The sequence below is a fragment of the Streptomyces sp. TG1A-8 genome (genome assembly GCF_030499535.1).
Classification (GTDB): Bacteria; Actinomycetota; Actinomycetes; order Streptomycetales; family Streptomycetaceae; genus Streptomyces.
In genome coordinates, this window is the sequence record NZ_JASTLB010000001.1 from 6,525,304 (window position 1) to 6,640,093 (window position 114,790).

The 114,790-nt window shown below is 74.2% G+C and carries 97 protein-coding genes and 10 pseudogenes (1 of these 107 cut by a window edge); 57 read left to right on the plus strand and 50 right to left on the minus strand.

Annotated elements, in window-relative coordinates; genetic code table 11:
• Positions 1–223 precede the first annotated feature (223 nt).
• Entirely contained in the window at positions 224–1,063 is an 840-nt protein-coding gene (locus QQY24_RS28915) for a SigB/SigF/SigG family RNA polymerase sigma factor (protein ID WP_301975653.1), read from the plus strand.
• 146 nt (positions 1,064–1,209) lie between these two features.
• Here QQY24_RS28915 and QQY24_RS28920 read toward each other — a convergent pair whose 3' ends face one another.
• From QQY24_RS28920 to QQY24_RS28930, 3 genes are all read right to left on the minus strand, one after another.
• Positions 1,210–1,383, minus strand: a complete 174-nt coding sequence (locus QQY24_RS28920) for a CsbD family protein (protein ID WP_301975654.1) — start codon at positions 1,381–1,383, stop codon at positions 1,210–1,212.
• A 274-nt stretch (positions 1,384–1,657) separates the two neighbouring features.
• Positions 1,658–2,281, minus strand: coding sequence for a DedA family protein (locus tag QQY24_RS28925; RefSeq protein WP_301975655.1), 624 nt, complete (start codon positions 2,279–2,281; stop codon positions 1,658–1,660).
• Positions 2,282–2,338: 57 nt separating this feature from the next.
• On the minus strand, positions 2,339–2,527 hold the full coding sequence (locus QQY24_RS28930) for a hypothetical protein (protein ID WP_301975656.1): 189 nt from the start codon (positions 2,525–2,527) through the stop codon (positions 2,339–2,341).
• A gap of 389 nt (positions 2,528–2,916) precedes the next feature.
• On the opposite strand from QQY24_RS28930, the gene QQY24_RS28935 reads away from it, so the two are divergent.
• Complete coding sequence (locus QQY24_RS28935) at positions 2,917–4,419, plus strand: MFS transporter (protein WP_301976383.1); 1,503 nt, start codon at positions 2,917–2,919, stop codon at positions 4,417–4,419.
• A 338-nt stretch (positions 4,420–4,757) separates the two neighbouring features.
• A complete protein-coding gene (gene pgm, locus QQY24_RS28940; RefSeq protein ID WP_301975657.1) occupies positions 4,758–6,398 on the plus strand; it encodes a phosphoglucomutase (alpha-D-glucose-1,6-bisphosphate-dependent) in 1,641 nt (546 codons plus the stop codon).
• Between the two features lie 405 nt (positions 6,399–6,803).
• Here the strand turns inward: pgm and QQY24_RS28945 are convergent, their stop codons facing one another.
• Positions 6,804–7,061 (minus strand): DUF5133 domain-containing protein, encoded by a 258-nt coding sequence (locus QQY24_RS28945; protein ID WP_301976384.1) that lies wholly within the window; start codon positions 7,059–7,061, stop codon positions 6,804–6,806.
• Positions 7,062–7,683: 622 nt separating this feature from the next.
• On the opposite strand from QQY24_RS28945, the gene QQY24_RS28950 reads away from it, so the two are divergent.
• From QQY24_RS28950 to QQY24_RS28995, 10 genes and pseudogenes are all read left to right on the plus strand, one after another.
• On the plus strand, positions 7,684–8,211 hold the full coding sequence (locus tag QQY24_RS28950) for a hypothetical protein (protein WP_301975658.1): 528 nt from the start codon (positions 7,684–7,686) through the stop codon (positions 8,209–8,211).
• 394 nt (positions 8,212–8,605) lie between these two features.
• A complete protein-coding gene (locus QQY24_RS28955) occupies positions 8,606–10,735 on the plus strand; it encodes a hypothetical protein (RefSeq protein ID WP_301975659.1) in 2,130 nt (709 codons plus the stop codon).
• A 243-nt stretch (positions 10,736–10,978) separates the two neighbouring features.
• Positions 10,979–12,499: a GT4 family glycosyltransferase PelF gene (pelF, locus tag QQY24_RS28960; protein ID WP_301975660.1), complete on the plus strand. Its 1,521-nt coding sequence runs from the start codon at positions 10,979–10,981 to the stop codon at positions 12,497–12,499.
• Positions 12,496–13,902, plus strand: coding sequence for a hypothetical protein (locus QQY24_RS28965; protein WP_301975661.1), 1,407 nt, complete (start codon positions 12,496–12,498; stop codon positions 13,900–13,902). Before pelF ends, QQY24_RS28965 begins: the two co-directional genes overlap by 4 nt.
• Positions 13,903–13,961: 59 nt before the next feature.
• The gene (locus QQY24_RS28970; RefSeq protein ID WP_301975662.1) at positions 13,962–14,963 is read left to right on the plus strand and encodes a GDP-mannose 4,6-dehydratase; all 1,002 of its coding nucleotides are present in this window, start codon (positions 13,962–13,964) and stop codon (positions 14,961–14,963) included.
• Between the two features lie 52 nt (positions 14,964–15,015).
• Positions 15,016–15,729 carry a sugar phosphate nucleotidyltransferase gene (locus QQY24_RS28975; protein WP_301975663.1) on the plus strand — a complete coding sequence of 238 codons (714 nt, stop codon included), beginning with the start codon at positions 15,016–15,018 and terminating at the stop codon, positions 15,727–15,729.
• 7 nt (positions 15,730–15,736) lie between these two features.
• Positions 15,737–16,641: pseudogene (locus tag QQY24_RS28980) on the plus strand (NAD-dependent epimerase/dehydratase family protein).
• Positions 16,638–17,300, plus strand: coding sequence for a spherulation-specific family 4 protein (locus tag QQY24_RS28985; RefSeq protein WP_301975664.1), 663 nt, complete (start codon positions 16,638–16,640; stop codon positions 17,298–17,300). Before QQY24_RS28980 ends, QQY24_RS28985 begins: the two are co-directional and overlap by 4 nt.
• A gap of 312 nt (positions 17,301–17,612) precedes the next feature.
• Positions 17,613–19,472: a M1 family aminopeptidase gene (locus QQY24_RS28990; protein ID WP_301975665.1), complete on the plus strand. Its 1,860-nt coding sequence runs from the start codon at positions 17,613–17,615 to the stop codon at positions 19,470–19,472.
• 155 nt (positions 19,473–19,627) lie between these two features.
• Positions 19,628–20,455, plus strand: a complete 828-nt coding sequence (locus tag QQY24_RS28995) for a lysozyme (protein ID WP_301976385.1) — start codon at positions 19,628–19,630, stop codon at positions 20,453–20,455.
• Positions 20,456–20,766: 311 nt separating this feature from the next.
• Here the strand turns inward: QQY24_RS28995 and QQY24_RS29000 are convergent, their stop codons facing one another.
• From QQY24_RS29000 to QQY24_RS29010, 3 genes are all read right to left on the minus strand, one after another.
• On the minus strand, positions 20,767–21,849 hold the full coding sequence (locus QQY24_RS29000; protein WP_301975666.1) for an aromatic acid exporter family protein: 1,083 nt from the start codon (positions 21,847–21,849) through the stop codon (positions 20,767–20,769).
• A gap of 123 nt (positions 21,850–21,972) precedes the next feature.
• Complete coding sequence (locus QQY24_RS29005; RefSeq protein ID WP_301975667.1) at positions 21,973–22,320, minus strand: ANTAR domain-containing protein; 348 nt, start codon at positions 22,318–22,320, stop codon at positions 21,973–21,975.
• 161 nt (positions 22,321–22,481) lie between these two features.
• Positions 22,482–22,973 (minus strand): DUF1360 domain-containing protein, encoded by a 492-nt coding sequence (locus QQY24_RS29010; protein WP_301975668.1) that lies wholly within the window; start codon positions 22,971–22,973, stop codon positions 22,482–22,484.
• A gap of 198 nt (positions 22,974–23,171) precedes the next feature.
• Between QQY24_RS29010 and QQY24_RS29015 the strand changes: the two genes are divergently transcribed.
• Both QQY24_RS29015 and QQY24_RS29020 read left to right on the plus strand, forming a co-directional pair.
• The gene (locus tag QQY24_RS29015) at positions 23,172–23,699 is read left to right on the plus strand and encodes a hypothetical protein (RefSeq protein WP_301975669.1); all 528 of its coding nucleotides are present in this window, start codon (positions 23,172–23,174) and stop codon (positions 23,697–23,699) included.
• Positions 23,700–23,859: 160 nt separating this feature from the next.
• Complete coding sequence (locus tag QQY24_RS29020) at positions 23,860–24,840, plus strand: PHB depolymerase family esterase (RefSeq protein ID WP_301975670.1); 981 nt, start codon at positions 23,860–23,862, stop codon at positions 24,838–24,840.
• 18 nt (positions 24,841–24,858) lie between these two features.
• On the opposite strand, the gene QQY24_RS29025 is transcribed toward QQY24_RS29020, so the two are convergent.
• From QQY24_RS29025 to QQY24_RS29080, 12 genes are all read right to left on the minus strand, one after another.
• Positions 24,859–25,500, minus strand: coding sequence for a DedA family protein (locus QQY24_RS29025; protein WP_301975671.1), 642 nt, complete (start codon positions 25,498–25,500; stop codon positions 24,859–24,861).
• Between the two features lie 338 nt (positions 25,501–25,838).
• The gene (locus QQY24_RS29030) at positions 25,839–26,693 is read right to left on the minus strand and encodes an alpha/beta fold hydrolase (RefSeq protein WP_301975672.1); all 855 of its coding nucleotides are present in this window, start codon (positions 26,691–26,693) and stop codon (positions 25,839–25,841) included.
• Positions 26,694–26,763: 70 nt separating this feature from the next.
• Positions 26,764–27,552: an enoyl-CoA hydratase/isomerase family protein gene (locus QQY24_RS29035; RefSeq protein WP_301975673.1), complete on the minus strand. Its 789-nt coding sequence runs from the start codon at positions 27,550–27,552 to the stop codon at positions 26,764–26,766.
• Positions 27,549–28,796: a cytochrome P450 gene (locus QQY24_RS29040; protein ID WP_301975674.1), complete on the minus strand. Its 1,248-nt coding sequence runs from the start codon at positions 28,794–28,796 to the stop codon at positions 27,549–27,551. Before QQY24_RS29040 ends, QQY24_RS29035 begins: the two co-directional genes overlap by 4 nt.
• Before the next feature lie 98 nt (positions 28,797–28,894).
• The gene (locus QQY24_RS29045) at positions 28,895–30,259 is read right to left on the minus strand and encodes a cytochrome P450 (RefSeq protein WP_301975675.1); all 1,365 of its coding nucleotides are present in this window, start codon (positions 30,257–30,259) and stop codon (positions 28,895–28,897) included.
• A gap of 12 nt (positions 30,260–30,271) precedes the next feature.
• Entirely contained in the window at positions 30,272–30,832 is a 561-nt protein-coding gene (locus tag QQY24_RS29050; protein ID WP_301975676.1) for an ATP/GTP-binding protein, read from the minus strand.
• Between the two features lie 3 nt (positions 30,833–30,835).
• The gene (locus QQY24_RS29055; RefSeq protein WP_301975677.1) at positions 30,836–31,219 is read right to left on the minus strand and encodes a DUF742 domain-containing protein; all 384 of its coding nucleotides are present in this window, start codon (positions 31,217–31,219) and stop codon (positions 30,836–30,838) included.
• Complete coding sequence (locus QQY24_RS29060) at positions 31,216–32,058, minus strand: roadblock/LC7 domain-containing protein (protein WP_301975678.1); 843 nt, start codon at positions 32,056–32,058, stop codon at positions 31,216–31,218. Before QQY24_RS29060 ends, QQY24_RS29055 begins: the two co-directional genes overlap by 4 nt.
• Positions 32,055–33,239: an ATP-binding protein gene (locus tag QQY24_RS29065; protein WP_301975679.1), complete on the minus strand. Its 1,185-nt coding sequence runs from the start codon at positions 33,237–33,239 to the stop codon at positions 32,055–32,057. The genes QQY24_RS29060 and QQY24_RS29065 overlap by 4 nt, the downstream gene beginning before the upstream one ends.
• A 371-nt stretch (positions 33,240–33,610) precedes the next feature.
• Positions 33,611–33,886, minus strand: coding sequence for a DUF4190 domain-containing protein (locus QQY24_RS29070; RefSeq protein ID WP_301975680.1), 276 nt, complete (start codon positions 33,884–33,886; stop codon positions 33,611–33,613).
• A gap of 3 nt (positions 33,887–33,889) precedes the next feature.
• Positions 33,890–34,105 carry a hypothetical protein gene (locus tag QQY24_RS29075; protein ID WP_301976431.1) on the minus strand — a complete coding sequence of 72 codons (216 nt, stop codon included), beginning with the start codon at positions 34,103–34,105 and terminating at the stop codon, positions 33,890–33,892.
• A 227-nt stretch (positions 34,106–34,332) separates the two neighbouring features.
• Positions 34,333–34,632, minus strand: coding sequence for a hypothetical protein (locus QQY24_RS29080; RefSeq protein WP_301975681.1), 300 nt, complete (start codon positions 34,630–34,632; stop codon positions 34,333–34,335).
• Between the two features lie 310 nt (positions 34,633–34,942).
• Between QQY24_RS29080 and QQY24_RS29085 the strand changes: the two genes are divergently transcribed.
• From QQY24_RS29085 to QQY24_RS29095, 3 genes are all read left to right on the plus strand, one after another.
• On the plus strand, positions 34,943–35,362 hold the full coding sequence (locus QQY24_RS29085; RefSeq protein WP_301975682.1) for a CBS domain-containing protein: 420 nt from the start codon (positions 34,943–34,945) through the stop codon (positions 35,360–35,362).
• Positions 35,363–35,497: 135 nt separating this feature from the next.
• A complete protein-coding gene (locus tag QQY24_RS29090; RefSeq protein ID WP_301975683.1) occupies positions 35,498–36,022 on the plus strand; it encodes a nucleotidyltransferase domain-containing protein in 525 nt (174 codons plus the stop codon).
• Between the two features lie 310 nt (positions 36,023–36,332).
• On the plus strand, positions 36,333–37,094 hold the full coding sequence (locus tag QQY24_RS29095; RefSeq protein WP_301975684.1) for a family 16 glycosylhydrolase: 762 nt from the start codon (positions 36,333–36,335) through the stop codon (positions 37,092–37,094).
• 62 nt (positions 37,095–37,156) lie between these two features.
• Here the strand turns inward: QQY24_RS29095 and QQY24_RS29100 are convergent, their stop codons facing one another.
• Together QQY24_RS29100 and QQY24_RS29105 are read right to left on the minus strand one after the other, a co-directional pair.
• Complete coding sequence (locus QQY24_RS29100; RefSeq protein ID WP_301975685.1) at positions 37,157–37,765, minus strand: flavin reductase family protein; 609 nt, start codon at positions 37,763–37,765, stop codon at positions 37,157–37,159.
• A gap of 99 nt (positions 37,766–37,864) precedes the next feature.
• Positions 37,865–39,928, minus strand: a complete 2,064-nt coding sequence (locus QQY24_RS29105) for a SpoIIE family protein phosphatase (protein ID WP_301975686.1) — start codon at positions 39,926–39,928, stop codon at positions 37,865–37,867.
• Between the two features lie 197 nt (positions 39,929–40,125).
• On the opposite strand from QQY24_RS29105, the gene QQY24_RS29110 reads away from it, so the two are divergent.
• Positions 40,126–42,591 (plus strand): SpoIIE family protein phosphatase, encoded by a 2,466-nt coding sequence (locus QQY24_RS29110; protein ID WP_301975687.1) that lies wholly within the window; start codon positions 40,126–40,128, stop codon positions 42,589–42,591.
• 103 nt (positions 42,592–42,694) lie between these two features.
• On the opposite strand, the gene QQY24_RS29115 is transcribed toward QQY24_RS29110, so the two are convergent.
• Positions 42,695–44,638, minus strand: a complete 1,944-nt coding sequence (locus QQY24_RS29115; RefSeq protein WP_301975688.1) for an acyl-CoA dehydrogenase — start codon at positions 44,636–44,638, stop codon at positions 42,695–42,697.
• A gap of 391 nt (positions 44,639–45,029) precedes the next feature.
• On the opposite strand from QQY24_RS29115, the gene QQY24_RS29120 reads away from it, so the two are divergent.
• Both QQY24_RS29120 and QQY24_RS29125 read left to right on the plus strand, forming a co-directional pair.
• Positions 45,030–45,713: a ScbR family autoregulator-binding transcription factor gene (locus tag QQY24_RS29120; protein ID WP_301975689.1), complete on the plus strand. Its 684-nt coding sequence runs from the start codon at positions 45,030–45,032 to the stop codon at positions 45,711–45,713.
• Positions 45,714–45,824: 111 nt separating this feature from the next.
• Positions 45,825–47,060 (plus strand): cytochrome P450, encoded by a 1,236-nt coding sequence (locus QQY24_RS29125; RefSeq protein ID WP_301975690.1) that lies wholly within the window; start codon positions 45,825–45,827, stop codon positions 47,058–47,060.
• Between the two features lie 183 nt (positions 47,061–47,243).
• Here the strand turns inward: QQY24_RS29125 and QQY24_RS29130 are convergent, their stop codons facing one another.
• Both QQY24_RS29130 and QQY24_RS29135 read right to left on the minus strand, forming a co-directional pair.
• Entirely contained in the window at positions 47,244–48,473 is a 1,230-nt protein-coding gene (locus tag QQY24_RS29130; protein WP_301975691.1) for a cytochrome P450, read from the minus strand.
• A gap of 289 nt (positions 48,474–48,762) precedes the next feature.
• Positions 48,763–49,821: a YihY/virulence factor BrkB family protein gene (locus tag QQY24_RS29135; protein ID WP_301975692.1), complete on the minus strand. Its 1,059-nt coding sequence runs from the start codon at positions 49,819–49,821 to the stop codon at positions 48,763–48,765.
• Between the two features lie 192 nt (positions 49,822–50,013).
• On the opposite strand from QQY24_RS29135, the gene QQY24_RS29140 reads away from it, so the two are divergent.
• From QQY24_RS29140 to QQY24_RS29170, 7 genes and pseudogenes are all read left to right on the plus strand, one after another.
• On the plus strand, positions 50,014–50,520 hold the full coding sequence (locus QQY24_RS29140) for an SRPBCC family protein (protein ID WP_301975693.1): 507 nt from the start codon (positions 50,014–50,016) through the stop codon (positions 50,518–50,520).
• Positions 50,513–52,132 carry an NAD(P)/FAD-dependent oxidoreductase gene (locus QQY24_RS29145; RefSeq protein WP_301975694.1) on the plus strand — a complete coding sequence of 540 codons (1,620 nt, stop codon included), beginning with the start codon at positions 50,513–50,515 and terminating at the stop codon, positions 52,130–52,132. Before QQY24_RS29140 ends, QQY24_RS29145 begins: the two co-directional genes overlap by 8 nt.
• A gap of 84 nt (positions 52,133–52,216) precedes the next feature.
• Positions 52,217–52,651: pseudogene (locus tag QQY24_RS29150) on the plus strand (hypothetical protein); the annotation flags it as partial.
• Positions 52,652–52,742: 91 nt separating this feature from the next.
• Positions 52,743–53,624: an SDR family oxidoreductase gene (locus QQY24_RS29155; RefSeq protein ID WP_301975695.1), complete on the plus strand. Its 882-nt coding sequence runs from the start codon at positions 52,743–52,745 to the stop codon at positions 53,622–53,624.
• Between the two features lie 100 nt (positions 53,625–53,724).
• Positions 53,725–54,213, plus strand: a complete 489-nt coding sequence (locus QQY24_RS29160) for an MSMEG_6728 family protein (protein ID WP_301975696.1) — start codon at positions 53,725–53,727, stop codon at positions 54,211–54,213.
• Between the two features lie 47 nt (positions 54,214–54,260).
• On the plus strand, positions 54,261–55,106 hold the full coding sequence (locus QQY24_RS29165; protein ID WP_301975697.1) for an oxygenase MpaB family protein: 846 nt from the start codon (positions 54,261–54,263) through the stop codon (positions 55,104–55,106).
• 55 nt (positions 55,107–55,161) lie between these two features.
• Positions 55,162–55,521, plus strand: coding sequence for an STAS domain-containing protein (locus tag QQY24_RS29170; RefSeq protein WP_301975698.1), 360 nt, complete (start codon positions 55,162–55,164; stop codon positions 55,519–55,521).
• Between the two features lie 60 nt (positions 55,522–55,581).
• On the opposite strand, the gene QQY24_RS29175 is transcribed toward QQY24_RS29170, so the two are convergent.
• A complete protein-coding gene (locus QQY24_RS29175; protein WP_301975699.1) occupies positions 55,582–56,427 on the minus strand; it encodes a DUF1206 domain-containing protein in 846 nt (281 codons plus the stop codon).
• Between the two features lie 354 nt (positions 56,428–56,781).
• Between QQY24_RS29175 and QQY24_RS29180 the strand changes: the two genes are divergently transcribed.
• Genes QQY24_RS29180 through QQY24_RS29190 form a run of 3 tightly spaced genes read left to right on the plus strand, consistent with a single transcriptional unit; the run spans position 56,782 to position 59,803 of the window.
• Complete coding sequence (locus QQY24_RS29180) at positions 56,782–58,341, plus strand: PP2C family protein-serine/threonine phosphatase (protein ID WP_301975700.1); 1,560 nt, start codon at positions 56,782–56,784, stop codon at positions 58,339–58,341.
• Positions 58,338–59,423, plus strand: a complete 1,086-nt coding sequence (locus tag QQY24_RS29185) for a B12-binding domain-containing protein (RefSeq protein WP_301975701.1) — start codon at positions 58,338–58,340, stop codon at positions 59,421–59,423. Before QQY24_RS29180 ends, QQY24_RS29185 begins: the two co-directional genes overlap by 4 nt.
• Positions 59,420–59,803, plus strand: a complete 384-nt coding sequence (locus QQY24_RS29190; RefSeq protein ID WP_301975702.1) for an STAS domain-containing protein — start codon at positions 59,420–59,422, stop codon at positions 59,801–59,803. The genes QQY24_RS29185 and QQY24_RS29190 overlap by 4 nt, the downstream gene beginning before the upstream one ends.
• 25 nt (positions 59,804–59,828) lie before the next feature.
• Here QQY24_RS29190 and QQY24_RS29195 read toward each other — a convergent pair whose 3' ends face one another.
• Positions 59,829–61,016: a spore photoproduct lyase family protein gene (locus QQY24_RS29195; protein ID WP_301975703.1), complete on the minus strand. Its 1,188-nt coding sequence runs from the start codon at positions 61,014–61,016 to the stop codon at positions 59,829–59,831.
• Positions 61,017–61,418: 402 nt separating this feature from the next.
• On the opposite strand from QQY24_RS29195, the gene QQY24_RS29200 reads away from it, so the two are divergent.
• From QQY24_RS29200 to QQY24_RS29220, 5 genes are all read left to right on the plus strand, one after another.
• Positions 61,419–61,673, plus strand: a complete 255-nt coding sequence (locus tag QQY24_RS29200; protein ID WP_301975704.1) for a hypothetical protein — start codon at positions 61,419–61,421, stop codon at positions 61,671–61,673.
• A 109-nt stretch (positions 61,674–61,782) separates the two neighbouring features.
• On the plus strand, positions 61,783–61,950 hold the full coding sequence (locus QQY24_RS29205; RefSeq protein WP_301975705.1) for a hypothetical protein: 168 nt from the start codon (positions 61,783–61,785) through the stop codon (positions 61,948–61,950).
• 244 nt (positions 61,951–62,194) lie between these two features.
• Positions 62,195–63,136: a dienelactone hydrolase family protein gene (locus QQY24_RS29210; protein ID WP_301975706.1), complete on the plus strand. Its 942-nt coding sequence runs from the start codon at positions 62,195–62,197 to the stop codon at positions 63,134–63,136.
• 221 nt (positions 63,137–63,357) lie between these two features.
• The gene (locus QQY24_RS29215; protein ID WP_301975707.1) at positions 63,358–66,165 is read left to right on the plus strand and encodes a LuxR family transcriptional regulator; all 2,808 of its coding nucleotides are present in this window, start codon (positions 63,358–63,360) and stop codon (positions 66,163–66,165) included.
• A gap of 603 nt (positions 66,166–66,768) precedes the next feature.
• A complete protein-coding gene (locus QQY24_RS29220) occupies positions 66,769–67,641 on the plus strand; it encodes an SGNH/GDSL hydrolase family protein (protein ID WP_301975708.1) in 873 nt (290 codons plus the stop codon).
• A gap of 66 nt (positions 67,642–67,707) precedes the next feature.
• On the opposite strand, the gene QQY24_RS29225 is transcribed toward QQY24_RS29220, so the two are convergent.
• Together QQY24_RS29225 and QQY24_RS29230 are read right to left on the minus strand one after the other, a co-directional pair.
• Positions 67,708–68,253, minus strand: a complete 546-nt coding sequence (locus QQY24_RS29225) for a cysteine hydrolase family protein (RefSeq protein ID WP_301975709.1) — start codon at positions 68,251–68,253, stop codon at positions 67,708–67,710.
• Between the two features lie 53 nt (positions 68,254–68,306).
• Positions 68,307–68,720: an SRPBCC family protein gene (locus QQY24_RS29230; protein ID WP_301975710.1), complete on the minus strand. Its 414-nt coding sequence runs from the start codon at positions 68,718–68,720 to the stop codon at positions 68,307–68,309.
• A gap of 160 nt (positions 68,721–68,880) precedes the next feature.
• Between QQY24_RS29230 and QQY24_RS29235 the strand changes: the two genes are divergently transcribed.
• From QQY24_RS29235 to QQY24_RS29250, 4 genes and pseudogenes are all read left to right on the plus strand, one after another.
• Positions 68,881–69,312 carry a hypothetical protein gene (locus QQY24_RS29235; RefSeq protein ID WP_301975711.1) on the plus strand — a complete coding sequence of 144 codons (432 nt, stop codon included), beginning with the start codon at positions 68,881–68,883 and terminating at the stop codon, positions 69,310–69,312.
• A 90-nt stretch (positions 69,313–69,402) separates the two neighbouring features.
• Positions 69,403–69,834, plus strand: coding sequence for a DUF6003 family protein (locus QQY24_RS29240; RefSeq protein WP_301975712.1), 432 nt, complete (start codon positions 69,403–69,405; stop codon positions 69,832–69,834).
• Positions 69,835–70,164: 330 nt separating this feature from the next.
• Positions 70,165–70,857, plus strand: coding sequence for a GAF and ANTAR domain-containing protein (locus tag QQY24_RS29245; RefSeq protein WP_301975713.1), 693 nt, complete (start codon positions 70,165–70,167; stop codon positions 70,855–70,857).
• A 180-nt stretch (positions 70,858–71,037) separates the two neighbouring features.
• Positions 71,038–71,704, plus strand: a pseudogene (locus QQY24_RS29250) (sigma-70 family RNA polymerase sigma factor).
• 192 nt (positions 71,705–71,896) lie between these two features.
• Here QQY24_RS29250 and QQY24_RS29255 read toward each other — a convergent pair.
• Positions 71,897–72,969 (minus strand): annotated as a pseudogene (locus QQY24_RS29255) (NAD(+)/NADH kinase).
• 172 nt (positions 72,970–73,141) lie between these two features.
• The gene (locus QQY24_RS29260; RefSeq protein WP_301975714.1) at positions 73,142–74,026 is read right to left on the minus strand and encodes a serine hydrolase; all 885 of its coding nucleotides are present in this window, start codon (positions 74,024–74,026) and stop codon (positions 73,142–73,144) included.
• Between the two features lie 297 nt (positions 74,027–74,323).
• On the opposite strand from QQY24_RS29260, the gene QQY24_RS29265 reads away from it, so the two are divergent.
• Positions 74,324–75,775 (plus strand): cytosine permease, encoded by a 1,452-nt coding sequence (locus tag QQY24_RS29265; protein WP_301975715.1) that lies wholly within the window; start codon positions 74,324–74,326, stop codon positions 75,773–75,775.
• Positions 75,776–75,801: 26 nt separating this feature from the next.
• Here QQY24_RS29265 and QQY24_RS29270 read toward each other — a convergent pair whose 3' ends face one another.
• Entirely contained in the window at positions 75,802–76,578 is a 777-nt protein-coding gene (locus QQY24_RS29270) for a CAP domain-containing protein (RefSeq protein WP_301975716.1), read from the minus strand.
• 449 nt (positions 76,579–77,027) lie between these two features.
• Here QQY24_RS29270 and QQY24_RS29275 point away from each other — a divergent pair.
• Together QQY24_RS29275 and QQY24_RS29280 are read left to right on the plus strand one after the other, a co-directional pair.
• Positions 77,028–77,655: pseudogene (locus tag QQY24_RS29275) on the plus strand (PAS domain-containing protein).
• A gap of 59 nt (positions 77,656–77,714) precedes the next feature.
• Positions 77,715–78,065: pseudogene (locus QQY24_RS29280) on the plus strand (pyridoxal-phosphate dependent enzyme); the annotation flags it as partial.
• A 54-nt stretch (positions 78,066–78,119) separates the two neighbouring features.
• Here QQY24_RS29280 and QQY24_RS29285 read toward each other — a convergent pair.
• Positions 78,120–78,545, minus strand: a complete 426-nt coding sequence (locus QQY24_RS29285) for an ATP-binding protein (RefSeq protein WP_301975717.1) — start codon at positions 78,543–78,545, stop codon at positions 78,120–78,122.
• A 177-nt stretch (positions 78,546–78,722) separates the two neighbouring features.
• Between QQY24_RS29285 and QQY24_RS29290 the strand changes: the two genes are divergently transcribed.
• The 5 genes from QQY24_RS29290 to QQY24_RS29310 all read left to right on the plus strand — a co-directional run bounded on the left by QQY24_RS29290 (position 78,723) and on the right by QQY24_RS29310 (position 84,922).
• Positions 78,723–79,490, plus strand: a complete 768-nt coding sequence (locus tag QQY24_RS29290) for an IclR family transcriptional regulator (protein WP_301975718.1) — start codon at positions 78,723–78,725, stop codon at positions 79,488–79,490.
• A gap of 44 nt (positions 79,491–79,534) precedes the next feature.
• The gene (glpK, locus tag QQY24_RS29295; protein WP_301975719.1) at positions 79,535–81,049 is read left to right on the plus strand and encodes a glycerol kinase GlpK; all 1,515 of its coding nucleotides are present in this window, start codon (positions 79,535–79,537) and stop codon (positions 81,047–81,049) included.
• Between the two features lie 123 nt (positions 81,050–81,172).
• On the plus strand, positions 81,173–82,129 hold the full coding sequence (locus QQY24_RS29300) for a GlxA family transcriptional regulator (RefSeq protein ID WP_301975720.1): 957 nt from the start codon (positions 81,173–81,175) through the stop codon (positions 82,127–82,129).
• A 121-nt stretch (positions 82,130–82,250) separates the two neighbouring features.
• On the plus strand, positions 82,251–83,249 hold the full coding sequence (gene gap, locus QQY24_RS29305) for a type I glyceraldehyde-3-phosphate dehydrogenase (protein WP_301975721.1): 999 nt from the start codon (positions 82,251–82,253) through the stop codon (positions 83,247–83,249).
• 308 nt (positions 83,250–83,557) lie between these two features.
• Positions 83,558–84,922: a tannase/feruloyl esterase family alpha/beta hydrolase gene (locus QQY24_RS29310; RefSeq protein ID WP_301975722.1), complete on the plus strand. Its 1,365-nt coding sequence runs from the start codon at positions 83,558–83,560 to the stop codon at positions 84,920–84,922.
• Between the two features lie 108 nt (positions 84,923–85,030).
• Here the strand turns inward: QQY24_RS29310 and QQY24_RS29315 are convergent, their stop codons facing one another.
• Positions 85,031–85,186, minus strand: a complete 156-nt coding sequence (locus QQY24_RS29315) for a DUF6131 family protein (RefSeq protein ID WP_301975723.1) — start codon at positions 85,184–85,186, stop codon at positions 85,031–85,033.
• A gap of 183 nt (positions 85,187–85,369) precedes the next feature.
• On the opposite strand from QQY24_RS29315, the gene QQY24_RS29320 reads away from it, so the two are divergent.
• On the plus strand, positions 85,370–87,388 hold the full coding sequence (locus QQY24_RS29320; RefSeq protein WP_301975724.1) for an arabinofuranosidase catalytic domain-containing protein: 2,019 nt from the start codon (positions 85,370–85,372) through the stop codon (positions 87,386–87,388).
• 79 nt (positions 87,389–87,467) lie between these two features.
• On the plus strand, positions 87,468–88,247 hold the full coding sequence (locus QQY24_RS29325) for an SDR family NAD(P)-dependent oxidoreductase (RefSeq protein WP_301975725.1): 780 nt from the start codon (positions 87,468–87,470) through the stop codon (positions 88,245–88,247).
• 28 nt (positions 88,248–88,275) lie between these two features.
• On the opposite strand, the pseudogene QQY24_RS29330 reads toward QQY24_RS29325, so the two are convergent.
• The 7 genes and pseudogenes from QQY24_RS29330 to QQY24_RS29360 form a co-directional block, all read right to left on the minus strand.
• A pseudogene (locus QQY24_RS29330) lies at positions 88,276–88,551 on the minus strand (ABC transporter permease subunit); the annotation flags it as partial.
• A gap of 178 nt (positions 88,552–88,729) precedes the next feature.
• Positions 88,730–89,035: pseudogene (locus QQY24_RS29335) on the minus strand (carbohydrate ABC transporter permease); the annotation flags it as partial.
• 7 nt (positions 89,036–89,042) lie between these two features.
• Complete coding sequence (locus QQY24_RS29340) at positions 89,043–90,074, minus strand: ABC transporter permease (RefSeq protein WP_301975726.1); 1,032 nt, start codon at positions 90,072–90,074, stop codon at positions 89,043–89,045.
• Complete coding sequence (locus QQY24_RS29345) at positions 90,071–91,033, minus strand: ABC transporter permease (protein WP_301975727.1); 963 nt, start codon at positions 91,031–91,033, stop codon at positions 90,071–90,073. Before QQY24_RS29345 ends, QQY24_RS29340 begins: the two co-directional genes overlap by 4 nt.
• Positions 91,026–92,561, minus strand: a complete 1,536-nt coding sequence (locus tag QQY24_RS29350) for a sugar ABC transporter ATP-binding protein (RefSeq protein ID WP_301975728.1) — start codon at positions 92,559–92,561, stop codon at positions 91,026–91,028. The genes QQY24_RS29345 and QQY24_RS29350 overlap by 8 nt, the downstream gene beginning before the upstream one ends.
• A 1-nt stretch (position 92,562) precedes the next feature.
• Entirely contained in the window at positions 92,563–93,657 is a 1,095-nt protein-coding gene (locus tag QQY24_RS29355; RefSeq protein ID WP_301975729.1) for an ABC transporter substrate-binding protein, read from the minus strand.
• Positions 93,658–93,826: 169 nt separating this feature from the next.
• Positions 93,827–94,840, minus strand: coding sequence for a LacI family DNA-binding transcriptional regulator (locus QQY24_RS29360; RefSeq protein ID WP_301975730.1), 1,014 nt, complete (start codon positions 94,838–94,840; stop codon positions 93,827–93,829).
• 160 nt (positions 94,841–95,000) lie between these two features.
• Here QQY24_RS29360 and QQY24_RS29365 point away from each other — a divergent pair, with 160 nt between their 5' ends.
• From QQY24_RS29365 to QQY24_RS29375, 3 genes are all read left to right on the plus strand, one after another.
• On the plus strand, positions 95,001–97,604 hold the full coding sequence (locus QQY24_RS29365; protein WP_301975731.1) for a PA14 domain-containing protein: 2,604 nt from the start codon (positions 95,001–95,003) through the stop codon (positions 97,602–97,604).
• 352 nt (positions 97,605–97,956) lie between these two features.
• On the plus strand, positions 97,957–100,341 hold the full coding sequence (locus QQY24_RS29370) for a phosphoketolase (protein WP_301975732.1): 2,385 nt from the start codon (positions 97,957–97,959) through the stop codon (positions 100,339–100,341).
• Between the two features lie 317 nt (positions 100,342–100,658).
• On the plus strand, positions 100,659–101,582 hold the full coding sequence (locus tag QQY24_RS29375) for an RNA polymerase sigma-70 factor (RefSeq protein WP_301975733.1): 924 nt from the start codon (positions 100,659–100,661) through the stop codon (positions 101,580–101,582).
• Between the two features lie 197 nt (positions 101,583–101,779).
• On the opposite strand, the gene QQY24_RS29380 is transcribed toward QQY24_RS29375, so the two are convergent.
• The 4 genes and pseudogenes from QQY24_RS29380 to QQY24_RS29395 form a co-directional block, all read right to left on the minus strand.
• A complete protein-coding gene (locus QQY24_RS29380; protein ID WP_301975734.1) occupies positions 101,780–102,928 on the minus strand; it encodes an XdhC/CoxI family protein in 1,149 nt (382 codons plus the stop codon).
• Positions 102,921–105,080: a xanthine dehydrogenase family protein molybdopterin-binding subunit gene (locus QQY24_RS29385; protein WP_301975735.1), complete on the minus strand. Its 2,160-nt coding sequence runs from the start codon at positions 105,078–105,080 to the stop codon at positions 102,921–102,923. The genes QQY24_RS29380 and QQY24_RS29385 overlap by 8 nt, the downstream gene beginning before the upstream one ends.
• A pseudogene (locus QQY24_RS29390) lies at positions 105,077–106,068 on the minus strand (xanthine dehydrogenase family protein subunit M). The gene QQY24_RS29385 and the pseudogene QQY24_RS29390 overlap by 4 nt, the downstream one beginning before the upstream one ends.
• Positions 106,065–106,643 (minus strand): (2Fe-2S)-binding protein, encoded by a 579-nt coding sequence (locus QQY24_RS29395; protein WP_301975736.1) that lies wholly within the window; start codon positions 106,641–106,643, stop codon positions 106,065–106,067. The pseudogene QQY24_RS29390 and the gene QQY24_RS29395 overlap by 4 nt, the downstream one beginning before the upstream one ends.
• Positions 106,644–106,906: 263 nt before the next feature.
• On the opposite strand from QQY24_RS29395, the gene QQY24_RS29400 reads away from it, so the two are divergent.
• Positions 106,907–107,539 carry a TetR/AcrR family transcriptional regulator gene (locus tag QQY24_RS29400; RefSeq protein WP_301975737.1) on the plus strand — a complete coding sequence of 211 codons (633 nt, stop codon included), beginning with the start codon at positions 106,907–106,909 and terminating at the stop codon, positions 107,537–107,539.
• A gap of 327 nt (positions 107,540–107,866) precedes the next feature.
• Here the strand turns inward: QQY24_RS29400 and QQY24_RS29405 are convergent, their stop codons facing one another.
• Both QQY24_RS29405 and QQY24_RS29410 read right to left on the minus strand, forming a co-directional pair.
• Positions 107,867–109,036, minus strand: a complete 1,170-nt coding sequence (locus QQY24_RS29405) for a zinc-dependent alcohol dehydrogenase (RefSeq protein WP_301975738.1) — start codon at positions 109,034–109,036, stop codon at positions 107,867–107,869.
• Positions 109,033–109,497, minus strand: coding sequence for a hypothetical protein (locus QQY24_RS29410; RefSeq protein ID WP_301975739.1), 465 nt, complete (start codon positions 109,495–109,497; stop codon positions 109,033–109,035). The genes QQY24_RS29405 and QQY24_RS29410 overlap by 4 nt, the downstream gene beginning before the upstream one ends.
• Positions 109,498–109,663: 166 nt before the next feature.
• On the opposite strand from QQY24_RS29410, the gene QQY24_RS29415 reads away from it, so the two are divergent.
• From QQY24_RS29415 to QQY24_RS29425, 3 genes are all read left to right on the plus strand, one after another.
• Positions 109,664–109,969, plus strand: coding sequence for a hypothetical protein (locus QQY24_RS29415; protein WP_301975740.1), 306 nt, complete (start codon positions 109,664–109,666; stop codon positions 109,967–109,969).
• A 197-nt stretch (positions 109,970–110,166) separates the two neighbouring features.
• Complete coding sequence (locus QQY24_RS29420) at positions 110,167–111,840, plus strand: RecQ family ATP-dependent DNA helicase (RefSeq protein ID WP_301975741.1); 1,674 nt, start codon at positions 110,167–110,169, stop codon at positions 111,838–111,840.
• A 59-nt stretch (positions 111,841–111,899) separates the two neighbouring features.
• On the plus strand, positions 111,900–112,115 hold the full coding sequence (locus tag QQY24_RS29425; protein WP_301975742.1) for a hypothetical protein: 216 nt from the start codon (positions 111,900–111,902) through the stop codon (positions 112,113–112,115).
• A gap of 12 nt (positions 112,116–112,127) precedes the next feature.
• Here QQY24_RS29425 and QQY24_RS29430 read toward each other — a convergent pair.
• The 4 genes and pseudogenes from QQY24_RS29430 to QQY24_RS29445 form a co-directional block, all read right to left on the minus strand.
• A pseudogene (locus QQY24_RS29430) lies at positions 112,128–112,221 on the minus strand.
• A gap of 148 nt (positions 112,222–112,369) precedes the next feature.
• The gene (locus tag QQY24_RS29435) at positions 112,370–112,825 is read right to left on the minus strand and encodes a cupin domain-containing protein (RefSeq protein WP_301975743.1); all 456 of its coding nucleotides are present in this window, start codon (positions 112,823–112,825) and stop codon (positions 112,370–112,372) included.
• A 135-nt stretch (positions 112,826–112,960) separates the two neighbouring features.
• Complete coding sequence (locus QQY24_RS29440; RefSeq protein WP_301975744.1) at positions 112,961–113,626, minus strand: YceI family protein; 666 nt, start codon at positions 113,624–113,626, stop codon at positions 112,961–112,963.
• 305 nt (positions 113,627–113,931) lie between these two features.
• A protein-coding gene (locus QQY24_RS29445) for a S1 family peptidase (protein WP_301975745.1) crosses the window boundary here: on the minus strand, positions 113,932–114,790 show its 3' portion. 305 nt of this gene lie beyond the right edge of the window; the window shows 859 of its 1,164 coding nt (coding positions 306–1,164); its start codon lies beyond the right edge, outside the window; the stop codon is at positions 113,932–113,934.

The window sequence follows — 114,790 nt, forward strand, 5'->3', positions numbered from 1 at the left end:
GTCGCGGAGGATCCTGCCGTTCTTGTCCCGGTTACCCACTGGGCCGTCGGTCAAGGGGACGCGCGCGGGGAATCCTCCGGTTGCCCCCACCGGCCCGGTGCGCACCCGGCCGCCCGCCGCCGCACGGCGTGCCGCATCCGGCCCGGACATGAGCGGCGGGTTCCGGGGTAGGCGCAGGCAAGCCGGCCGAACCGCGGCCGGCGACCCCGGGAGGCAATGGACCATGACGGCCATGACGACGCAGCAGGCGAACGCGGTGCGACTGCCGGAGGTCGCCGACCCCGGACAGGTCGCCCCGCAGGACGCCCGTGCGCTGACCCGGATCTTCCTCGCCCGGCTCGCCGTCCTGGAGGAGGGGACGTCCGAGTACCAGTACGCGCGCAACACACTCATCGAGATGAACATCTCCCTGGTGCGTTTCGCCGCGGCCCGCTTCCGCAACCGGGGCCCCGAGGAGATGGAGGACATCGTCCAGGTCGGGGTGATCGGTCTGATCAAGGCCATCGACCGGTTCGAGGTGTCCCGGGAGGTGGAGTTCACCTCCTTCTCGATCCCCTACATCGTGGGCGAGATCAAGCGGTTCTTCCGGGACACCTCCTGGGCCGTGCACGTGCCCCGGCGGTTGCAGGAGGCCCGCGTGCAGCTCGCCCGCGCGACCGAGGAGCTCTCCGGCCGCCTGGGCCGGACGCCGACCGTGGCGGAGCTGGCGCAGCTGATGTGCCTGCCCGAGGAGGAGGTCATCGAGGCGCGGCTCGCCTGCAACGGCTACACCTCCTCCTCCCTGGACGCCACCTTGAGCACCGGCGCGGACGGGGAGAGCGTGCTGGCCGACTTCATAGGCAGCGAGGACGCCGCGCTGGACCTCGTCGAGGACTTCCACGCCCTGGCCCCGCTCATCGCCGAGCTGGGCGAGCGGGACCGGTTGATCCTGCACCTGCGGTTCGTGGAGGAGCGCACCCAGGCCGAGATCGGCGAGCGGCTCGGCGTGTCCCAGATGCACGTCTCCCGGCTCCTGTCGCGCCTGCTGGGCCGGCTGCGGTGCTCCATGCTGACCGAAGGCTGACCGAAGGCCGAGCGGGAGGACCGGGCGCACCGAGAGCGTGCGCGGCGGGGACGAAATCGTGGAGCGGGCCCGGAAAACCCTCGAAAGGGTTTTCCGGGCCCGCTCCACGCGTATTCCGCGTACATTTCGCGCACCGCATTCGAATGTCAGTGCTTGAAGGCGTCCTTCGTCTTCTCCTTGGCCTCCCGGGCGTCCCCACGAGCGCCCTCCACGCGGCCCTCGGCCTCCATCCGCTCGTTGCCCACGGCGCGGCCCGCAGCCTCCTTGGCCTTGCCCTTGGCCTGCTCCGCCTTGGCCTTCGCCTTCTGGTCGCCTGCCATCGGGTTTCACATCCCCACGTCTTCTCGGTGCGATTTCCCCATTCGGATTTCCGTTGCGCCGAGCTTCAAACCCCACTCCGTCGTCCCCCGCCTTCCGGGAATTCAAGGAGCCCTTCGCTCGGTTTCCGGGCACGGGAAAGCCGTCCTCGCCCTCCACGGCATCACATGATCGACCGGACGTCCGAGGCAAACGCCGGAGACCTGCCCGGCGGCGGACGAACCGTTCGGGACGCCCGGCGGGCCGGACCGGACGGGCCGTCCGCGCGGGCACCGGTCAGCGGGCGCGGCGGCGCCGCGCCAGGTGGCGTGCGACGAGGGCCGCGACCAAGGCCGCCAGACCGGCGAGGACGTAGCGCTGGTAGCGGGTGACCTCGTCGTACACGGTCGTGATGTGGCTGCCGGCGAGGTGGGCCAGGGTCGCCCAGAAACCGACCCACAGGGCCGCGCCGAGCGTGTTGAAGACGAGGAAGCGCCGCCAGGGCATGCCCGAGGCGCCGGCGACGATGCCGTTGGCCTGGCGCAGGCCCTCGATGAAGCGGGCCACGGTGACGATCTTGCCGCCGTGCCGCCCGAAGAACTCCTCGGTGGTCCGGAAGCGCTCCGGCGTCAGGAACACGTAGCGGCCCCAGCGGTGCACGAAGGCCCGGCCGCCGCCGCGGCCGATCAGATAGCCGATGTTGTCACCGGCCACGGCGGCGGCGAACGCGACCGCCGCCACGACGGCGATGTCCAGCCGGCCGGCCCCGGCGTAGACACCGGCGGCGATCAGGATCGTCTCGCCGGGTGCCGGAACCCCGAAGTCCTCCACGAGGACCACGGCACCGACGGCCCAGTAGCCGTAGTGGCCGAGCAGGGGGGCCAGGTGCGCGAGCGGGCCTGGCAGGGGAGGGGCGGCCATGCCTCCCACCGTACGTGAGCACCGGTCGCCGGCCGGGGCCGCCGGGAGGAGGCACCGCTAGCGGACCGGAGCGGGGCCGTTCCCGCCGCCCGGGCCGGGCTGGCAGGTGTGGCACAGTTCGTGCTCCCCGTCGCGGGTCACGACCGTTCCCCAGCCGAGGCAGTGTTCGCAGCCGCGGGCCAGGTAGAGGTCGGGGTGGGGCGGGAGGTGGGGGCCGTGGGGGCTGTGGTGGGCTCCGTGCGCCATGCGGTGAGCGGCTCCTTGGAGTCGGGCGGGCGGGGTCCGGCGCTCACCATTATGTCTGATTTTTTCGTTATGTCTGTGATGCGTGTCACTCGGTGCCGCAGTCGGTCCCGGACCCCGGCCGGGCGTCGCGCCACAGATCCGCTCCGCCGTCCGCCGCCCGCCGCGCGGTCGTCGATCGTCGGCGCGGCACGGCGGATGACCGGTCGAGCCGTGTGCACGTTGCTGGTGTGACGGATGGGAAGCCGGGCAGGAGCATGGGGCGTGCGGCGTCCGCCCGGGCGGACCGGATGGGTGCCGCGGAATGACACGGTGTGCCGGCAGTGAGGAGGGAGGCGCCCGTGAGCGGGGCGATACCCGAGGGAGAGCGGCGAACCGGGGCCGGGCCCAGGATTCCCAGGACCGTCGCGGACCTGCCGCGCCAGGTCCGCGAGGAACTGACGCGCAGGCTGCGCCGCAACCGGCGGGCCTTCCGCAGCGACGACGTCCAGGTGATCGAGCGGCCGCTGCTCAAACGCGCGGTCGGCGCCTCCGCGCTCGGCAACTGCATGGAGTGGTTCGACTTCGGCGTCTACAGCTACCTCGCCGCCACCCTCGGCAAGGTCTTCTTCCCCGGCGCCTCCCCGGCCACGCAGGTGATCTCCTCCTTCGCGACCTTCGCCGCCGCCTTCGTCGTACGACCGCTCGGCGGCCTGGTCTTCGGGCCGCTCGGCGACCGGATCGGTCGGCAGAAGGTGCTCGCCACCACCATGATCATGATGGCCGCGGGCACCTTCGCCATCGGCCTCATCCCGGGTTACGGCACCATCGGCATCGCCGCGCCCGTGCTGCTGCTGCTGGCCCGCATGGTGCAGGGCTTCTCCACCGGCGGGGAGTACGGCGGGGCCACCACCTTCGTCGCCGAGTACTCGCCGGACCGCAGGCGGGGCTTCCTGTCCAGCTGGCTCGACTTCGGCACGTTCGCCGGCTACGCCCTCGGCTCCGTCCTCGTCACCGTGCTCAACGCGCTGCTGAGCGACGCACAGATGCTCTCCTGGGGCTGGCGCATCCCCTTCCTGATCGCCGGGCCGCTCGGCGTGATCGGCCTGTACGTGCGGCTCAAACTGGAAGAGTCACCAGCCTTCCGGCAGCAACTGGACGCCCACGAGAAGAGCCTGGCGCAGGAGTCGGCGGGCAGCGAGTTCCGCGACATCCTCCGCAACCACTGGCGCGGACTGCTGGTCTGTGCGGGGCTGGTGCTGCTCTACAACGTCACCAACTACACGGTCACCGGTTACCTGCCGACCTACCAGACCGAGACGCTGGGCCGCTCCAGCGGCTCCGCCGACGTGCTGGTGCTGATCGGCATGGCGTGGATCGTCGTCCTGATCACCTTCATCGGCCGGCTCAGCGACCGCGTCGGCCGGCGGCCCGTGTACGGCGCCGCCGCCGCGGCGATGATCGTGCTGGCCGTGCCGTCGTTCCTGCTGATCAAGGCGGAGGGGGCCTGGCCGCCCGTCCTCGGGGCGCTGCTCCTGTCCACGCTGCTGGCCTGCTTCGCCGCGCCCAGCGCGGCCACCCTGCCCGCGCTGTTCCCGACGGCCGTCCGGTACGCCGCCATGGGCATCGGTTTCAACTTCGCCGTCGCCGCCTTCGGCGGCACCACCCCGCTGGTCACCGCCGCGCTGGTCGACATCAGCGGGGACGACCTGATGCCCGCCTACTACCTGATGCTGGCCGGCGCCATCGGCCTCGCGACCGTGCGGTTCCTGCCCGAGAGCGCCCAGGTGCCGCTCAGCGGCTCGCAGCCGATGGTCGGTTCGCAGGAGGAACGCCGCGAACTGATCACCGCGTCCAAGGACCTGTACACCTTCGCGGAGCAAGGGGCGCGCTCCCAGCAGCCGTCCCGCGGATGAGACGGGCCGCCGAGGGAGGCCGGCCGCCCGGGGCACCGGCCCGGCCGGGACTCCCGCGCCCCGGGCGGGACGCGGCAGGTCCACCGGGCCCGTCGCCGGGGACGTGGCCCGGCGCGGTGCCCCGGCGGGCCGTGACGCGCCGGACCGGGACGACGCGGACGGCACCCGCCGGCGGACGACGGCGGTGGTGGCCGGTGGAGCGGATCACAGGACAGGCGGGCCCCGTCCCGCCCGGCTCGTCGGTGGCGCACTCGCCGCCCGCGTCCCCGACGAGGAAAGATGGGCGGCGAGCGAACGATCACACCATGCGATCACATCGACGCGGAGGAAACCGACACATGCCGCACGAGCGAGCGGGCCGGCCGGCCGGTCCCGAGGACCTTGTCGACGTGGCCCGACTGGTCACGGCCTACTACGCGCTGCACCCCGACCCGGCCGACCCGGCGCAGCGGGTGGCGTTCGGCACGTCGGGACACCGGGGATCGTCCCTGGCGAGCGCCTTCAACGAGGACCACATCGCCGCCACCAGCCAGGCCATCTGCGAGTACCGGACCGTGGGCGGCGTCGACGGCCCCCTGTTCCTGGGCGCCGACACCCACGCCCTGTCCGAGCCAGCCAAGGTCACCGCGCTGGAGGTGTTCGCCGCCAACGGCGTCACCGTGCTCATCGACGCAGCGGACGGCTACACGCCCACCCCGGCGGTCTCGCACGCCATCCTCACCCACAACCGCGGCCGCACCTCGGGCCTCGCGGACGGGGTCGTCGTCACCCCCTCCCACAACCCGCCGGCCGACGGCGGCTTCAAGTACAACCCGCCCAGCGGCGGCCCCGCCGCCTCCGACGCGACCTCCTGGATCCAGGACCGCGCCAACCAGATCATCGCCGGCGGCCTGAAGGACGTGCGCCGGGTGCCGTACGCCCGTGCGCTCGCCGCCGCCACCACGCGGCGGTACGACTTCCTGGGCACCTACGTCGCCGACCTGCCGAGCGTGCTGGACCTCGACGCCGTCCGCGCCGCCGGCCTGCGCATCGGCGCCGACCCGCTCGGTGGGGCGTCCGTCGCCTACTGGGGCCGCATCGCCGAACAGCACCGCCTGGACCTGACGGTGGTCACCCCGCACACCGACCCCACCTGGCGGTTCATGACGCTGGACTGGGACGGGCAGATCCGCATGGACTGCTCCTCGCCGTACGCGATGGCCTCCCTCATCGAGCAGCGCGACCGCTTCGACATCGCGACCGGCAACGACGCCGACGCCGACCGGCACGGCATCGTCACCCCGGACGCGGGCCTGATGAACCCCAACCACTACCTCGCGGTCGCCATCTCCTACCTCTACCGGCACCGCGACCGGTGGCCAGCCGACGCGGGTGTCGGCAAGACCCTCGTCTCCTCCACGATGATCGACCGCGTCGCGGCCGACCTGGACCGCCGACTCGTCGAGGTGCCGGTCGGGTTCAAGTGGTTCGTGGACGGACTGGCCGGCGGCGCCCTCGGGTTCGGCGGCGAGGAATCGGCCGGCGCGTCCTTCCTGCGCCGGGACGGCTCGGTGTGGACCACGGACAAGGACGGCATCATCCTCGCCCTGCTCGCCTCCGAGATCACGGCGGTCACCGGCAAGACGCCGTCCCAGCACTACTCCGGCCTGACCGACCGCTTCGGCGAACCGGCCTACGCCCGCATCGACGCCCCCGCCTCCCGCGAGCAGAAGGCCCTGCTCGCCAAACTGTCCCCGGCGCAGGTCAGCGCCGACACGCTGGCGGGGGAAGCGGTCACGGCCGTCCTCACCGAGGCGCCCGGCAACGGAGCGGCCCTCGGCGGCATCAAGGTCACCACCGCCAACGCCTGGTTCGCGGCCCGCCCCTCGGGCACCGAGGACGTCTACAAGGTCTACGCCGAGTCGTTCCTCGGCGCCGACCACCTCGCCCGGGTGCAGGAGGAGGCCAAGGCCGTGGTGCTGGGCGCACTCGGCGGCTGACCCGGACCCGTCGTACGGACGGCCTCCGCGCCGCGGGCGCGGAGGCCGTCCGCGTGCGCCCGTCGCCGGCCGGGCGGGCCCGCCGGGGACGCGTGACCGGGCGGGCCCGCGGGAGACGTCCGGCCGGCGACGGGCGCACGCGTGCACCGCGCGCAGCGCCCGGCCGGCCCTCGGCGCGGTCCGCACCACGGCGAGCGCGAGCCCGTGGCCCCGGCCGCACCACCCGCACGCCCGTCGTTCGTGACGAAGCCCTCCCCCGGGTCCGGGGGAGGGCGGGGTCCCCGTCCGGCAGCGGTCCGCGCGGCCGGCCGGCTCCGTGGGCCGTCCGGTGGTGCGCGGACCGGGCTCGGCACCGGACGTTCGTGCCCGGCGGAGAGGAGAGGGGGGAAGGGGTGGGGCGTGCCGTCAGGCGGCGGACGGCGCCTGTGCCGGCTCCGCGGCCTGGAGCAGGGAGTCGTCCTCCGGGCGGGCCCCGGACAGTTGGTGGCGGGCCGCGATCAGGGCCATGTCCACGTCCTTGGTCCCCGTGGCCACGCACAGCGTGTACGAGATGTCCGCGAGCCGCTGCCGTGCCTGCGGAGTGCTCTCCTCCGCCCCGAGCAGCGTGAGGGTCTCGTACTGGGCGATCAGGTCCTTCAGTACCGCGGGGTGTGCCATCAGCATGAGATCCGCCTCCCTGGGCTTCGCGAAGTCGACGTCGGTCATGAATCGTTGTCGATCATGAGTCGCTGCGCGGATACCCGCGTCCGCGATCGGTATGCCCCCGGTTTCTCCGGACGGGGGACGGGTGGGACGTGGGACCCGCACGGGCCGCCGGGCCCCGCCGTGAGCCGTGAGCCGTGCCCGCGGTCCCCGGCCGGCCGCTCGCGGGAACGCCCCCCTGACCGGCCGCCGTGCCCCGGGCCGTTCACGGGCACCACGGTGCCGGGCCCCGCTGACGGCGCGCTGATCCGGGGGAACCGGCGCGCCGGCCCGCCCCGGCGTACCGGAGCGGCCGGAAACCGGCGTCTGGCTGGAAAACTCCCGCGCGCACAACCGGCCTCCCCGGTTCCGGCCCTCGGCGGAGGGCGTGTACCCGCCAACGCCGCCCGGTCGCATCACCGGTCCGCCGCGCCCCGCGCACCACCCCCGCCACCCCCCGTACGATGCACGTACACGTTCGGTGACGCCCCCTCGCGAAACCGCCGCACGATCTTCACGCGGCGAACGCTTTCAGCCGGTCGGCGTACGGGCCCCCGCGGCGGGGGCAGACGGCGCGCTCACCGCGTGCCTAGCCTCCCGGGCCATGCGATCATCTCTGCTGAGACGCCTCGGTCTCACCGCCGCCCTCGCCTTCGTCCTCACCGTCTTCGGCCTCGCTCCGAGTGCCGGCGCCGCCGATCCCGCGCCGGCCGCGCTGACCTTCAGCGCCGACAGTGCCACCGTCACGCCCGGCGGCACGGTGAACCTGTCGATGACCCTCACCAACAACAGGACGTACGACATCTGGTTCGTCCACCAGACCATCGACCCGACCTGGCTCACCACCCAGCGTCCCGACCTGAAGTACGGCTTCACCGGCTGCGGCCTGGCCACGGCCGCCGGCAGCACCCCCTGCAGCGGCACCGGACCCGCCAACCTCGGCGGCAACTACGGCGCCACCATCCCGCCCGGGCAGAGCCGCACCGTCACGCTGACCCTCCAGGTCGCCGCCGACTCCGGCTGCAACGGCAACATCGGCTTCTACTCGTACTACTACGCCGAGTTCAGCGACAGCGGCAACAGCAGCGGCGGACCCGTCTACACGCCGGAGACGCGCGTGGTCTGCGCCTGACGGACTCCGGCCCCGGCGCGGCTGACCTGAAACGGACCCTTCGGGCAGGTCCCCGCCCGGTCCGGGTCACCGGCACTTCGCCCGGCGGGCCGCAGTGGCCCGCCGGTGCGGCGTCCGGGGCCGCGACCAGCGGCCCCCTCCGTCCGCGTGTCGCCACCCCTTGGGCGACGGCGACGGGGAAAGGGGCCCGCGGGTCCCCCGAGCGGGATCGGACACCTGCGTTTTTCCGTCAAATTTCGCAACCCGCCCACAAAAGCTCCACACATGCATCACCATGTGACGCGACGGATGCGTCGACGACTGGTTTCTGAGGGGGACACCGGCGTCGCGCAAGGGGGTGCATCCGCTCCATGGGAGCCGTGCTCACCCCTGCCCGGGGAGGGGACTTCACCGCATGAAGCGGACCATCCGCACCACCGCACTGACGGTCGGCGCGCTCATCGCCGCGCTCGGCCTGCAGGCCGGACCGGCCCAGGCCGACACCACCACACCCCGCATCGACCTGCGGGTCCTGCTGGTGAGCGACGGCGGACCGGCCACCGCCGCCGTGGCCGCGGAACTCGACGCGGCCGGAACGCCGTACACCAGGGTCGACCTCACCCGGTCCGACCGGCCCGTCATCGGTCCCGGCTTCCTCGCCGACACCGTCGGTGGCCGGCCCCGTGCCAAGTACCAGGCCGTGGTGCTGCCCAACGACAACCCCTTCGCCGCCGGCTCCGCCGAGATGGCCGCGCTGGCCTCCTACGAGCAGACGTACGCGATCCCGCAGGTCGACGCCTACACCTACGCCCGCCCCGAAGCGGGCCTGCAGTACCCGGTCGCCGGCGGCTACTCGGGCAGCATCGACGGCGTGCAGGCCGAGGTGACCGCGGCCGGCCGGACCGGCCCCTTCGGCTACCTCGACGGCACGGTGCCCTTCGAGGACGACTCGCCCACCGTCGGCGAGAGCTACGCCTACCTCTCGACGCCCGCGGCCGGCGCCGACTTCACCCCCTACGTGCAGGCGCCCATCCCGGGCACCTCCCGGCAGGGGTCGCTGGTCGGCGAGTACCGGCACGACGGGCGGCGGGAGCTGGTCGTCACCTTCGTCTACAACCGGTACCAGGAGCAGTTCCGGCTGCTCGCCCGGGGCATCGTGGAGTGGATGACCGGCGGTGTGCACCTCGGCGCCTCCCGCAACTACTTCGCCGTGCACGTCGACGACGTCTTCGCCGCCGACGACCGCTGGGACACCCAGCTCAACTGCACCCCCGGCGACGTCGACTGCACCAACGGCGCGGGCACGCCGAGCCCCATCCGCATGACCGCGGCCGACGTCGACCACGCCACCGCCTGGCAGGACAGCCACCACTTCACCCTCGACATGGTCTACAACGGTGCCGGCAGCGTCGACCAGCGCGAGGACGACAACGGCGTCGACCAGCTCGCCGACAAGCTCATCGCCGACCGCGCCCGGTTCCGCTGGGTGAACCACACCTACACCCACGCCTTCCTCGGCTGCGAGCAGAACACCACCGTGGTGCCCTGGACGTGCCGGACCAACGCCGACGGCAGCACCAAGTGGGTCGACCCGGGCACCATCAACAACGAGATCGCCACCAACCGCGCCTGGGGTCAGGCCGCCGGACTCCCGCTGCAGAACGACGAGTTGGTCACCGGCGAGCACTCGGGCCTGAGGATCCTGCCGCAGCAGCCCGCCGACAACCCCAACCTGGCACCCGTCCTCGCCCTCAACGGCGTCGCCTGGCTCGCCTCGGACAACTCCCGCGACCCGGAGCAGCGCAAGGTCGGCGCCGCCACCACCGTCTCCCGCTACCCGATGAACGTCTTCTACAACGCGGGCCGGGCCGCCGAGCAGGTCGACGAGTACAACTGGCTCTACACCAGCCGGGCCCAGGGCGGCAGCGGCGTCTGCGAGGACGACCCCGCCACCACCACCTGCCTGCCGGCCCCGCTGGACACCGGCACCGGCTACAGCGGCCACATCGTGCCGCTGGAGACCCGGATCGCCCTCGGTCACGTGCTCTCCAACGACCCCAAGCCGCACTTCATCCACCAGTCCAACCTCGCCGAGGACCGCATCGCCTACCCGGTGCTCGACGGCGTCATCGACGGCTACGACGGCCTGTTCGCGGACAACACCCCGCTGGTGAACCTGCGGATGAGGGACATCGGGGCCGAACTGCAGCGCCGCGCCGCCTGGAAGGCCGCCGTGAGCGCCGGACAGGTCACCGCCTACCGCATCGGCGGCGCCGTGACCGTGCAGGCGCCCGCCGGCCTCGCGGTCACCGCGACCCTGCCCACCGGCACCACCCTGCCCACCGGCGCCTTCGGCAGTCCCTACGCGGGCGAGGTCTCCGGCTGGACGGCCTCGATCGGCATCCCCCTCGTCCTCACCCTCCCGACGGCCGCCACGGCACCCTCCGCGCGCACCGCCGACGAGGCACCGGCCACCGGCCCCGCCCCGGACGCCAAGGTCCCGGCCGGCGTGACCCGGCAGGTTCCGTACACCCCGGACAGCTGAGCGGCGCACCGGCCCCAAGGACCTGACCGTCCCTTTCCCGTCCGTTCCGCGGCGCCCGCCCCGCGACGCCCCGGCACACCCGTGCGCGCACCCGTGCCCGCACGCCCGCGCGGCGGCCCCGGCGGCCGCCGCGCGGGCCGGGACGCCCGGCGGGCGGACCACGCAAGGCGGCCGGCGGGCCCGGTCCCCGTCGGCCGCCGGGACCCGCACGACCACCCCACACCTCGGACGTGGAGCACACCCATGCGCGTTCACCACGGCGCGCGCCGCTCCGGCGCGACGCGCGTCACCCTGCTCACCGAAGGCACCTATCCGCACAGCCACGGCGGCGTCAGCGTCTGGTGCGACCAGCTCGTCCAGGGCATGCCCGACCTCGACTTCGACGTCATCGCCGTCACCGGCACCGGACGCGAACCCGTGGTCTGGGACCTGCCCGCCCACGTCCGCGGCGTGCGCCCGGTACCCATGTGGGGTGCCCCGCCCGAGGGCCGCCCGCCCCGGGGCCGCGCCCGCAACCGGCTCGACGCGGCCTACGAGGGCTTCCTGACCGCCCTGCTCGACCCGCCCGCCGAGGACGGTTTCGCGCCCGCCCTCTACACGATGGCCCGGGCCGCCGCCGACGGCGCCCTCAGTCCCTTCCTGCGCGGGGACCGGGCCGTCACCCTGCTCGCCGCGGTGTGGAACCGCCCCGGTCTCGCCGTGCGCGAGGCCCGGCCCACCCTGCACGACGCGGTCACCGCGACCACCCTGCTGGAACACGCCCTGCGGCCCCTGGCCGCACCACCGCCGGAGGACGGCGTGGCCCACGCCGTCAGCGGCGGCGTCGCCGTCCTGCCCGGCCTCGCCGCCCTGGACCGCCACGCCGTCCCGCTGCTGCTCACCGAGCACGGCGTGTACCTGCGCGAGCGCTACCTCGGCTACCGCACGGCGCCGTACCGCTGGCCCGTCAAGGCCGTCGTCCTCGGATTCTTCCGGCTCCTCGCCGAGGAGAGCTACCGGCGGGCCGCCCTGATCACCCCGGGCAACCGCTACAACCGGCTCTGGGAGGAGCAGGGCGGCGCCGACCCGCAGTCCATCCGCACCGTCTACAACGGCGTGGACCCGGCCGCCTTCCCGCCGGCCGGGCCCGAACCCGGGACGCCCACGCTCAGCTGGGCGGGCCGCGTGGACCCCATCAAGGACCTGGAGACCCTCATCAGGGCCTTCTCCCTCGTGCGGGAGCGGATACCCGGCGCCCGGCTGCGCCTGTTCGGCGGCACCCCGCGCGGCGGCGAGGCCTACCGGGAGCGGTGCGAGGCACTGGCCGCAGAGCTGGGACACGCCGACGCCGTCACGTTCGAGGGCCGCGTCGACGACATCAAGGACGCCTACGCGGCCGGCAGCGTCGTCATGCTCTCCAGCATCAGCGAGGGCTTCCCGTTCACCCTCATCGAGGCGATGTCCTGCGGCCGGGCGACCGTCTCCACCGACGTCGGCGGCGTACGGGAGGCCGTCGGCGACACCGGGCTCGTCGTCCCGCCGCGCGACCCGGCCGCCATGGCCCGGGCCGCCCTCGACCTGCTCGCCGACCCCGGCCGGCGCAGGGCGATGGGGGAGGCCGCGCGGCTGCGGGTGATCGAACAGTTCACCCTGCGCCAGACCATCGACACCTTCCGCTCCATCTACCTCGAACTGTCCACCGCGGCCCGGCCGTTCGTGCCGGCACCGGTGCCGGCGGCAGAGCCGCGGGACATGGCAGCCGGTGCGGGGAGCGTGGCCGGATGAGCGGACCGATGGCCCTCGAACCGGGCGGAACCGAACAGGACACCCTGGCCCTGCGGCTCGCCGGCGCACCACCGCTGCCCCGCCGCCCCGACGACCGCACCCTCGCCCTCCGGCTGCCCCGGCACGGCCCGGACGAGGAGGCGGTCAGCGGGCTCGCCGCCGAGCTCGCCGACCGCGTCGGCCCGGCCGTCCACCCCTACGAGGTGGCCGCCCTGCTGGAGGCCGAGGGCCTGTCCGCCGATCTGATCAGGCAGCGGTACGGCCACCCCACCCTGTTCTCCCTGGCCACCGCCCTGTACCAGCAGGTGCCCCGCACCTTTCCCGAACCCGCCCCGCCCGCCGACCCCTGGCGCCCCGACCACGTGCGCTGCCTGCTGCGAGGGGTCCTCTTCGCCCTGCCGGGGCTCGCCTACCTGCTCACCGCGCCCCTGTGGCACCCCGGCCGGCACGCCGCGGCGCCCGTCGTGGCCGGCCTCGTCTCCTGGGCCTGGGGACAGGGGCTCGGCCACCGCGCCCACGTGCGGATGGCCACCGGGCGCCGGCAGGCGGCGCGCACCCTGCTGACCGGCGCCCCGCTCGGCGCGGCGGTGGCCACCGCCGCCGCCGTACCGGCCGCCGGCGGCGGCCCGGCGCTCCTGGCGGCGGCGGGCCAGTCGCTGTACCTCGCGGCGGCCGGCGTCCTGCTGGTGCTGGCCCGGGAACGGCTGCTGCTGGCCGCGCTCACCCCGCTGATCGCGGGCGCCGCCGCACTGCCCTGGTGGGAGCCGGGCCCGCCGCTGCGCACCGGCCTCGTCCTGCTGGCCCTGGCGGCCACGCTCGCCGCCACCGGACGGGCGCTGCACGGGGCCGCCCGGACGGCCCCGGCCGCCCCGGACGGCAAGCGGCCCCGCCTGCGCCGGTCCCTGCCGTACGGGCTGTTCGGGCTCGCCGCGGGCCTGCTGGTGCTGCTGGAGGGCCGGCGGGAACCGTACGCGGTGATCGTGCTGACCGTCAGCATGGGCCCCGCCGAGTGGCTGCTCTACCGCTACCGGGGGCTGTCCGTCGCCGCGCTCCGCGCGAGCGCCACCCCCGCCGGGTTCCTGCTGCGCTCCGCCGCCGTCCTGGGCCTGTGCCTGCTCGCCTACCTCCTCCCGCTGCTGCCGGCCGCCCTGCTCACCGGCGCCGCACCCGGCCCCCTGCTGCTGCTCGCCGCCGCCCTGTGGACCGCGCTGCTCCTACAGGCGTTCGGGACGGCCTGGCCGCCGGCCGTGATCTGCCTCGCCGCCGCGGGCACGGCCTGCGCGCCCGTCCTGCTGCACCTGCCGGGCGGTCCGGCCGCGCTGCCGCTGTGCTGCGCCGCCGCCGTGCTCTGCCTGGTGGCGTGCGCACTGGGGCTGCTCGGCCGGCCCGCCCGGCACGTCTGACCCGCCGTACCCGTCCCCGACCGTCCGCGACACCCCGCAACCACCGGAAGGACACACCGTTGACCTCCGCACCGCTCGCCGCCGTCACCGGAGCCGAGGGCTTCATCGGCTCCCACCTCACCGAGGCGCTCGTCGCCGCCGGTCACCGGGTCAGAGCCATGGCCCAGTACAACTCCTTCTCCTCCTACGGCTGGCTGGAGACCCTCGCCCCGGACGTCCTGGACCACGTGGAGATCGTCCTCGGCGACGTCCGCGACCCCGGCTCGGTCCGCGGCCTGCTCGAAGGCGCCGACGCCGCCTACCACCTGGCCGCGCTGATCGCGATCCCGTACTCCTACCGGGCACCGCACAGCTACGTGGAAACCAACGTCACCGGCACCCTCAACGTGCTGGAGGCGGTGCGCGCCCTCGGCACGCCCCGGCTGGTGCACACCTCCACCAGCGAGACCTACGGCACCGCGCGGACCGTGCCGATCACCGAGGACCACCCGATCAACACCCAGTCGCCGTACGCCGCGTCGAAGGCCGGCGGGGACCGGCTGGCCGACAGCTACCACGCGAGCTTCGGCACCCCCGTGGTGACCCTCAGGCCGTTCAACACCTTCGGCCCGCGCCAGTCGATGCGCGCGGTCATCCCCACGGTCATCGGCCAGGTCGCCGCGGGGGAGCGCACCATCACCCTGGGCGACCTGCGCCCCACCCGGGACTTCACCTACGTCGAGGACACCGCGCAGGCCTTCCTCGCGGCCGGCACCGCGCCCGCCGAGCGGGTCGTCGGGCGCACCTTCAACGCCGGGACCGGCGGCGAGATCTCGGTCGGCGACCTCGTCGCCCTGATCGGCAAGGTGATGGACAGCGCCCTCGACGTCCGCGAGGACCCCGCGCGCATCCGGCCCGCGAACTCCGAGGTGATGCGGCTCGTCGCCGACGCCACCCGGCTCACCGCCGCGACCGGCTGGCAGCCCGCCCACACCCTCGAACAAGGTCTCGCCCGCACCGTGGAGTTCTTCCGCGACCCGGCCCATCTGGCCCGCTACAAGACCGGCATCTACAACATCTGACCCGTCCGGCACGTCACGTCACCGAGGTCCCCACACAACGAAGGAGGAGCCCATGCACGCAGTGATCCTGGCGGGAGGCAAGGGCGTCCGGCTGCGGCCCTACACCACCGCGCTGCCCAAGCCGCTCGTCCCCATCGGCGACCAGCACGCCATCCTGGAGATCGTGCTGCGCCAGCTGTCGACGGCCGGCTTCACCCGCTGCACCATCGCCATAGGCCACCTGGGGGAGATCATCCGCGCCTACGTCGGCGACGGCTCCCAGTGGGGCATGGCCGTCGACTACGCCACCGAGGACAGCCCCCTGGGCACCATGGGCCCGCTGCTCAACCTGCGCGACCGGCTGCCCGAGACCTTCCTGGTGATGAACGGCGACGTGCTCACCGACCTCGACTACGCCGACGTGCTGCGTCGGCACCGGGGCTCCGGGGCGCCGCTGACCATCGCCACGTACGCCCGCAAGGTGCACATCGACTTCGGCGTGCTGACCACGGACGCGAGCAGGGTCGTCGCGTTCACCGAGAAGCCCAGCATGGACTACCGCGTCTCCATGGGCGTCTACGGCCTCAGCCGCTCGACCCTGGGCACCTACACGCCGGGCCTGCCGCTCGGCTTCGACGAACTGGTCCTCGACCTGCTGGCCGCCCAGAACCCGCCGCACGCCTACGAGTTCGACGGCTACTGGCTGGACATCGGCCGCCCCGACGACTACGACCGGGCCAACGCGGAGTTCACCACCCGCAAGTCCCTGTTGCTCAAGGGAGCCTGAGCACCGCATGCGCATCCTCCTCCTGGGCGGCACCGGTTACCTGGGCCGCCACGTGGCCGAGCGGCTGCGCGCCCTGCAGGGCGCGCAGGTCCTCGCCGCCGGCCGCTCCGGCGCCGCCGGGATCCGCGTCGACCTCGCCGCGGACCGGCCCGAACAGCTCGCCGGGACCCTGGCCGCGGCGGCACCCGACGCCGTGGTCAACTGCGCCGGTGCCACCGGCGGCGACCCGGTGACCCTGGCCGAGGTCAACGCGCGCGGCCCCGCCGTGCTGTGCGCCGCGCTGCGCGAGGCGGCGCCCGCCGCCCGCCTGGTCCACCTCGGCTCGGCCGCCGAGTACGGGCCGGGCGTCCCGGACGCGCCGGTGACCGAGTCGGCGCCCGCCTGCCCGGTCACCCCGTACGGCGCGACCAAGCTCGCGGGCACGATCGCGGTCACCTCCGCCGCCCTGGACGCCGTGGTGCTCCGGGTCGGCAACCCGGTGGGCCCGGGGGCGCCCCCGGCCGGCCTGCCCGGCCGGCTCACGGCACAGCTGCGCGCCGCGGGAGGGGATCCCGCGGCGGTGCTGCGGTTCGGCGACCTGTCCGCCCACCGCGACTTCGTCGACGTCCGCGACCTCGCCCGGGCGGTGGCCCTCGCGGTCACCGCCCGGGGCCCCTGCCCCCCGTCCTCAACATCGGCGGCGGACGGGCCGTGCCGGTACGGGAACTGGTGCGGGGCCTGGCCCGGCGGGCGGGCTTCCGGGGACGGCTGGAGGAGAGCACGGGCGGTTCGGACCGCTCCGCCCGCGTCTCCTGGCAGTGCTCCGACGTCACGGCCGCCGGCCGGGTGCTCGGCTGGCGGCCCGCGCACGGCCTGGACGACGCCCTCGACACGCTGTGGGCGGCCACGGCCCCGGACGGGCGGCTGCCGTGAGCCTCCTGGTACCGCTGTACGTGCACCCGGCCGAGGACCCCGGCGCCTGGCACCGGCTGATCACCGCCGCCGACCGCACCCACGCGGTCGTCCTGAACCCGGCGAACGGCCCCGGCACCGCCCCCGACCCCGCCTTCACGGCGGCGGCCCGGGCACTGCGGGCGGCCGGCGCCCGCCTGCTGGGGTACGTCGACACCGACTACGGCGTCCGCGACCGCGCCCGGGTCGCCGAGGACATGCGCCGGCACCGGGAGTGGTACGCGACCGACGGCTGCTTCCTCGACCGCGTCACCGCCGACGTCCAGGGGCTGCCCGCCTGCCGCCGCCTGGTCCGGGACGTACGGCGGCTCGGCGCCGGCACCGTCGTCCTCAACCCGGGCGTGCACCCGGCCCCCGGCTACGCGCGCCTGGCCGATCTGACCGTCACCTTCGAGGGCCACTGGTCCACGTACGTCTCGGCGTTCACCCGGCCGGCCTGGACGGCGCGCCACCCGCCCGACCGGTTCTGCCACCTCGTCTACGGCGTGCCCGAGGTCCTGATCCCGCTCGCCGTCCGCACCGCACACGAGCGGGGAGCGGCGATCTCCGGTCCGGTCACCGGACGACCGCCCAATCCGTGGGCCGAACTGACACCGGCACTGGCCGTGACGGAGGCGTGAGGGGCGCGGACGGCGCGGTGGGCGGCGGCACCGGCGACCACCGGCACCACCGGCCCCGCACCGGCCGCGTCCGCGGTTCCGCCGCCCCGGTGCGGCGCGCCGCCGGGAGCGGACACCCCGCTTTCCTGACCGTCTGGCATGCTCTGGTCAAATCTGGCAGGCTTTCGGCAGCCGCCGCCCCGACCCACGAGGCGCGGAGCACCTGACACCGCACGGATCGCACACCCCGTCCGCGACCGCCCCGGCGCACCCCAGCCGACCGGGCGGCCACCGAGCCGGCCGGAACCCCGGCCGCCGCACAAGGAGCAGCGTGTGAGACCGACCCCCCACAAGGCACTCGGCGCCGGCCTGCTGACCGTCGCCGCGCTGACCGCCCTCTCCCTCCCCGGCGCCCCCGCCGCCGCCCAGCCCGCCCCGGCGCCCGTCGCCGCCTGCACCCCGGCCCCGACGGTCGCCAACGGCGGCTTCGAAAGCGGCACCTCGTCCTGGACCCGGTCCGCCTCCACCGTGATCACCAGCCGTACCGGCCGGAGCGCGCACGGCGGTTCCGCCTACGCCCGGCTGGGCGGCGCCGGCAGCACCCGCACCGGCACCCTCGCCCAGAGCGTCACCGTCCCGGCCGGGTGCGGCGCCGCCACCCTGACCTTCTGGCTGCACGTCGACACCGCCGAGACGACCTCCGCCACCGCCCGCGACAAGCTCACGGCCAAGGCCGGCAGCACCACGCTGGCGACCTACTCGAACCTCGACAGGAACACCGGCTACACGCGCAAGACGCTCGACGTCTCCGCGTTCGCCGGACGGACCGTCAACCTGTCCTTCACCGGCACCGAGGACTCCAGCCTCCGGACGAGCTTCCTCCTGGACGACATCGCCCTCGACACCTCCGGCCCCACCGCACCGCTCCGGGCCGACTCCACCCGCACCCCGGCCGCGCCCGCCTACACCGTCGGCCTCAGCAGCAACACCGCCGGCACCGTCTGGAACGGGCACGAGAGCGTCTCCTTCACCAACGCCTCGTCCACCGCGCTCAGCGAGGTCTACCTGCGGCTGTGGGACAACTACCACGGCACCTGCGACGCGATGCCGATCAAGGTGGGCAACGTCACCGGCGGCACCGCGGGCGCCTACTCGGTCGGCTGCACGGCACTGCGCATCGCCCTGCCGACTCCGCTGAACCAGGGTCAGACCGCCACCCTCGGCTTCGACCTGGGCATCACCGTGCCCAGCGGCGTCGACCGGTTCGGCCACGACGGCGCCTTCAGCTTCATCGGCAACGCCCTGCCCGTCCTCGCCGTCCGTGACAGCGTCGGCTGGCACCTGGACCCCTACACCGACAACGGGGAGTCCTTCTACTCCCTGGCCGCCGACTTCAGGGTGACCCTGGACCACCCCAGCACCCTGCTGGTCCCGGCCACCGGCACCTCCACCGACACCCCCGGTTCCAGCGGCCGCACGGTCACCACCGCCACCGCCGCCCAGGTCCGTGACTTCGCCTGGGCCGCCGGGCCCTTCAGCAGGATCTCCGGCACCTCCTCCGCCGGCGTCCCGGTGAACGTCTACTCCGTCTCCGGGATCAGTTCCAGCAGCGCCCAGTCGATGCTGAGCACCGCCAGGAGCGCCGTCGACGCCCACGCCGCGCGCTTCGGCGCCTACCCGTACGGCGAGCTGGACGCCGTCATCGACAACAACTACTGGTTCGGCGGCATGGAGTACCCCGGCTTCGTCCTCGACCTGGTCAGCACCACGGCGCTCACCCACGAGATCGCCCACCAGTGGTGGTACGGCATCGTCGGCGACGACGAGTACACCAACCCCTGGCTGGACGAGGCGTTCACCGACTACGCCACCGACCTGGCCCTCGGCAGGACCGGGACGGGCTGCTGGAGCAGCGTCTCCTGGGCCTCCGGCACGGAGAAGATCACCAACTCGATGGCCTACTGGGACGCGCACTCCTCGCGCTACTCCACCGTGGTCTACGGCTACGGCAAGTGCGCCCTGCACGACCTGAGGCGCGTCCTCGGCGACACGGCCATGGCCAAGCTGTTGAAGGACTACGCGACCGCGCACTGGTACGGCGTCTCGACGACGGCCGGGTTCAAGGCCGCCGCCCAGGCCGCCACCGGCACGGACCTGACGTCCTTCTGGACCCAGCACCGCATCGACGGCTGACCCTCCGCGGCCGCCCGCGGGCGGTGCCCCCGGGCACCGCCCGCACCACCGGGCCACTCGGATGGACGTAATTCGGCCCGGTGCGGCTTCGTTGGGCGGTATCCGGAGTGCGGCACGCCCCGGCCGCGGGTCAGATGGTGGGCGTGCGAACCTCCATGCGACACCACCGCGGCCGCTGGCGCCTGTACGTCACCGGCACCCTGACCGGCCTCCTCCTGTCCCTGCCGGCGCCTTCCGCCGTGCCCGCGCCGGGCAAGCCCGTACCCGTCCGCGGCAGCGCCCACATGGGGATGGGCGTGCTCGCCCACGACGGCTCCGCGGCCCCGGCGGACACCGTCCCGCCCGCCGGCCGGGTGACCCAGACCGAGGGCGTGGACGTCTCCAGCCACCAGCTCGACGTCGCCTGGACGACGCTGTGGGACAGCGGGACCAGGTGGGCCTACACCAAGGGGACGGAAGGCACCTACTACAAGAACCCCTATTTCACCCAGCAGTACAACGGCTCCTACGGCGTCGGCATGATCCGCGGCGCCTACCACTTCGCCACCCCGGACACCACGGGCGGTGCCACCCAGGCCGACTACTTCGTCGACCACGGCGGCGGCTGGTCCAAGGACGGCAGGACGCTCCCGGGCGCCCTCGACATCGAGTGGAACCCCTACGGCGACGACTGCTACGGCAAGACCAGGAGCGCCATGGTCACCTGGATCCGTGACTTCCTCACCCGCTACAAGTCCCGCACCGGCCGCGACGCCGTCATCTACACCGCCACCAGCTGGTGGACCCAGTGCACCGGCAACTACGGGGGCTTCGCCGCGACCAACCCGCTGTGGATCGCCCGGTACGCCTCGTCGGTGGGGACGCTGCCCGCGGGCTGGTCGTTCCACACCATGTGGCAGTACACCGCGACGGGTCCGACGGTCGGCGACCACGACCGGTTCAACGGAGCCGCCGACAAGCTGCGCAACCTCGCCACGGGCTGACGCCTCCGCCGCGCGAGGGGCCGGGCCGCCGGTGCCCGCCGGGACCGCGCCGCCGGTCTCTCCCCCCGTGACGGGACGGCGGAAGGCCCGCCCCCTGCGGCATCCGGTGCGCGGAGCCGTCCAGTCGACGCCCGCCCGGCACGCGGTGCTGTTGCCGTTGCCGAGGTGCCGCCGCCTCCGCCGGCACCCTCCTGGTCCCGGACCCCGGTGCCGCCGTGGTGTTCGGCCGCAGGGCGGCCGTGCGGCGGCCGTGCGGCGGCCGTCCGGCGCCCGGACGGGCCCGGGCGGGCCCGGGCGGGGCCGGAGCCGGGTCAGGGGGCCGGGACGGCCAGCTGGTCGGCCAGCCGGTGGGCCTGGGCGAGCAGCGCGCCGTAGGTGGCGACCTCGTCGGGGTCGTCCGTCATCGAACGCACCAGGTCCACGCGCAGCCCGCGCAGCGTCCCGCGCAACTGCGCCACGGCCTCGCGCAGCCCGTCGTCGCTCGCGTGCCCGAACCGGTTGTGGCCGTACAGCCGCAGCGCGTGGGCGGTCTGGCGCAGGAACTGCGCGTACCGGCGCGCGGGTTGCGGCCGCGGCCGGGAGGCCGGCCGGTCCTTCGAGGCGGCTTCCAGCACCGTGCGGGTCACGCCCGCGGTGTGGACGGCCGCATAGTCCAGCACCACGACGGCGTCCTCGTACCCCTTGCCGGGCAGCGGCGCGGACCCGGTGCGGCTGCGCAGGTTGACCCGCAGGCTCTCCCGGCTCCGGTCGATCGCGGCGTGGCCCTGCTCCACGAGGCGGTGCAGCCGCAGGGCGCGCTCGTGCCAGGAACCGGCCTCCTCGGCGTCCCAGCGCCCGTCGGCCAGACCGTCGGCCACCGCCCGCAGGATGTCGTGCGCCTCCTCGGTCGCGTCCCGCAGCACGGCCCGGGTGTCGTGCAGGTACACCGGTGGACGGATCAGCGCGTTCACGGCGATGCCGACTACGGCACCGAAGAGCGTCTCGGCGAGCCGGGCGGCCGAAGTGGCGACGGAGACCGACCCGTTGGTCAGCACGAACAGAGCGCCGGTGGCCGCGTAGATGCCCTGGCTGCCCAGCCGCCGCCAGTGCCCCAGCAGCAGGACGACGGGCAGCACCACCGCCATCGCGGCCATGGTGTCGCGCAGCAGCAGCCCCACCCCGGTGGCCATGACCGTGCCGGCCGCGATCGCCCCCAGCTGCTGCAGGCCGTGTGCGATCGACCGGTACACGGTCGACTCCACCAGGACCACCGCCACCCAGGGCGCGACGAACGCCACGGGTGCGTGCAGCCACCAGCCCGACACCGCCCAGGCCAGCCAGGCTGCCAGGGCCGCCTTCAGGATCTGGACGGCCAGATCCCGTTCCCGGCCCGGACCCGCGCACGCTCGGCGCACGTTCGTCCACGCGGCTGACAGATCACGCCCTACCGCCTTCCGGTTCCTCGCCGTCGCAAACACAACGGACCGGGTGCCACCCAGGCCGCCGTCCATGCCTCGGCGAGGCGGACCGGCGCCCGCTCACTCGGGGCGCGCGCACCCCCGGTAGCGGGCGATGGCCCGCCCCAGCTCGGTCTGCTCCGCCTCGGTGAGCGCGGCCCCCTGGGCGTAGGCGAGGATGTGCTCGGCCACGGTGCGCAGCTTGGTGTTCGTGCGCTGGGAGACGTCGCGCAGCGTCCGCCAGGCTTCCTCCGGGGGGATCTGCCCGAGGACGACGACGGCACCGATGGCCTGGTCGATCAGCGCGTGCGAGGTCACCGCGCGCTGCAGGTGGAGGTTCTCGTCGCTGAGGCGGTTGTACTCCTTGACCAGGTCGGTCGTGGACAGCAGGGCCAGTGGCCGATGCCGGGAGAGCGCGAAGAAGGCCATGGAGCACCTTTTCGGGTGGGGGTGTCATTCCCCGCCTGCCCTCCGTGAGCGGTTGCACACGGGAGGAACCGGGAAGAGCGATCACCGGGCAGGCCCGGTCACCGTGGTGCCGGCCCTCCCCGGTGTGTCGTCCCGGCTGCTCCTCGGGCGCGCCGCGCGGCTCAGTCGTCCTCCGTCTGCTGGGTCCAGGTCCACGCGTACTGCATCCAGTCCGCCACCGTCACCGCGCCGAGGCCGCCGCAGACCAGGCGGGTCAGCCGCGGAGAGGCGGCGTAGGAGCACACCAGGGACGCCGCCGTCCAGGCCGAGGTGCAGAACGGGCAGGCCAGCAGGTCACCCACCGAGCGCTGCAGGCCGGTGCCCCGCGGCTCGTCCATGACCTCGTTCCCCTTGCCCGCACCCGCGCGGCGGGTGAACGGGGCCCGGATGAAGCTCGTGATCTTGTCCCGGGTGAGCAGCCGGGACGTCTTGTAGGTGGCGATCCCCAGCAGCACGACGTCCCACGGCGGGACCTCCTGCGGCAGCCGGACCCCCCGGCGCCGGGCCAGGAGGGCGTAGGCGCCGATGCCCGCGGCGAACACGGAAGCGAGTGTGGCGTAACCCCGCAGGGGCACCTCGCCCTGGTCGTCGTACTCTCCGGCGTCCGTCGTCATGAAACCTCCCTGTGCACGCCCTGTCCGATGACGGGCGCCGCACCGGGTTCCCCGCGGCCGGGGGGCCACACGCGGCCCGGCCGTCCCGACGTGGCCGAAGCCACACATGACGTGGCTCCCCGGCCGTCCCGGACGGACCGGACCGCGGGCTACCGTTGTGCCGAGCCCCTTCCCCCACGCGACACGGACGGTCCGGCAGTGCCCACAGACCTGTCTCCCCTCATCTCCGCGACGGCCCGCTGGCTGACGGGCGCCTATCCGGCCTGCGGCGGCGCCTTCGCCGCCGCCCTGTGCGAGGTGCAGGCCCGGCAGGCCGTGACGGTCGCGGCCTGGCTGCGGTATCCGACCGAGATCGACGCGGCCCTCGTCACCATGGCCGGCCCCGGGGGCACGGACCGCCTCGACTGGATCACCGGCGCGGACGCGGCCGGCGGCGTGCCGGCGGACGCCTGGGCGTGGCGGACCTGGGTGGACGAGGTCGTGGCCAGCTGGGCCGCGGCCCTGCTGACGGATTCCGGGCTGGCCGCACTGGCCGTCGACGCCCTCGCCGAGGGGGAGCACGCGCCGGGTCCGCCGACCGCGTTCCGGCGGCTGCTGGCCCCCGACGACGGCGACCGGCGCGCCGCGGCGCTCCTGCGCCACCCCGACCTCCTCGCACCCGTGGCCGGTCTCCACCACGACCAGCTCCTGGCCCGCCTGCGGCCGGGCCGCACCCTCGCCGCCTGACGCGCCCTCCACGTCGAAACCCTCGAAGACCTTCTTCCGGCTTCCGCTCACGTGTGCCGGATCTTCCCGGTGCCTCTTCCCGGCCGCCCCCACTGCCGGCCCGCGAACTGTGGTGGCCGAGCCCATACCGCCGTCCGGTGGGCTTCCTACCATCCGAAGCATGCAGACCAGAGCCGCACGTCTGATCCCCGTCCTCGTGGCCCTCGTGGCCGCCGTGGCCACCGCGCTGGGCACACCCGGCAGGGCCACCGCCGCTCCCTCCCTCACCGAAGTCACCGGGTTCGGCACCAACCCGGGCGCACTGCGCATGTTCCGGTACGACCCGGCGGACCTGCCCTCCGGCGCGCCCGTCGTCGTCGCCCTGCACGGCTGCACCCAGAACGCCGGCTACGCCGCCGACAGCGGCTGGACCGCGCTCGCCGACCGCTGGCACTTCTCCGTCGTCGTCCCGCAGCAGACCTCGTCCAACAACCTCAGCGGCTGCTTCGACTGGTTCCAGTCCGGGGACATCCGGCGCGGCGACGGCGAGGCCGCCTCCATCGCCCAGATGGTGGACCGCCAGCTCGCCGACGTCCACGGCGACCCCGCCCGCGTCTACGTCACCGGACTGTCCGCCGGCGGCGGCATGACGGCGGTGATGGCGGCGACGTACCCGGAGAAGTTCCGGGCGGCCGGGATCGTCGCCGGCCTGCCCTACGACTGCTCGGACGCGGCCGGCGGCCCGTACCCGTGCATGTACGGCTGGGCGCGGCAGACCCCCGCCCAGTGGGGCGACCGCGTCCGCGGGGCCCGCCCCGGCTACACCGGTCCCTGGCCCGCCCTGACCGTCTTCCAGGGATCGGCGGACACCACGGTGAACCCCGCGAACATGACCGACCTCGTCCGGCAGTGGACGAACGTGCAGGGCGCCGACCAGAGCGCGGACGTCTCCGACACCGTGGCCGGCCACCCGCACCGGGTCTACCGCGACCCGGCCGGCAGGAGCGTGGTGGAGACCTACGCCGTCACGGGCATGGGCCACGGACAGCCCGTGGACCCGGCGACCGGCTGCGGGAGGGCCGCGCCGTACGTCCTCGACGTCCACCTCTGCGCCGCCTACCGCCTCGGCCTCGGCTGGGGCCTGGACCAGCCGCTCGGCTGACCCGCGGCCCCGGCCCGCTCACGCGCCGCGACGGCCCCGGCGGTCGCGGCGCGTGCGGCGCGCCTCCGCCAGGAGCGGGAGCAGGGACAGCACGACGATCCCGGCGACCAGCGGCAGCAGGTAGCCCTCGACGTGGGCGACCGACGAGCCCAGGGTGTAGCCGGCCAGCACCATGCTCTGCGACCACAGCAGACCGCCCACGCTCTGCCACACGGTGAACGTCCGCAGGGGCACGCCGAGCGCACCGGCCGCCGGGTGCAGCACGGTCCGCACCATCGGCACGAAACGGCCGATGACCAGCGCCTTCCCGTAACCGTAACGGGCCAGGAGCCGCTCCGCCCGGGCTGTACCCTCGCGCACCCGCCGGCGGGAGGTGCGGGCCAGCAGCGCCCGTCCGCCGTGGCGTCCGAACAGGTACCCCACCTGACCGCCCGCCACCGCGCCGACGGCCGCGCACAGCAGCACCTGCCACAACGCCAGCCGCGGTGCCTGCCCGCCCTCGCCCGCGCACAGCACACCGGCCGGGAGCAGCAGGGCGTCACCCGGCAGGAAGAAGCCGACCACGAGCAGGCCCGACTCCGCGAAGACCACCGCCAGGACCCCCAGCGCCCCGAAGGCGGCCAGCAGCGAGGGGCCGTCCGTCGGATTGACGGCGGTCACCGTCCTCGCCCCCCGGTCCCGCTCATCGGCCGCATCCGTCAAGTGTCCCGTGGTCGCGGCCCGGCCGCCCGGGCCCGGGGACACGTGTACCCGGCCGGGCGCACGGCGACGGCCCCGTCCGGCGCGGTCCCGCCCGCCCCCCGCCCGCCCCCCCTCCCGCGCCCGGGCCGACGGCGTCCCGCCGCGACCCCTTTGCCGGGTGCGGACCCGGAGCCGGACACCGCCGGCCCGCGGACACGCGGCGGCCGTGGGCGGGGAGGGCCCCGCGCCGGGGACCCGTACGGCCCGGACCGGCGATCCGCCGTGCCGCCGGCGCCCGCACCGCCGCCGCGCGGTCCTCAGGTGAGCCGCGCCAGCCACTCCAGTGCCGCCTCCGCGTCGCGCAGGACCGACAGGTGCCCCTCGGCCGGGCGGAGCCACAGTTCCGCGTGCGGACAGCGGTCCGCCAGCCAGCGGCCGTGCGCACTGGGCACCACCCTGTCCGCTCCGCCGTGCAGCACGAGGACCGGGGCGCGGACCGACGCGGGGTCGCAGCCCCCGTCGTGGACGTAGGCCAGGTCGTCGTCGATCAGCCCGCCCGGCCCGGCGGCCAGGGCCGGCCGGACGACCTCCTCGAACCACGACCAGTCACCGGCGAGGGCCGCGTGGTCCGCCGCGGTGAACATGCCGGGGTCGTGGACCGCCTCCGCCTCGAACCGCTCCTTGGCCTCCCGGCCCGCCGCGGCCGCCGTCAGCGAGGCCCGGCAGGACGCGGCCATGCCGGCGAACCAGTCCAGGCCCGGCGCGCCGAACGGGGCCGGACCCGACACGGCGACCGCTGCCAGCACCCGCCCGGGCAGCAGCGCGGCGCAGGCGAGGGCGTGCGCGGCACCGCCCGAGTGGCCCATGACGGCGAAGCGGTCGATCCCCAGCACATCGGCGACCCGGCCGACGTCGGCGGCGGCCGAGGCGACCCGGCGCCCGCCCGACGGGGTCGAGCCGCCGTACCCGGGGCGGTCGTAGGACACCCAGCGGATCCCCAGCCGGTCCGAGGCGGCGAAGAGCGGTCCCGGCGGCGCGCCCACGTTGGGCGTGCCGTGCTGCCAGAAGACGGTGGGGCCGTCGGTGCCGGCGCCCGCACCGGTGCCGTACACGTGCAGCCTGCGGCCGTCGGCCGCCTCCAGGTCGGACTCGGTCACCTGGGAACTCGCCATGGAGCCGCTCCTTCCGCGGGGGTCGCGGTACAGACCCCGTCCTCGCGCGGGACTCATCGCCCGGCCGGCGTCAGAACGCGCGCTGTGCCCGGGGCCGGACGAGCTGGGCGGTCAGCAGGTGCGCGTCGAGCAGGGCGACGTCGGCGGTGCGGCCGGCCCGGGCGTAACCGGCGAACATGCGCTTGGTGAGGGCGAGCGCCTCCGGTGAGCGACGCAGGAGCGGACGGACCCAGGCGTCCACGGCCGCGTCCAGTTCCGCCGGGGGTGCGACCTTGTGCAGCACACCGAGCCGGTGGGCGGTGGCCGCGTCGAAGGGCTCGCAGGTGAGCATGAGCTCCCGCATCCTGGCTGCACCGGCCTCGGCGATCAGGCGGCCCATCGCGCCGCCCCAGGCGGGCGGCAGGCCGATCGCCGTCTCCGGCATGCGGAACCGGCAGTCGTCGGCCCCCACGCGCAGGTCGCAGAACGCGGCGAGCGCCAGGCCGGCCCCGATGACCTTGCCGTGGAGCCGGGCGATGGTGACGGCGTGCGTGTTCTCCAGGGCGTCGCACAGACGGTGCGCCTTGTCCGCGATGCGGAGCAGGAGGGCGCCCGTCGGGTCCTCGGCCAGCGCCGCCTGGTATTCGGTGCGGTCGGCGCCGAGGCAGAAGTCCTCGCCGTCGGACGAGAGCACCAGCACCCGCACGTCGGGCTGTTCGCGCAGGCCGTCGAGCAGGGCGACGAGGTCGTCGAGGACCGCGACGGTCAGCGTGTCGTCCTGGCCCGCCGGACTGAGCCGGATCCGCAGGACCGGTCCCTCCCGGTCGGCGCGCAGCGCCTGGTGGGGGAAGGCGGGGAAGGTGTCGAGCATGTCGGTCATGAGAGGGCGACGTCCAGGTTGAGCAGGCGCCTGAAGGCCACGCGCGGTGCCCAGGACGGCCTGCGTACGAGGGTCAGGCGCGGGAAGCGCCCGACCAGTTGGTGGAGGAGGATCTGGGCCTCCATGCGGGCCAGCGGCGCGCCGAGGCAGTAGTGGATGCCTCCGCTGAAGGCGAGGTGGGCCGGCTTGCGGTGCAGGTTGAACAGCTCGGCGTCCTCGTGCCTGGCCGGGTCGCGGTTGGCCGCGCCAACCATGAGGTGGACCATCTCGTCCCTGCGGACCTCCACGCCCCCCACGACGCGGTCGCGGGAGGCGACGCGGCTGATCACGTGCGTGGGCGCGTCGTAGCGCAACGATTCCTCGACGGCGGCGGGCACCAGGTCGGGGCGCAGGGCGAGGCAGTCCCACTGCCGGCGGTGCTCCAGCATCAGGAGCGTCGTCGTCGACAGCAGGGTGGACGTGGTCTCCAGCGCGGCCAGCAGCACGAACAGCGCCAGGAAGTAGACCGCCCGGTCCGCCTTGTCGCGGTCGCTCTCCAGGGTGTCCCACACCGCGATCCAGCGCGACACGGGGTCGTGGCCCGGGCGGGCCCGCCGCTCGCGCACCAGATCCGTGAAGTAGGCGCGCAGTTCCGCGGTCGCCGCGTCGGACAGGGCCAGCTGACTGGCGGACGGCAGGAGTTCCTGGGTGAAGACCTGGTCGTGGGTCAGCTCCCGCAGCCGCGGGAAGTCGGCGGCCGGCAGCCCGAGCCAATGCCCGATGGTGGCGACGGGCAGTTCCTCACTCACCAAGGCGTTGAAGTCGGCCTCGCCGTCGTGCAGCCGCTCGGCGAGGGAGTCGAGGAGCCGGCCGGTGATCCGGCCCACGGTGCCCCGCAGCGCGTCCAGCGAGGCCCGGTCGAACATGCCGGCCGAGCGGCGCACCAGGGTGTGGTCCGGCGGGTTGAGCGCGGGCAGCGTCCGGCTCATCTCCCGCGAGGAGGGAGCCGTCCAGCGTGTGCCGCTGCCCTGCCGCTCCCGCCAGGCGGCGTCCGGTTCCAGCCAGTCACGACTGCGCAGTATCTGGTCGCACAGGTCGAAGCCGGTCACGAGGTGACCACCCCAGGGGGCTGCGACGACTCCACCCCTGGCCCGCAGCTCTGCGTAGATCGGAAAGGGATTGGCCTGCCCTTTCGCCGTCCGCAATCGGGAGAAGAGCGAGACGGCGAAGCGTCTGTCGGCAGGCGGGGTTATCGCAGTCTCCACGGAGGGGGCTCCTTCTTGTCTCACGTATCAGCCGCCATGCATACCCAACCAATGGCTGACACATACAAGATGACTATGTGAGCCGTGAGTTGCCTAGGTCACTCCCCCCTGGTCCATGCCAGGAACCGGCTGAACAGACCCGGCTTGGCCTTGGGGGCGGACGACGACGCCGACGCCGACTGCGGCGCCGGGTTCGCGGCGCGGTGCTGCGCGGCGCCGCGCGCCTCCTGCGAGTGCGCGGACGCGGGCGTCACCGTGCGCGGGGTGAACCGGACCGGCAGCGCCACGAGGGAACGGCTCCAGGGAGCCGGGACCCAGGTCAGGTCCTTGAACGGCACCCGGACCTCGATGTCCGGCAGCCGGTTCAGGAGCGACTCGACGGCGGTCACGGCGATCACGAACGCCGGGTCCTTGGCGGGACAGGCGTGCGGACCGGCCCCGAAGGCCAGGTGCGCCTTGGCGCTGAGCTGCTCGCGGTGCTCGGCCAGGCGCGGATCGGTGTTGGCCGCCGCGAAGGAGATCACCACCGGGTCGTTGGCCCGGACCACGCGGCCGCCCAGCTCCACGTCGTGCGTGGGGTAGTGGGCCGCGTAGTTGGCGATCGGCGCGTAGTTCCACAGCACCTGGGAGACCGCGTCCTCGACCGGCAGGCCGGCCTGCCACTCGTCGCCCAGCATCAGCGCACCGGCGGTGCCGATGGTGGCCGACAGCGGCGTGGTGCCCCCGGACAGCAGGGTCACCAACTGGTGCAGCACCTCCTCGTCCGAGAGCTGGGCGGAGTGCTCCATCAGGCGGGTCGTCAGGTCCTGCCCGGGCCGGCGCCGCTTGAGGGCGATCAGCTCGGTGAGCGCCTCGCCGAGCACCCGGTCCGCACCGGCGGTGCCGTCGAAGATGCCGCTGATCCCGACGATGACCCGGTCACCGATCTCCGGCGGGCAGCCGAACAGGTCGCTGAAGACGAGCAGCGGCAGCGGCTGCGCGTACTCGGCCATCAGCTCGGCCTGGCCCAGCCGCTCGGAGCTGAACTGGCTGATCAGGTAGTCGGCGGACTGCTGGGTCTGGCGCACCAGCTGCAGCTCGTTGACGGTGGCCAGACTGTCGGTGACGGCCTGGCGCAGCCGGGCGTGCGCCGCCCCGTCGCTGAACAGCGCGTTGGGCCGGTAGCCCATCATGGGCAGGGCCGGGCTGTCCTCGGGGACGCGTCCCTCGTTCAGCGCGTTCCAGCGCCGCGAGTCCCTGACGAACGAAGCGGGGTTCTGCAGGATGTAGAGGGCGGCGTCGTAACTGGTGACCAGCTCGACCTCCACCCCCGGGGCGATGTCGACGGGCGCGCTCGGCCCGAGCGTGCGCAGGTACGTGTAGTGCCCGTCGGGGTCGGAGCCGAACTGGGGCCCGTAGAGCTGGACGTTGCCGTGGGCGGGGCAGCCCGGGGGAGGCCCTGATATGCCGGGACGCTGCTGCATGCGGGGTGGCTCCTAGTCGATAAGGGTCAGTAGATGGCGGACGAGGGTGATCAGCGCCTGCGCTGCCGACTGCTGGTCCCGTACGTCGCAGGTGATGACCGGCGTCCGGTCGGGCAGGTTCAGCGCCTCGCGGATCTCCGCGAGGGGGTAATCGGTCGTGCCCTCGAAGTGGTTGACGCCGATGGCGTAGGTCAGGCCGAAGCGTTCGACCAGGTCGAGGACCGGGAAGGACTCCGACAGCCGCTCGGGGTCGACGAGGACGAGAGCACCCAGCGCCCCCCGGGACAGCTCCTCCCACATCTCCTTGAAGCGCTCCTGACCCGGCGTGCCGAAGAGGTACAGCACCACCTCGTCGCTGATGGTCAGGCGGCCGAAGTCCATGGCGACCGTGGTGGTGGTCTTGTCCGGGGTCCCCGACAGGTCGTCGAACCCGACGCTGGCCTCGGTGATCTCCTCTTCGGTGCGCAGCGGCTCGATCTCGGAGATGCTTCCGATGCACGTGGTCTTCCCGACCCCGAAGTGCCCCACCACGAGGATCTTCACCGCGGTGAGGACCCCTGAATCCAGGTACACGAATCACGCTCCGAATCGGGCTTTGAGGCCGTCGAGTACGGCGTTGAGCACTTCTCGGTCGATACGCTCGGCGCGGGGAACGGGCTTCCTCGCGATGATCAGACCGCTCTCCTCCATCTCCACCAGGAGAATCCGCACGATGCCCAGCGGCAGACGGGTGTGGGCGGCCACTTCGGCCACGGAGAGAAAGCCCTCCGTGACCAGCTCCAGAACCTGGCGCGCCTCCGGAGAAAGCGTGCGAGCCGAAGCGGAGGCACCCTCGCGCGCGGACACCAGGGTCGTGCGCTCGTAGGCATTCTCCGGGGGCAGCGCCCGCCCGTTCGTGATCACGAACAGCGGAACTAATGCGGAGGTCAGCTCCAGCTCCTCGTCCGGCTCGTCATTCACGTGCGGCTCGCCTCCCCGCGTGGTGCCAGATATGCGCTCAATCGCGGTACCACCTCATGCAGACGGGTCGTGAACTCCCCGATATCGGCATGGTGTTCGGCGGCCGCAGCCAGGAAGGCGCCGCGGCCGGCCGAAATCAGGAAGATCCAGCCGTGCTGGAACTCGATGACCGTCTGCCTCCAGTGCGCCTCCTGGCTCACGCCGGCGAACTGGGAGGTGGCCCGGCTGTAGGCGTGGATTCCCGTCATGGCCGCCGAGATGGTGTCCGCCAGGTCCTGGCTCATCCCGGTGGTCGCGCCCCGGGGCAGGCCGTCGGAGCCCAGCAGGACGGCGTGCCGGGCACCCTCCACCTTGCCGATCACCTCGTCCAGGTCGGCGATCGGGATGCCCGTGCCGCCGGCGGCCGGCTGCGACCGGTGCCGGCCCGAGCGCCCGTCGGAGCCGTCCGCGTTCACCCTGGGCGGCGAGGTGAGGTTGTTGCCCAGCCGGGCGACGAGCCGGTGCATGCGGAAGGAGATCTGCTGCATGTCGACGTCGGGCGCCGCCGCCGCGGCCAGGTACGCGCCCTGGCCGGCGCCGATCAGGAAGATCCAGCCGTGGGAGAACTCGATGATGGTCTGATTCCACTGCCTGTCCTCCCCGGGCCCGGCGAAGTGGGAGGTCGCCCGGCTGAGCGACTGCATGCCCGCCATGGCGGCGGAGATGGTCCGCACGTCCTTCTGGGCCATGCCGTCGGTCGAGCCGCGAGGAAGGCCGTCCGCGGACAGCAGGACGGCGTGCCGTGCCTTCGGCACGTTCTGCACGATGTCCTCGAGCATCCACGACAGGTCTGCGGTCATTCCTCATCGACCCCTTCGGACGGTGCCGGGGCGAGGCTGCGACCCGAGAGCGTGCCGCGCTGGAAGGCTCCCAAGCCCCGGGCCGCGGCCCGGCCGGCCTCCTCGGGCGCCGGCGCCGGCGGCATCGCGACGTCCTGCCGGTCGGGCACGCTGGCGATGGGCACCTGACGGGCGCCGCGCCGCGGCAGGCCGTGCGCGGTGCGCGTCACGGCCTCCGGCCGGCCGACCGCACCGCGGATGCCGCTGACCTGAGAGTCCTCGGACGGCGTGATTTCCTCCTCGGTCCACAGCTCTTCCGGCAGCAGGACGACCGCCCGCACGCCGCCGTAACGGGAGACGCCGGTGACGTCCACACGGAACCCGTACTGCTGCGCGAGCAGCCCGATGACGGGGAAACCGAACTTCGGCTGATTTCCCAGGTGCGACAGCCGGGGACGGAAGTCGCCGGAGAGCAGCGCGGACGCCTTCTGCCGGTCCTCGTCGTTCATGCCGACGCCGGCGTCATCGATGATGATGCACAGATTCTTCTGGATCCGCTGGAAAGTGACCTCGATCGGGGAGCCTTGCTGGGAAAAGCTGGCAGCGTTGTCAAGAAGTTCCGCAACGGCGAGCGAGACCGGGGAAACGGCCGACGCTTTCAGTGCGAAACCGGTCTGCTGCATGATTTCGACGCGGCGGAAGTTACGAATCTGCCCCTGTGCGCTGCGCACCACGTCGTAAACACTTGCAGGCCTATTGCGGCGACCCAGCGGCGCACCACACATGACCGCGATGCCCTGCGCCTTGCGTGCCATCTGCGCATTGGCGTGGCTGACTTCCAGGAGATCGCCCAGAACGGAATGGCCACCGTACTTCCGCTGGATGTCCTCAAGAAGTGCCAGCTGTTCCGCGGCCAGGCTCTGCAGGAAGCGCGCGGAGCCCTTGAGCACGGCCTTGGTGCTCTCCTCGGCCGCCTCTTCGGCTTCTTGGATCGTCTGGGAGTGCTCGGCCCTGTGCTGCTGCAACTCAGCGTTCAAAGCGGCCAATTGGCTGTCGGCCGCGCTCAGCTTCTGCGTGAGGGCAGCCTCGGCCTGGCGCTTCTTCGCCGCTATGGCCTTGTTGCGACGATGGAGCACCAGGGCCGCGGCGAGGGCGACCACCGCCACCGCAACGAGGCACCAAACGAGTGCGTCTCGAGTCATGGATACCTTTCCTATGTGTAGCCCGCAACCTTCGGGCGGGTGGGCCTCGCGGGAATCCGGGGCACAACCACGGGGACGACTCGGCCGCCGGACTGTTGAGAACGGGGCCGATCTCAAAACGGCGACTGAGCCGAGTGGACCAAGGTCGCAGACGCGGGGATGCTATCACTGACATAGCGGCACCTTCGCAACGCGGAGTCGTCCTGCCGCTCCGCTGCCCGAGCGGGTTGCTCCTGGCGTGTGGCTGTACAGGTTCTCGAGTGTCATCCGGTATCGGACGTGCGTCCGCCCGGCTATTGAATACGCGTCGGTCGTCATTTTCGCGGCATCACGTCGGACTCATTGTCCTTTGTCGGACTTACGGAGGCGGTTCAGCCGCCCCAGACGGACCACGACGCGGTCCCGTGCGCGGACACCAGCACGGCCAGGAGCACCAGATCGGCGATGCCCAGTCCCAGGCCGAGCAGGGCGCGGAACCGGCGCGGGGTGTCGCGCCGCAGCGCGATCACGGCCAGGACGATCGCGATGGGGCCGAGCACGAGGTTGAGGACGAGCAGTCCGACGAGGCCGAGCACGAAGGAGGCCACGGCCGTGCCCTCGGTGTCCCGGCGGCCGGTGTAACGGGAGGGGGGAGCGGTCAGTCGCACGGCTCAGACCCTCCTCTCCCGGCTCCGGCGCCGTCGCTCGCGCCCCGTGAAGACCGCGAGCCAGACGGCGATGAACAGGCCGAGCACGACGGTGACGGGCCAGGGGAGGTAGGCGGCCGTACCCACGACGAGGCCCAGCAGGAGCAGGGCGACGACCAGGAAGAGCACGGTCACCACCCCCGGCCGGGGCCGGCGGTCACGGACGGCGGCTTCTGCCACTTCATCAACGCGTTCATGACATCGCGGGTTACCCGCCCCGGGGGACCTCACGCGGGCCGCTTTCCCGTCGGCGGACGGAGGGCGCGTTCCCCTCCTCTTCTTCACCTTCTTCACCTTCTTCACCGTCCGGGCCCGGCGTCCGGCGCCGTCCTGGGGAAGCGGGGCCCGCCGGCCGTGCCGGCCCGTCCTACCGTGACCGGCCCGGTCGCCGGGCACCACGACCGGCCTCAGCGTGGGCCGGAAGGGCCCGGTGGCCGGTCGGTGACGCCCTGGACGGCCCGGCTCAGCGCCAGCACGCCCGTGACGATCATGACGGCACCGCACACCTCGGGCAGCAGCCACCAGCCCGTACGGACGCGCTCGCCGAACAGGGTCATGCCCAGCAGCCAAGCGGGCCGGCGCACGAGTTCCGACAGGAGCCGCACCCCGCCGCGGCGACTGGCGGAGGCCGCCTTGCGCTGGAACGCGGTGCCGACGGCGTTGCTCGCCGCTCCCGCGACGGCGAAGGCCGCGGCCAGTTCGATCACGCTCGTCTCCCGCCTGCGGGCGCGCCTCCCGGAGGAACCCCGGGTCGTTCCAGCCTGCGAAAGCCCCGCCGCGACGCCGCCGGGCGGACTGCCCGCGGGGCGGGGCGGGGCGGCGGCCCGGCCGGGCGCGGCGTCGCGGCCCGGGCGGGCAGGCCCCGGTGGGTCGGCCGGGTGCGTCGGGCCGGTGCCGGCCGGAGGACCGGCGGGCGGGGGCGTCGGCGCACCCGGTGACCGCGGCACCGAGGCTGGAGGCACGGGGACGGGGTACCCGCGCCGTGACGTCGGCGGGACGCAACGGCAAGGAGGACACATGGCGCCCGAAGTGCGCGACATCATGACCCGCAACCCGGTGGCGGTGGCACCGCAGACCCCGGTGCCCGAGGTCGCCGCCCGGATGCGGGACGAGGACATCGGCGCGGTCCTGGTCTGCTCCGGCGGCCGGCTGCGCGGCCTGGTCACCGACCGGGACCTGGCGGTGCGGATCCTCGCCGACGGCGGAGACGTCTCCGCCCGCACCGTGGCCGAGGCGTGCAGCAGCGAGCTGATCACCGTGGCCCCGGACGACGACGTCGACCGCGCGGTGCAGCTCATGCGGGCCAAGGCGCTGCGCCGGCTGCCGGTGGTGGACGACGGGGAGGTGGTGGGCATCGTCGCCCTGGGCGACCTGGTCCTGGAGAGCGACCCGGACTCCACCCTCGGCCGCATCAGCGCCGCGGGGCCCACCCGCTGACGCCGGCCCCGGCGACGGCCGCCACCCGGAAAACCGCGTGACCGCGACCGCGCGCGCCAGGACAATGGGCAGTCCGGCGGCGGCCCCGTGAACAGGATGTCCGTACCGTGCCGGTGACGCGAAAGGCGGTCCCCGGTGACCGGTGCGCACGTCCTGCTGTCCGGCATCGTCGGATCCACCGCGTACGGCCTCGCCCGCGCGGGCTCCGACGTCGACCGGCTCGGCGTCTTCGCGGTTCCCACCCCGGAGCTGCACGGCCTGCACCGGCCGGGGGAGTCGTACGTGACCACCGGCCCGGACCGCACCCTGCACGAGGCCGCCAAGTGGTGCCGCCTCGCCCTGGGCGGCAACCCCACCGCCACGGAGCTGGTCTGGCTCCCGGACGAGCTGTACGAGGTGCGGACGCCGCTCGGCGACGAACTCATCGGCATCCGCGGCTCCCTGCTCTGCGCGCAACGCGTCCGGGACGCCTACCTCGGCTACGCCACCCAGCAATTCCGGCGCCTGCGGGCCCGGGGCGGCCGGTCCGCCCCGGCGGACCGGCCGCGACCGCACCGCCAAGCACGCCCGGCACCTCAAGCGCCTGTGCCGGCGGGGACTGGAGCTGTACACCACCGGCCGGCTGGCGCTCCGCGTCGACGACCCGCAGGATTACCATGACTTCGGTGAGCGCGTGGCCGCCGACCCGTCCGCCGCGCTGCCCGTGCTGAGGCAGTACGAACACGCCTTCGCCGAGGCCTCCACCGTGCTGCCGGAACAACTCGACGAGGCACCCGCCGAAGCATGCTGCGCCGCGTCCGCGCCCACCTCCACCCCATCGCCGCCTGAACCGACCGGTGCCCGGCCCGGGGTCACCGCCCGCCCCGTCACCCGGCGGGCCGTGCCCGGAGGGTTCACCCCAACGAGTCGTTTGCGCGGCCGGACACGCCTGCGGGCGCATGCCCGCGCCACAGGCGGTGAGACATCGGGCATGGACGAACCGACACCGGGCGGCGCGCTCCCGGCCCCCCGCCCGCCGGCCGTGTCCGACGTGGTGTTCACGGCGGACTTCGCCTCCGTCCGCCAGTGGGTCGCGGGCCGCTCGTGGGCGTATCCGGACGGCGGCCCGGTGAATCCGGGCGACGACAAACTGGACCACCTGGTGCCCGACGCGGACCACAGCCGCACGGGCGTCCTCCGGGCCACGCGCCGGCCGGACGGCCGGTGGGACACGGGCCTGCTGACCACCGAGGGCAGCGAGGAGGGCTTCACGGTCCGCTCGGGGGACGTGCTGGAGACCCGGGTGCGGCTGCCCCGGGAGACCGGGGCCTGGCCGGCCGTCTGGACCTGGCGGGACGGCGACCAGGAGGTCGACGTCTTCGAGTACCACCCGGACAACCCCGACCTGCTGGAGTTCGCCAACCACGTGCACGGCGGCGGCCATCACTTCCGCGACCCCGCCGTCCGTCCGGGCGCCTGGGTGGACCTGCGCACCGAGTTCGGCGCCCGTTCCGTCGCCTGGTGGGTGAACGGCGCGCGCGTCTTCGCGGACCGGCACGGCGTCGGTCCGGCATGGCACGCCTTCCTCATCGTCAACCTCTCGGTCTGCGCGGGGCGTCACCACCCGCGGCCCGACCCCGGGGCGCGGGAGATGTCCTACGAGGTGAGCCGGCTGGTCGTCCGGCGTCCGCCGGCCGGCGGGACGGTGCCGGCCGCCGCGGCCGGGGAAGGGGGTGACGAACGACCGGCGTGAGCGGCGAAGGGCGACCCCGTGACCCGCGAAGGGTGCTGCGGGGCGGCCCGCCGGGCGGTGCCTCAGCGGCGCGGCCGGTCCCGGTACCGCACGCGCGCCAGCTCGCGCACCTCCCCGACCGTGCCCCACTCGTTCCCGCCCAGCCGCGACAGGGGACGCAGCAGCCCTATGTCCGGCCGGCCGTCCACCAGGACGTCCGGCCGGACCGCGACGTGCACGACCCGCCCGAACACCACCGTCGAGCCGCCCAGCCGCAGCGTCGAGTGCAGCGTGCATTCCAGCGCGACCGGGGACGCGGCCACCCGCGGCGGCCCCACCCGCAGCGAGGGCTCGCGTTCGACGCCCACCGCGTCGAACTCGCCCTCGTCCGGCGGGAAGTCGGTCGCGGTCGCGTTGATCTGCGTGAACAGCGGCTCGGGAGCGAAGTTGACGACGAACTCCCCGGTGTCCTCGGCGTTGCGCAGCGAGTCCTTCCGGCCCACGGAGGTGAACTGGACGATGGGCGGGTCGGTGCAGGCGACGGTGAAGAACGAGTGCGGAGCCAGGTTCGCCGTCTCACCGTCCGCGGTGAGCGTCGAGACCCAGGCGATCGGCCGGGGGACGACCACGGAGGTCAGCAGACGGTAGAACGATCCCGGATCCATGGCGTCCGGTGAGTAGTCGACACGCATGCCCCCACGCTAAGCCACGCCGCCCCGGCCGCCGTCCCGGCCCGGCACGGTGACCGCCGTCCCGGCCCGGCACGGTCGGCGGGACCCGCTCCCCGGCGCCTACAGGGCACGGGCGACCAGCAGCGCCACGTCGTCGTGGTCGTCGGGGTGGCGCAGGCCGTGCAGCAGGAGGTCGCAGGTCTCCTCCAGCGGCCGGCCGGGCTCGTCCAGATACCCGAGGAGGGCGTGCAGCCGGTCGTCGATGGCGTGGTGCCGGGTCTCCACGAGACCGTCGGTGTACAGCACCAGCAGGTCGCCGGAGTGCAGCTGGACCGTGGTGGCCTCGAACCCGACGCCGCCGACCCCGAGCGGCGCCCCCGTGGGCAGGTCCAGCAGGGTGGGCGCCCGGCCGTGCCGCGCGAGGGCCGGCGGCAGGTGTCCGGCGTTGGCGAGGGTGCACCGCCCGGTGCGCGGGTCGTACACCGCGTACACGCAGGTGACGATGTAGTGCTCCAGGTCGCAAGTGATCTTGTCCAGGTGCTGGAGCACCGAGCCGGGGGCCAGGTCGAGGTCCGCGTAGGCACAGGTCGCGGTGCGTAGCCGGCCCATGGTGGCGGCCGCGTCGATGCCGTTGCCCATGACGTCGCCCACCACCAGGGCGGTCTTGTCGTCGGCGAGCGGGATCACGTCGTACCAGTCGCCGCCGACCTCGCTGGTGGCCTGCGCCGGCTGGTAGCGGAACGCCAGCTCCAGGCCCGTGTGGTGGGCCGGGCGGTCGGGCAGCAGACTGCGCTGGAGGGTGAGCGCGGTGTTGCGCACGCTCTGGAACCAGCGGGCGTTGTCGATGGCCACGGCGGCGCGGCCGGCCAGTTCACCGGCCAGGACCACGTCGTCCTCGTCGAAGGGCAGCGGGTTGCGGAAACGCTTGAGGTCGAGCGCGCCGAGCACCTCGCCGTGGGCGATCAGCGGCACGGCCAGGTAGGAGTGCACGCCGGCCTGGGCCAGCAGCGCGCCGGCCTCGGCGTCCCGGGCGATGCGCGGCAGGTCCTGCGGGCCGACGTGACGGACGAGCACCGGCCGCCCGGTGTGCACGCACAGGGTGACCAGGCGGTCCCCCCCGTAGGCGGCGACGGCGCCCGGCGCGTCGGCGGCGCGCAGCGCCACGGTGGGGCGGGCGGCCTTGAGCGCCAGCGCGCGGAACAGCTCCGGGCCGTTCTCCGGCCGGCGCATCCGGCGGCAGGCCAGCGCCGAGTCCAGGACGTCCACGACCACCAGGTCCGCGAGCATGGGAGTGGCGATGTCGGCCAGTTCACGGGCGGTCTGCTCCACCTCCAGCGAGGTGCCGACCCGGGTGGAGGCCTCGGCGATCAGGGCCAGGCGCCGCCGTGCCCGGTCGGCCTCGCTGGCCGCGCGGTGCCGTTCGGTGACGTCGACGACGGAGGCCGCCGCCCCGAGGATCCGTCCGCCGGGGTCCTCCAGCCGGTAGAACGACAGCGACCACGCGTGGTCGCTGTCGGGATCGCCGGGCGGACGGCCCACGCAGTACTGGTCCAGCAGGGGCGTCCCGGTGGCCATGACCTGGCGCAGACAGGACTCGACGGTCCCGACGTCGAAGAAGGACAGCGTCTCGCTCAGATGGCGGCCGATGTGCTCCTCGGCCGGTATGCCGTCGATCCGCTCCAGCGCCGGGTTGACCAGGAGGTACCGCAGCTCGGGGTCCATGAGGGCCAGCCCGATCGGGGACTGGCTGATCAGCCGCTCGCACAGTGCCAGGTCGGTCTCGACGCGCTGGAGCAGGTTGTGGTCGGCCGCGATGCCCAGCGCGTAGACGTCACCGAGGTCGTCCAGCAGCCGCATCGTACGGAACTCCGTCAGCCGGCTGGTGCCGTCCTTGTGCCGGACGGGGAAGGCGCCGGCCCGGCTCCGGCTGGTCTCCAGCACCTCCGAGAACAGGGTGATGACGGTCTGCAGGTGCTCGGGGCGGACCAGCAGGCGCGCCGCGTACCGCCCCAGCGCGTCGTCGGCGTTGTAGCCGAACAGTTCCTCGGCCTGCGGGGTCCAGAAGACGATGCGCCCCTCGGTGTCCAGCGCCACCGCGGCCACGCTGAGCAGGTCCAGCAGCCCGGTCGGCCGCGGCTGCCCGGGGCCGTGCTCCTCGTCGGCCGGGAAGGGATCCACTGCCATTCCAGGTCCACCTCCACCGGCTGATCGGCCGCCCGGGCCCGGCCCGCGCCGCGGCGCCGCCGACCGGCACTACCCATGCTGCCCCCGGCCCCCGTCCGGCGCCCGACGAGGGCCGGGCCCCCGGACCCCGCCCGGCGCCGCCCCGGGCCCGCCCGCCGGACGGGCGGAACCGTGCGGGGCGGTGGAGGATGGGAGCGATGGAATCTGCGCACAAGGATCCCGACGCGTCCCGGTCCGCGGGGCCGGATGGTCCCCTCGACGCGTCCACCGACGCGGCGGCGGTGATCTCGGCGGCCGGTGTCGTGCTCGGCTGGACCCGGGGTGCGGAGGAACTGCTCGGCCGTCCGGCCGGCGAGGTCACCGGCCGTCCGGCCGCCCGCCTGCTGGCCGGGCCCGGGGACCCGGTACGCGCCGCGGCGATCGCCGAGCGGTGCCGCACCGGCATGGGCTGGAGCGGCCTGGCCGCCGTGCGGCGCGGTGACGGCCGCTCCGTCGACGTGGACCTCAGGGTCTCGGCGGCCTTCCGCATGGGCGCAGCCGAGTGCTTCCTGGTCTCGGCGCGGGAACGGGACCGGCGCTGGACGAGCGTCGGGCAGTACGTCCTCGACGGCTTCCAGACCCGTTCCCCGGTCGGCATGGCCGTCGTGGACCCGCAGCTCCGCTACGTGTGGCTGAACGACACCCTCGAACGCCTCGGCGGCGTGCCGCGCGAACAGCGGCTGGGCCGCCGGCTGAGCGAGCTGCTGCCCGGACTGGAGTCCGCGGCCCTCGAAGGGCTGATGCGCCAGGTCCTGGCCACGGGGGAGCCGGTGACCGACTACGAGCACGTCGGGTGGAGCTGGGCCGATCCGCACCGTCGGCACGCCTACTCGACGTCGTTCTTCCCGCTCGTGGACGCCGGCGGCACCACCACCGGGGTCTGCTACATGGTCCTGGACGTCACCGAGCGGTGGAACGCCCGCCGGCTGCTGTCCCTGGTCAACGAGGCCGGTACCCGCATCGGCACGACCCTCGACGTGCTGCGCACGGCCCAGGAGCTCGCCGACTTCGCGGTGCCCCGCTTCGCGGACTTCGTCTCCGTGGACCTGCTGGAGCACGTGCTCAGCGCGGAGGGACACGGAGCCTGGCTGAGCGACGCCGGACCGGCCCCCGCGCGACCGGGGATGCGCCGGGCCGGTCTGACGTCGGTGCGGGAGGGCTGTCCGGAGGCGGTGGCCCGCATCGGCGAGGAGACGGACTTCCTGCTGCCGCCCAACGACGTCGACCTGCTCGTCAACGGCGACCCGGTGCTGATCCCGGTGCTGGATCCGGCCGACGGCATGTGGACCGGTGAGCAGCGCGAGAGGGCGGCCCGCATCCGCGAGTACGGCCTGCACTCCCTGCTCTGCGTGCCGATGCGCGCCCGGAACACCGCCCTCGGCCTCACCACGTTCGCCCGGTCCGCCAACCCGGTGCCCTTCGTCCGCGACGACGTGCTGCTCGCCGAGGAACTCGTCGCCCGGGCGGCCGTGTGCGTCGACAACGCCCGCCGCTACACCCGCGAGCACACCGCGGCCGTCACCCTGCAGCGCAGTCTGCTGCCCCACGTCCTGTCGGGCGGGACGGCGGTGGAGGTCGCCTCCTCCTACCTGCCGGCGGACGCGACGGGCGGGGTCGGCGGCGACTGGTTCGACGTGATCCCGCTGTCCGGCGCGCGGGTGGGCCTCGTCGTCGGCGACGTGGTCGGCCACGGCATCACCGCGGCGGCGAGCATGGGCCGCCTGCGCACGGCCGTGCAGACCCTCGCCGACATGGAGATGCCCCCCGACGAACTGCTCGCCCACCTCGACGACCTCGTCCTGCGGCTCAGCGACGAGGAGGGCGGCCGGGACACGGCGGCCAGGAGCGAGTCGACCTTCACCGGCGCGACCTGCCTGTACGCCGTCTACGACCCGGTGACCCGGCGGTGCACGATGGCGCGGGCCGGCCATCCGCCCCCCGTCGTCGTCGCACCGGACGGCAGCGTCCGCTTCCCGGAGATCCCGGCCGGGCCGCCGCTCGGACTGGGCGGCCTGGGCTTCGAGGCCGCCGAGATCGAGCTGGCCGAGAACAGCCTGCTGGGCCTGTACACCAACGGCCTGATCGAGGGGTGCGACCAGGACATGGAGTCGGGCATGTCCCGGCTCACCGAGGCGCTGGCCGGAACCGAGAGCGACCTGCGCACCCTGTGCGCCTCCGCCGTGCGGCAGCTCGTCCCCGTGCCCCAGCCCGACGACATCGCCCTCCTCCTGGCACGCACCCACGCCCTGGGGGCCGGCCGGGTGGCCTGCTGGGACGTGCCCGCCGACCCCGCCGCGGTCGGACGGCTCCGGGCCGAGGCCACGCGTCAGATGGCCGACTGGGGCCTGGAGGAACTGGCGGTGGCGACCGAGCTGATCGTGAGCGAACTGGTCACCAACGCGATCCGCTACGCCGCACCCCCCTTTCGACTGCGGCTGCTCCGCGACACCCGTCTGACCTGCGAGGTCTCCGACGGCAGCAGTACCGCTCCCCGGCTCAGGCACGCCCGCAGCACGGACGAGGGCGGCCGCGGCCTGTTCCTGGTGGCCCAGCTCGCCCACCGCTGGGGGGCGCGTTACACGGCCGACGGGAAGATCATCTGGGCGGAACAGGAGATTCCGTGAGCGGCGGCCGGCGGCCGGCCGCCGCAACGCCACGGGTTCCCCGCGGCGCGCCCGCAGCCGGCCCGGCCGGCGGCGCCCCCCCGGGTGCCGGCCAGGGAGTCCGTCAGCCGGCCGGGGTCGAGTAGTCCGCGAGCGAGACGCGGCCGGAGCCGGCCAGGGGGATGCCGTCCAGGTACGCGGCGGGCAGGTCGAACGCGTCGACCAGCTCCGTCATGTGCGGGGCGAGGCCGCGCAGCACGTCGTCCAGGAGCTGGGGCAGCCCGCGCACCTGCTCGGCGGACAGGTGGCCCTCGGCCAGCAGGTCACCGGAGTGCTCGCGCAACTGCTGCAGCAGGAACAGCCGGCACAGCGCGCGCAGCAGTTCGCGCGCCTCGGTGCCCGCCGCCCGCTCGGCCGCGTCCAGGAAGGCGTCCGCCGCCCGCAGCCGGGCGTGCACCGACACCATCTCCAGGGCGGCGGAGGAGGCGCTGTTCCAGCGCTCCACCGGGTTTCCCGAAGGCCCCCGGCGCAACTGGGCGCGGGCCCGGTCCTGCCAGAGGGACTCGGCGCGGGCGAGCAGTTCCCGCAGGTGCCGGACGTCCGTCAACTGCTCCGCACCGCCGGGGGACGCGAGCTCCCGGTCGGACGGCTGGTGCTCGAAGAGCATCTCGGCGGCGGCCTTGACCCAGATCACCAGGTTGTCGCCCTCGGCGGTGATGGTGCCCTCGATGTACTGCGGGAACTCCGACAGGCCGTTCGCCGCGAACAGGCCCTGGGCGCCGCAGCGTTCCCGGCACTCGACGGTGATGTCCCGCGCCTGCCAGGTGATCCAGCCCTTCGCCACCGCCACCAGGCGCTCGGCCTCGGCCCGTTGCCCGGCGTCCGGGTGGGCGCGCTGGGCGGACCAGCGGGCCAGCACCGAGCGGTGCAGGAAGGTCATCGCGTAGGCCGTGGCGAGCGCCTGCAACAGCCGCCCGTGGTGGGAGCGGTGGGTGTTGACCGGGACGCGCTCGCCCGCCCGCGGCCCGCCGACCCGCCGGCGGTCGCCGTAGCGGACCGCGACGGCCAGCGCGGCCCGGGCCGCACCGACGGCGGCGCCGCTCATGCACAGCTTGCCCATGGTGACCCGGCCGATCGACTGCAGGAACCGCTTGCGCCGGTTGCCGAGGCTGCTGTGGAACCGGCCCTCGGCGTCCAGGCGGCCGTGGGCCGACTCCAGCAGGGCCGTGCGCGGCAGCAGCACCCGCTCGAAGGCGGTCAGGCAGTGGTCCAGCGGGGCGCCGGCGCGCAGCGGCAACCGCCGGACGCGCACCCCCGGCAGCAGCCCGTCGTCGTCGCTCAGCGGGGTCAGGAACAGGAAGACGCCCTCGTCGCGGCCGTCGACGAGGAGCCGGGCGGCCACCACGGCGCTCTTGGGGCCGCCGGTCGTGCTGGTGTTGGGCATGAACTTCTGGGCCCCGGGGTGCGGCGTGTGCAGCACGAACCCGCCGGTGACCGGGTCGAGTTCGGCGGTGGTCTCCAGGGCCGAGGCGTCGTTGCCGTGGTCCAGTTCGGTGCACAGGAACGTTCCGGTGCGCCGCAGGGCGGTGAAGTCGGACAAGTCCCTGCCGCCGGCGCCCCCGTGGTCGAGCAGGCTGCCGAGGAACAGGTTGTAGTGGATGCTCGCCACCGTGCACAGGCCCCCGCCCCCGTCCACGACCGCCGCCCACTCGTGCAGTCCCGCCAGCAGCTCCGGATCGTCCGCGAGCCGCTCGGCGCTGCCGGCCGTGTCGTTGACCAGGCGCAGCCAGTCGTAGGCCTGGGCGGTGCGTTCCTCCGGGCCGAGCCCGGGACGGTGGCGGAACGTCTCCTTGGCGATGAGGTCGCGCCACGGACCGTGGATACGCTCCCGGTCGTCACCGTCGAACAGGAGTTCGGCCAACTGCCCGGCGACCGTGGGGGCCGGCGGGTCGTCCCCCGGTCCGTGCCCGCCCGCCGGGGGCCCGTCGTGGCGGAACGCCCGACGCGTGCGGCGCCTGTCGGCCTCCGGCGAGGAGGGAAGGCTTGCCTGAGGCGTCAGAAGGGTCATGACCCACTCCCGTGGTCGCAGGTCCGGAAGGGCGGGTGCGCAGGGCAGAAGATACGGACCTCCCGGTTTGCTCATCAAGCAAAATCTATGCCACCGGCGGCCGGGGGGCGCACCTTTGGGTGTCCGCTGTGATCCACCGGCGACCGGAACGCCGAACTCCCCTTTCGTCGAGGGTATTTCACCCCGGCCAGGGGCACGCGCCCGGGCGTTGAGATACCGGGCGGCAGGTTTTATCGTGGCGGCTGCGACGGCCCGCAGGACCCGGCACGACCAGGCGGAGAGGGGGACGCTGTGCGTGGTTGAAAGGGCATCTTCCGAGGTGGCAGGATACGGACCCGTCGGTTTCCTTTCCCTGCCGGCCGGCCGGTGAAGTCAGTGCGGAGGTTGTGCCGTGGCCCTGCAGGAACGAGCGATCAGGACGAGACGCACCATCCTGGTGGCGGCCGCCGCCGTGTTCGCCGAGGTCGGCTACGAAGCGGCGACCATCTCCGAAATCCTCCAGCGGGCGAACGTCACCAAGGGCGCCCTCTACTTCCACTTCGCCTCCAAGGAGCAGCTCGCCCAGGCGGTGCTGACCGACCAGTTGACATCGGTGCCGGACTCGCCGCCGCGGGAACTGGTGCTCCAGGAGGGACTGGACGGCGGATTCCTCCTCGCCCACCTGCTCAGTGCGGGCGACCCGTTGGTGCGCGGCAGCGTCCGCCTCACCGTGGACCAGGGGTCACCGCACGACGGGCTGGACCGGCGGGTGCCGATGGCCTCCTGGATCGACCACAACGCCAAGCTGCTCCAGCGGGCGAAGGCGAACGGCGAGGTGCTGCCCCAGGTCGACGTCGAGGCCGCGGCCAAGGCGTTCGTCGCCGCGTTCACCGGCGCCCAGGTGCTGTCCAAGATAATGAACGACCACACGGACCTGATGGAACGCGTCGTCGACCTCTACCGGCACCTGATGACCAGCATCGCGGTCCCCGCGGTGCTGGTGCGCCTGGACATGTCGCCCGACCGGGGGCTGAGGGTCTACGAGGAGGCCATGACACTGCGCCGGGACGCGGCGCAGGCCCGGGCCGCCGGCTGAGCGGCGCTCCCGGGCACCGCCGCCCGCCGGACGCGGGGGAGCCGGCGCCCTCCCCCCTGGGCACGTCGCACCGCACCACCGTGATGCAGGACCGACCCAGGGAGCACATCGATGGAAACGACCGCATGCCCCTACGCCTTGGACCTCACGGGCCGGGACCACACCGGGGAGGCCGCGCTGCTGCGCGCCCGGGGCCCCGCGGTCCGGGTCGAACTGCCCGGAGGGGTGATCGCCTGGGCCGTCGTCCGGCAGGCCTGTGTGGAACGGCTGCTGACCGATCCGCGGGTCTCCCGCAGCGCCCGCCTGCACTGGCCGGCGTTCATCGAGGGCAGGATCACCGAGGAGTGGCCGCTCTACCCGTGGGTGGTGAACGAGAACATGCTCTTCGCCTACGGGGAGCACCACACCCGGCTGCGCCGCCTGGTGGCCGGCGCCTTCACCGCGCGGCGCTCCGAAGCGCTGCGCCCGCGCGTCGAGGAACTGTCGGCCGAACTGCTCGGCACACTGGCGGCGCTGCCGCCCGGCACCCCGGTCGACCTGCGCACCGCCTACGCCGAAGTGCTGCCGCTGCGGGTCGTATGCGAGCTGTTCGGCGTACCGCAGGGTGCCGAGACGGACGCCCTCTCCTCGGCGCTGAGCACCGTGTTCAGCTCCACCGTCTCCGCGCAGGAGATGGAGGCCGCCCGCATGGAGGCCTTCGGGCGGCTCACCGCACTGGTGAAGGCGAAGCGGGAGCGGCCGGGTGACGACCTCACCAGCTCGCTGATCGCGGCCCGCGACCACGACGACCGCCTCACCGAGGACGAACTGCTCGGTTCCCTGTTCATGTTCATCGCCGCCGGCCAGGACACCACCGCCACGCTCATCACCAACGCGGCCGGCGCCCTGCTGACCCACCCCGAGCAGCTGGAGCACCTGCGCGCGGGCCGCGCGACCTGGGCGGACGTCGTCGCCGAGACCATGCGGATGCACACCCCCGGGGCGTACTCGCCGCTGCGCTTCGCGGTGGAGGACATCGACCTCGACGGGGTCACGATCCGCAAGGGCGAGTGCATCCTGGTCAACTTCGCGGCCGGCGGCCACGAGACCGACCGGCACGGGCCGGACGCCTCCCGCTTCGACCTGCTGCGCCGCGACCGGGACCTCATAGGCTTCGGCCACGGCCCGCACCGCTGCCTCGGCGCACCGCTCGGTGAGATAGAGGCGACCTCCGCCCTCGCCGAGCTCTTCGGCCTGTTCCCGGACGTTCGACTCGCCTGCGCTCCCGGGGAGCTGGCGCCCCTGCCGACGTTCATGCTCAACGGATACCGGTCGCTGCCCGTCGTGCTGCGCCCCGCGGAGTCCTGAACGGGCGGCCGGACACCGGCCGCCTCGTCCCGCTCCCGGTGGGCGGACCGGGAGCGGGAGGCCGGCGAACCCGTCGGCGGCGTGGCGGCCGGGGTGGCGGCCTCCGCCGTCGGCCTCGACGTGCTCGGCGGGCGGGCCGTCGTGGTGACGGGGACGCGGGCACGCGCCGTGCGGCCCGCGCCCCTACCAGGCCACGGGCAGGGACCTCGGCCCGCGGATCAGGCCCTCCCGCTGGAACTCGACCTCCTCGGGCGCGACCGCTAGGCGCAGGCCGGGGAAGCGGTCGAGCACGGCCCGGATCATCACCTCCGCCTCCATCCGCGCCATCAGGGCGGCCAGGCAGAAGTGGGGGCCGTGCCCGAAGGCGACGTGCCCGGCCCCGTCCCGGTCGAAGTCCAGCACGTCGGGTTCGGGGAAGACCTCGGGATCACGGTTGGCGGCGACGTACGCGTTGTAGACGGCCTCGCCCTTGCGGATCAGACGGCCGCGGACCACGACGTCCTCGGTGGCGATGCGGGGGATGCCCACCCCGTTGCGGTGGGGGACGAAGCGGAAGAGCTCCTCCACGGCGCGGGGGAGCAGGTCCGGCTCGCGGCGCAGCCGCTCGGTGTGGTCCGGGTGCGTCAGCAGGGTGTACATCATCGAGCCGCTGTTGTTGCGGACCGCGTGCCCGCCGCTGACGTAGACGGCCATGGCCAGCGAGATGGCCTCGTCGTCGGTGATCTCGCCGGTCGCGGCGGCCCGGGCGAGCACGCCCGCGAGGTCCTCGCGGGGTTCCTCGCGCCGCCGTCGCAGGAGCTCCACGATCTGGCCGCGCGTCACCGCGCGTGCCTCCAGGAGCCGTTCCCCGCGGTCCGCGGCCTTGGACAGCAGGGCTTCGGAGTTCCCGGCCCAGCGGTGCCAGTCCTCCTCGTCGGCCCCGAGGAAGGCGCAGACGACCGCGATGGGGAAAGGGGTGTGCAGGTGCTCCATGAGGTCGGCCGGCGGACCGGCCTGCTCCATGCCGTCGAGCATCCGCCGGGCCGTGCGCTCCGCCACCGGCCGCAGCCGGTTCATGCTCCGGGCGGTGAACGCGCGCGCCACGACCCGGCGCAACCGGGTGTGCCGCGGCGGGTCGATGTACTGCAGCCCCGCCGTCTGCGACGCCACGGCCTGCGGCGCCATGCTGGTCACCGGGCGCCCGACGACCTCCTCGCGGGAGAAGCGCGGGTCGGAGGTGACGAAGCGGACGTCCTCGTACCGGGTGACCAGCCAGGCGCAGCCGGAGCCGTGGGGCAGCGCGATGCGGGCCACGGGCTCGTCGCGCAGCAGTTCGTCCAGGAAGGGGTCGGGGTCCAGGGCGGGCAGGTCGTTGACCGGCCAGGCCCTCACCGGCAGGTCGTCGGGCACCGAGGGCGCGGAGTCCAAGGTCATGTCGCATCACTCCCGAAGGTCCCGGACGGTCCGGTAACGGAGCCGGGGACGAGCGGTGCCGGGCACCGGCTCCGGTGCCCCGCCAGTGGTCGCGGGCGGGGCCCGTCGCCGGGCGACTGCGGCACGGGCCGTGCGGCGGGGCCGTGCGGCCCGGCCGCCGGACCGTGCGCCCGGCCACGCTCCGTCCCTTCTCGGCCTCTGTCCGTAGCCTGCCGCAGCCCGGGACGGCCCGCACGCCGGAGGGGGCCGCGGGCGGGACGCCGCCGGGCCGGCCGGACCGCGCCCGGGGTCAGCCGCCCTCGACCCGGCGCACGTCCTCCTCGTTCCACGCGCGGGTGTCCCGGGGTTCGGTGTACGGCTCGGTGTCCGGCGGCAGGCCGCCGGCGACGGCCCGCTGCCGCGCCACCTCCGCGTCGAATTCCAGGCCCAGCAGGATCGCCAGGTTGCCGATCCACAGCCACACCAGGAAGACGATGACGCCGGCCATGGTGCCGTAGGTCTTGTTGTACGACGCGAAGTGGGAGACGTAGAGCGCGAACCCGGCGGAGGCGGCCGTCCAGACCAGCAGCGCCAGCAGGCTGCCGGGGGTGATCCAGCGCAGCCCCTTCACCTTGGCGTTGGGGCTCGCCCAGTACAGCAGGGCGATCATCATCGTGACCAGCACCACCAGCACCGGCCACTTCGCGACGGACCACACCGCCAGCGCGGTGTCCCCCACACCGAGGGCGGAGCCCGCCCGCCGGGCCAGGCCGCCGGTGAACACCACGATCAAGGAGCTGATCACGGCCAGCACCATCAGGGCGACCGTCAGGCCGAGGCGGACCGGCAGGACCTTCCAGGCCGGACGCCCCTCCGGCATGTCGTACACCGCGTTCGCCGCGCGGATGAACGCCGCCACGTAGCCCGAGGCCGACCAGACGGCGAGCAGGATGCCGACGACCGCCATGACCGAACCGGTGCCGGCGTTGCCCTGCAGCTGTTCGACCGCACGGGTGAGGATGTCCCGGACGGAGCCCGGGGTCAGGCGTTCGAGGCCGGTCAGCACCTTGTCGGTGGCGGACTCCCCGCTGATGCCGAGCAGGGACACGAGGACCAGCAGCGCCGGGAAGAGGGACAGCACCCCGTAGTAGGTGAGCGCCGCGGCGCGGTCGGTCAGCTCGTCGTCCACGAACTCGCGCACACTGCCCTTCAGTACCTTCTTCCAGGCCCGCCGGGGCAGCTGGACCGGCGTGCCGGGCGCGTGCCGCTCGACCTCCGGGCCGGGCCCGACCTCCCCGGGCGCCGGGACCCGGGGCGTCCGGTCACCGTGGTCGTGCTCGCTTCGGCCGGGAAGGTGCAGCTTCGCCATGCGCTCCGGATATCCCGGATGCGTCCGGGCACGCACGTCCGCCCGGCACGCACGTCCGCCCGGGGCGCGCGGCGGCCCGCCCCTCACCCTCCCCGACCGGCCCGTCCGCCACCGCACCGCGCAGGGTTGGGGCGGGCGCCACCAGGGCACTCGACGGCGGACAGGGCCGGCGGGTGCGAAAGGAAGTCCCAGGTGGCGGTTCGGCATCGCTTGATCAAGGCCAGTCCGGCCAGGGTGTGGGAGGTCCTCGCCGACGGCGACCGGTACGCGGAGTGGGTGGTCGGCACCGCCTCGTCCCGCGAGCTGCGCGGCCGGTGGCCGCAGAAGGGGGCCTCGATCGCCTACCGGATCCGGATGGGCCCGTTCCAGGTCGGCAACGAGACCGTCGTGCGCAGTTGCCGGGCCGGCTCCCTGCTGGAGCTGGAGGCCAAGGCGGGCCCGCTCGGCACCGCCCGCATCTCCATCGAGGTGCGCGAATGGGGTGAGCACTCCCTGGTCCGGGTCGACGAGCACCCGCTGCAGGGAGCGGGCGGCACCCTGCACAACATGGGGTTCGAAGCGCTGATCCGCCTGCGCCACCGGGCCATGCTCGCCCGGCTCGCCCACGTCTGCGAGGAACCCCCGCGGGAGGGGCGGAGGGAGGCGCGCCGGGGCCCGTCTGCGCGGACCGCCGGCGCGGGCGGGGCCGGCCATGCCTGACGCCGTGGTCATCGGGGCGGGACCCAACGGGCTGGTGGCGGCCAACGTCCTCGCCGACGCCGGATGGAGCGTCCAGGTGCTGGAGGAGCAGCCCGAGCCCGGCGGTGCCGTCCGGCACGACCGGGGCGTCCACCCCGACTACGTCAACGACCTCTTCAGTTCCTTCTATCCGCTCGCGGCGGCCTCCCCCCTGCTGTCCGCGCTCCGCCTGGAGGAGCACGGACTGCGCTGGAGCCACGCCCCGCACGTGCTGGCCCACCCGCTGACCGACGGCAGGTGCGCGGTGCTGGACCGGCGCATCGACACCACGGCCGCCTCCCTCGACGCCTTCGCGCCGGGTGACGGAGCGGCCTGGCGCCGTCTGTTCGAGGTCTGGCAGAACGTGCGCCGCGACGTCCTCGGCGTCCTGTTCACGCCTTTTCCGCCGGTCCGGGCGGCGGCACGACTGGCCCTGCGGCTGCGCACCGGCGGCGGCCTGCGCCTGGCGCGGTCCCTGGTGCTGCCGGTGCGGCGGCTGGGGGAGGAGGAGTTCGACGGCGAGGGCGGCCGGCTGCTGCTGGCGGGCAACGCGCTGCACGCCGACCTCGCCCCCGAGGCGGCGGGCAGCGGCGGCTTCGGCTGGCTGATGTCGATGCTCGGCCAGACCTACGGCTTCCCCGTGCCCGTCGGCGGTTCCGGCGCGCTGACCGACGCGCTGGTGCGGCGGCTGCGCGCCCGCGGCGCAGAGGTGCGCTGCGGACAGCGAGTCGAACGGGTCGTCGTCCGCGGCGGCCGGGCCGTGGGCGTCCGCACGGCGGGCGGGGACGCGGTGGCCGCCCGGCGCGCCGTACTGGCCGACGTCGCGGTGCCCGCCCTGTACCGCGACCTCCTCGACCCCGAGCACCTGCCGGGCCAGGCGCTGGAGGACCTGCGGCGCTTCCAGTGGGACTTCGCCACCTTCAAGGTCGACTGGGCGCTCGACGGCCCGGTGCCGTGGCGGACCGAGGAGGCCGGCCGGGCCGGGACCGTCCACCTGGCCGACGGCACGGACGAGCTGACCCGCTTCGCCGCGCAGATCGCCATGCACCAGGTACCGGACCGTCCTTTCGCGCTGTTCGGGCAGATGACCACGTCCGACACCACCCGCTCACCCGCGGGCACCGAGTCCGCCTGGGCCTACACCCACGTCCCGCACGAGATCCGCGAGGACGCCGGCGGGGAGGGCATCACCGGGAACTGGGGACCCGCGGACCAGGAACGCATGGCGGACCGGGTCGAACGCCAGGTCGAACGCTTCGCCCCCGGGTTCCGGTCCCGCATCCGCGCCCGGCGCGTCCTGGCCCCGCCGACCCTGCAGCGACTCGACGCCAACCTCTTCGGCGGCGCCCTCAACGGCGGCACGACCGCCATCCACCAGCAGCTCGTCTTCCGTCCGGTACCGGGCACCGGACGCCCGGAGACCTCCGTCCCCGGGCTCTTCCTCGCCTCCGCGGGCGCCCACCCCGGCGGAGGCGTGCACGGCGCTCCCGGCGCCAACGCCGCACGGGCCGCGCTGCGCGGACACCGGGCACCCGTCCTGGCGCACGCACAGCGCTTCCTGAGCCGCCGTGACCGCACCGGACGCAAACGCTGACCACCCGTTCCGGCGACCGCGCGGCCCCGGCGAGGCGGCGGCGGGAAGAGAACCACGAAGCACACGACACCGGCAAGGAGCGGCATGAACGACCACCAGGACGGCCCCGACGCACGGCACCGGCGCCCGGACGGCGTCAGCGACGCCACCGTGGAGGCCCTGGGATCGCTGTCGAAGGCACTGGAGACGACCGAACGGGCCCGCGGCCACCTCTACGAGTTCCACCAGCTGACCGGCACGGCCGACCTCGAACTGGACCGTGCGGTGCGGCTCCTGCGCGAGGCCGGGCACCCCGAGTGGGCGGACAAGGTCCAGTCGGAGGTCCTGGGCCGCAACGTCATCCCGGGCCACTGGACGTTCCAGATCGTCGAGGCCTACAACCACACCTACTACCGCCCGTTCCAAAACCTGGAGCGCAGCGCCGTGGACGAGCTGGCCCGGGGCCGCGACCACCTGTACGAGGCCGAGATGAAGGAAGCCCGCCGCACGCACGGCCGCCCCGGTCACGAGGCCCGGCCCCCGGCCGGGGGAGCTGATCCCCGCCCGGACACGAACACCGGCGGCGCGGCCACCGAGGGCCCGCGCCGCCCACGGGAAGGAAGGCGCAGGCATGCGGGACAACCCTCTGCGCGACCGGACGGTCGTGGTGACCGGTGCCGCGCGCGGGCTGGGCGCCGCGCTCGCGCGCGAGGTCGCCGGGCGCGGCGCCGTCCCGGTGCTCCTGGGCCACGAGAAACCCCTGCTGGAGGAGGTCGCCTCCGGGCTGCCCGGCAGGGCCCTCGCGATCGGGGCCGACGTCACCGATCCCTCGGCGCTCAGGGCCGCCGCGGACGAGGTGCGCGAGCGCCTCGGGCCGTCCTCGGCCGTGATCGCGAACGCCGGCGTCGCGGAGGGCGGCCCGTTCGCCGCCTCCGATCCCGGCACCTGGCGCCGCGTGATCGACGTGAACCTGACGGGCAGCGCCCAGACGGCGCGCGCCTTCCTGCCCGACCTGGTGGCCACGGCCGGCTACTACCTGCAGATAACCTCCCTGGCGGCCATCGGCCACGCGCCCATGATGAGCGCCTACTGCGCCTCCAAGGCCGGTGCCGAGGCCTTCGCGCACGCACTGCGGGCCGAGGTGGCCCACCGCGGCGTCGCCGTGGGCATCGCCTACCTGAACTGGACGGACACCGACATGATCCGCGACGCCGACCGGCACGCCGTCCTGCGGGAACTGCGCGCCCACATGCCGCCCCCCGCGCGGCGGGTGACCCCCGTCGACACGGTCGCCGCGCGGATCGTGCGCGGTCTGGAACGGCGCCGTACGGCCGTGTACACACCGGCCTGGCTGCGGCTGGCGCAACCGGTGCGCGGGGCCCTGCCCGCCGTGGTCCCGCGGGTGTCCCGCCGCGAGCTGTCCCGGCTGGAGGCGGAGGGGACCTTCCTGCCCACCGGCCTGCTCGGCGCGGGCGGACGGGCGGACGGCGCGGCGGCGGCGCGCCACCCCTGAGCGGCGGGCGGCCGGCCCGGGGCCGCCGGACCCGTCGTCCGCCCCGTCCGGCACCTGAGCCCGAAGACCCGAGACCGTCCGAGGAGAGTGGTCCCCTTCCATGCAGACCTTCCTGCCCGACCCCGACTTCCGGCGCTCCGGCCTGCTCCTGGACCGGCGCCGCCTGGGCAAGCAGCGGGTCGAAGCCCTCCAGGTCCTGCGCGGGCTGACCGTGCCGGGATACGGCTGGCGCCGGCACCCCGCCGTGCGCATGTGGACGGGGTACGAGGAGGCGCTGGTCCGCTACGGCCTGGAGGTCTGCCACGTCTGGCGGGACCTGGGGCACCAGGACAGCTGCGCGGCCTCGCTCGTCGCCGACTTCGCCGCGGCGCACCCGGGCGCTCCCGTGCGCGCCCAGTCCGCGCTCGCCGCCGCCGGGGAACTGCCGCCGTGGCTGGGCGACGGGGCCTTCCACCTCAGCCACCGGTCGGCGCTGGTCCGCAAGGACCCCGACACCTACGCCGAGCGGTTCCCGGGGGTACCGGACGACCTGCCCTATGTGTGGCCCTCGTCGGACCGGGAAGCCGGTGGGATGCCCGCCGGCCCGTGACGGCGGGGGACCCGAGGGGCGGGAGAGGCGAGAGACGGGAGACGACCATGCTGCCGGACGTACGCACCCACCTGGGCGCACTGCTCTTCCGCCGGGTGGCGGGCCCCGACGGGCCGGCGGTCCGTGCCCGGATCCACGACACGCCCGGTCCGCGCTGGTTCGGGCCGGAACGGCCCATCCGCACCGTCCACGGTGACGCCTCCATGTTCATCGGCGGGGTCGCCGCCCTCCTGCTGCAGTCCCTGCACCCGCTCGCCATGGCGGCGGTCGCCGCCCACTCGGGCTACCGCGGGGACCCCTGGGGCCGGCTGCAGCGCACCAGCACCTTCCTGGCCGTGACGACGTACGGCACCGCGGGCGACGCCCAGGCGGCCGTCGACCGGGTCCGCGCGATCCACGAGAAGGTGCGGGGAACGGCCCCCGGCGGGGAGCCGTACCACGCGGCCGATCCCCACCTGCTCGGCTGGGTCCACGCCGCCGAGGCGGAGTGCTTCCTGCGCGCCCACGACCGGTACGGCGCCCGTCCCCTCGACGCCGACGGCCACGACGGCTACGTCGCCGACACCGCACGGGTCGCCGAGGCCCTCGGCGCGACCGATCCGCCGCGCGACCGGCACGCCCTGTCCGAGCGGCTGGCCGCCTACCGCCCCGAGTGCCGGGCCACCCCCGAGGCGCGCGCGGCGGCCCGCTTCCTGCTGCTCGAACCGCCGCTGCCGCTCGCCGTCCGGCCCGCGTACGCCGCGCTGGCCGCCAACGCCGTGACGCTCCTGCCCCCGTGGGCCCGCGTCCTGCTGCGCCTGCCGCGCGTCCCGCTCGTCGAGGAGACGGCGGTGCACCCGGCCGGGCGCCTGCTCACCCGGACCATCCGCTGGGCGATGACCCCGCCGGGGTAGGCCCCGGTCGCGGGCGGCCTGGAATTACGGGGGCCCGGGGTGCCAGGATGGCGCAATGCGGTGGGAGTCCGAGGCAACGGTGCAGGTGGCGCGGCACGATCGGATCTTCGAGATCACGGTGTGCGGAGAGATCGACTACGACGAGTGCGATCTCCTCAGGGCCGCCTGGGCCGAGGCCGACGAGGCGGGCCTGCCCACCACCCTGGTGGACCTGTCCGGCGTCAGCTTCGGTGACAGCCAGCTGCTCAGCGCCCTGCTCGACGCCCGGCAGCGCCACGAAGCCGACGGCCGCGGCCTGGTGATCGCGGGGCCGCTGCAGGAGAACATCACCCGCCTGTTCACGGTCAGCGGCACCCTGGCGCACTTCCGCGTCGCCGACTCCCGCGACCGGGTCCTGCGGGCGAACGGGCCCTGAGCGGCGGTCCGGCCGCAGGAGGGGCAGCGGGACCGCCGGCTGCGCGCGGCACGGTCCGCGTCAGACCTCGCGCCAGCGCGCGTTGCACCAGGAGAAGACGCCGAACGCGGCCAGGCCGAACGCGATCAGGGCGAGCAGCCAGGGACCGGCGGGCAGGTCGCGGAAGGAACGCAGCGTGTCGTCCATGCCCTTGGCCTTGCCCGGCCGGTGCTGGACGGCGGCGACGATCGCGAACACGCCGGCGACGGCGAAGACGACGCCCCGCGCCGTGCCGCCCGTCACCCCGAAGAAGTCGGTGACTTGCCGGGCCCGGTGCGACATGGCCCCGGTCCGCAGCTTCTTGCGGAACTTCTTCCGCGCCGCCCGCACCGCGATCCACAGTCCGGCGGCCACCACGGCGGCACCGGCGACCCCGACGATCCACTCCCCGCCCGGCCACTTCAGGACCATGGCGGTGACGTCGTCGGTCTGCCGGTCGGAGGATCCGCTGCCGCTGCCCCGGTGCCCGGCCGCGTAGGAGAGCACCGAGTAGGAGACGAAGGCGTAGAAGACGAAGCGGGCCGCCGCCGCCGCCCGCTTGCGGGGCTTCCCGCCGTCCGGGCCGACCCCGCCGAACACCGCCTCCGACAGCCGCCACAGCGCCATGCCGGCGAGCGCGACCCCGACGGTCCACAGCATCACCGAGCCCAGCGGCTTGGCGGCCAGCTCGCCGAGGGCACCTCCGCGGTCGGCCTGCTCACCGCCGCTGTCACCGCCGAAGGCGATCTGCAGGGCGATGACGCCCACGAGTACGTAGATCAGTCCGCGGGCCGCGAAACCCGCCCGGGCCGCGACGGCCATCGCCGTGCTGTCGGCCGCGCGGCGGGCCCCGCCCCGCCCTGCCAGTGCCACTGACTGTGCATCCATACCTCGCCGATGCCCCCGCACCCGCGCCCGACACCTGTTCGAGCGCCGGCCGCTCCGCGGCCGGCGGCGGCGCGGTTCCCGCGCCGGCCGGACCGCCGGGCGGCGGTGCACGGCGCCCGGGGCGGGGGCGGCCGTCCGACGGAGGCGCTTGCTTCTGGTGGACGGATGCGCAACTGTTGCCGTACGACACCTATTTTCCAGTACAGGAAGGTGGTGGGGTGCGCACGACGCGTGCCTCCGCTTGTGTGTGCTCTCCGAGGTTCCCCGGCAGACTCCCGCGACGCCTCGGCCAGTGTCGGGGCGACGTGGGGCAGCGCCCCCTGTCCCGTCCTGGTCGTCGACCGGCACGGTGGCGTGATCCAGGTCAACGAGGCCGCGCGGTCCCTCCTGCCGGGCGCATCCAGCGGCGACCGGCTCCACGACGTCGTCCCGGCCTGGCTGTCCGACGCCCACCGGCACATCGCCCACGGACTGCGCAGCACCTCGGCCGGCCCGCTGGCCGGAGTCATCGACGAACGCGTCTTCGAAGCCCACCCCTCCCCGTCCACCGGCGGCGACGTGGTGTGGTGGCTGGTCGACGACACCGACCGGCGCCTCGCCGAGAAGGCGCTGCACAGCGCCCAGGAGCGGTCGAACGTCCTGGCCGAGGTCTCCAGCAGGCTCCTGTCGACCCTGAACGTGCCCCGCTGCACGGAGGTGGCCGCGTCCATGGCCGCGGAGCACCTGGCCGACACCGCGGTGCTCGTCGCTCCGCCGCACGGACGGCGCTACCCCCTGACCTACGCCCGGCGCGGCATGCCCGTCACCCAGGTGACGCGGGCCATCGACCCCGGCGGCGTGCCCGGTCTCGCCGAGGCACTGCAGGGGCTCCCCCCGGTCCCGGCACGCTGGATCAACCCCGACGACCTTCCCGACTGGCTGCTGCCGGAGGCGTCCGCGGGCCCGGTCGGCTCGGTCATCGTCGCCCCGCTACCCGGGCACGGCGTGCCGGCCGGCGCGCTGGTCCTGCTGCGCTCCAGCACCGAGCGGTCCTTCTCCGAGGGCGAGGAGGTGTTCGCCCGCCTGTTCGCCGCACGGGCGGGGTCCGCCCTGTCCGCGGCCCGCCTGTACACCGAACAGGCCGCCATCACCACCACGCTGATGCGCGAACTGCTCCCGCCCGTGCTGCGCGGCGTGCACGGCGTGGAGTACGCGGCGGGCTACCGCCCCGCCCTGGACCACGAACGGATCGGCGGCGACTTCTACGACCTCCACCCCGGTGCCGATCCCGCCCAGGAGACCTTCGTCGTGCTCGGCGACGTCGCGGGCAAGGGACTGGACGCCGCCGTGCTGACCGGCAAGATCCGCAACACGCTGCACGCGCTGCTGCCCCTGGCCGCCGACCACCAGCGGATCCTGGAACTGCTCAACGGCGCCCTGCTCAGCTCCCACCACACCCGCTTCGCCACGCTCGTGCTGGCCTCGGTGCGCCGGCGGGCCGGCCGGGTGCACCTGCGGCTGACCGGGGCCGGCCACCTGCCGCCGCTGATCGTCCGCCGCAGCGGCGACATCGAGACGGTCCCCGTGCAGGGCACCCTGGTCGGCGCCCTGCCGGCGGTGCCGGCGCGCACGGTCGAGACGACCCTCGCCCCCGGCGAGACATGCCTGCTCTACACCGACGGCATCACCGAGGCCCGCGGCGGCCCGCTGGGCGACGAGTTCTTCGGGGAGGCCCGCCTCGGGCGCGTGCTGGCCGAGTGCGTCGGCATGCCGGCGGAGGCGGTCGTGGAACGCGTCCAGATGCTCGCGGCGCAGTGGCTGGGACCGGGCTGTCACGACGACATGGCGGCCCTCGCCATCGGCGCCCCGAAGGCCGGCCGGCTCTCGATCGTCGACGGGCACGTCCGCCACGCGCAGTCCAGGAGGAGAAGGTGACCCGCTCCGTCACGGTTGCGACGCACCGCGAACGGCTGTGGGAGGCGGTGACCGCCGGCGACGAGTACGCCGCCGTCGATGCCGTCCGCGACGCGCTGGACGAGGGGATCGACGAGGAGAGCCTCCTGCTCGACGTGATCGCCCGGGTGCAGGAGAAGGCCGGACTGGAATGGGCGGCCGACCGCCTCACCGTCGCCCAGGAGCACGCCGCCACCGCCATCAACGAGCGGGTCGTCGCCGCGCTCGCGCACCGGGACCGGGAGGGCGAGGGCGGCGCCGGTCACCGCGGGCGGCTGACCGTCAGCTGCGTGGACGGGGAATGGCACGCCTTCCCCGCCCGGCTGGTCACCGAGGTGCTGCGCACGCGCGGTTGGCGGGTCGACTACCTCGGCGCCCAGACGCCCACACCGCACCTGATCGCCCACCTGCACCACACCGATCCGCAGGCCGTGCTGCTGTCGGGCTCCCTGCCCACCCACCTGCCGACGGCGCACACGGCCATCACCGCCTGCCGGGCCATCGGCGTCCCCGTGCTGGCCGGGGGCCGGGCCTTCGGCGCAGACGGCCGGTACGCACGGGCGCTGGGGGCCGACCGCTGGGCCGCCGACGCCCGCGGCGCGGCCGCCGTGCTCGAAGCCGGTCTCCCGCGGCCCGCACCGACGGCGGTGCGGCAGGTGATGGACGACCTGCCGCACCTGGCCGACCAGGAGTACACCCTGGTCGTCCACTCCCGCGGCCGGCTGGTGAAGCAGACCCTCGCGGACCTGGAGGAATCGTTTCCCGCCATCCGCGGCTACAGCGACGCCCAGCGGGAGCGGACCGCCGAGGACGTGGCCCACGTCATCGGCTTCCTCACCACCGCCCTCTACGTGGACGACGCCCAGGTCTTCACCGGCTTCCTCGGCTGGAGGGCCGGCATCCTCAAGGCGCGGAAGGTGCCGGCGCGCTCCCTGCTGGGCGCACTGGACTCCCTGGCCGGCCAGCTGCACGACTTCCCCCGCTCCCTGCACCTGATCCGGGACGGGACGGCCGTCCTGCGCGCCCGCTCCGCCCACCCCGCCCCCGACACCCACGGCGTATGACCGCACAGCCAATCAACGAATTCGCCCTGCGGCTCGTCGGCGAGCCGACCGCACTGACCGTGCACATCACCGGGGAGGTCGGCTACGACACCGGTGACGACCTGGTGCACGCGGTCGTCGACCACCTCGGGGGCCACCCGGGCCTGCACGAGGTGCGGCTCGACTTCCGCGACCTGACGTGGATCGACTCCTCGGGGCTCTCCGCCCTGCTGCTGGTCCACCGGCGCACCAGTGCCGCCGGAGCCGCCCTGCGCCTGGACCACCTCCCCGGCTTCCTGCAGCACCGGTTGCGTCTCACGGGCGTCCTCGACCACCTCACCGCGCCCGTGGCCCCCGCCCGCGGCGAGGACGAGGACGCCCGGCGGGCGGGCGCCACCTGACCGGGCCGCCCCGCGCCCCGGCCCGTCAGAAGGCGTACCGGACGCGCAGCCAGGGGGCGTGGGCCGCGACCAGCCCGCGCAGGACCTGCAAGGCGTCCGCCTTGACGCGGTTGCCGTAGCGGACGTTCAGCGCGCCGTTCTCCGACCGCTTGCGCTGCTGCAGGTCCGGCTGCCACAGCACGTCCTCGGCGCGGGGATGCCAGCCGAGGTTGACCTCGTGCAGGTCCTGGTTGTGGGTGAGCATGATCACCTCGGCCGCCGCCTGCCGCCTGACCCGCTCGGGCAGGACGTCGTCGAGGTGCCGCAGCAGTTCCGCCCAGGCGTCCCGCCAGCCCGGGCGCAGGACGACGGGGGAGAGGTTGAAGTGCACCTCGTACCCCGCGTCGAGGAAGTCGGCCGCGGCGGCGATCCGCTCGGTCACCGGCGAGGTGCGGATGTCCAGCAGCCGGGAGTCCTCGCCGGGCATGAGTGAGAAGCGGACACGGGTCCGGCCGCGCGGGTCGAGGGCCAGCAGGTCGGGGTTGACGAACTTGGTGGCGAAGGACGCCTTCGCGGTGGGCCACCGGCGGAACGCGTGCACCAGATCGGCGGTGTTGTCGCAGATCAGCGCGTCCACCGAGCAGTCGCCGTTCTCCCCGATGTCGTAGACCCAGGCCGAGTCGTCGCACTGGTTGGGTTCGCGCTTGGGACCTTGCCGGGTGATGTGCCGTCCCAGGTGGGCGATGATCGCCTCGATGTTCGTGAACACGGTGACGGGGTTGGCGTACCCCTTGCGGCGCGGGACGTAGCAGTAGGCGCACGCCATGGCGCACCCGTTGGACGGACCCGGGGCGATCCAGTCGGCGGACCGGCCGTTCGGCCGCGTGACCAGCGACTTCTTCTCGCCGAGGACGAGTGTCTCGCCCTTGACGCGCACCCACCGCTCCACGTTGCCCTCGTTGCCGTGCAGACCCGGGACGCGCCAGTGGGAGTCGACCTCCACGACGCGCGCGTCCGGGAACCGGGCGAGGACCTGCCGGCCGCGCGGCGAGGCCGCGGCGGCCGGCTCGGCGTAGACGGCCCGCACGGGCAGGAACCGGGCGGCGGCGGGGGAGTCGCGGAAGAGCGGGCCCGCACCGTGCGCCGGCCCGGGGCCCGGTGCCGCCGTGCCGAGCGCGTCGAGGCCGAACAGGGTGTCCGTGTCGCCGCCCGGGGCGGCTGAGGGATCCGGCATGGGTGCTCCGGTCGGGGTCTTGCGGGAGGTCCGGAAGGGGCCGGCGCCCGGTCGGGCGGGCGGGGCCGCCCTCCACTGTAGGCGCCCGCACGCCGTGGGCGCGTCCCGCGCGGACGGCGGCGCCCGCACGCCGCCGCCGGCGCGTGAGGCGGCCGACGCCTGACGTCACCGGCCCGCCGGCGCCGTGGACGTGCCCCGGACGCCTGCCCCGCCGTATCGCGGGCAGACGGGGACAAGAAGGACTCTCCGTGCCGGCTCCCCGGACGTCCGGGTGGACCGGCCCCAGCAGCGCGACGAGGAGGAACCAGTGAACGTGATGTCTCCGTGTGCCTCGGCCGTCTCGGCGACGGTGCGGGTGACCCGACCGCGGTCGACGGGGCGGACGACCGTCCGGTGCGCCTCATGACGCGCTCCCACGGCGTGCGGCGACGGCGCCGTCCCTCCCCCCTGCCGGCCCGGATCCTGCGGTGGACGCCATGGCTGTACGGGCCGTTCTTCGTGCTCACGGCCGTACTGCTGGTGTCCGCCCTCGCCACCGGGGCCCACCCCCGCACCGTGCTCGCCTACACCTTCCAGGCCATCCTGTGGGCCGCGCTCCTGACGCTGACCCGGACCGAACTGCAGCGTGACGGGCAGGGGCGACACCACCGCCCGTAGCCGTCCCGGCAGGGCGCGGCGCCCGCCCCGCCGTGAGCCCGTCGTCGCGCGTGCGTGCGAACCCGCCCGGCGGGCATACGAGCCCCACCCGACGGAAGGAGTCCGTTCCATGCTCGGCATCGTGGCGGCAGTGCTGTTCTTCATCGCGTTCCTGATCAACGCGGCCGACATCAGTACCAATGACGTCTTCTCGTCCGGCAACGTCATGCTCCTCGGCCTGACCGCGCTGGCCCTGCACGTGGCGGGGATCGGGTCCGCCTGGTCCCGCAGACGCTGACCGGCCGCACGGCGGGCGGCCGGTGACGGGATGTCACCGGTCGCCCTTTTCGCTGCCCGCGCCGGCCGGCGCGGGCGGCCGAGACCGGTGAAATTGCCGGTGCCCGTGCGGGCCCCCGCGCCGACAGTGACAGGGCCAGTCAGCCGGCGGCGCCCGTCGCGACGGCCCGGGGCACCTGTCCCGAGCCGTCATCCGCATGCCATCCGAACGGGGCGGCCCGCCACGACAGAGAGGACGACCCGTCGTGCAGCACCCGCAGCCCAGCACCGCCCCCAGCACCCCGTCCCCGGCCGCGCCCGCCACCGGCCGCCGGCGCACGGGCCGGCTCGCCGGCGCCGCCGCGGCCCTCGCCGCCGCCGTCGCGCTCACCACGCTCTCCGGTCCGGGCGCCCACGCGGCGGGCAACCCCTACGAGCGCGGCCCGGCGCCGACCAACGCGAGCATCGAGGCGCTCCGCGGCCCGTACGCCGTCTCCCAGACCACCGTCTCCCCGCTCTCCGTCACCGGCTTCGGCGGCGGGACCGTGTACTACCCGACCAGCACCGGCGACGGCACCTTCGGCGCCGTCGCCGTCTCGCCCGGCTACACCGGCACCCAGTCCTCCATCTCCTGGCTGGGCCCCCGCCTCGCCTCCCAGGGCTTCGTCGTGTTCACCATCGACACGCTCACCACGCTGGACCAGCCCGACTCCCGGGGGCGCCAGCTGCTCGCCGCGCTGGACTACCTCACCTCGGCCAGTTCGGTGCGCGGCCGGATCGACAGCAGCCGCCTCGGCGTCATGGGGCACTCCATGGGCGGCGGCGGCACCCTGGAGGCGGCCAAGTCCCGCCCGTCGCTCCAGGCGGCGATCCCGCTGACCCCGTGGAACCTGGACAAGACCTGGCCCGAGGTGCGCACGCCCACCCTGATCGTGGGCGCCGACGGCGACACGATCGCGCCCGTCGCGAGTCACGCCCAGCCCTTCTACACCACCCTGCCCTCGTCGCTGGACCGCGCCTACCTGGAGCTGAACAACGCCACCCACTTCACGCCGAACTCGTCGAACACGACGATCGCGAAGTACAGCATCTCCTGGCTGAAGCGGTTCATCGACGACGACACCCGCTACGAGCAGTTCCTGTGCCCGCTGCCGCAGCCGGGCCCGACGATCGAGGAGTACCGGGGCAACTGCCCGCACACCTCCTGACCGCACCGGGCCGCCGCGCCGGACAGTGGCGGCCGCGCCGCGCACGACGGCCGCCGGGGCCGTGCCGGCGCCCGGCCGGCGACCGCGGCCCCCCCGGGCGCCGGCACACCGCCACCTCCGCACGGGTGCGGCGAAAGCGCAGGTGGTGCGGTGACCCACCGGTCCGGGCGGCGCGGAAAACCGGCTTCCGCGCGCGTCCGGCCGTCCCTAACGTGGCGGGAATGACCGGACACACCCCCACCCGACCGGTTCCCCGGCTCCACGGCCGGGACGCCCACCTGCGCGCCGTCCAGGCCTTCCTGGACCGGCCGGCCACCGCCGACGGCGCCTCGCTCGTCATCAGCGGCGAACCCGGCCTCGGCCGTACGGCCCTGCTCGACCACGCGGCCCGGTCCTTCACCGCCGGGCCCGTGCTGCACCTGCGCACCGATCCGGCGCACACCCGGCTGCCCCACGGCGGCGTCCGCGCGCTGGTGCGCGCGGCCGGCGCGCCGGACGACCGGCCGCCCGACGGCACCCGGACCGCCGCGGCCGGCCCGGGGTGCCTGCCGGACCTCTTCCGCGGGGTCTGCGGCGGCCTGCCCCTGCTGGTGTGCGTGGACGACGCGCACCTGTGGGACCCGCCGTCCCGGGCCGCACTGCGCCGCGCGGTGCACGACCCGCACCCCGGCGTGCGGGTGGGGCTGCTCCTCTCGGTCGCCGCCGACCGCGCCCTCGCCCCCGACTTCGCCGGACTGCCGGTGACGAGCCTGGACCCGCTGGGCCCTGGGGACCTGGCCGCCCTGCTCGACGACAGCACCGGTCCGGGCACCGAACCGGCCGTGCGGGAGCGGCTGGTGGAGGCGGCGGCCGGCAACCCCGCCCTGCTGCTGGCCCTGGTCCGCCGGCTGACGCCCGCGCAGTTGCGCGGGGAGCGCGAGCTGCCCCGGCCGCTACCCGGCCCCGGGCCGCTGTCCGACGTGGCGGGCGCGGTGCTGGCCGGGCTGCCGCCGTACGCGGCGGACCTGGTGCTGGCCGTCTCCGCCGCGCTGCGCGCCTCGGACGACACGGCCGTGGACACCGGCCCGGTGCTGCGGGCGGCGGCGCGGCTGCACCCGTCCGCGCCCGCACCGGGCCGCCGGTCCGCACCGGCGCCACTCGCGCCGGTCGACGGCCGGTTCGCCTTCCACAGCGCCCTGGTCCGGGAAACGGCCTACGCCACGGCCGCGCCCGAACGACGGCGCGCGGTCCACCGGGCACTCGCCGAGGAGCTGGCGCCGGCGGACGGCACCGCGCCCGGGCTGACCGCCCTGCTGCACCGGTCGTGGGCCACCGCCGGTCCCGCGCCGCGTGGGCTGCCGGCCGAACTGGCCGCGACCGCGGCCGACCCGGCCGTCCCGGCGTCGTACCGGCTGCGCTCCGTGGCACTGGACCGGGCCGCCGAACTCACCGTCCACCCGGCGGCGGCGGCCGAGCGCCGCACGGCCGCCGCCGCACACGCGCTGACGGCCGGTCAGGCGCGGCGGGCGCTGCGGCTCGTGGAGACGGTCCTCGACCGCGCCCCGACCCCCGCCGTGCGCGGCCGCGCCGAACTGGTGCGCGGCACGGCACTGCTGCGCGACGGCTCCGCCGACGACGCGCACGCCTCCCTGCTGTGCGCCGCCTCGCTCCTGCGGCCGCACGCCCCTGCGGAGGCCGCGGCCGCCGCCCTGTCCGCGGCGGACGCCGCCTGGGCGGCGGGCGACCTGCCCGCGTGCCTGGCGGCGCTCGCCGACGGCGCCCCCCGCCCCGGGGCCGGCCCGGGACCGGCGCCCCGGACGGCGGGCGAGGGCGCCGGTCCCAAGCCACTGGACGACTACCGGCGCGGCATGAGCGCCGTGCTGGAGGCACGCTTCGACGACGCGGCCGAACCCCTGCGGCGCCTCGTGGAGCGGGCCCGGCCCGGCGGGCGGCCCGAGGAACTGGTGCGTTCGACGGCGGCCGCGCTGCTGCTCGGCGACGTCGCCGCCGCCCGCCGGGCCGGTGCCCGGGCACTGGCCGGGGCCAGGACCCTCGGATCCGCGGCGCTCGTCCCGCCGGCCCTGGAGTACCTGGCCTACGCCGAGCTGCGCGCGGGACGGCACGCGCAGGCCCGCGCGCACGCGGAGGAGGGACTGCGGGCGGCGCGGCGCGCCGGACAGCGGAACACCGCCGCCCACCACCACGCCGCCCTGGCCCTGGCCGCGTCGATCGAGGGGGAGCCGGCCGTGGTCGCCGCACACGTCCGGGCCGCGCTGGAGACGGCCCTGCGGCACGGCCTCGTCCAGGCGGCGACCCTCGCCCACTGGGCGGCGGCCCGCGCCGACCTGGGCCGGGGCCGCCCGGTGGAGGCCGCCGACCGGCTCGGCCCGCTGGTCCGCCCCGGTCCGCGGCGCGGGCACTTCGCGGTGTGGATGCTGGCCGTGCCGTGCTTCACGGAGGCCGCGGTGCTGGCCGGGCGTCCGGCGCAGGCCGCGGACGGCGTGCTGGACTTCGCGCGCTGGGCGGCCTGCGGAGCCGACCCGCACGCACCCGCCCAACTGGCCCGCTGCCGCGCCCTGCTGGCCGGTGACGACCGGGCCGACACGCTCTACCGGCGGGCGCTGGCCCTGCACGAGGAGGCGGGCGGCGACTTCGAACGGGCCCGCACCCAGCTGCTGTACGGCAAGTGGCTGCGCCGCCGGCGCCGGCTGCGGGCGGCCCGCGACCAGCTCGGGGCCGCGCTGGTGGGGTTCGAGGGCTGCGGCGCGCGGGTGTGGGCCGAACAGGCGCACGGGGAACTGCGGGCGCACGGCACGGCCCCGGGCGGCCGGCGCACGGGAGCGCTGTCCCGGCTCACCCCCCAGCAGTTGCGCATCGCGCGGTGCGTCGCCGACGGCGCCACCAACCGCGAGGTGGCCCTGGTCCTGTCCGTGAGCACCCGCACCGTCGACTACCACCTGCGGAACGTCTTCGCCGCGCTCGGCGTCCGCTCCCGCGTCGAACTGGCCCGCATGGTCGAGCAGGCCGAAAGGGGCGCCGCACACCCCTAGGCGTCGACCGGACGGTACGCCGTCCTTCCGGGCAGGAGGAGTCGGGCGGCCCCGCCCCGCGGCCCCGTCGCGCGCACGGGAGCGGTCACCGGGCGCCGCCGGGGGCCGACCTGGGGGAGCACTGCGACGCACCGGGCCGTACGGCCGCGGACGGCCCGCCCGGGACCGGCGGTCCCGCGGCCGCGCGCCCGTGCCCGGCGCAGGAACCGCTTCGGCTCGGGCACGGGGCGTCGGGGCCCGCTGGAGGAGCGCGCCGTGCCGGACGGCCGGGTCGCGGGGGCGGCATGGAGCAGGCCGCCGTCGCGCGCGGCCCGCAGCGCGTACAGCAGGCCGCCGGCCGCGCCCGCGGGGCGGCCGGCGGGCGGACGTTCCAGGAAGTCCGGTCAACCATGTTGACCGGGTGAGGAGCGGACCGCACATTACTTATCGGTAGAACCAAGCGGTGATCCGCGTCCGATCCCCCACGGTCATCGGCGCGCCCTTCTCGCGCGCGCTCCGACGGCCGGCACCTCCCCTGCCCGAGCCGCCGTTCCCGCCGCGGCACGTGTGCGGGCACCCCCGTGCCCGCACACGCCGTGGTCCCCACCCGAGGAGAGAGAGCCCATGCCCCTGCCCGTCCCGCGTCGTGTCATGACTGCGACATTCGCTGCCGCCGGTGCGCTGGCCCTCGGACTCACCGGTGTCCCCGCCCACGCCGGCACGTCCCTGGACTACGCCGCGCTGGGCGACAGTTACAGCGCCGCCTCCGGGGTCCTGCCCGTGGACGTCACCAATCTGCTGTGCCTGCGCTCCACGGCCAACTACCCGCACGTCATCGCCTCCCGCACCGGCGCCCGCCTCACGGACGTCACCTGCGGCGCCGCCCAGACCAAGGACTTCACCGGGTCCCAGTACCCCGGGGTCGCCCCGCAGGTGAACGCGGTCACCGCGGACACCGACCTGGTGACGCTGACGATCGGCGGCAACGACAACGGCACCTTCATCAACGCCGTGACGTCCTGCGGCGCCGCGGGCGTCCTCAGCGGCGGCCAGGGCAGCCCCTGCAAGGACACCTACGGCACCTCGTTCGACGACGCCGTCGACGCGAACACCTACCCCGCCCTCAAGAACGCCCTGCGCAGCGTGCGCGACAAGGCGTCCCACGCCCGCGTGGCCGTCCTCGGCTACCCGTGGATCACGCCCGCGAAGGCCGACCCGTCCTGCTTCGCCCGGCTGCCGATCGCCTCCGGCGACGTGCCGTACGTGCACGCCCTGCAGGCCCACCTCAACGCGGTCGTGAAGCGGGCCGCCGACGAGACCGGGGCGACCTACGTCGACTTCGCCCAGGCGTCCGAGGGCCACGACGCCTGCGAGGACGCCGGCACCCGGTGGATCGAGCCGCTCCTGTTCGGGCAGAACGTCGTCCCCGTCCACCCCAACGCCCTCGGCGAGCAGCGCATGGCCGAGCGCACCATGGGGGTCCTCGGCCTCGGCTGACCCGCCGCGCGCCACGGGCCCCGTCCGCCCCGGCCGCCACCGGGGTGGACGGGGCCCGTGGCGCGGTCAGTCCTGCCCGCCGAAGAGGTCCCGGCTCTCGCACACGCGCGCCCCCATGTTGCGCTCCATCATGCACAGCGCCGCGTCCGCGAGGTCCGGGTGGATGTGGGCCACGGCGTCGCGGGGCACGACGACCCCGAAGTGGCGGATGTGGGCGTCCAGGGACGAGTAGAGCACGCACTGCTCGGTCACCTGGCCGCACAGGACGAGCTGCTCCACGCCCTGCTGGCGGAGCAGGTACTCCAGCGGTGTCTCGTAGAAGACCGAGTGGCGGGCCTTGAGGACGAACAGGGAGGCCTCGTCCGGCTTGAGCGGTTCGACGAGGCCCGCGTGGGGGCCCGCCAGCGCGTGGCCGAGCAGCTCGCCGTGGTGCGAGCGCCACTCGCCGAAGTTGTCGTTGACGTAGATGACGGGGACGCCGTCGCGCCGGGCGCGCCGCAGCAGTCCGGCCACGACCGGCACCACCGCCTTCGCCGACGGGAGCAGCAGCTCGGCGTCCTCGTGGTCGTACGTGTTGATCATGTCGATGACGATCAGCGCGGTCTTGCTCATGGTCCCAGGTTTCCACGGGCCGCCGGGATCCGCGGTCCGCGGCCCCCGACCGTTCAGCCCGCCTCGTTGTCGACCCGCAGCCGCACCTGCTCCTCCAGCCGCCGCAGACTGTCCTCCAGCGCGTCGCACGCCGCCCGCTCGCCGGGGTCGCGGCCGTCGTCGAAGAAGGACAGGTGCACGGTCACCTCGCTGGCGCCGCTGTCGATGCCCGAGACCTGGAGCCAGCCGGTGTAGCCGCCCCGCTCGCGGGTGCCCCATTCGATGCGCATCTGGTCGCGGTCCGAGCGCAGCAGCGCGGAGGTGTCCTGGTCCTTGCGGTCCTCGTGCACGGTGACGGAGGGCGACTCCTGCGCGTGGACGTGCAGCCCGCCGGGCAGCCAGGCGTCGAGCTGGGCGACGTTGGCAGCCTGGTCGAAGACGTGCTCCGGCTGTGCGGGCACCGTGCGGGAACGTTCGTACTCGGCCATTGCGGCACCGTCCTCCGGTCGGGATGGGTACGGGGGACGCGTGCCCCTTTCGACCCGGGCGAAAAGCGGACGGGAGCGCGGTCCGCCCCCGCCGTGCGGCCGGTGCGCGGCGCGGTGACCGCCCGTGTTTGCGGGCGCGGTCAGGGGCAAGCCGGAGCCCATGAGCGAATCGGACAAGGGAACGGGCAGGCAGGCCCGGGAAGAGAAGCAGGTGGCCGTCTCCGCGGCCCGGCGCACCGCCGACAAGGCGACGGCTCCGGCGTCCGGGGCGGCGGAGAAGGCCCGGAACAAGGCCGCTGAGGGAACGTCAGCCGTCGCGGCGGGTGCCCGTCGCGCGGCCGACGGCGCGAGCGGGGCGATGGGCTCGGTGACCACGGGCGTCGAAGCGGGACGGCAGGCGGCCGTCGCCGCGTCGGGGCGGGCCGCGGCCCTGGTGAAGACCACGTGGACCGCTCTCGCCCACCGCAAGCTCGTGGCCGCGGGCGTGGGCGCCGGCATGACCGCGCTCGGCATGGCCTCCTACACGGCGGGCCGCCGCTCCGGACGCCGTGCCCAGGGGCCGGTCACCCGGCTGACCGGCGGCCGCATCTGACCGCGCGCCGCAGCCGACCCCGAGACGGACGCCGCACTACGCTTCAGGGCCGCTCCCGTACGGGCGAGCCCCCCTCAGGAGGAGTCGAGGATGACCGACGACGCCTATCTGTTCCTCGTGGACGATCCCGCCGTGCCGCTGGGTGTGCCACCGGCCTCGGTCGGTGAGCTGTCGTTCGCGGAGACCTCCGCGGTCCGCGCGTGGCTGGACGCCCACGACGTGACGATGACCTCCCCGCGGCTCAGGCTGATGCCGCCGGAGGAGACCGGCGGCATCCCCGGGGACGTGGAGCGGCTGCCGGTTCCGCTGAGCGATGAGGAACTGAGCCGGCTGCGTCACCGGTCGGCCCCCCGGAGCCTCGCGGCGGTCGAGAACGAACTGCTCGCCTACCACCACTGCACGGACGGCCGCGACGAACTCCTCGCGCGGGCGCTGGCCGCCGGCCTGGCGCCGCACCGCGTCGCCGAACTGACCGGGGAGGACCCCTCCGTGGTGAACGCCGCTGCCGCGGGCCGTCGGTGACCGGCGGCGCCGACCCGCGGCGAAACGGCTGGTGTGGGTCCCGCGCGGCGGGGGACTACTACGAGTAGGCCGGGCCGGCGGCGTACCCCTTGGGGGCCGGCCCGGCTCAGGCCCCTCCGGTACAGACCAGGTGCCGGAGGGGCCGCCGCCCCTCCGGCCGGCCAGCCCGCCACCACGGCCGGGCCGGCCGGAAGCCGCAGCCGTCACGAAAACCGGCGTCCCCTGGACGCCGTCGCCACCCGACGTCATCCTCAGTACCGCCCGGCACCGCACCCGCGCGTGCCGGGCGGTACTGTGATTCGAACCGGTGATCGACGCGGATGGTGGAGGATGGACTGGCGTGAGTACGCCGAGGCGATGGCCGTGCTCGCCCGGAGGCTGCTGGAACAGGACTCGGTGCAGGCGACGCTGGACGAGATCGCCGCGGCGGCCGTCCGGCTGGTCGACGGCTGCGACGCGGCGGGGATCCTCGCGGTCCGCAAGGGCCGCGCCGTCACCCTGGCCGCCACCGGGGACCTGGTGCGCGAGTGCGACCGGCGCCAGGCCGAGCTGTGCGAGGGGCCCTGCTTCGACCTGGCCCGCCGCGGCAACGGTGACCGCGTCTACCGCATCCCCGACATGACCGACCCCCGGCCGGAGTGGAAGAGGTTCGCCCCGGCGGCCCGCGAGCTGGGCGTCGGCAGCATGACCGGGCTGCTGCTCTACACCGACGAGGAGGACTTCGGGGCGCTCAACCTGTACGCGAGCCGCCCCGGAGCCTTCGGCGAGGAGATCGAGACGGCGGGCTGGCTGCTGGCCTCGCACGCCGCGGTCGCCCTGGCCAGCGCGCGCACCATCGACCAGTTGGAGCACGGACTGGAGAGCCGCCACGCCATCGGCGAGGCCATGGGCATCCTCATGGAGCGCCACCGGATGAGCGAGGAGGACGCCTTCGGGGTGCTGCGCCGCATCTCCCAGCACCACAACGTCAAACTGCGCGACGTCGCCCAGAAGGTACGGGCCGAGCGCGTCGGGCCCGCCTGACCGCGGCGCCGGGCTCCGCGCGCGGAGCCCGGCGCCGCACCGCCCCCATGGGCGGCGCGGCCCTCCCCTGGCCGAACACGTGTTGTGAACCTGCGCCCGAAGAACCGTTATCCGGGGCCCGCCCCGCGATCTCCCCTGCAGCGGACAGCATCGTTCGGCGCCGAGCACGGGGAAGTTTCGATGAGTGCACAGCACGGGCAGGATCCGACGGCCCTGGTGCGCGCCGCCCGGGCGGGCGACGCGCAGGCGCAGGAGGGTCTGGTCGGCGCCTACCTCCCGCTGGTCGACAACATCGTGGGGCGGGCGCTGAACGGCTCGGTCGACGTCGACGACGTGGTGCAGGAGACCATGCTGCGCGCCCTGGACGCGCTGGGCGACCTGCGCGCTCCCGAGCGGTTCCGCTCCTGGCTCGTGGCGATCGCCATGAACCAGGTCCGGGCGCACTGGCAGGACCGGCGGGCCGCCCCGGGCACGGTGGCGCAGGCGGTCGCCCTGGTGAACGAGGAGCGGGCGAAGGCCGGCTGCGGTCCGCTCACGCAGGACACGCGCCTGGAGAGGGCCGCCCAGGCCCACTCCGACGACATGGCCGCCCGCGGTTTCTTCGAGCACCAACCCGGACGGCGCCGACCCGGGACAGCGCATCACAGCCGCGGGCTACCGCTGGTCCACCTACGGGGAGAACATCGCCCGGGGCCAGCAGACCCCGCAGGCGGTGATGGACTCCTGGATGAACAGCCCCGGGCACCGCGCCAACATCCTCAACTGCTCGTTCAAGGACATCGGCGTCGGCGTCCACCCCGGGGCGGGCGGCCCGTGGTGGACGCAGGACTTCGGCGCACGGATGTGAGACCGGCGGCGGCCGCCGCCACGAGGCGGTCGCCGTCCCCCCGCCGCCGACCACCGCTCCGGGGCGGGCGGTTCCGCCGCCCCGGCGGCCACGGGGCGGTCACCGGTGACACGGACGGGTCCGCCGCCGGGCGCGCCCACGGCACGGCGCCCGGCGCGGGACGTACGCCTGACGCCGTGCCGGGCGAACCGCTCAGGTGGGCCGGTGACCGCCGCCGGGGGCCTCGGGCAGCGCGAGGTGGGCGAGGTCATCCGGCGGGGGAGTGGTCACCGGCCACAGCGGAGCGGCGCTGCCGTCGGCGACCGCGGCCGGCGCGTCGGTGAGGTTCATGCGCTCGCGCAGCCGGCCGTAGAAATCCGTGGGACCGAGCCGGACCGCCCTGAGCGCGCGGGGGGCGGCGTACACGCCGATCCAGTCCCCGGGGCCCAGCACGCCGCGCAACTGGCCGTCGATGCTGACGGCGGCCTGACCCGAACGCTCCAGCACCCGCAGGGCGATCGGCTCGTCGGGGGCGGCCACGACCGACCGGTTGAACGCCATGTGCGGCGCGACCGGCGTGAACACCAGGCCCTGCGCGCGGGGCGAGACGACCGGGCCCCCGGCGGCGAAGCTGTACGCCGTCGAGCCGGTGGGCGTCGCCACCAGCAGCGCGTCGGCGGAGTAGGACGCGAGGAGCCGGCCGGCCAGGTAGACGCCGACGGACACCTGCCGGTCCCTGGCCAGTTTCTCCACGACGACGTCGTTCAGCGCGATCACGTCCAGGGCGACGCCCCACTCGTCACCGACCTCGCACTCCGCGCGGACCCGGGGCGGCGGCAGCAGCGGTCCGCGGCCGTACCGCAGCAGGGACTCCACGTCCGCGGGCACCTCCAGCCGGCAGGACGCCGCAGGGTGAGCAGCATCCGCCGCTCGACGGTGATCCGCTCCTCGCGCACGGCCTCCAGCGCCGCCCGCACCGCCGGCGCGGGCACTTCCGTCAGGAAGCCCACCTGCCCCAGGTCGACGCCCAGGACGAGGGCGTCGTTCTCGGCCGCCAGCCGCGCGCCGCGCAGGAAGGTGCCGTCACCGCCCAGGGTGACGACGAGGTCCGGGTCGCCCGCGGCGTCGACCTCCTCCCGGGCGCTGCGCCGCCCGCCCTCCCCCCACACGTCGATGTCGGCGCACCCTACGGCGTTCTCGGCGCACCACCCGCGTACGGTCCCGGCGGCGGCCACGGCCTCCGCCCGCCCGCCGTGCACGACCAGGCCGATACGGTCCACCGTCACATCCGCCTCCGATCCGGCTCGCCCGGACCGCCATCCTCACCTCCGTCCGGTCCCGCCCCCGCGCGCCACGCCGCGGCGGCGCCCCCCCGGGCCGCGGAGGGCCGAGCCGCCGGCACGGACCGCGGGCGTCGCACGGACCCCGGGCCGGGGCGGGCCCGGCCGGGCGCCGCCGTCAGGCCGCGGCCGACGAGGCCACGGCGGTCCGCGCCGCCCGTTCCACCAGGGCGACGCCGTCCGTCATCGACGTGCTGCCGTCCGAGAGGACCGCGACGAGGTAGTGGTGGCCGTCGTTCCCGGTGATCCGGCCGACGCTGTTGACGTCCCATCGGCCGGTGGTGCTGCGCCGCAGCCAGCCGTTCTTCAGGGCCCACTCGGAACCCGCCGCCGAGACGCCCCAGGACTGGTCGGCGGCGACACGGCCCATCAGGGTGCGGACGCGGGTGCGGGACGCCCCGTCCAGCGCGGACGCGGCACCCGCCGCCCCTGCCCGGTCGGTACCGAACACCGCGCCCAGCAGCCGTATCTGGTCGCTCGCCGTCGTCCGGGTCAGCCCCCACTTCGCACCGGGGCCGCCGGTGGTGGACAGCAGGCCCAGCCGCTCGTTCGCCGCCGCCAGGCCGGGGGCGAGGCCGATGCGCCGCCACAGGGTGTTCGCCGCGGCGTTGTCGCTGTGCTCGATCATCGCCTCCGCCTGGGAGCGCTCCTGCGCGCTCAGGCCGCGCCCGGCGTCCTGCGCCCGCAGCAGCAGCGCGGCGAGGATGTCGACCTTGACGATGCTCGCCGTGTCGTAGGGGGCGTCGTCGCCGTACACCACCGGCGTGCGGCCCGCGCCGTCCAGGTCGAGCACCGCGGCCGTCACCCGGGCCTGCCCCGTCGCCCGCACCGACGCGGGGAAGCCCGAGGCGGCGCCCGGCGGGGACGGCGCCGCCGCGGCCGGTGCCGGGGCCAGGGCGCCGGCCGCGAGCAGGGACGCGACCGCGACGGCGAGCGGACCGCCGGCCGCACGCCTGCCGGGGACGGGCGGACGTGCCGGGAGACGGCGGATTCGGTACGGCATGGCGGGGCCTCGGCAGCTCGGGGACACGGAGCTGCGAACCTAGACAAAGGGGCCGCCGGGTGAAGTGACCGCCGCCACCCCGGAGCCCTCTCCGGGCCGATTGTGAGCGAAGTGACAGCACGGAGGGTCACCGGCCCCCGCGCACGGTGACCGTCCCGGGCGGTGGCGGTCCCGCTCACCGGTTGCCGACCCGCCCCGTACCGGTTCCGGACCCCCTCCGCCCCGTCCGCATGTTCGGCACCGCGTCGGCCCGGGGGGAGGATGTGGGCACGGAGCGACCGGTCGTGGGAGGCGTTCATGAGTGCATCGGCGGAGCCGGGGGTGTCCGGCCTGGAAGTACGGTCCATCGACTACGTCCCCCTGGACGAGCGGCACGGCAAGCTGTGGCACCTGGGCCCGCTGTGGTTCATGTCCAACGCCCAGATCGCCACCCTGGCGGTGGGACTGATCGGCGTCACCGAGGGCGGCAACCTCGTCTGGTCGCTGCTGGCCATCGTCGCCGGAACCGTGACCGGCACCTTCTTCATGGCCTTCCACTCGGCCCAGGGCCCCCAGCTCGGCCTGCCGCAGATGATCCAGTCCCGGCCCCAGTTCGGCTACCTCGGCGCCCTCCTGGTGTGGCTGTTCGCCTACGTCCAGTACGCGGGCTTCAACGTCTTCAACAGCATCCTGGCCGCCGACGCCCTGCACCGCACGCTGCACGGTGGCGTCAAGCCGTGGGCGGCCGTGGTCACCGTGGCCGCGCTCGTCGTCGCGCTGGTGGGCTACGACGTCATCCACAAGGCCGAGCGGTTCCTGACGTACGCCTTCCTGGTCGTCTTCGGGGTCTTCACCGTGGGCGTCCTGGTCACCCTGCACTACCCGGCGGGCTCCTTCGACCTCGGCGCCTTCCGGTGGACGCCGTTCCTCGCCCAGTTCGGCGTCGTCGCCGGCTACCAGATCAGCTGGGCCATCTACGTCTCGGACTACTCGCGGTACCTGCCGCCGGACGTGACGGTCCGCAGGACGTTCTACTGGACGTACTTCGGCTCCGCGCTCGGCGGCATCTGGCTGATGGTGCTCGGCGCGCTGCTGGCCGCGTGGGCGGGCGGGAACTTCGAGACGATCACGTCGATCGACGCGGCCGGCGACGAGGTCTTCGCCGGGTTCGGCGCGATCGTGCTGCTCTTCGCCTCCCTGGGCCTGGTGTCCGTCACCGCGCTGAACATGTACGGCGGTTCACTGACCCTCATCAGCGGCATCGACTCCTTCCGGCGGGTGCGGCCGGCACTGGGCGTGCGCCTGCTGACCCTCGGCCTGACCGCGGCGCTCTCCCTGGCCGGCGCGCTGGCCGCCACCTCCGACTTCCTGAAGGACTTCAACGACTTCCTGCTGCTGGTGCTCTACCTCTTCATCCCCTGGACCGCGGTGAACCTGATGGACTACTACGTGGTGCGCCGCGGGCACTACGCCGTCGCCGAGATCTTCGACCCGCACGGCGTCTACGGCCGCTGGGGGTGGCACGGCATCATCGCCTACCTGGGCGGCTTCGCCGTCATGATCCCGTTCTTCTCCGTCGGCACGCTGTACACCGGCCCCGCCGCCAAGGCGCTCGGCGGGGCCGACATCTCGCTGTTCGTCGGCCTGCCGGTCTCCGCGCTGCTGTACTGGTGCCTGACCCGCTCGGTCGACGTGGCGGCCGAGACCCGGCTGGCCGAAGCCGGGGCGGCGGCCCTGGAGCGGGCGGCGCACGAGCACCGCGAGCCCTGATCCGGCCGGCCGGGTCCCGGCCCGGTTCAGCGGGCGGTGGCGAAGTCCTGGGTCCAGTAGCTGTCGGGCTGGGCGAGGCCGACGCCGATCTCCTTGAACGAGCAGTTGAGGATGTTGGCCCGGTGCCCGGGGCTGTTCATCCAGCCCGTCATGACCTCCTCGGCGGTGGCGTAGCCGTAGGCGATGTTCTCGCCGTAGGCGCTCCAGGCGTAACCACCGTTCGTGATGCGGTCGCCGGGGGAGGAGCCGTCGGACCCGGTGTGCGACATGTTCCGGTGGCTCGCCATGTCCTGGCTGTGCGCCTGCGCCACCTTGGTCAGGGTCGCGTTCAGGGTCAGGGCGGAACAGCCGGCCTTGCTGCGCTCGGCGTTGACCAGTTCCACGATGCGGGCGGTGACACCGGACGCCGTGGCCGTGGCCGTGGCCTTCGGGGTGCTCGACGCGGCGGGGGCCGTGGTCCTGGGGGCCGTGGAGACGGGGGCCGTGGTCCTGGGGGCGGCGGGGGAGGCGGTGGCCCCCGGCTTCGTCCCCGGCTCGGTGGTCCGCCGTTCGGTGGGCGGGGCGACCGGAGCCGTCGACGCCGTCGGCGCGGGTTCGCCGGACCGGCCGCGGTGCCAGGGGCGGTCGCCGTCGTACCGCACCGCGGCGCCGGCGTACGCCTCGGTGTGGGTGCGGGTGTCTGCGCCCCCGCCGCCCGGCCAGTCACCACAGGCCATGGCGACGGACGGTACGCCGACGGTGGCCAGCGCGGCAGCGGATATGACCATCCGCCGGTAATACTGCTTCTTGCGGTGCTTTCCCATGCGTGACCTCACCGACTCCGTTCCTGAGCTGCGGAAACGTCTTGGGGGTCGTCATTGTGAGGACGGTTTCACAGAGCGCGCAAAGCCCCCCTCGTACTACCACGCCTCGTAGCCCGCCGCGACCCTTGCCAAGGGCGGGGGAGCGTGCTGCGACGCCGGGCGCGACGTGCGCGCGAGGCCGACGCCCCGTCAGGGGCGCGGTGGGCAGGGACGATCGGACGGGCCCGGCGAGTGGGCGGCGAGCCGGGCGGCCCGGTACCGCCGCCCGTCGCACCAAGCCGGACAAATCCCTTATGTCGGCGGGGCGGTGTCTACTATCCGGCCCGCCCACCCCGAGGAGAGGGGGTGAGGGATGTCACGGAACCTGGACGGGCACCGCGCGGTCCTCACTCTCCTTGTCCGGAACCGGAACACCGGTGGAACGCGGCGGGAGCGGTCCGCGGGGAGCCATGGACGACGAGCACCTCATCGGCGAGGCCGAGCGGATCGCCGTCGCGCCGGGCCGGATGTTCCCCGGCCCGTGCGAGGTGGTGCTGCGCGACCCGCGGCACGCGATACGGGTGATCGGGAGCAACGTCCCGGGCCGTCGGCCCGGAGACCCCGCCACGGAGCCGGGCCTGGCCCGGCCCGCCGACCCGCAGCGCCCCGGCGTCCTCCAGAACCGCCCGAACCGCCTCTCGGACGGCCGCCCGGCCAAGAGCACCTCCATCGGCATCAGGAACGCCGCGGGGGAGTGCGTCGCGGCCCCCTGTCCCCACCTCGACGTCTCCGTCCCGTCGCCCGTGCCCCTCGCGCTGTCCCGCCTCGTGGCCACGGACACCGGCCCCCACGACCGGCTGCCGGAGCCGCCGCGGGAGCGCGCCGCGCGCGGGCTGCGCCACGCGGTCGGGGCACTGTCCGCCCAGCGCGCCGCCACACCCCGGTCGCTGAGCCGGGAGGACAAGAAGGCCCTGGTGCGGCGACTGCACCGGGACGGCCACTTTCGGCACCCGCGACGCCGCGCGGACCGTCGCGGACCTGCGCGGTGTGTTCCGGGCCGCCGTCCACGACCACGCCGGGCCGCAGCACCGCACCTGACCGCCGCCAAGGGGCCGGTCCTCCACCGTCCCGCCTCCCTCCCCTCCCAAGGACACGTCATGGCCGCCGCCCCGCCCGTCTCCCGCGCCGACGTCCGCGACGCCGCCGCACGCCTCGACGGGATCGCCCACCGCACCCCCGTCCTCACCCTCTGCACGCTCAACGCCCGGGTCGGCGCCGAGGTGTTCGTCAAGTGCGAGAACTTCCAGCGCGTCGGCGCCTTCAAGTTCCGGGGCGCCTACAACGCCGTCGCGCAGCGCGCCCCCGGGCAGCTGGCCCGGGGCGTCGCCGCCTACTCCTCCGGCAACCACGCCCAGGCCACCACCCTGGCCGCCCGTGAACTGGGCACCACGGCCGTGGTGCTGATGCCCGAGGACGCCCCGCGCTCGAAACGGGAGGCGACCGCCGGACCCCGCGGTCCGCGGGCCACCGCCCCCCGCCGCAGGGGTGGGCGCCGCCGCGGCTCAGGCCGGGCCCAGCTCGGCCCACCGGGTCACCCCGCCGGGATGGATGCGTATGCCGTACCGGTTCGCCAGGGCGCGGACGATCCCCTCGCCCCTGCCGTGCTCGTCCAGGTCGGTCCCCGTGCGAACCCCGCCCGCCGGGCGCGCGGGGCCGCCGTCGGTGACCTCCACGCGCAGGGTGCCGGGACCGCCGTGGCGGACCCACGACAGACGCAGCACCACCGGGGGCAGGGCGTGCGCGATCGCGTTGGTGAGCAGCTCCGACACCACCAGCAGCGCGTCCTCGACGAGGTGCGGGCACACCCTCCACTCGGCCAGCACGGCGTCCGCCCGCCGCCGTACGACCGGGACGGCTCCGGCGACGGGGGGCGTCGGACAGACGTGTTCGTGGGCCTCCCGAAGCAGCGTGCTGAGCTGTACCGCCATCGTGTCTCCAGGAAGTGGTCGCTGCGGCCCGGGGCCGGACCTCGCAGCAACTTAGGGAGCCGGGCCGGGCCGGTCAATGAACAGAGGTCGGCATTACCGAACGATTGCCACCATCTCCTCCCGAACCGGTCATCCGCCCGCGGAGCGGAGCCCGCCCGGGGGTAATAAGCTCGCTTCATGGCCGGCTCCGTCCAGTCGATCGAACGAGCGGCGGCGATCCTGCGCCTGCTCGCCGCCGGACAGCGCCGACTCGGACTCGGCGAGGTGGCGGCCTCGCTCGGGCTGGCGAAGGGAACCGCCCACGGCATCCTGCGCACGCTCCAGTACGTGGACTTCGTGGAGCAGGACGCGGCGACCGGGAAGTACCAGCTCGGAGCCGCCCTGCTGCACCTCGGCACCAGTTACCTCGACGTCAACGAGCTGCGCTCGCGCTCCGTCAACTGGGCCGACGCCCTGGCCGCCCGCAGCGGGGAGGCGGTGCGCCTGGGCACTCCGCTGGAGGGCAGGGTCCTCGTCGTCCACCACGTGTTCCGGCCGGACGACACCCTCCAGACCCTGGACGTCGGATCCCTGCTCCCGCTGCACGCCTCCTCGCTGGGCAAGGTCCTGCTGGCCTACGGGACCGCGCCCCTGCGGCCGGCCCTCGAAGCGGGTCTGGAGGCGTACACCCGGCACACCCTGATCACCGCCGAGCAGCTCGCCCGGGCGCTCGCCGAGGTCCGGGAGCTCGGCTGGGCCGCCGAGATCCAGGAGATGAGCATGGGCGAGGCCGGGATCGCCGCGCCGATCCGCGCGCACGGCGGTCTCGTCGTCGGCGCCATCGGACTGTCCGGCCCGGTCGAACGGATCTGCGACGGCCACGGCCGCCCCCGACCGAACCTGGCCACCCTGCTCCGCGAGGCCGCCCGGGCGATCTCCAAAGACCTGGGCGCCGCGCGCTGGTAGCCCCGGCCCGGCTCTCCCCGACCCCCCGGAAGGCGGACCCGATCATGGTGGAACGCTATGTGATGTCCATCGACCAGGGCACCAACTCCACCCGATGCATCCTGTTCGACCACGGCGGGCGGCTGGTGTCCGTCGCCCAGCGGGAGCACCGGCAGTACTTCCCGCGGCCCGGACGGGTCGAGCACGACGCCGTCGAGATCTGGCACAACCTGCGGCGCGTCGTGCCCGAGGCACTGTCCGGCGCGGGGGCCGGCGCCGAACAGGTCGCCGCCGTCGGCCTGGCCAACCAGCGGGAGACGACGGTGCTCTGGGACCGGCGCACGGGCGCCCCGCTGGGCCCGGCGCTCGTCTGGCAGGACACCCGCACGGCGCCGCTCGTCGAAGCCCTCCGACAGCGGCCCGGGGAGGAGTTCTTCCTCGACCGGTGCGGCCTGCCGCCCTCCACGTACTTCTCGGCGCTGCGGATCCGCTGGCTGTTCGACCACGTCAAGGGCCTGGAGCGGCGCGCGAAGGACGGCGATGTGCTGTTCGGCACGATGGAGACCTGGCTGATCTGGAACCTCACCGGCGGCCCCGACGGCGGCCTGCACGTCACCGACGCCACCAACGCCAGCCGCACCATGCTGATGAACATCCACACCCTCGCCTGGGACGACGAGCTCCTGGCGTGCTTCGGCGTCCCCCGGCCGATGCTGCCGGAGATCAGGTCGTCCGCCGAGACCTACGGCACCGCCCGCGCGCTGCTGCCCGGCGTGCGCATCACGGCCGCCCTCGGCGACCAGCAGGCCGCCCTGTTCGGCCAGACCTGCTTCTCCCCGGGCGACGCGAAGTGCACCTACGGAACGGGCAGCTTCCTGCTGCTCAACACGGGGAACGACGTCGTACGGTCCCGGCACGGACTGCTCACGACCGTCGCCTACCGGATCGGGGACCAGCGGCCGGTCTACGCCCTGGAGGGCTCGATCGCCGTCACCGGCTCACTGGTGCAGTGGTTCCGCGACCGCCTGGGGCTGATCAGCAGCGCGCCCGAGATCGAGACCCTCGCGCGGACGGTCGACGACAACGGCGGCTGCTACATCGTCCCCGCCTTCTCCGGACTGTTCGCACCCCGCTGGCGCAGCGACGCGCGCGGCGTCGTCGTGGGCCTCACCTCCTACATCACCAGCGGGCACCTGGCCCGGGCCGTCCTGGAGGCCACCGGCTGGCAGACGCGCGAGGTCGTCGACGCCATGAACGCCGACTTCCCGGTGCCGCTCGGGAGCCTGAAGGTGGACGGCGGCATGACGTCGGACAACCTGCTCATGCAGTTCGTGGCCGACGTCCTCGACGTGCCCGTGGTGCGGCCCATGGTCGCCGAGACCGTCTCCCTCGGCGCCGCCTACGCCGCCGGGCTCGCCGCCGGCTACTGGCCGGACCTGGAGGTCCTGCGCCGCAACTGGCACCGGGCCGCCCAGTGGCTGCCCGCCATGGACCCCGGCCACCGGCAGGCGGAGTACGACAACTGGCAGCGCGCCGTCGAACGCTCCCTGGGCTGGATCAGACCGTCCTCGCCCCCTTGACCGTCCTCGCCCCCCTGACCGTCCTCGCCCCCTTGACCGGGCCGGGCTGCCGCCCCGCGCCCCGCACACCGGGCCGCGGACCCCCCGGCAGGCTGCCCCGCCCCGCCCCGTACGCTGCTGCCCGTGCCAGCCTCCCGCCTGCGTCGCGTCGCCGTCCTCGTGCTCGAAGGGGCCAAGCCGCTCGACGTCGGCATCCCCGCGCAGGTGTTCACGACCCGGGCCAGCATGCCGTACGAGGTACGGGTGTGCGGCCCGGCTCCCGGCCTGGTCACCGGTGCCGACGGCCTGTCGTACCACGTCGCGCACGGCCTCGACGCGCTCGGCTGGGCCGACGTCGTCTTCATCCCCGGCTACCGGTTCCCCGACCGCGACGAGCCGCCGCCCGCGGTGGTCGCCGCGCTGACCGGCGCCCACGCGCGCGGCGCGCGGCTCGCGGCCATCTCCACGGGCGCCTTCGCGCTCGCCGCCACGGGCCTGCTCGACGGCAGGCGCGCCACGACCCACTGGCACTACACGCGGGCGCTCGCGGCGAAGCACCCGCTCGTCCGGGTGGACGAGAACGTCCTGTTCGTCGACGAGGGCAGCGTGCTGACCTCCGCCGGTGCCGCCTCGGGCATCGACCTGTGCCTGCACATCCTGCGCGGTGACCTCGGGGTCGCCGCGTCCAACCACGCCGCCCGGCGCCTGGTCGCGGCCCCCTACCGCAGCGGAGGCCAGGCGCAGTACGTGCCGCGCAGCGTGCCCGAGCCCCTCGGGGAGCGGTTCGCCGCCACCCGCGAATGGGCGCTGCACCGGCTCGCCGAGCCCCTCACCCTCGAAGCGCTCGCCCGGCACGCGGGGGTGTCGCCCCGGACGTTCTCCCGGCGGTTCGCCGAGGACACCGGCTACACACCGATGCAGTGGGTGATGCGCGCCCGCATCGACATGGCCCGTGAACTGCTCGAACGCTCCGAGCGCAGCGTCGAGCGGATCGCCGCCGACGCCGGCCTGGGCACCGGCGCCAACCTGCGCATGCACTTCCAGCGCCTCCTCGGCACCACACCGACCGAGTACCGGCGCACCTTCACCCGGGGCGAGTGAACCGCCCCCGTCCCGGGGTGGCGAGATCCTTGCGAACCATGGCAACGGCGCCGCTGTCACCGGCGGACGACGTGTGCGATCTTGGTGGCGCAGCAAGCGCACAGCGAAAGGGACACCACTCATGACGCGCATCGCCATCAACGGATTCGGTCGCATCGGACGCAACGTCCTGCGCGCATGGCTCGAACGCGACGGCGATCTGGAGATCGTCGCCGTCAACGACCTCACCGAGCCCGCCACCCTGGCGAGGCTGCTCGCCTACGACACCACGGCCGGCCGGCTCGGCCGCCCGGTGAGCGTCGACGGCGACGACCTGGTGGTCGACGGCCACCGCATCAAGGTCCTCGCCGAGCGCGAGCCGGCGCAGCTGCCGTGGGCCGAGCTGGGCGTCGACATCGTGCTGGAGGCCACCGGCCGCTTCACGTCCGCCGCCGCCGCCGGCGCCCACCTCAAGGCCGGCGCGCGCAAGGTCCTGGTCGGCGCCCCGTCGGACGGCGCCGACGTCACGCTCGCCTTCGGGGTCAACACCGACGCCTACGACCCGGCCGCGCACACGATCGTCTCGAACGCCTCCTGCACCACCAACGCGCTCGCGCCGCTGGCCGCGGTCCTGGACGAGCTCGCCGGCATCGAGCACGGCTTCATGACGACGGTGCACGCCTACACGCAGGAGCAGAACCTGCAGGACGGACCGCACCGCGACCCCCGCCGCGCCCGCGCCGCCGGCGTCAACATCGTGCCGACCACGACGGGCGCCGCCAAGGCGATCGGCCTGGTGCTGCCGAACCTCGACGGCAAGCTGTCGGGCGACTCGATCCGGGTGCCGGTTCCGGTGGGCTCGCTCGTCGAGCTCAACACGACCGTCGCCCGCGACGTGACCCGTGACGAGGTGCTGGCGGCCTACCGCGCCGCGGCGGACGGGCCGCTCGCCGGCGTCCTGGAGTACTCGGAGGACCCGCTGGTGTCGTCCGACATCACGGGCAACCCTGCCTCCTCGATCTTCGACTCGGCCCTCACCCGGGTCGACGGCCGCCACATCAAGGTGGTCGCCTGGTACGACAACGAGTGGGGCTTCTCCAACCGGGTGATCGACACGCTCGGGCTCCTCGCCGGCCGCTGACCGCGCGCGGTCCGGCCGACCGCCCGGCCCGCGCAAGCGGCACGGGCGGTCCCCTCCGGCACCGGACGCGACCTCGATGGGCCCGCGCCCGATCCGCGCTCATGGGACTCGGTCAGGGCGGTATATGGGACCACCCCACCGCGAAGACCGCCGGAGTATGGTCGACGTCCGTAGCAGGGTGGGGTGCGCGGCGCCCACGATGGGCGGCGTGCCGACGCCGGGCCGTGGGCACGCTCCTGCACCGCCCCGCGCCCCGGCCCCGTCGGCACCCGCACCCGTGCCCCTCGGATCCGGAAGGCCGCGACCCCATGCGTCCCAGTCGACGAAGCACCCTGCTGTCCGCCGCCCTGCTCGCCGCCTCGGGGTTCACCCCCGCCGCCCGGGCAGCCGGCGGCGGCGCCGGGGGCACCGGCCGGCGCCGGATCGCGGTGCCCGGCGCCGCACTGCGGCGGATCTCCCGCCACGACGACCTCACCACCGGCGCCCTGGCCGGCACGCCCTGCACCGACGCGGCGGACTGGTCGGGGCTCACCGCACGGGGCACCCGCAACCCCTCGGGCGTTCCCGGTGTGCAGATCGACGGCTGTTTCCCCGACGCCCCGCGCCGCGCCGCCCCGCACGGCGGGCACCACGGGGCCCGGTTCGTGATCCGGCTGCCCGACGGGTGGAACGGCGGGCTCGTCGTCACCGGCGCCCCGGGCACCCGCGGGCAGTACGCGATGGACACCGTCGTCTCCGACTGGGTGCTGGCCCAGGGCTACGCGTTCGCCGCCACCGACAAGGGCAACAGCGGCCCGGACTTCTACACCGACGGCACCCGGCCCGGCGACGCCCTGGCCGAGTGGAACCGGCGCGCCACCGAGCTGACCCGGGCGGCCCGGGCCACCGTGGCGCGGTACTACGGGCACGCCCCGCGCCGCACCTACATGACCGGGATGTCCAACAGCGGCTACCTCACCCGCTGGCAGTTGGAGAACCACCCCGAGCTGTACGACGGGGGAGTCGACTGGGAGGGACCGCTGTGGCGGCCCGACGGGCCGAACCTGTTCACCTTCCTGCCCACCGCGGTCGCCCGCCAACTGGGACGGGCCGGTGACGAGGACATGTACGCGGCCGGATTCACCCGCGGCACGGAGTTCCTGTGGCCGTACCACGAGGAGGTGTACTGGGGCCTGACCCAGAAGACCTACCGCGCCGTGTTCGACCCCGGCTTCGATCCCGCCTGCCCCGGCGCGTCGGCGGGCACGACCCCCGGGGAGATCCTCGCCCCCTGCCCCTCCGACGCCGGTTACGACTACGCAGCACGGCCCCGGTCGGTCCACGACGCCGTCGCCCGGATCTCGCTCACCGGCCGCATCGGCAAACCCATGATCACCCTGCACGGCACCCTGGACGCGCTGCTGCCCATCGGCGTGCAGTCCGACGTCTACGCGCGCATGGTCGCCGACGAGGGCCGCTCCCGCCTGCACCGCTACTACCGGATCGAGGGCGGCACCCACGTCGACGGCCTGTACGACACCCACCCGGACCGGCTGCGTCCGATCCTGCCCTGCTACCGGGCCGCCTTCACCGCGCTGACGGCCTGGGTGGAACACCGCGAGGAACCCCCGGCGAGCGGCACCGTCGCCCGCCCGGACTCCGGCGACCTGGTCAACACCGGGTCCCTGACCTGACGGGGCGCCCGGCCCGCGGGGCACGGCGGAACACGCGAAGACGCAGCTGGACGGCGATGCCCTCGCCGTCCAGCTGCGTCACTTCGCGCCCGGGGTGCGCGGGGACGCCTACCAGTAGTGCCGCCGGCCCGCGACGGCGTGCCCCATGGAGCCCATGATCCACAGGATGGCGCCGATCACGAGCAGGATGATGCCGATGGTCCACAGGATCGATATCCCGGTGAGGAAACCGACGACGAGCAGGATGATACCGAGGGCGATCATGACGTGCCTCCCGACGGGTGTGAACTCCTACCAGTCCGTGTGCCCTGAAATCGGAGCCGTACGTCGCCGGCGACCGGGAAACTTTCCGCCCGTCCGAGTCGGCCCCCGTGGATCGCACCATCCGACTCGAAGCAACATTTCAAGACACGTCCAAAACTTTAAATAAGGTCGAAGCAACAAATCTTGACACGTCAGAACGTCTTCCGTACGTTCCGCACCAGCCGCAACGAACCCGAACCCGGTTGTGGGGTCCGCCAGTTGGAGCACGTCCCGTCCTGCGAGGAGCAGACGATGCGCGGAAAGAGATCTGCCGTTCCCCGGGCCGCCGCAGACGCCGGGGCCCGCACCTCCCGGCCGGCCGGGCCACCCCGGCGGCCCCACGGACGACCGCTGTCCGTCCTGTCCGCCCTGGCGCTGCTGCTGGGCGCCCTCGTCGGCCTGGCCGCCCCTTCCCAGGCCGCCGCCCAGGCGCCCTGCGACATCTACGGTGCCGCCGGCACCCCCTGCGTCGCCGCGCACAGCACGACCCGCGCGCTCTTCGCCTCCTACAACGGTCCCTTGTACCGCGTCACACGGACCTCCGACGGAGCCACGGCCGACATCGGCCTGCTGTCCGCGGGCGGCTACGCGAACGCCGTCCAGCAGGACACGTTCTGCGGCGGCTCGACGTGCCGGATCACCAAGATCTACGACCAGACCTCCCGGCACAACGACCTGGCGCCGGGCCCGGCCGGCACCGCCGGCATGGGTGCGGACCGCGGGGCGGACGCGAGCGAGATCGCGGTCACCGCCGGCGGACACAAGGTCTACGGCGTGTGGATCTCGCCCGGCGTCGGCTACCGGTACACCGGGGTGGCCTCGGGCGTGGCGGTCAACGGCCAGGCCGAGGGCGCCTACATGGTCGCCAGCGGCACCCACGTCGGCTCCGCCTGCTGCTTCGACTACGGCAACGCGGAGAGCACGCCAGCCGACACCGGCAACGGCCACATGGACGCGGTCAGCATCGCGACCACGTGCTACTTCGCGCCGTGCACCGGTTCAGGCCCCTGGATCGAGGCCGACCTGGAGAACGGCATGTTCCAGGGCGACAACGGCTCCAACACCGCCAACCGCGGCAACAACAGCGCCTTCGTCACGGCGGTGCTGAAGAACAACGGCCAGACGCGGTACGCCCTCAAGGGCGGCGACTCCCAGTCCGGGGCACTGACCACCTGGTGGGACGGCGCCCTGCCCACCCGCGGCGGCTACCAGCCGATGCACCAGGAGGGCGGCATCATCCTCGGCACGGGCGGCGACAACAGCAACTGGAACATGGGCACGTTCTTCGAGGGCGTGATGGTCTCCGGCTACCCGACCGACGCCGCCGAGAACGCCGTGCAGGCGAACGTCGTCTCGGTCGGGTACGCGGGCCGGACGAACGTGCCCAACGGTCCGCAGGGCACCGTCACCGGTCCGGGCGGCAAGTGCGTCGACGTCGCGGCCGACGACACGGGCGTCAACGGCACCGCCGTCCAGCTGTGGGACTGCCAGTCCTACGCCGAGGACCAGCACTGGACCCACAACCCCGACGGCTCGCTCGGCACGCTCGGCCGGTGCTTGGACGTCAACGGCAACGGCACGGCGAACGGCACGCAGGTCGAGCTGTGGGACTGCAACGGCGTCGGCGGCCAGAAGTGGGTGCAGCAGGCCGACGGTTCGCTGCTCAATCCCCAGTCCGGCCGGTGCCTCGACTCGCCCAGCGGCGCCACCGCCAACGGCACCCGGCTGCAGATCTACGACTGCAACGGGTCGGCGGCGCAGAAGTTCTCGGTCAACGGCGGCGCCCCCGTCACCGGTCCGGGCGGCAAGTGCGTCGACGTCGCGGCCGACGACACGGGCGTCAACGGCACCGCCGTCCAGCTGTGGGACTGCCAGACCTGGTCCGTCGACCAGCACTGGTTCCACCGCGCCGACGGCTCGCTCGGCACGCTCGGCCGGTGCCTGGACGTCAACGGCAACGGCACGGTGAACGGCACGCAGGTCGAGCTGTGGGACTGCAACGGCGTCGGCGGCCAGAAGTGGGTGCAGCAGGCCGACGGTTCGCTGCTCAACCCCCAGTCCGGCCGGTGCCTCGACTCGCCCAGCGGCGCCACCGCCAACGGCACCCGGCTGCAGATCTACGACTGCAACGGGTCGGCGGCGCAGAAGTTCCACCTCACCTGACGACCGGGCGGGGGCGGGGCCGGCCCGGTCCCCGCCCCCGCCGCCGCGCACCGGCCCCCGCACCGCCTAGGGTGCGGCCATGACCTCCCAGGCGTACCTCTCCGAACTGTTCTCGCTGGACGACCGGGTCGCCGTCGTGACCGGCGGCAGCTCCGGCATCGGCCGGGCCGTCGCCGGAGCCCTCGCCCGGGCGGGCGCGAGCGTCGTGGTCGTCGCCCGCGGGAGGGAACGACTGGCGCAGACCACCGCCGAGCTGGCGGCCCACGGCTGCCGGGCGGCCTGGGTGGCCGCCGATCTGAGCACGCGCGACGGCGTGCGCGCGGCGGCCGAGGAAGCGGCCGGGGTGTTCGGGGAGCCCGACATCCTCGTCAACTCCGCCGGGATCAACCTGCGGCCCCCCATGGACGACCTGGACGAGGACGTGTGGGACACCACCATGGCCGTGAACCTGGAGGCGCCCCACCTCCTGGGCCGGCGGTTCGGGCCCGGCATGGCCGAACGGGGCTTCGGGCGGATCATCCACATCAGCTCCCAGCAGGCGCACCGGGCGTTCGTGCGGAGCGGCGCCTACGGCGTCTCCAAGGGGGCGCTGGAGGCGCTGGCCCGCTCCCAGGCCGAGGCCTGGTCGCCCCACGGCGTCACCTGCAACACCCTCGTGCCGGGGTTCGTCATGACGCCGCTCAACGCCCGCCTGTCCTCGGACCCCGCGACGGTGGCGGCCCTCGCCGCCCGCACGATGACCGGACGCAACGGCCTGGCCGAGGACTTCGCGGGCGCGGCGGTCTTCCTGGCCGGCCGCGCCGCCGCCTACGTCACCGGCCAGTCCCTCTTCGTGGACGGCGGCTTCTCCGTGCACTGAGCCCGCGGGAAGCCGCCGCCGGGCGGGGTCACTGACCGCCGAGCCCCGTCGTGGCGACGGACTTGACGATGTGCCGCTGGAAGAACACGAAGACGGCGACCAGGGGCAGGGCCGCCAGCACGGCCGAGGCCATCGTCTGCGCGTACTGGATCCCGTAGGCGTCCTTCACCGAGGTGATGCCGACCGGCAGGGTCATCAGGGCCGGGTCGGACGTCGAGACGAAGGGCCACAGGAAGTTGTTCCAGGCACCGATGAACACGAAGATCGACACGGCCGCCAGCATGGGCCGCGACAGCGGCAGCAGCCACACCACGGCGAGCACCGCCAGCACGGCGAGCGCCAGCACGCGCGCCAGGCGGCTCTCCCCGAGAACGAGGCTCGTGCGCGGTCCGCCGCCCCGGTGGCCGCGTGCGCGCCTGCGCGCGGGTGCGGGGGAGCGCGGCGCGACCGCCGGGCGGACGGGCAGTTCGGTGGAGGTCATGTCACTTCTCCCGGCGGCGGAGGGCGGCGTACTGCGCCGCGGAGGCGATCAGGACGAGGGCGAAGAAGATGTAGCTGATCGCCGAGGCGTAACCGAGCCGGTAGCCGGTGAAGCCGATGTCGTAGACGTACTCGACGACCGGTCGGGTGGAGCCGTTGGGGCCGCCCTTGGTCAGCAGGTACACCTGGTCGAACACCTTCAGGGAGGCTAGGACCTGCAGGACCGTGATGACGACGGTGATCCGGCTCAGCTGGGGCAGCGTGATCGACCACAGCCTGCGCCACGCCCCGGCCCCGTCGATGGCCGCCCTCCCCTCACAGCACCCGCCGGCGGCGTCCCAGCCAGGTCTGCGCGATGACGACCACCGCCAGGAACGCCCCGCTGACCACCTGCTGGTAGGCGGAGTCCAGGGAGCCGATCTGGTTGATGACGTTCTGGATCACCTTCAGCAGCGCCACCCCCACCAGGGATCCGCTGAGGAAACCGAAACCGCCGGTGAGCAGGGTGCCGCCGATGACGACCGCCGAGATGGCCTCCAGCTCCATCCCGGAGCCGAGGATCGTCACGCCGGACACCAGCCAGGCCGCGTTCAGGGCACCGGCCAGGCCCGCGCACAGGCCCGACAGGGTGTACACACCGACCTTGGTCCGGGCCACCGGCACGCCCATCAGGGCCGCCGCGTCCTCGTTGCCGCCGACGGCGTACACGTACTGGCCGAACCGGGTGCGCCGCAGGACCAGTGCGCCCAGCACGAACAGCACGAGCGTGATCCACACCGGCGCGCCGACGCCGAGCAGCGAGCCCTGCCCGAGCCGGGCGAAGAAGGAGTCCTTGTCCACCAGGTACGTCCGGGATCCCTCGTCGGTGAGCGAGAGCAGCACGCCCCGCGCACCCAGCATGGCGGCCAGCGTGACGATGAACGGCGCCAGCCGGGAGCGGGCGATCAGCAGCCCGTTGACCAGGCCGATCAGCCCGCACACCGCGAGCGGCAGCAGCAGTGCCACCACGGTGCCGTACTGCGAGCCCCACGCGGCGAGCACCCCGCCGAGGGCGAACAGCGAGCCGACGGACAGGTCGATCCCGCCGGTGACGATCACGAAGGTCATGCCGAGGGCGACGACGGCGAGGAAGGCCGACGACAGCGCCATGTTCTCCAGGTTGTCGCCGGTCAGGAAGGTGTCGAAGCTCAGCGACGCCGCCACCATGGCGATCACGAGGGTGACCAGGGCGCCGTGCTGCTGGGCGAGCGCGCTCAGGCGCTCCGCGCGGCCGGCGCCGGGCGGGTCGTCGGTCACGGGGGCGGAGCCGTCGGTCCGCATGGTGGCTTCCCCGGTCTCCGTGGTCATCGCTTCCCCCGTTCACGTGCCGCGTAGACGGCGCCGACGATCACCACGGCCTGGGCGATCTGCGTCCACGACGGCGGCAGGTCGTGCTTGATGAGCGTGGTGGTGAGCAACTGGATGAGCACGGCGCCCGCGACCGTGCCGCCGATCCGCACCCGTCCGCCGCTGAGCGGGGTGCCGCCGACGACCACCGCCGTGATCGCGGACAGTTCCATCAGGGTGCCGAGCGAGGTCGGGTCGCTCGCCGCGAGGCGGGCGGTGGCCAGCACGCCCGCGACCGCCGCCAGCGCGCCGGAGCAGACGTACACCACGACCAGGACCCGGCCGACCGGAAGCCCGGCGAGCCGCGCCGCCGGCCGGCTGTCGCCGATGGCCAGCAGCTGCCGCCCGAACGTGGAGCGCCGCACGACGAACGCCACGAGCAGCGCGAGGGCCGCCGCGATCAGCACGAGGTACGGCACGCCCAGCACGTCACCGGAGCCCAGGGTGGCCATGCCCGGGTCGTGGACGTCCTTGAGCTGGGGGAGCAGCACCAGGGCGAGCCCCCGGGCGGCGACCATCAGCGCGAGCGTCGCGACGATCGGCTGCACGCCCACGAAGGCGACCAGCGCCCCGTTCGCGACGCCGACCAGGATGCCTCCGACGACCGCGATCAGCGTGGCGGGCCACGGGCCGTACCCCAGGTACAGCGACAGCAGCGAGGTGGACAGGGCCATCACCGAGCCCACCGACAGGTCGACCCCCTCGGTGCCGATCGCCAGCGCCATGCCCAGGGCCACGATCAGGACGGGGGCGACCTGCACCGCCTGGGTGCGGAAGTTCTCCCCCGAGGCGAAGTGCGGGGTGAAGCCGAAGTTGAACAGCAGCAGCACCACGACGCCCGCGTAGACGCCGTACTCCTGGAGCAGTCGCAGCAGCCGGGCGCGGTCCGCCGCGCCGCGGACCAGGGTGAGGTCAGTCATCGTGCCCTCCTGCGGCCTCGCCGGCGCCCGCGGGCACGGCGGCGATCGCACGCATCAGTTCGTCCTCGTTGACGGCGTCGCCGGTCAGCTCACGCACCACCGCCCCGTCCTTGAGGACGATCACGCGGTCGCTGCCCTCGATCAGTTCCTCGGTGTCGGAGGAGATCAGCAGGACGGCCAGGCCGTCGTCGGCCAGTTCGTCGACCAGGGCCTGCACCTCGGCCTTGGCGCCCACGTCGATGCCGCGCGTCGGCTCGTCCAGCAGCAGCACCTTGGGGCTCACGGCCAGCCACCGGGCCAGCAGCACCTTCTGCTGGTTGCCGCCCGACAGCTCGCCGACCTTCTGGTGCGGGCCGGCCGCCTTGATCCGCAGCCGCTTCATGAACGTGTCGACGATCCGGTCGATCCGGGCGTCGTCCACCAGCCCGAACCGGGACAGCCCGGGCAGCGCGGCGAGCGCGATGTTCTCCCGCACCGACAGGCCGGGCACGATCCCCTCGCTCTTGCGGTCCTCCGGCAGCAGGCTGATGCCGGCCCGGATCGCGGCCGCGCTGGAGCCGCCGCGCACCGGCACCCCGGCCACCACGACCCGGCCGCCGTCCAGGGGCAGGGCGCCCGCCACGGCCTTCGCGGTCTCGCTGCGCCCGGAGCCGAGCAGTCCGCCCAGGCCGACCACCTCACCGGGGCGCAGCGACAGCGAGACGCCGCGGAGCTGGTGACGGATCGTCAGGCCCTCGGCGGTGAGCACCGGTTCGGCCGCCGCGTCGTGGGAGCCGGAGAACTTCGTCAGGCCCTCCTGGCGCACCTCGCCGATCTCCCGGCCGAGCATCAGCGCCACCAGCCGCAGCCGGTCGAGGCCGGCGAGCGGGCCGGTGTGCACCACGCGCCCGTCGCGCAGCACGGTGACCGCGTCGCAGATCTCGTACAGCTCGTCCATGCGGTGGCTGACGTAGACCACCGCGATGCCGCGGTCCCGCAGGGTGCGGATCACTCCGAAGAGCGTGCTCACCTCGCGGGGTTCCAGGGAGGAGGTGGGCTCGTCCATGACCACGACCCGGGCGTCGATGGCCACGGCGCGGGCGAGCGCGACCATCTGCTGGACGCCGACGCCGAGTTCGCGCAGCGGCCGGCGGACGTCGACCCGGATGCCGAGGCCGCGCAGGGTCTCCTCCGCCTCCCGGTGCATACGGCGGAAGTCGATCAGGCCCAGCCGGCCGCGTGGCTCGCGGCCGAGGAACAGGTTGCGGGCCACGCTCATCGGCGGGACGAGGTTGACCTCCTGGTAGATGGTGGAGATGCCCGCCTGCTGCGCCTGCAGCGGGGTGGCGAAGCGGACCGGGGCGCCGTCGTAGGTCACCTCGCCGGCGTCCGGCCGGTGCACACCGGTGAGCACCTTGATCAGCGTGGACTTGCCTGCGCCGTTCTCGCCCACCAGGGCGTGCACCTCCCCGGCGCGGGCGGTGAAGTCCACGTCGGACAGCGCCCGCACGCCGGGGAAGCTCTTGCACAGTCCGGTGACCGTGAGCATCTCAGTAGGCCTTGTCCACGTCGGTCTTGGCGTTGGCCTCGGTGTAGGAGCTGTCCTGGATGACGATGTCCTGCGACACCGCCCGGCCCTGGGTGAAGGTGTCCAGGGTCTGGAAGGCGAGCGGTCCGAAGCGCGGGTTGGACTCGATCACGCCGTCGATCCAGCCGTCCACGATGCCCTGCACGGCGTTGCGGGTGCCGTCGATGGTCACGATCTTCACGTCACCGGGCTTCTTGCCCGCCCCCTTGAGGGCGTTGACCGCGCCGAGGCCCATCTCGTCGTTCTCGGCGTAGATGCCCTTGATCCCCGGCTTGGACTGGATGAGGTTCTCGGTGACCGACTGGCCCTTCTCGCGGGCGAAGTCACCGGTCTGCCGGAAGACGACCTTGAGGCCGGGCGCCTTCTCCTTGAGGCGGTCCTCGAAGCCCTTGGTGCGTTCGGTGGTGACGTTGTTGCCGGCCGCGCCGAGCAGGATGGCGATCTCGCCCTTGCCGCCGGTGGCCGCGATCATCCGGTCGGCGGCGCGCTTGCCCTGCTCGACGAAGTCGGAGCCGATGAAGCTCACGTAGTCCTTGCACGGGGTGGCGTTGATCTTGCGGTCGACGGTGACGATGGGGATGTGCTTGGCGGCGGCCGTGCGTAGCACCGGCTCCCAGCCGTCGGAGTTCAGCGGCGCGATGACCAGCAGGTCGGCGCCCTTGGCGATGAGGTCCTGGACGTCGCTGATCTGCTTGGAGAACTGCGACTGGGCGTTGGCGGTGAGCAGTTTGACGCCGCGCTTTTCGGCCTCGGCCTTGATGGAGGCGGTCTCCGCGATGCGGAAGGGGTTGGCCTCCTTCTCGGACTGGGAGAACCCGACGGTGGCGGACTTCAGGTCCAGCTTCTTGCCGCCGTAGGCGTCCAGGGCGCAGGTCGGTCCGGAACCGCTCGGGGAGGCGACGACCTGGCCGGAGTCCTGCTGTGCGGCGGAGGCCTTGTCGTTGCCGGCGTCGTCCTCGGACTTCGCGCATCCGGTCGTGAGTGCCAGGCCCGTGACGAGGCCGGCGGTGAGGAGGGTGCGCGCGGAGGTGCGACGCAGCGGTGCGATGGGTTTCATGGGTGTCCCCAAACGGCGTGGCCCCGGGTGCGTGGTGAACGTCCCCGGGGGTAGGACGGCTCTTGCGGTCAACTCGGCGTGCACGTCGCTCAGGGGAGGTTTTTACATCGTTGAAAGAGTGCTGTAAAGCCTTCCGTCCGAAATCCCCCGCTGCGGCCTGGGGCCGCCGTCACCGTCGCCCCAGCGTGCTCTCCCGCTCCACCAGCCGGTACTCCGCGGTGAGCTCGCGTCCGCCCGGCTCCCCTCGCCCCGACAGGCTGCGCAGCAGTGAGGCCACCGCCATCCGTGCGATGGCCTGCTTGTCCGGCGAGATGGTGGTCAGCGACACCACGCCGAAGCGGCCCTCGGCGATGTCGTCGAACCCCACCACGGCGACGTCCCACGGCACCCGCAGCCCCCGTTCGTGCAGCACCCGCATCGCCCCGATCGCGATGAGGTCGTTCAGCGCGAACACCGCGTCGGGGCGCACGCCCGTGTCGAGCAGCTGCGCCATGGCCCGGGCCCCGTCGTCCCGGTCCCAGCCGCCGACCGGCACCACCAGGTCGTCCGGGGCCGGCACCCCCGCCGCCGCCAGCTCCGCGCGCCAGCCGACGAGTCGCAGGTGGGCCGGGCGGTTCGCGGAGTCGGTGCGGGCGCCCAGATAGGCGATCCGGGTCCGGCCGCGACCGAGCAGATGGCGCACCGCGGTGCGCGCGGCGGCCACGTTGTCGATGGCGATGTGGTCGTGCGGGGCGTCGTACTCGCGCTCGCCGAGCAGCACCAGCGGCACGTCGTCGGACCGCCCCTGGAGGTCCTCGGCCTCCAGCTCCAGCGGGCTGAGGATGAGCCCGTCGATCACCCGGGCCCGGAAGCCCTGGCTGACCAGCACTTCCTGCTCCCGCCGGCCACGGGTGTGGTCCAGCAGCACCGTGAACTCGTGCTCCGCGGCGGCGTCGATCACCGCGCTCGCCAGCTCGGCGAAGTACGGGTTGCCCAGTTCCGGCACGGCCAGCGCGATGATGCCCGTACGGCCCTTGCGCAGGTGCCGCGCGATCAGGTTCGGCCGGTAGCCCAGCTCGTCGATGGCCTCCTGCACGCGGGCCCGCATGGCCGGTGTGACGTGCGGATAGTTGTTCACGACGTTGGAGACGGTTTTGATCGAGACGCCGGCCCGTTCGGCCACGTCCTTCAGGCTGACCCGCAAGGGGATCTCCTCGGCATCGATGGGCGCTCCGGAGGCCGGAGCTTTGTCATGACCCTGGACAGCGGCGGAGAGCCGTGCTCTCATGCCAACTGCCGTGTGCTTCCAACGTTGTACAGACTGAAGCAGTGAGCCGCCACCCTTCCTCACCCAAGGAGGATCCGTGCGCATCAAATCCCTCAGACAGCGCATGTCCCTACTGCTCGTGGCCGCGCTCGGCCTCGCCGGGCTGTCCGCGACCCCAACCGCCGCGGCCGCGGACGACCCTGTCGTGGTCCACGGCCTGAAGGGCGAGTACTACACCCAATCCGCCCCCGGGGCCTTCGACTTCGCCCACCTCAAGGCCACCGGCTTCGACCCCCGGCTCGACTTCGACTCCCTGGAGTCGCGCCTGAACTCCGCCACCGGCCAGTCCGACGACGTCAGCGTCCGCTGGACCGGCCGCATCGTGCCGGAGAAGACCGGCGCCACCACCTTCTCCGTCACCGGTGACAACGGATTCCGCCTCTGGGTCGGCGGAAAGCTCGTCATCAACCACTGGGTGGACGACTGGGACCGCGAACAGACCAGCGCTCCCGTCGAGCTGAACGCCGACACCGCCTACGACATCAAGGTCGAGTACTTCGAGCACTACGGGGGCTCCAACCTCCACCTGCGCTGGACCCCGCCCGGCGGCACCAAGACGGCCGTACCGCAGTCGGCGTTCCTGCTGCCCGACGGGTACGCCTACAACGGCGCCATCGCCGCCACCGTCCTGCGTGACGGGCGCACCCTGCGGCTCGACTTCACACAGGCGCTCGCCCGGCCCCCGGCCGGGCTCACCGACCACCTCGACGCGGTCATCGGCGGCGCCACCTGGCCGCTGGGCACCGCCCGCCCGGACCCGGACCACCCCGCGTCCCTCCTCCTCTCGCTGAAGGAACCGGTCGTCGGCAACAGGACCGGCACCGCACCCGGCCTGGCGGACGTCCGCTACGACGGCCAGGGCGGCCTGACCGGCAAGGACGGCAACGTTGTCAGCGCGTTCTGGAGCAGCGGCGCCAACCACTCCACCTACGAGCTGCGCACCAAGTGGGCCGACGACGTCACCCCCGCCAACGCGCACCGCGAGTACCCCAGGCCCCAGCTCACCCGCACCGACTGGCGCAACCTCAACGGCAGCTGGCAGTTCGCCGCGGCCAAGGAGGGCGAGCAGCCGCCCGTGGGCCGCACCCTCGGCGAGCGGATCCTCGTCCCGTACCCCGTCGAGTCCCAGCTCTCCGGCATCGAGCGGCACGAGGACCGCATGTGGTACCGCCGCACCTTCACCGTGCCGAAGAACTGGCACATCGGCTCCGGCAAGCGCCTGCAGCTGAACTTCGGCGCCGTCGACTGGCAGGCCGAGGTCTACGTCAACGGCGTGAAGGTCGCCGACCACAAGGGCGGCTACGACAAGTTCGCCGCCGACGTCACCGACGCCCTCAAGCCCGGCCGCACCCAGGAACTGATCGTCGGCGTCTACGACCCGACGGACGCCGCGAGTGGCGAGAACCCGCCGGTCGGCAAACAGCGCCTGGACCCCAGCGGCATCTGGTACACCCCGTCCTCCGGCATCTGGCAGACCGTGTGGATGGAACCCGTCGCCACCGACCACGTCGACCAGCTGAAGCTGACCCCCGACGTCGACGGCGGCACGCTCACCGTCGAGCCGCAGGGCGTGCGTGACGGGATCCGCCTCACCGCGACCGCCTACGACGGCAAGCACCGGGTCGCCACGGCCACCGGCCGCACCGGCGAACCCCTCACCCTGAAGATCCCGCACGCCCGCCTGTGGTCGCCCGACGACCCGTTCCTGTACGACCTCAGGGTCAGCGTGGGCGCGGACCGCGTCGGCAGCTACTTCGGCATGCGCTCCATCGCGGTGGAAAAGGTCGACGGCGTCCCGCGCACCGTCCTCAACGGCAAGCCCGTCTTCATGATGGCCACCCTCGACCAGGGCTTCTGGCCGGACGGCCTGCACACCGCCCCGAGCGACACGGCGCTCGCCTACGACCTGAAGATGCACAAGCAGATGGGCTTCAACGCCGTCCGCAAGCACATCAAGGTCGAACCCGACCGCTGGTTCTACTGGGCCGACCGGCTCGGTCTGATGGTGTGGCAGGACATGCCGGCCATGACGGCGGGCGTCAACCCGTCGGCCGCCGCCCGCGCCGAGTACGAGCGCGAGATGAAGCAGATGATCGACGAGCACGTCAGCAGCCCGGCGGTCGTCATGTGGGTCGTCTTCAACGAGGGCTGGGGCCAGTACGACGTCGGCCGCGTCGCCGCCCAGGCCAAGGCCTGGGACCCCACCCGGCTGGTCAACAACATGTCCGGCCTCAACCTGGGCGCCGACGGCGGAGCCGGCGACATCATGGACGAGCACGGCTACCCGAGCCCGGCCCTGCCACCGCACCCGGACGGCCAGCGGGCCCTGGTCAGCGGCGAGTACGGCGGTCTCGGCCTCGCGGTGCCCGGCCACGCCTGGTCGGTGCAGCAGTCGTACGTCGACGTCGACCCCACCACCTACACCGACGACTACCTGGAGAAGCTGGCCGAGGTGCACGCGCTGGCCTGCAAGGGCGGCAACGGCGCCGTGTACACGCAGATCACGGACGTCGAGGGCGAGCTGAACGGCCTGATGACGTACGACCGCAAGGTGATCAAGCCCGACGTGCACCGGCTGAAGGCCGCCCACGAAGCGCTGATCGACGACGCGTCACGGGCGGTTCCGGCGGGCTGCGCCTGATCCGGGGGCGGTCCGGCCACGCCTCCCCGCGAACCGCCGGACCGCTGTCCCTCCCGTGACCCTCCCGGGTCCGGTCCGTCCACCGCCCCGGCGGCGGACGGACCGGACCCGGCGGCCTTTCCCGGCACCCCCGCCCACGGCACCCCGCGCGGACCGCCGGTGGCCGGCCCGGCACGCCCCCGCAGTGTCGTGCCCGCCGGCGGAGCCGCCCGGCGGGTGAACGGTCCCGAGCACGACCCGAACGGCCCTGTCGGGCACCCGGGCGGCCGCTGGAGGCTGGAGTGCGTGTGCCACGGCACCCGCACGAACCCCCACCGCCGTTCCGCGCGGTTCCCGCCAGGAAAGGACCTCGATGTCCGTCAATGCCCAGCAGTCGCCGACCGTGCTCGCGGACGAGGAACTCAAGGCGCTGGACGCCCACTGGCGTGCCGCGAACTACCTGTCCGTCGGTCAGATCTACCTGATGGCGAACCCGTTGCCGGCCGGGCGGTTGCGTCCGGAGCACGTCAAGCCCCGGTTGCTCGGTCACTGGGGTACCTCGCCCGGCCTCAATCTGGTGTACACCCACCTCAACCGCGTCATCAGGGCCCGTGAGCTGAACGCCCTGTGCATCTGGGGTCCCGGGCACGGCGGGCCGGCGGTCCTGGCCAATTCCTGGCTGGAGGGCTCCTACAGCGAGACCTGTCCCGACGTCACCCGGGACACGGCCGGCATGGCCCGTCTCTTCAGGCAGTTCTCGTTTCCCGGCGGGGTGCCCAGCCACGTCGCCCCGCAGACGCCGGGCTCGATCCACGAGGGCGGTGAGCTGGGTTATGCGCTCTCGCACGCCTACGGGGCCGCCTTCGACAACCCCGATCTCGTCGTGGCCTGCGTGATCGGCGACGGCGAGGCGGAGACCGGCCCGCTCGCCGCGTCCTGGCACTCCAACAAGTTCCTCGACCCGGTCCACGACGGCGCGGTCCTGCCGGTCCTGCACCTCAACGGCTACAAGATCGCCAACCCGGCCGTGCTGGCCCGGATCCCCCGAGCCGAACTCGACGACCTGCTGCGCGGCTACGGGCACGACCCCCTCCACGTCACCGGCGAGGACCCCGCAGTGGTCCACCGGGCGATGGCGCGGGCCATGGACACCGCCTTGGACCGCATCGCCGCGTTCCAGCGCGCCGCCCGCCAGGACGGCGTCACCGGCCGTCCCCGCTGGCCGGTGATCGTGCTGCGCACCCCCAAGGGCTGGACCGGCCCCGCCGAGGTGGACGGACTGCCCGTGGAGGGCACCTGGCGCGCCCACCAGGTACCGCTGGCCGCGGTCCGGGACAACCCCGAGCACCTGCGGCAACTGGAAACCTGGCTGCGCTCCTACCGCCCCGAGGAACTGTTCGACGAGCACGGCCGGCCCCGGCCCCGGGTTCTGGCCTGCATCCCGCAGGGAACCCGTCGGCTCGGCGCCACACCGCACGCCAACGGCGGGTTGCTGCTGCGGGAGCTGCCCCTGCCGCCCCTGGAGAAACACGCCGTCCAGGTCGACACGCCGGGCGTGAGCCTGCACGAGCCGACCCGTGTCCTGGGCGGCCTGCTCGAAGACGTCATGCGGGCCACCGCCGACCGGCGCGACTTCCGTCTCGTCGGCCCCGACGAGACCGCCTCCAACCGCCTGGAGGCCGTCTACGACGCCAGCGGCAAGGCCTGGCAGGCCCACACCCTCGACGTGGACGAACACCTCGACCCGCACGGCCGGGTGATGGAGATCCTCTCCGAGCACACCTGCCAGGGCTGGCTGGAGGGCTACCTCCTCACCGGCCGGCACGGGCTGTTCTCCTGCTACGAGGCGTTCGCCCACATCGTCGACTCCATGGTCAACCAGCACGTCAAATGGCTGCGCACCACCCGCCGCCTGCCCTGGCGCGCACCCGTCGCCTCCCTCACCTACCTGCTGACCTCACACGTGTGGCGCCAGGACCACAACGGCTTCTCCCACCAGGACCCCGGCTTCGTCGACCACATCCTCAACAAGAGCCCCGAAGTCGTCCGCGTCTACTTCCCGCCCGACGCCAACACCCTGCTGTCCGTGGCCGGCCACGCGCTGCGCAGCCGCGACCACGTCAACGTCGTCGTCGCGGGCAAGCAGCCCTGCTTCGACTGGCTGACCATGCAACAGGCCAGGGCGCACTGCGCGCGCGGTGCCGGCATCTGGGACTGGGCCGGCACCGAGGACGGCACCGCGGAACCCGACGTCGTACTGGCCTGCGCGGGCGACGTCCCCACCCAGGAGACCCTGGCCGCCGCCCAGCTGCTGCGCCGCCACCTGCCGGACCTGGCCGTGCGCGTGGTCAACGTCGTCGACATCGCCCGGCTGCTGCCGCAGGAGGAGCACCCGCACGGCATGACGGACGCGCAGTACGGCGCCCTGTTCACCCCCGACAAGCCGGTGGTCTTCGCCTACCACGGCTACCCCTGGCTCATCCACCGCCTCGCCTACCGCCGCGACGGCCACCACAACCTGCACGTGCGCGGCTACAAGGAGATCGGCACCACGACCACCCCGTTCGACATGGTGGTCGGCAACGACCTGGACCGCTACCGCCTGGTCATGGACGTCATCGACCGCGTCCCCGGCCTCGCGGTGCGCGCCGCGACCGTACGCCAGCACATGCAGGACACCCGGCTGCGCCACCACGAATGGATCCGCGAACACGGCACCGACCTGCCCGAAGTCACCGACTGGACCTGGGAAGGCTGAACGGGCTCCGCCCACGGGGACGCCCGGCCCCGAGCGCCGCGCGGGCTCCCCGCCGGCGGCTTCCGGCACCATGTCACGGACGACCGGGCCGTCTCGTCCCGGGTTCGCGAACGGCTTTTCCGGATCGGGAGGGTGATGGTCATGCGAGTGTGCGTGGCGGGCGGGGCCGGGGGTCCGGGGCGGTGGCCGGTACCGCCGTCCGGGGCCCGTGGCCGGCGGACGAGGGCCACGGCGGCGGGCGCGGCCACGCGGGCGCTGCCGGAGCAGCGGCACGACGGGGGCGCCGGGAGCGACGGGCCCCCCGGGGAGGGGCGGGCGTGACCCCGGCCGAGGAGTTCGAGGAGCTGCGGCCACTGCTGTTCTCCATCGCCTACCGGATCCTCAGCAGCGTGAGCGAGGCCGAGGACGCCGTCCAGGAGACCTGGCTGCGCTATGCGGCCGCCCCGGCGCCGCCCAGGTCGGCCAGGGCCTTCCTCTCGGCCGTGGTGACCCGGATCTCCATCGACGTGCTGCGGTCGGCGCGCCACCGGCGGGAGCAGTACGTCGGGCCGTGGTTCCCCGAGCCGCTGCTCACCGACCCCTACGAGGATCCGGAGCGTTCGGCGGAGCTGGCCGACTCGCTGTCGATGGCGGCCCTGTTGCTGCTGGAACGGCTCAGCCCGCTCGAACGGGCGGTGTTCGTGCTGCGTGAGGTGTTCGGGTTCGGCTTCCCCGAGGTCGCCTCCGCCGTGGGACGCTCGGAGGCGGCCTGCCGCCAGCTCGCGGTGCGGGCACGCCGCCACATGGAAGCCGGCCGGCCCCGGTTCGAGGCGGACCGCGGGGAGCGCGAGGAACTCGCCGAGCGCTTCTTCGAGGCCTTCAGGGAGGGCGACGTCGACGGACTGCGTGGACTCCTGGCCGCCGACGTGCACCTGATCGGCGACGGCGGCGGCAAGGCCCCGCAGTGGAGCAAGGGCATCCTCGGCGCCCGGAACGTGGCCCGGGTCCTCGCCGCGTTCCTCCCGCCGTTCGTCCGGATCGGCGGCGTGGCCGAGCCCCAGGAGGTCAACGGCCGTCCCGGTGCGGTCCTGCGCGACCGCGACGGCAAGGTCCTCAACGCCTGGACGCTCGACATCCTCGACGGACGGATCCAGACGATCCGCACCGTGCTCAACCCGGACAAGCTCCGCCACGTGGGCCCGGTGGCGGACCCCTGGGCGGTCGCCCGCGAGGTGAACCGGGCACGGCGCTCCGCGCCCTGACCGCAACGGGCCGACCACCTGCGCACCCCGGTTGCCGGCTCACCGGCACGGGCGGCCACGGCTCCCGGCGTCCCCGGGCCGGGCGGCCGGGCGCGCCGGGAGCCACGGGCCTGCCGTCCGCTGCCGGCGCAGGCGGCGAGGTGCCGCCGGTGAGGGGAGCGGGCGGCGACGCGGACGGCGGACGCCCACGGGAGGGCTCAGGCGGCCGCCGGGCCCCGCCGCACCCCGCCGGATCCGTCGCGGTGGATCGGTGTCCCGGAACCGGTCAGTGGCGTGCCCGTTCCCCCGCGGCCCGCCGCGACGATCTCGGCCGCGATGGACAGGGCGGTCTCCTCGGGCGTCCGGGCACCGAGGTCGAGCCCGATCGGCGACCTGAGCCGGGCCAGCTCCCGGTCGGTCAGGCCCGCTTCGCGCAACCGCCGGTCGCGGTCCTCGTGGGTGCGGCGCGAGCCCATCGCGCCGACGAACGCGACCGGCATCCGCAGCGCCACGGTCAGCAGGGGCACGTCGAACTTGGCGTCGTGGGTGAGGACGCACAGGACCGTGCGGCCGTCCGTCGCGGTGCGCCGCAGGTAGCGGTGCGGCCAGTCGACCACGACGTCGTCGGCCTCGGGGAAGCGGGCCCGGGTGGCGAAGACGGGCCGGGCGTCGCACACGGTGACGTGGTAGCCCAGGAACTTGCCCACCCGCACCAGCGCCGCGGCGAAGTCGATCGCCCCGAAGACGATCATGCGGGGCGGCGGCACCCGCGACTCGACGAGCAGCGTGACGCCGCCCGGGCAGCGCGACCCGTCCTCCGAGAGGTCCACGGTCCCGGTCCGCCCGCCCTCCAGCATGGCCCGGGCCTCGGCCGCGACGGTGCGCCGCAGGTCCGCCCGGTCGCCCAGACCGCCCAGGTACGAGCCGTCGGGGCGGACGAGCAACGCCTCGCCGACGAGGTCGGACGGACCCCGGACGACCCGGGCGACGGCCATCGGCTCGTCCCGGACGGCGGCCGACAGCGCCGCCCGGAGCACCTCCCCGGCGGGCGCCGCCGCACTGACCGGCGTGATCAGGATGTCGAGCACCCCTCCGCAGGTCAGCCCCACCGCGAAGGCGTCCTCGTCGCTGTAGCCGAAGCGTTCCAGAACGCTCGCGCCGTCCCGGAGCGCCTGTACGCACAGCTCGTACACCGCTCCCTCGACACAGCCGCCGGACACCGAGCCGATGACCGTGCCCCCGCTGTCGACGGCGAGGGCGGCGCCGGGACCGCGCGGTGCGCTGCCGCCGACCGCCACCACGGTGGCGACGGCGAAGTCCCGGCCCTCCTCGGCCCAGCGGTGCAGCTCCTCGGCGATGTCAAGCACGGGGTGCTCCCGCCTCCGGCGCGCCCTGGGCGTCCGCGGCGGCCAGGACGCGGTCGGGACGGATCGGCAGGTGTCGGTGGCGGACACCGGTGGCGTGCCAGACGGCGTTCGCGACGGCCGCCGCGGCGCCCACGACGCCGATCTCGCCGATGCCCTTGATCCCCACCGGGTCCTCCGGATCGGGGTCGTCCACCCAGTCCGCCTCGACCAGCGGCACATCGGCGTGCGTGGCGACGTGATAACCGGCGAGGTCGGCGCCGACGTGCCCGCCCGAGGCCCGGTCCCGGACCGCTTCCTCGTGCAGGGCCATGGAGATGCCCCAGATCATGCCGCCCACGAACTGGTTGCGCGCGGTGAGGGGGTTGACGATCCGTCCCGCCGCGAAGACGCCCAGCATGCGCCGCACCCGCACCTCGCCGGTGGTGACGTCCACGGCGACCTCGGCGAACTGCGCGCCGAAGGAGTGCCGTTCCTTCTGCGTGAGCGCGCCGACGGCCGCGGTGGTGTCCGACCGCACGGTGATGCCCTCCGGCGGGATGTCCGCCCCCATCGCGAGCCGTTCGCGCAGTTCACCGGCGGCGGCCAGCACGGCCCAGGACCAGGAGCGGGTGCCCATCGAACCGCCCGCGATCATCGCCGGGCCGAAGTCGCTGTCCCCGATGCGCACCCGGACGCGCTCCGGTGCCACCTCCAGCGCGTCGGCCGCCACCAGCGTGAGCGCGGTGCGGGCGCCGGTGCCGATGTCCGCCGCGGCGATCCGCACGGTGAAGGTGCCGTCCGCCTCGGCGGTCACGACCGCCGTGGAGGGTGCGGCCCCCGCGCCGAAGGAGGCCGCCGCCGTGCCGGTGCCGAGCAGCCAGCGCCCGTCACGGCGCACCCCGGGACGCGGGTCCCGGGCGGCCCAGCCGAACCGGCGGGCGCCCTCCTCGAAGCAGGCGCGCAGGTTGCGGCCGGCGAACGGCAGTCCGGAGACGGGGCCCCTGGCGGGTTCGTTGCGCAGGCGCAGTTCGATCGGGTCGATCCCGCACCGCTCGGCCAGCTCGTCCAGCGCCGCCTCCAGCGCGAACGAACCCGGTGCCTCGCCCGGCGCGCGCATCCAGGTCGGCGTCGGTACGTCGAGCCGTGCGACGCGGTTGGCGGTGTGGTGGGCGTCGGCGTCGTACATCACCCGGGCCACCCCGGCGCTCGGCTCGACGAACTCGTGCACCGTGGAGGTCTGGTTCAGCGAGTGGTGTTCCAGTGCGCGCAGCCGCCCGTCGGGGTCGGCGCCGAGCCGGATCCGCTGGATGGTGGGGCTGCGGTAGCCGGCCAGCGAGAACATCTGACGCCGGGTCAGGACGACGCGCACCGGGCGCTGGAGGACGGTCGCCGCCATCACGGCGGCCACCTGGTGCGCGCGGACGCCCTTGCTGCCGAAGCCGCCGCCGACGTGCTCGGAGCGCACCCGAACCGAGGCCGGGTCGAGCGAGAACAGCTTCGCCAGCTCGCCCACGACCCAGGTGGCGCCCTGGTTGGAGTCGACGACCTCCAGTCGGCCGCCCTCCCAGCGGGCCGTGGCCGCGTGGGGCTCCATCGGGTTGTGGTACTCCTCCGGCGTGGTGTACTCGACGTCCAGGACGTGCGCGGAGGCGGCGAGTTCGGCCTCCAGGTCGCCCTTCCCCGTCACCGCCGGCATGTGCCCGTCCACGGGGTGGACGTCCGGGTGCCCCGCGGTGAGGTCGACGTCGTGCGGCTCCTGTTCGTAGTGCACGACGAGGGACTCGGCGGCCTCCCTGGCCTGTTCGGACGTCTCGGCGACGACGAGCGCCACCGGCCAGCCCAGGCTCGGCACCCGGTCGTGCTGGAACACGGCGCAGGTCGGGTCCGGCGGGACCCCCAGGATGCCGATGTAGTCGGTGTCCACGCGGGGCGCGTTGCGGTGGTGCAGAACGGTGAGCACGCCCGGCATCGCCAGGACCGGCGCGTCCTGCACCGACCGGATGCGGCCGCGGGCGACGGTGGACAGCACCAGCCAGCCGTGGGCCAGCTCGGCGAACGGGATCTCGCCCGCATAGCGGGCCGCCCCGGTGACCTTGTCCAGGCCCTCCACGCGGGTGTGGGCCGTCCCGACGGATCCCCCGGCGGTCGTGGCCGGCGTCGTGGCCGTGGTCATCGGGCGGCCTCCTCGGCGAGTTCGGTCAGCACGGCCACCACGAGGTTGCGCATCAAAGTCACCTTGTATCGGTTGTGCGGCAGCGGCCGGGCCGCCGCGAGTTCGGCGTCGGCCGCGACGGCGAAGGCCTCGGCGGTGGCCGGGGCGCCGGTCAGCGCGCGTTCGGCCGTCCGGGCCCGCCAGGGCCGGGAGGCGACCGCGCCGAAGGCCAGGCGCACCTCGTGCACGGTGCCGTCGCGGACCTCCAGCGCGGCGGCGACGGATCCGATGGCGAACGCGTAGGAGGCGCGTTCGCGCACCTTCCGGTAGCGCGAGCGGGCGGCGACCGCGGCGGCCGGCAGGGTGACGCCGGTGACGAGCGCTCCGGGAGGCAGGGCCGTCTCCCGGTGCGGGGTGTCGCCCACGGGCAGGTAGAAGTCGCTGAGCGGCAGCTCACCGGGGCCGTCCGCCGTTTCGTACGACACGACGGCGTCGAAGGCGGCCAGCGCGACCCCCATGTCCGAGGGGTGCACGGCCACGCAGTGGTCGGACGCGCCCAGGACGGCGTGGGTGCGGTGCTCGCCCGCGATGGCGGGACAGCCGCTGCCCGGAGCGCGCTTGTTGCACGGCCTGGTCACGTCGGTGAAGTAGCCGCAGCGGGTGCGCTGCAGCAGGTTCCCCCGACCGTGGCCATGTTGCGCAGCTGTCCGGAGGCACCCGCGAGCACCGCCTGGGCCAGCGCCGGGTAGGCGCGGCGGACGTCGGGATGCGCCGCCAGGTCGCTGTTGGTGACGGTGGCGCCGATCCGTAGGCCGCCGCCCGCGACCGGTTCGATCCGGTCCAGCGGGAGGCGGCGGATGTCGACGAGCCGGGCGGGCCGCTCGACACCGGTCTTCATCAGGTCCAGGAGGTTGGTGCCGCCGCCCAGGAAGCGTGCGGCCGGGTCGTCGCCGAGCAGGGCGACCGCGCCGGTGACGTCGGAGGCGCGCTGGTAGTCGAACTCCCTCATGCCGTCCCCTCCACGGAGTCCCGGGCCACGGAGTCCCGGGCCGTCGTTTCCGCCCCGGCCGCGCGGGCGACCGCCTGGACGATGGACACGTACGCGCTGCAGCGGCACAGGTTGCCGCTCATCCGCTCCCGGATCTCCTCGGCGGTCAGCGGTGGCGGCCCGGCCTCGGGCCGCAGGTCGTCGGTGGCGGCACTGGGCCAGCCCGCCGCGTGCTCCTCGAGCACCGCCACGGCCGAACAGATCTGGCCGGGCGTGCAGTAGCCGCACTGGTACCCGTCGAGGTCGAGGAAGGCCTGCTGCACCGGATGCAGCCGTCCGTCCTCGGCGAGGCCCTCGACGGTGGTGATCTCGTGTTCCTCCGCGGCCACCGCGAGCTGCAGGCAGGCGAGGGTCCGGCGCCCGTCGAGCAGGACCGTGCAGGCGCCGCACTGCCCCTGGTCGCAGCCCTTCTTCGTGCCGGTCAGATCGAGCCGCTCGCGCAGGGCGTCGAGCAGGGTGGTGCGGTGGTCGACGGACAGCGGGTACTTCTCGCCGTTGACGTGCAGGGTCACGGCGCTGGACGTCGATGGGGCCATGGGTCAGCTTCTTTCGCATATCCGGAACGCGTCGGACGACGGCCCGGCGGACAGACGAACAAGGGCTCGTGGGGAAGGCGTGATACGGAGCAGTGGTGGGGAGGAACCGGGGGGCCGCCGGTGACGAGGGGACCTGCGGCCCCGTCGGCGGCGTCCGCCGCTATGGTGGAGGCAACCGGACAACTGTCCATCTGCTGAAAACGTAATGGACAGTTGTCCGGTTAGCAAGGCCGGGATTCGGCCATGGCCCGCGAGGAGGACGAGTGCAGCAGAAGAAGGGCACGTCCTTGCGCTCGGACGCGCAGCGCAACCGGGAACGCATCCTGGAAGTGGCGGTGGCCGAACTGACCCGCTGCGCGGACGCGCCGCTGAGCCTGATCGCCAAGAAGGCGTGCGTCGGACAGGGCACCTTCTACCGTAACTTCCCCAGCCGCGAGGCGCTCGTCCTGGAGATCTACCGCCACGAGATGCAGCAGGTCGCCGACAGCGCCACCGAGCTCCTCGACAGCCGGGAACCGGAGCGGGCGCTGCGCGAGTGGATGGACCACCTCGCCCGGTTCGCCATGACCAAGGCCGGTCTCGCGGACGCCATCCGCCAGGCCACCACCGGACCGGGAACCCCGGCGAAGCCGGGCGACACCCCCGTGACCTCAGCGGCCGAAGCCCTCCTGCGCGCGAACGAGGAGGCCGGGACCATCCGCCCGGGGGTGAGCGCGGAGGACTTCCTGCTCGCCATCGCGGGCCTGTGGCAGCTCGATCCGCACGGCGACTGGCAGCCGCTGGCCACCCGCCTGCTGGACCTCGTCATGGACGGCCTGCGCGCCGGGGCGTCCGGGCGAGGGAGCCGCACGCGCAGCCGTCCGGAACCGGACGGCTTCCCGGCCGCCGGAGCCTGAGCCACGACAGGGCCGGCCGGGCCGAAAGCCCCGGCCGGCCGGCGCCTCGGCCCGTCGCCGGCCGCCGGTCGCCGCCGCAGGGACGGGTGACGATCTCCGTGCCGTGGCCCGCGGGATCAGTGAGCCGTGCGCCCCGGCCGCCGTGGTGGTTGGCCTGACCCGGCCGGTGACCGGCACGCGATGCCGTGCCCGTGGGTCCGGGGGAGGGGGGCCGCTGCGGTCCTCGCGGCGACCGCGCCGGCGCCCCTTCCCGGAGCGGTGCCCGGCGGACGGCCCCGCCGCCCGGCCACCCGCCGGGCGGATCGGCGGATGGCCCCCGGACCCCGGCTACGGGCGGATGACGGCGCGGACGCAGCCGTCCGTCTTGTGCTTGAACAGGTCGTACGCCTTCGGCGCCTCGTCCAGGGTGACGGAGTGGGTGGCCAGGTGCGCGGTCTCCAGCTCACCGGCGGCCATGCGCTCCAGGAGCATCGGGATGTAGCGCTGACCGTGCATCTGCGCGCCGCGCACGGTCAGGCCCTTGTTGACCACCGCGCCGAGCGGGAACTTGTCGACGGCGCCCGCGAAGACGCCCAGGATGAAGACGGTGCCGGCCTTGCGGCAGGCGTGGATGGCCTGGCGCACCGCGGTGGGGCGGTCGGTCTGCAGCCGGAGCTGCTGCTTGACCTGGTCGTACAGGTGCATCGGGCCGTCGCCGTGCGCCTCCATGCCGACCGCCTCGATGCACACGTCGGGGCCGCGCCCGCCGGTGCGCTCGCGCAGTTCGGCGGCCACGTCGGTGCCGGTGTAGTCGATGGTCTCGGAGCCGACGTACCGCTCCGTCATCGCCAGCCGCTCGGGGATGCGGTCGATGGAGATGACGCGCTCGGCGCCGAGCAGGATCGCCGCCCTGGCGGCCATCTGGCCGACGGCGCCGCAGCCCCACACCGCCACCACGTCGCCGGGCTTCACGCCGGCCAGGTCGGCGCCCATCCACCCGGTGGGCACCGAGTCGGAGACGAACAGCGCGCTCGTGTCGTCGATGCCCTCGGGCACGGGGAAGGCACCGTAGTCGGCGAAGGGCACGCGGACGTACTCGGCGTGGCTGCCGCGCAGGCCGCCCATGGCGTGCGAGTACCCGAAGATGCCCCCGGTCTCGTAGCCGAACAGGGCCTGCCCGAAACCCGGGTTGGTATTGGTGTTGTCGCACAGGGACCACAGGTCGTTGGCGCAGTACCAGCACCGCCCGCAGCCCACGAAGGAGCAGACGACGACCCGGTCGCCCACTTTGTGCCGGCGCACGCCGGAGCCCACTTCCACGACCTCGCCGAGGAACTCGTGGCCGATGACGTCACCCGCGCGCATCGCCGGGATGTAGCCGCCGATCAGGTGCAGGTCGGAGCCGCAGGTGGTACCCGCGACGAGCCGGACGACCATGTCCTGGTCGTTGTGCAGCTCGGGGTCGGGGACGTTCTCGACGGAGAGCTTGTTCACGCCCTCCCAGCACAGCGCCTTCACAGCACCCCCTCCCCACCGGAGCGCCGGCTGAGCACCCCGACCAGTTTGCCGCCCGGAGTGGGCCGGGTCGTCGGCGGCGTGTCCGGGTGCAGCACCTCACCGGCCTCCAGCAGCGCCTTGGCCTCGCGCAGCGCGAGGCGGATCTCCTGACGCGGATCCCGGCCCGCGAGTCGCGCGGGCACGGCCGTCGCCGCCCGCGACGGCGGCTCCTTGGGCCGGACCGCCAGCTCCGTCCCGCGGTCCCCCGGGGCCGGGCGGACCCGGACGTCGACCTCGCCGGTGAACCGGTCCAGGGGCGGGGGCAGCGCCCCGTCGGGCTGCACGTCCGTGGGTGAGCGATTGATGGTGACCGTGAGCCATCGGTTGTCCGGCCGCCCGCCGGCGGCGCGGCCCGCCCGGGCCCTGCGCACCGCCACGACGCCGGCGCCGAGGACCGGCAGGGCCCACCACGTCCGCTTCATGAGTCGCCTCCGGCGTAGTACTCGAGTCCGTCCCGCGCCGGGTTACCCGGGGCGTCCGCGTGAAACGGACGGCGCAGGGAGGAAAGGCCTGCTCGTGGGGCCGGGCGTGGAGCGGTGGGGCCCGGCGGCCCCGCATGGCGGCGCCGCCGCGGGGCACTCGGGCGCCGTGGCGAGGAAACAGCGGTACGCGGTGGCGGCGTCCGGCCGGTGGTGGGACGAGGAGGACGGCCGCTGGCTGCCCGCCGGCGAAGTGCACGCCTGGGAACGGGGGACGAACCAGACGGTGTGCGGCCTGTCCCTCCACCGTTCCCGGCTGGGCCGGTTCGCCGCCTTCGAGTGGGCCGACATCCTGCCCGAGTCCGGCGGCGCCGCCGATGCCGTCCGGCGGGTGTGCCCGCGCTGCGGCTCCGTCGCGGGGCCGCGTGGCGCGGGAGCGCGCCGGAGCTGGCAGCGAACCAACCCCCGGCCGTGAGGAGCGGGCCCTTCCGGCCCGGCCCCCGCGGTGGTCCCGCCGAGCGGGCCGCCGGCCCGTCCCGGACGGCGTCAGGGCCGCCCCGCCCGGCACGGCGGGCGCCGCGAACACGGGTGAGCCCCGGTCGGCGGGGCACCCGGGCGGGGAGCCGCCGCTCCGGGCGGTTCGGAGACCACGACACCTGTGGAGGTGCCCGCTTGTCGAACGGCGGACCCGTTGCGGGCCGGGACGGCCTGCGCGCCGACCTGCGCGCTCTCGCGCGCGAGACGTTCGGCTGGGCGGACCTGGCCCCCGAGCAGCTGGCCGCGATGGAGGCGCTGTGCGACGGCCGGGACGTGCTCGTGGTGATGCCCACCGGCTCGGGCAAGTCGGCGATCTACCAGGTGCCGACGATGAGGCTGAGCGGTCCGGCCGTCGTCGTCTCCCCGCTGATCGCCCTGCAGCGCGACCAGGTCGAGGGGCTGCGCGACAGCGCCGCCCCCGCCGCCGCGGCGGTGAACTCCGCCCAGTCGGCGTCGGCCGTCGACGAGGCCTGGCGGTCCGTTCGCGAAGGGGAGGCGGAATACCTCTTCCTGTCCCCGGAGCAACTCGCCAAGGACGGCGTGGTGGACCGGCTGGGGCGGCTGGCGCCCTCCCTGTTCGTCGTGGACGAGGCGCACTGCGTCTCGTCCTGGGGGCACGACTTCCGCCCCGACTACCTGCGCCTCGGCGAGGTCGCCGAGCGGCTCGGGCACCCGCCCGTGCTGGCGCTGACCGCGACCGCCGCGGCGCCGGTCCGGGAGGACATCGTCGGGCACCTGCGCATGCGCGACCCGCTGGTGATGTCCACCGGCTTCGACCGGCCGGACATCCACCTCGCGGCGCGCACCTTCACCGACGACGGCGACAAGCGCGCGGCCGTACTGGACTGGACGTCCGGCACCGACGGCCAGGGCATCCTCTACACCGCCACCCGCAAGGACTCCGTCGCCTACGCGCAGGCGCTGCGCGACGGGTCGGTGGACGCCGAGCCGTACCACGCCGGGATGTCCGCGGCGGAGCGCCGCCGGGTGCACGACGGCTTCATGGCGGGCAGTCCCCGCGTGGTGGTGGCCACCTCCGCCTTCGGCATGGGGATCGACAAGCCCGACGTGCGGTTCGTGGCGCACGCGTCGGTGCCGGACTCGCTCGACACCTACTACCAGGGGATCGGCCGGGCCGGCCGGGACGGTGAAGGGGCCCGGGCCCTGCTGTTCTACCGCGCCCAGGACCTCGGACTGCAGAGGTTCCTGACCGCCAGGTCACTGGACACCGAGGGCCTGGAGCGCGTGATGTCGTGCCTGCACGACCAGGACGGCCCGGTCAGCCGCCGTGCGCTGGCCGAGCGGTGCGGCCTGTCCCGCCAGAAGACCACCGACCTGGTGAACCTGTTGGAGGAAGCCGGCGCCGTCACCGTCGGGCGCGGGCGCCGTCCGGTCCGGGTCCGGCCCGGCCGCACCCCGGCCGAGGCCGTGCGGCAGGCGGCGGAGGTCTTCGACCGGCAGCGCCGCATGGACCGTTCGCGCATCGAGATGATGCGCGGGTACGCGGAGACGCTCTCCTGCCGCCGGCAGTACCTGCTCGGCTACTTCGGCGAACAACTGGACGAGCCGTGCGGCCGGTGCGACGCCTGCGACGCCGGGCCGGACGAGCGGGAGCCGGGGACGGCCGCCGAGGAGCGCGACTGCCCGTACACCTCCAACGAGCGGGTGCGGCACGCCGAGTGGGGGCCCGGCACGGTGATGCGCGGCGAGGGCGACCGGATCGTCGTCCTGTTCGAACAGGTCGGCTACAAGACGCTGTCCCTCCGGGCCGTCGAGGAGCACGACCTCCTCCGGGCCGACCCGGGCTGAACCCCGGGGCCGGTGCCTCCCGCCGTGCGCCCCCGCGGGCACAGCGGCAGGCTGGAGGCATGGCCGGCGAGCACCTCATCGTCATCTACCCGCCCGCCGACGACGGCGGACGACGGGTGCGCGTGCACGCCCGCTTCCTCGGAATGGCGTACGGACTGCTGGACGTCACCGAGTTCCTGCGCCTCGCCGGAATGGACGGCGTGGACGAGGACTGGGTGCGGCGGTCCGGGCTGATCGAGTGGCGCGGCGGAGGCCCGGAGGCCTGGCGGGCCTGAGTGCCCGCTGGGCGGAGAGGGCAGGATTCGAACCTGCGCGGGCCGCGTGGGCCCGACCTCGAGACACGCTCGCCGGTCCCCGATCAACCACTCCGGGCACCTCTCCCTGTTCCCGGCTCCGGGTTTCCCCGCCGTTCACGTGCACAACCATGGCGGACGGGGCTGACGGCGGGCTGACACGCCGGTGACGCCGGGACGGAAGCAGCAGCACCGCTCGGGGGAGTCCCCCCTCGGGCCCGGCCCAGCGGCCCGCGTCACCGGTCGGGCAGGACGGTGAAGTCCTCCCAGGAGAAACCGGGTGCGACCACGCACGTCACGTCGGCGGGGCGATCGCCGACGCACCGCGCCGTCTGCCAGTGCCCGGCCGGCACGGCGGCCCACGGCCGGTGCCCGAGCCGCGGGTCGGGGCCCAGGGTGACGGCGGGCGCCGACGGCTCGCCGCCGGGCCCGGTGGCCAGGCGGAGGACGACCGGTCCGCCGCCCTGCCACAGCCACAGTTCCTCCGACGCCACGCGGTGCCACCGAGACTCCTCGCCCGGCGCCAGCACGTACTGGATCGCGGTCGCTGCGGGCCGGGCTTCGCGGGCGCTCTCCACCCGCTCCGAAGCGGTCCACACCCGCCGGTACGCCCCGCCCTCCGGATGCGGCTGCAAGCCGTTCCCGCCGGCCGGCTCGCCCCCGTCCCGCCCGGGCCCTCCGTCACCCGTCATCCCGCTCTCCCTCCGGACAGCCGTACCGCGCCGGTCCGGCACCGCGCGACGGCCGCCCCCAGCATGATCGGGCACGGGCGGCGCTCCCGGGGGGACGAATGCCCCGGACACCCGCCGGGGCGTCGCGGGAGGGGGTCACGCGCCGGCCGGCGAGGGCGTGCGGATGGCGGCGATGTCGAACTGGAGCCGCACCTTCTCGCTCACCATGGCGCCGCCCTCCGCCAGGCGTGAGTTGTACGTCAGGCCCCATTCGGAGCGGTTGATGGTGGTGGTGCCGTCGAAACCGACCCTCTCGTAGCCGAACGGGTCGGTGACGTGCCCTATGTAGGTGAGTTCCAGGACGACGGGGCGGGTGACGTCCTTGATGGTGAGGTCGCCGGTCATGCGGTAGACGTCGGCGGCCGCGAGTTGCACGGCGGTGCTGGCGAATCGCATGTGGGGATGGTTCGCGGCGTCCAGGAAGTCACGGCCGACCACGTGGGCGTCGCGCTGCTCCACACCGGTGTCGACGCTGGAGGTGGCCATGATGATCTCGGCCTGGGAACGGGCGGGATCGCGGCCGTCGAAGTACAGCCGGCTCTGGTACTCGGTGAAGGCCCCGCGCACCGTGGTCACCATGGCGTGCCGGACGGAGAAGCCGATCCGGCTGTGGGCGGGGTCGATCTGCCACTCGCCGGTCAGGGCCGCCAGGGCGGGGTCCGGCAGGCCCGCCGGGGCGGAAGCGGCCGCTCCGGCGGAGGGGTGCGGGGCGACGGCGGAGGCCGAACGGCGTGGGGAGGCGCCGCGGCTGAACAAATTCATGATTGACCTGTTTACTGCACGGGAGTTGACGCCGCAAGCCGCGGTCCGGATTTCCCCTTGCAATTCCGAACCGGTGAGCCAATAAGCCGCCATTCGTGTGGCCTGCGGTTACACAACCCCCACATTACCGCCACTGGATCGCCAGAGGCCGCGGTTCGCGGTCCGTGCCGCATGGAATGCCGCTCCCTCCCGGGGCGGGCAATGGGCGGAAAGAGCTGCGCGAAGGGATGAGGAATTCCGGTGGAGCGGTGCGATGGGCCGGGTTCCGCCGTCCGGGCGGCGGAACCCGGCCTCGCCCGGACGGATCAGGCCGTGTGCAGTGTCAGCCCGTAACGGCCGAGGATCTCGTTGATCGGCTGGAACCAGGTCTCCCCGCCGCTGCTGCAGTTGCCCCAGCCGCCGGAGGTGACCCCCTGCGCCTGGTCGCCGCTGATGAACGAGCCGCCCGAGTCGCCGGGTTCGGCGCAGACGTTGGTCCTGGTCAGCTGGTGCACCGCTCCCTGGCTGTAGTTGACCGTCTCGTCGGTGGCGAGCACCGTGCCGCAGTGCCAGTGGGTGGTGGAGCCGGAGCGGCAGATCGAGGCGCCGACCGGTGCCACGGCGGAGCCTCGTACGAGCTGGTCCGGCACCGTGCCCCAGCCCAGGACGACCGGCACGGTCCACCAACCGCTGCCGACGCTGACCCAGGCGTAGTCGTTGTCGGGGAACGAGGAACCCTGGAAGGTGCCGATGTAGGACCCGTCCCAGCCGTTGACCCCGGCGCCCGGCTGCGCGCAGTGCCCGGCGGTGACGAAGCCGCCGTACACCGAGAAGCCGATGGAGCAGCGGACGTTGCCGGTGTAGTAGGGGTCGCCCCCAACCGTGCCGGCGGCGAAGGTCCGCGGAGCGGCCTCGGCGTTGCGCACGGTGACCGGACCGGCCTCGCGGGCGCGGGCGACGAACCGCTGGACATCGTTGTCGGCGCGCTCGGCCTTGACGACGTTCAGCACCACCGTGTTGGCGGCCGGGTCGACGTGCCAGCTGCTGACGCCGGCCGGAGCGCGCAGGCGGTCGATGCGGGCCTTGGCCGCGTCGAGCTGCCGCTCGCTGTGCTCGACGGTGCGCACGGCGGCGCCGGTGGCCCGGACGGCCTTGAGGGTCGCGGCGGAGGCGTCCTTGGTGACG

Coding starts and splice junctions, on each gene's coding strand:
- QQY24_RS29065 (WP_301975679.1), bottom strand. CDS start 33,239: ATGACTCGAGACGCACTCGTTTGGTGCCTCGTTGCGGTGGCGGTGGTC.
- QQY24_RS29385 (WP_301975735.1), bottom strand. CDS start 105,080: ATGACCACGGCCACGACGCCGGCCACGACCGCCGGGGGATCCGTCGGG.
- gap (WP_301975721.1), top strand. CDS start 82,251: ATGACGCGCATCGCCATCAACGGATTCGGTCGCATCGGACGCAACGTC.
- QQY24_RS29315 (WP_301975723.1), bottom strand. CDS start 85,186: ATGATCGCCCTCGGTATCATCCTGCTCGTCGTCGGTTTCCTCACCGGG.
- QQY24_RS29105 (WP_301975686.1), bottom strand. CDS start 39,928: ATGGCAGTGGATCCCTTCCCGGCCGACGAGGAGCACGGCCCCGGGCAG.
- QQY24_RS29085 (WP_301975682.1), top strand. CDS start 34,943: ATGGCGCCCGAAGTGCGCGACATCATGACCCGCAACCCGGTGGCGGTG.
- QQY24_RS28930 (WP_301975656.1), bottom strand. CDS start 2,527: ATGGCGCACGGAGCCCACCACAGCCCCCACGGCCCCCACCTCCCGCCC.
- QQY24_RS29260 (WP_301975714.1), bottom strand. CDS start 74,026: ATGCCGTACCGAATCCGCCGTCTCCCGGCACGTCCGCCCGTCCCCGGC.
- QQY24_RS28950 (WP_301975658.1), top strand. CDS start 7,684: ATGCGATCATCTCTGCTGAGACGCCTCGGTCTCACCGCCGCCCTCGCC.
- QQY24_RS29240 (WP_301975712.1), top strand. CDS start 69,403: ATGACCGACGACGCCTATCTGTTCCTCGTGGACGATCCCGCCGTGCCG.
- QQY24_RS29270 (WP_301975716.1), bottom strand. CDS start 76,578: ATGGGAAAGCACCGCAAGAAGCAGTATTACCGGCGGATGGTCATATCC.
- QQY24_RS28925 (WP_301975655.1), bottom strand. CDS start 2,281: ATGGCCGCCCCTCCCCTGCCAGGCCCGCTCGCGCACCTGGCCCCCCTG.
- QQY24_RS29245 (WP_301975713.1), top strand. CDS start 70,165: ATGGACTGGCGTGAGTACGCCGAGGCGATGGCCGTGCTCGCCCGGAGG.
- QQY24_RS29235 (WP_301975711.1), top strand. CDS start 68,881: ATGAGCGAATCGGACAAGGGAACGGGCAGGCAGGCCCGGGAAGAGAAG.
- QQY24_RS29395 (WP_301975736.1), bottom strand. CDS start 106,643: ATGGCCCCATCGACGTCCAGCGCCGTGACCCTGCACGTCAACGGCGAG.
- QQY24_RS29215 (WP_301975707.1), top strand. CDS start 63,358: ATGACCGGACACACCCCCACCCGACCGGTTCCCCGGCTCCACGGCCGG.
- QQY24_RS29030 (WP_301975672.1), bottom strand. CDS start 26,693: ATGGCGAGTTCCCAGGTGACCGAGTCCGACCTGGAGGCGGCCGACGGC.
- QQY24_RS29145 (WP_301975694.1), top strand. CDS start 50,513: ATGCCTGACGCCGTGGTCATCGGGGCGGGACCCAACGGGCTGGTGGCG.
- QQY24_RS29225 (WP_301975709.1), bottom strand. CDS start 68,253: ATGAGCAAGACCGCGCTGATCGTCATCGACATGATCAACACGTACGAC.
- QQY24_RS29205 (WP_301975705.1), top strand. CDS start 61,783: ATGCTCGGCATCGTGGCGGCAGTGCTGTTCTTCATCGCGTTCCTGATC.
- QQY24_RS28915 (WP_301975653.1), top strand. CDS start 224: ATGACGGCCATGACGACGCAGCAGGCGAACGCGGTGCGACTGCCGGAG.
- QQY24_RS28975 (WP_301975663.1), top strand. CDS start 15,016: ATGCACGCAGTGATCCTGGCGGGAGGCAAGGGCGTCCGGCTGCGGCCC.
- QQY24_RS29425 (WP_301975742.1), top strand. CDS start 111,900: ATGGCCGGCGAGCACCTCATCGTCATCTACCCGCCCGCCGACGACGGC.
- QQY24_RS29005 (WP_301975667.1), bottom strand. CDS start 22,320: ATGGCCTTCTTCGCGCTCTCCCGGCATCGGCCACTGGCCCTGCTGTCC.
- QQY24_RS28965 (WP_301975661.1), top strand. CDS start 12,496: ATGAGCGGACCGATGGCCCTCGAACCGGGCGGAACCGAACAGGACACC.
- QQY24_RS29410 (WP_301975739.1), bottom strand. CDS start 109,497: ATGAAGCGGACGTGGTGGGCCCTGCCGGTCCTCGGCGCCGGCGTCGTG.
- QQY24_RS29100 (WP_301975685.1), bottom strand. CDS start 37,765: ATGCGTGTCGACTACTCACCGGACGCCATGGATCCGGGATCGTTCTAC.
- QQY24_RS29345 (WP_301975727.1), bottom strand. CDS start 91,033: ATGACTGACCTCACCCTGGTCCGCGGCGCGGCGGACCGCGCCCGGCTG.
- QQY24_RS29220 (WP_301975708.1), top strand. CDS start 66,769: ATGCCCCTGCCCGTCCCGCGTCGTGTCATGACTGCGACATTCGCTGCC.
- QQY24_RS28920 (WP_301975654.1), bottom strand. CDS start 1,383: ATGGCAGGCGACCAGAAGGCGAAGGCCAAGGCGGAGCAGGCCAAGGGC.
- QQY24_RS29350 (WP_301975728.1), bottom strand. CDS start 92,561: ATGCTCACGGTCACCGGACTGTGCAAGAGCTTCCCCGGCGTGCGGGCG.
- QQY24_RS29440 (WP_301975744.1), bottom strand. CDS start 113,626: ATGAATTTGTTCAGCCGCGGCGCCTCCCCACGCCGTTCGGCCTCCGCC.
- QQY24_RS29165 (WP_301975697.1), top strand. CDS start 54,261: ATGCTGCCGGACGTACGCACCCACCTGGGCGCACTGCTCTTCCGCCGG.
- pelF (WP_301975660.1), top strand. CDS start 10,979: ATGCGCGTTCACCACGGCGCGCGCCGCTCCGGCGCGACGCGCGTCACC.
- QQY24_RS29355 (WP_301975729.1), bottom strand. CDS start 93,657: ATGAAACCCATCGCACCGCTGCGTCGCACCTCCGCGCGCACCCTCCTC.
- QQY24_RS28995 (WP_301976385.1), top strand. CDS start 19,628: ATGCGACACCACCGCGGCCGCTGGCGCCTGTACGTCACCGGCACCCTG.
- QQY24_RS29060 (WP_301975678.1), bottom strand. CDS start 32,058: ATGACCGCAGACCTGTCGTGGATGCTCGAGGACATCGTGCAGAACGTG.
- QQY24_RS29155 (WP_301975695.1), top strand. CDS start 52,743: ATGCGGGACAACCCTCTGCGCGACCGGACGGTCGTGGTGACCGGTGCC.
- QQY24_RS29200 (WP_301975704.1), top strand. CDS start 61,419: ATGACGCGCTCCCACGGCGTGCGGCGACGGCGCCGTCCCTCCCCCCTG.
- QQY24_RS29095 (WP_301975684.1), top strand. CDS start 36,333: ATGGACGAACCGACACCGGGCGGCGCGCTCCCGGCCCCCCGCCCGCCG.
- QQY24_RS29110 (WP_301975687.1), top strand. CDS start 40,126: ATGGAATCTGCGCACAAGGATCCCGACGCGTCCCGGTCCGCGGGGCCG.
- QQY24_RS29435 (WP_301975743.1), bottom strand. CDS start 112,825: ATGACGGGTGACGGAGGGCCCGGGCGGGACGGGGGCGAGCCGGCCGGC.
- QQY24_RS29130 (WP_301975691.1), bottom strand. CDS start 48,473: ATGACCTTGGACTCCGCGCCCTCGGTGCCCGACGACCTGCCGGTGAGG.
- QQY24_RS29115 (WP_301975688.1), bottom strand. CDS start 44,638: ATGACCCTTCTGACGCCTCAGGCAAGCCTTCCCTCCTCGCCGGAGGCC.
- QQY24_RS29045 (WP_301975675.1), bottom strand. CDS start 30,259: ATGCAGCAGCGTCCCGGCATATCAGGGCCTCCCCCGGGCTGCCCCGCC.
- QQY24_RS29290 (WP_301975718.1), top strand. CDS start 78,723: ATGGCCGGCTCCGTCCAGTCGATCGAACGAGCGGCGGCGATCCTGCGC.
- QQY24_RS29135 (WP_301975692.1), bottom strand. CDS start 49,821: ATGGCGAAGCTGCACCTTCCCGGCCGAAGCGAGCACGACCACGGTGAC.
- QQY24_RS29160 (WP_301975696.1), top strand. CDS start 53,725: ATGCAGACCTTCCTGCCCGACCCCGACTTCCGGCGCTCCGGCCTGCTC.
- QQY24_RS28955 (WP_301975659.1), top strand. CDS start 8,606: ATGAAGCGGACCATCCGCACCACCGCACTGACGGTCGGCGCGCTCATC.
- pgm (WP_301975657.1), top strand. CDS start 4,758: ATGCCGCACGAGCGAGCGGGCCGGCCGGCCGGTCCCGAGGACCTTGTC.
- QQY24_RS29370 (WP_301975732.1), top strand. CDS start 97,957: ATGTCCGTCAATGCCCAGCAGTCGCCGACCGTGCTCGCGGACGAGGAA.
- QQY24_RS29020 (WP_301975670.1), top strand. CDS start 23,860: ATGCAGACCAGAGCCGCACGTCTGATCCCCGTCCTCGTGGCCCTCGTG.
- QQY24_RS29325 (WP_301975725.1), top strand. CDS start 87,468: ATGACCTCCCAGGCGTACCTCTCCGAACTGTTCTCGCTGGACGACCGG.
- QQY24_RS29170 (WP_301975698.1), top strand. CDS start 55,162: ATGCGGTGGGAGTCCGAGGCAACGGTGCAGGTGGCGCGGCACGATCGG.
- QQY24_RS29265 (WP_301975715.1), top strand. CDS start 74,324: ATGAGTGCATCGGCGGAGCCGGGGGTGTCCGGCCTGGAAGTACGGTCC.
- QQY24_RS29190 (WP_301975702.1), top strand. CDS start 59,420: ATGACCGCACAGCCAATCAACGAATTCGCCCTGCGGCTCGTCGGCGAG.
- QQY24_RS29230 (WP_301975710.1), bottom strand. CDS start 68,720: ATGGCCGAGTACGAACGTTCCCGCACGGTGCCCGCACAGCCGGAGCAC.
- QQY24_RS29125 (WP_301975690.1), top strand. CDS start 45,825: ATGGAAACGACCGCATGCCCCTACGCCTTGGACCTCACGGGCCGGGAC.
- QQY24_RS29010 (WP_301975668.1), bottom strand. CDS start 22,973: ATGACGACGGACGCCGGAGAGTACGACGACCAGGGCGAGGTGCCCCTG.
- QQY24_RS29195 (WP_301975703.1), bottom strand. CDS start 61,016: ATGCCGGATCCCTCAGCCGCCCCGGGCGGCGACACGGACACCCTGTTC.
- QQY24_RS29310 (WP_301975722.1), top strand. CDS start 83,558: ATGCGTCCCAGTCGACGAAGCACCCTGCTGTCCGCCGCCCTGCTCGCC.
- QQY24_RS28945 (WP_301976384.1), bottom strand. CDS start 7,061: ATGCTGATGGCACACCCCGCGGTACTGAAGGACCTGATCGCCCAGTAC.
- QQY24_RS29340 (WP_301975726.1), bottom strand. CDS start 90,074: ATGACCACGGAGACCGGGGAAGCCACCATGCGGACCGACGGCTCCGCC.
- glpK (WP_301975719.1), top strand. CDS start 79,535: ATGGTGGAACGCTATGTGATGTCCATCGACCAGGGCACCAACTCCACC.
- QQY24_RS29175 (WP_301975699.1), bottom strand. CDS start 56,427: ATGGATGCACAGTCAGTGGCACTGGCAGGGCGGGGCGGGGCCCGCCGC.
- QQY24_RS29285 (WP_301975717.1), bottom strand. CDS start 78,545: ATGGCGGTACAGCTCAGCACGCTGCTTCGGGAGGCCCACGAACACGTC.
- QQY24_RS29035 (WP_301975673.1), bottom strand. CDS start 27,552: ATGACCGACATGCTCGACACCTTCCCCGCCTTCCCCCACCAGGCGCTG.